Below are 111,451 nucleotides of genomic sequence, written 5' to 3'. Positions count from 1 at the left end.
TCGCTCGCTCAAGCCAGAAGATTGCTGACGGCTGGTCCGCACAATCCTTGGAACTTCGAGGGCACGGACCCGTTTTTGCTCCATACCGACGGGAAGGAGCAAATCATGACAAACCAGGACCCCGACATTCGTGAGACCCACGATCTTATCGCCAGCGACATGGTCGTCGGCACCAACGTCTATGACATCCAAGGAAATCACATCGGGCAGGTCGAAAGGCTGATCCTCGAGAAGAGGGGCGGCAGGGTATCCTATGCCGTTCTCAGCTTTGGTGGTTTTCTTGGAATTGGCGACGACTACTATCCGCTGCCGTGGCAGAAGCTCGACTATGACGAGAGCCTTGCAGGCTTCCGCATTGACATCACGAAGGAGCAAGTTGAAGGCGCTCCGCGCTATGCTCGCGACCAGGATTTCGACTGGAATGCCGAGAGTGGCCGCCGCGTTTACGACTACTACGGCGTCCGACCGTATTGGGTGTAGCGAAGCCTCTATTGCGCGTTCGTGCCGGCAAGGCGAGTTGGACCGACGGGCCCTTCGCAGAGACCAACCCTTCGCAGAGACCAAGGAGCATCTGGGTGGCTTCCTGCTCATCGAGCGAAGAACCTTGCGGAGGCGACGGAGATCGCGGAGCGGGACTCGGATGGGGGCGATCGAGGTGCGCGAGACCGCCGGTTTTTTAGCTTCGAAATGCCCCGGCTACTTCCAGCAGCCGCAAACGTCCGCTTCCGTGACGCCAATAGGCGGCCGGAATGGCCGATTCGGGTCATGCGCGCTGCTTGGGCCCGAATGTCCGGTTTCTGAAAGTAAAATCGGTCCCGGAAGGTCCGGTCAGGGTCAGGTTTTACCGTTCGAGCTGGCCACCGGAATGGGCAACTAGCGCCAGAAACGGTTCTATAGGCTGGTCAAACTCAAGGTCGTGTTCGACCATTTCCGGACCTTCATGTACCATGTGCGGAGGGCCGGCAATTAGGTCGAAGCAGCATACCGCTCAGGCTTGGATGCCGTGACGACGAGAACGGGCATATCGAGCGCTACAGCGCCGCCCGCCCGTTGCCCTCATGCAATTTATGTGAACGGAACGTCGCCACAGGCATTCACCGGGGCGGTTGCGTGCTGAACGCGAAGAACCTGCGCGCCGGCGATGCCGCTGTGCCGTGCCAATCGGCAGCGTTGCCCATTCCAAGATTGCGGGTCCCTGATATATTACTCTGACCATCTGGTTCGAAGGATCCGTTTTGCGCATATGCAGCCGGCAACTCGAGCGAGAGCGTAAGCAAGCCTTCCTTCCCGCCGACGCGCCGAACCTCGGAGGTGTTATGCTAGTAATGGTTTTCGGCCTCGTGATCTTCTTCGGAATCCATTCTGTTCGGATCGCCGCCGGCAGCTTTTCGTGATGAGCAAATCGCCACAAACGAGCGGCGCTGGAAGGGACTTTATTCGCTCGTATCGATCATCGGCTTCGTGCTGATCGTCTGGGGCTGGAGTCTTTATCGGCCCAATGCGCCTGAGATCTACGAGCCGCCCTCTTGGGGCCGCGATGTCGCGTCGGTGTTGGTGCTCGCCGCATTCGTCTTTCTAGCAGCCGCTTACTTGCCCACGGGTTCAATCAAGCATCGGCTGAAGCACCCGATGCTGGTGGGCATCATCCTTTGGGCCATCGGCCACCTCCTGGCCAATGGCGACCTTGCCTCGCTCCTAGTCTTCGGAGCGTTTCTGGTTTACGCGATTGTCGATCTCATTGCTGTCATTCCACGCGGCGATCCGGCACCCGCGGTCGTGCGACCGCGTAGCGACCTGATTGCTGTGGGCATCGGCTTGGTGGCTTTCGCATTGTTCGGGCTCTGGCTGCACGGCTGGCTGTTCGGAGTCTCGCCCTTCGCTTGAACGTCCGCAGCGACGGCGCGCCTTCGAGGATGTCCTGGCGAATCCCACCAGTTGCCGCGGATCGAGCGCCTCGCAGACGCCACAGTGCACCAATGCTTGGCATAAGGTCGGCACATCAGAATTTTGATCCATAGACGGCTCCAGCCGGCAACGTTGCAGTAATTCGGCTCGGATCGCGCCTTGCTATGGCCAGTGGACGCGACCCTTGTTTGGAGAATCCTGATAAAGCGCCACAGGCTTTGGCGTTGTTCCCGCGCCTCGCGCCGTAGGCTGGCCCGTCATGCAGGAAGCAAGCCCACCTGCACCGGCAATCGCCGCGCCGGTCATCGACACCTTCAGAAATTTCCGGCGAGACAGCGTTTGGCTTGGCGCACCGTGTGCCGACCCGCCGTTTGCCTCACCACGATCGTCTTTCATGATCTTTCCTCCCTTAGCAACCCAAAGAAGCGCCGGTGCCGTCAAGTGCCGGGTCAGATCGATTTGAGGTACTCGATCAGATCACGCTTTTCCGGATCGGTCAGATCAAGGCCCAGATGGCCGTCATAGTGTTCGACAACATCGTTGAGCGTGGCGAACCGGCCGTCGTGGTAAAATCCGCCCTTGTGGATCTTTTCCACGTCCCACAAGGCCCGCAAGGACGCCGTCCTGTAGCGCTCGTCCGGAGATCGCATCGCCTGGAAATCGTCGATACCGATCTCATCGGCGGTATGCAGGTTCCAGCCGGGTTCGGTGAAGAGCGGCGGGACGTGGCAAGTGCCGCATTTGGCCTTGTCGTTGAAGAGAGCCTCTCCCTTCTCCGCGGCGGCGCTGTTGAAGGCGCCCTCCGGCGGTTTCGGGGTTGGCAGCGAGAGCTGATAGAAGTGAAGCGCCGGCAGCTTGGCGGTGATCCGGTCTTCCTTGTCCTGCTTGTGGCCCTGCTTCGTTCGTGCTGCGACCGGATACTTCTCGGCGTCATCAAGGCGTGGATCGTAAAACACACCCTTGCCGTGCATCTCGAGATTGCCGACATAAGCGTTCCAGTAGCTAACCGTGCCCCAAGCTCCGGTCCAGGTGTGGTTGTTTACACCGGCCAATCCGAACGCCGCCGGATTGAGCGTGGCGGCCGTCTTGCCGTCCGGCCGGAATGCTTTGCCGTCGAGGTTCAGTTCGGCATCGAACTTCCCGGGACCCCACGCCTCAACCGCCTTCTTCACCTCCGCTTCGGATATCTGCAGCATCTCGGTGAACGCCGTGAGATCAGGTGCGAGGGCAACGATCGCCCCTATGTTGAGGTCGCGGTTGGGCCAGCCATCGAGCCTGTGCCCGATGCCAGGGGCGTAGGTATCGTCGACCGTCGAATGGCACACGGCGCACTGGATGCCGACCGAGGTCAGCGTCTTTCCATCCTCGGCAAAAAAGCCGGTCACACCGACAACGGCGTTGGCCCTGAGTAGGACGAGCGTGCTGGCCGGGTCCGCGAGATCGACCTCGCCTTTGTTGAGCGCCTCGGCCACGTCCTTGGGAATGGCATTCACATCGACCTTGAGCCCGAGTTCGAGGGCTTTCTGCGGGCTCAGGCCGGGCCCTGTGCCGCCCAGCTTCTCGCCGGCAATCGCTTCATGCAGCTTAAGCTTGCCGCCCCAAAAATCCTCGCTGCCGAACGTGTCGAAGCGGAATGTCTCGCGGCCTTCTTCCAGATATCGCTTGGCCTGCTCGGCGGCCGCGTCGTCAAAATCCTTCCCGCTTATCGGTCCTTTCGCGCTCATTTGAGCGACGGCGGGGATCAGCGTTGATGATAGGAAAACAGCGAAAAATACACCGTGGAGACGCTTTTGCATGTCACGTTCCTCCCGAAGAAGATTGCCACTCGGCGGACATCTCGGGTTCGCGGGTTCTGGTTCCGCGAAACGGAATGCAGCCGAACGATAATAAACGCTGCACGGGACCAAAAAATTCCGTCACCCCGCCGCCTCGTGAGCGATGCCGACAACATGGTCGGGGACTATCGGGCCGCCTATCTGCCCGTGCGCGAAATCGATGAAGAGAGCGAAACCGACGGGAGCGCGTAGGGCTTCAGTCTACCGCCCTCGCGTAATTAGCGGGTTCGCCAAGCTCGATATTATTCACCGCGGCGAACCCCATCCGCCCGGCCGGCGCCAATACAGGCTATCTATCCCAACTCCCCTAAGCGGCGCCGGCCTTCCCCTTGGTGTTGCCCAATCAGCAATCGTCGGTGGTTTTCTTCATTTGGCCGGGGGCGGCGGTCTTGGCGTCCGTGTCCTGCTGACCAGGGGCGGCCTCCTGCGCGCTGCCGGTCTGCTGGCCAGGTGCGCAATCCTTGGCCGGGTTCGTGCCGCTGGTGGTGGTTGTGTCAGTTCCCTGATCAGTGCTGGGCGTGGTCGTTGTCGTTGTCGTAGAAGTTCCGCCCGAAGTTCCGCTCGTCGTCTGGGCAAAGGAAAGCCCGGCGGAAAGCGCCAACGCGGCGGAGGCCAAAAGGATTCGTTTCATATTCTTTCTCCTGTCTTAAGCGCACGAACGCGCTCACAAACCAACCTGCGGACAAAAGGAATGTTCCAGTGATGGTGCTCACCCTCGAAATCTTTCCCTGTGCCAAACGATCTTGCCGTCGACCTTAATCGGCTTGTGGATCATCAATCGCTTGGGAAGGTACTTGGGATGCACTTCGAGCAGGGTAATCGTGATCTGCGGCTTGCAACGAAAAGCATCGGGAGGCAGTAGCATGAACCGCGAACCGCAGCAGCTTGAGGTTATCGTAGAGTCCCGAAACCTCGGCAGCGCCGCGGTCAACGATCCGTTAATATCGGAACTAATCCCAATGAAGCGAGCCGACGGCTTCCAGACAGCTGCTTGGCGGTGAGCTAGTGATGACTGTGGGTCTCCCGATCGAGGGCGCGACGGGCTTCGGCCAAATTCTCGATCAGAACTTCTAGCAGGGTTTCGCTTTCCGGGAGGATATGTCCGCACCGGCGCTCATGCTCTACAGCTCTGTCTTGGAATGACACCGCCCTCTCATAGTGAGTGACGAGGTTGGAATAGAGCTGGTGCATCGTGCTTCTCCCTGGTCAGGCGAAAGCACGTTGCTCGCTCTCAAGCGCTCAATTGCCGGAAGGTTTGGGCGACCGGGAGACCTTACTCTCCCTAAGGGCAAAGCGCCACCGTAAGCCCGCGGTGCCGCGAGGTGCCAACCGCCGGTTGCTAGACGCGACGCAGCCGGGGCGCGTAGGATTTCCGCGCACTGGGCACACCACCCCCGCCCACCCCTCGTGCCTGGTGAACGACTAGGACTCTCGCCCGCCGTGCCGAATGGTGCGGCGGGCTTTTTTGTTCTCTTAAAGGAACACGATCTCGCTACAGCGGTTCGGTGGGGCAACGCTGCACCGCGTCAGATCGGTGCCAACAATCAGGGAAAGGCAAACCTTCGCCCATAAAACACGACAGACAGGAGCGCACGTCAGACGCTGCTCGGGCGTTGATAGAGGTTGAGCGCCTGGCACGAGATGCAAAGACGGCTCGGCTGCGGGAGCAACGACTAAAGGCCGAAACCACACTTCCTGCTGAATCGGCAGCGAAACCGAAGAGGAACCGAAAGGACAAGAAGGCCTAGCTGCACCCCGCGGATTTCCTTATGGAACGCAACCTTGGGCCCGCGGGTTAGATATCCGCAGCATTGCTACGAGACCAATGCTGCGATCGGGGGTCCTCCGATCGGCCCGCGTCCTCTCCCTCAGGACGCGGGCTTTCTTGGCGGAACTCCGGGCGCGGGTGCGCGTTTCGCCGGCATGAAGCAACTTCTCAGCGAAATGGCCGCTTTGGCAGATCCAGCTTTTGGGTGGCGTTGGCGGTTGTTCTGATTCCCTACGCCATCGGCGTCGCACTGCTTGTCTGGGTGGCTGGTTGAGGGTTGGTTGTGTTGTTCCTTCCCGGCGCCGTTGGACCGGCTCTTGGTCAAATTTTACATTAGAAACTTGGAACATAAGTGAGGCAGAGAACATTGTTGGCGCCATGGACAAGAACGATGGCGACAATCTTCCTGAGGGGTTTCGGGGCAACCTGCCCGAGGATCCAGTGATCCTAGCCGATATCAAGAAAAGAATTTCAAGAGAGATCGACGGTAAAATTGGGCCGGACGGTTTGGCGGTCACGGAGGCCGGGCGGGATCGCAATCTGGTTGAGGAATGGGAAGAAAGCTGACGCCGCCCTCGACAGCCAACCGTCCGTGGTTCCGTTTTTCCTGGTTCTGTATGTGCTCTCAATGTTGGGCTTGGTAGGGTACGCCATCGCTCGTTGGTACTTTCTATGGCGTGCTTGAGTTTCCTTCTCTCATTTAACTCACAGGCGGCAGCGCCCTGGGGGAGCTGATTTCCTTCACGGTCAACCTCGCCATGGAACAAGCCACGCTGCCTCACGGTGGCGGGCTACCTACCTTGCAGGTCGCTAGTCAGAACTCTAACGCGGCCCATCTCGTCCAACTGCCCTGCATCGTATTTTTTAGATGCCATTTCACGGACGGCATCCAAGCCGAAGTCTTCGATCGCTTCGGTCGATGTCACGACGAGGACACGCTCTGTTCCATCAAAGGCTTCAAGCAACAACTCGAACCGCTCAGTGATTCCCTCTTCGCCAGTAAAAACCAGACCCATATGCCCTCTCCCTGACCAAATAGGAGGGTCTACTGTTCTACCGGAAGCGGCTGGTGCTCCGGCTCGGCATGATGAAGCACCTGGCCAAGATCGCGCTTGTCGAAGTCCTGTCCACAAACGGGGCAATGCTCGAAATGCTCCGCCTCGGGCTTGATTGGCTGGTCGTGGTCCTTGCCTCGATATCCTGTGCCTTCGTTGTTGGTCCGATATCTCATTTCCGCTCCCGCAATACCCTCGCGGCTTCTATCAGGGCTTCACGATCGTTGCCGTTGGCTTCGATGAGTTCGCGGACCTGCTCGATCGTCACGTCATTCTCGCGAGCGAAATATTCCAATTCGTAATCTTCGTCGGCGGACACGCGATTGCGGTCCCGAAAGTCTCGCTTGCTCTTGTCGTCGGCCATGTCGTTCTCCTGATGAGCTTCGGATCGGTGGCAACGCCGGATATGGGATTTTGTTGCTGCGGCCCTGCGGAATCACGTTCCGTTCACTCTGGCTAATGCAATCCTGCCACCTAGAATTGAATCGGTGCGCAAAATTGTAAGTACCGGCGTCGGCCGGCTTGAGTTCATTCCGCCGATGATGCCTACCTTGGTCGCCAAGCCGCCCCAGGGCGATGACTGGATGCATGAAGCCAAATTCGACGGCTACCGCTCGCAGATCATCATCGGCGCCGGCGGTGCGCGGATTTTCACCCGCCGCGGACTCGACTGGACCTCCAAATACCGCGATCTAGCTGCGGCGGCCCGAACGCTGGACTTCGAGAGTGCCATCATCGACGGCGAAGTCGTCGTCTTGAATGAGGCTGGCCTTTCGGATTTTGCCGCGCTGCGCAAAGCAGTCACCAGACGCCAGCATGACCTCTATTTCGTCGCCTTCGATCTCCTGCACCTAAATGGCCAGGATCTGCGCGACATGCCGCTGGAGGACCGGCGGGAAATCCTGGCCGGCCTCATAGGGTCCCACAGTCGCATCCAGTTCAGTGAGACAATGCCAGGCGAGGCTAATGCGATCTATCATCTGATCGACGCGGCCGGCCTGGAAGGGATGGTGTCGAGACAGCAAATATCGCAGCGGCCCGACCACCAATTGGCTGAAAACCAAGTCGTTCACCGAAAGCGAGTTCGAGCTCCTTGGCGTCGAACGCGAGCGGGGTAAGCCGCCGTTTGCTCTGATGGCCGAGCCGGGCACCCGCAAATATGTCGGCAGTGCGTTCGTGAGCGTCAACCGCGAGATGCGGGAGCGGCTTTGGAAACGCGTCCAGGAGCATGCCGGGTCACCGCCCAAGGACATGCCAAAGCGGCCGGCAACGCAGTGGGTCAAGCCGGGGATCAAAGCCCGCGTGAAGCATCTGAGAGGCGAGGAGGATCTACGGCACGCCTCGCTGCAGGATTTTTGGGACGAAAGCTAGCGGTTGAAAGCCGTCGGGCGAGCTTGCCGGCGCTAACCTGAGGATTATATTCCTCCCGTTGCGGCGAGCCCTTCAACGGAGAATCGCCATGCCTCAAAAGACCCTCGCCGACACTCTGGCCGCCCGCGAAAGCATCTATGTCAATTGCGGACACCCGATGTGCTGCAGATCAACGAAGCTCGACATCCAGGCGCTGATTGACAGGCTCGGCCGTGACCACGGCTCGATGCATGACGACCTGGTCGGGCTCTTGTCTGCTCAAATTGCAAGGTTGCCGGCCGTGACCGACGGCAGGTGTTTTTCACATGCATTCCGGACTACGAACGCCAGCAGCGGGCACGCAATCGCGATTGGAAGCCAACTTTCGAACGAAGGGGCTGAGGGTGGCCGGCACCTTAGTCAAGTGATGGCTAATATAATGGACCGCTTCATCCAATCGATGGACGAAGCCCATCAAGGGCCGGTGCTATTTTGATGCATGTCGCGAGCTTACTTATCCCCGAGCCACCTTGCTTTCGCTATCCTCGCGATCAGCGTCAGCTATGCCGAAGCCGCGGACCGTAAGGTCGAAACCGCGACGCTCGATACGTACGCCAATTCGAAGAATCTGCCGGTTTGCACCGCGTCAAGCTCACTCTTCGACGTCCTCGGTGATAAGTGTTTTCTCGTCAAAGGTTCGATGATCTACGGCGACATCGCCGAACTATCCCAGATAGTCACTTTTAGTCGGTAGCCGGCGAAGGTCATGGTTATGCTGCCAGATGGTCCGCGGCACGCCGTCAGTGCGCACGGGGCGGGCAGTTTGCTCCAGTGTCCGGAATTCCGATTTGGAGGCCGCCATTGCACAGCTGCCCTGCGACATGCGAGTTTGTCAACCAAATGGCTCATCATGGAGTCTCGTCATGTCCATTCGCCGGATTGCGTTGACCTCGGCAGCGGTCACGCTTGCCTTCACAATCCTCGCCCAGGCCAGGCCGGACACCCGCGCCATGACCTGCCAACAGACGCAGGCGCTAATCCAGAGCCAAGGCTCGGCGGTGCTGACCACCGGCCCGAACACCTATGCCCTCTACGTCCGCCGGTACAGCAATGCGTGCGACTGGTCGTTAATCCCAGCGGTAGGGTTTGTGCCGACGCGCGATGGCCAGTGCTTGGTTCATCGATGCGCAGAGCCGCTCTACACTCCTCCCGGCTGACGGTGACGACCATAGCTATTCTGCCGCGCTCTTCGGTAGGAAGCGTAGGAAGCCTTGCCTATGCGAGGTCTGACCTGCACGATTTAGGTGACTTAGTGATTTAGGCGACTCGGGGGAACGTGGGTGGCTAAGATTTGGATGGTGATATTTCTATGCCCATCGGCGGATGCCAATCCGACGGCAAGTCCAAAACAGTGGCGTGGCTACAGCAGCAGGGCATGGACGAAGGCTCCGCTACATTACTCGCGAGTAACAAGCCGGCGCTTCGCCAATACCTCATGAATAGATCAATGGCTCCTCAGGACGACGCCTATTGCCGATCGCTTGGCGCGCGAGTCGGAACGGATGCCTATGTGCAATGTCGCACGAGCATATCCGCCAATCGGCCGGTAAACGAGCCGCCGCCGCGTCCCAAGCCGGTCACGTGCACGTCGAATGTAGTGCTAGGTGCGGTAAGAACTACATGCCTGTGAGTCCGCGCTTCGATGGAGAGCAGTTGAATGTCCCGACACTACCTTTTTCCCAATGAAGGGGAGCCTCTGCGCATGTCGCTCCGGCTAGTCGAAGGCCTAATATTCGGCAAGGATACTCTGCCCCAATATGCCGGCACCAGGCAGCGGGTTCTATCTGCAACTTTAGAATTCGACGAGGCTAAAAAGCCAACACGCATTCTGAGAACCGAACCTTCAGTTTGGGTGTTCGACCAAGATGGTGGCATCCGGCAAGGCTTGCATGAAGCGTTAGCTCTCACGATGGATATCTTACCAACTCCCGCGCGGGACGGTACGGTTGTTGAACTGCGGCCCCGCACAAAAAAGCAGAAATTGGAGAAAGAGTTTCGCTGGGAGCCGGGCAAGGCTGAGATCGATCGCGTAATTTCCGACATCTGGCCGAAAGGCAAGGCGGATCGACTGAAAGCCGCAGAGGGTGTCGCGAAACGAAAGCCACCTCTGACCTACGATGCGAGCCGAGCATTAGATGAAGCCTCGGAGGGATTCTGGAAGATCGAACACGCCATAGAGCGCCTGAAGGAACCGAGCTTAAAAGGATTTGCGTTCGGGGCCAGGCAACGCTCGGAAGCGAATCCCGAGGAGGGATCCCTATTCCGCGCCATCGCAGAAATGGCCGAACGCCGCTTGGAAATCCTGCGGCGCCGACGTGTCGGAAAGGGCGCCTGGTACGCCTTGGTGGACGTGACCAGATGGGATGATGGCGTCGGCACAAGCATCTCCAATCATCATGAGCGGTGCGAAGGAAAGGCTGCTGCTATAGCTGCTGCGCGACGACTTCTGGCTGCGCACGCGGATAAATTCGCGGAAGACATCACGGTCGAAGCGGAGGTGCTGACCGATTTGGAGTGGCAAGATCGGCGCCGTGATTTCGACCTCGATTAGGGGGTGACACCAAGCTTTTTTAGCCGCGCCCCCGTCCCGTCTCCATTTGTAATCTCGACGTGCTTCGCGGCAAAGGCCGCGACCATTTTAGCTTTCGAATCCTCTCTCACCGTCTCACCCTTCTCGAATAGGTGAACGGTCGAGAACGCGATTCCTGCGTGTTCTGCCAGATCGCGAACTGACCACTTCAGGATTCCGCGTGCCGCCCGGCATGCTTCCGGCGTTAGCTGTGCCATTCCAAATTCTCACTACAATCGTATTGACTTCGCAGTCGGTCCTTTCTAAATACACATGTAGTGAGTTTTGCGCAAGGGATAGGCGCCATGTTCAACCGCTCGGAAATTCTGAAAGCAGCCTGGGCGAAGTGGAATGCCCACTTTGCGGCCCGTCCGCATCTGGCGCGCAAGCTCAACCGGGCCGACTTCGGTTTCTATCTCGCGGCAGCTTGGCGGGAGGCGAAGGCGGCGCAGATGACCGCGCCAGAGCGCCGCGCTGATCGTATTGCGGTTGAGATTGACCGCCTCAAGTATCAGTCGTTCCACGTCAACATTGAACCCCGCCGCCGTCAACTCGAAACGGAACTAGCAGCCCTCGCCGGATAGCCCGGCACAATGTTCAACATAGGGAGAATGACAATGCCGAACACCAATGTTCGGGCAGCCGCCGAAGGTTTGCCCGCGATCAATCGCCGCCGCATGCTACTCGGGCTCGCGGCTGCTTCAACCGCTGCCGCCGCCATCACTGCGGCGTCGGCCGCTGGCTGCGCATCTGTCGAAAACCCGGAACTGGTCCGACTCGGCAATCGACTGCCGGAAGCCGCGGCCGAATATCGCGCGGCGCTCGAAGAAATCGAATGGATCGCCGCGGAATGGAAACACCGCTGGCCGGTTGCCCCCGACGAAATCACGTTAGCTCGTGGGAGCTATACGGACGCGGAGCGCGACATCGTGGGACGGCTTCTGAAGCGTCCGGGGGAAGAGCAAGCCCGCTGTGTCCGCGATGTCGAAAACCTCACGGCCATACTGGGTTGGGACCGCCCGCTGCGAAAGAACGCGAGTGAGGGTATGCGAGCCAGGCGGGCGGACTGGCTCGTTCGCCGCAAGCACGAACTGAAACTCGGCAAGGCGTATCACGCCGAAACCGCCCGCCTCCGAAAGGCTTCCGGGATTGAACTGGCGAAGGCGAGGGCGGCGGCTGCGAAGAAGTCACTTTCAGATCTGGTGACCGCTATCATGGAGCAGCCGGGAACGACCATGGAGGGGATGCTGATCAAGGCGCAGGCGGTCGCCACCTTCAACAAGGCGATTGCGCGCAAATATCCCTTCGAAGCCGAACTTTGGGCAGCGCAGCTGGCGGCGTCGGTTCTCCAGTTGGCTTCCGCAGGGGACGCATCAGCATGAGCGCCGGCGTCAAGACAAAGGCGCTGGCTGCATTCGTGCAGCAGTGCCTTGATCCGCTGCCCGATGCCGTCCTCATCGACACGCACCACAATCAGCTCATGCGTCAGGCGCGCCGCCTACCTTGGCGCAAGGCTGATGCTGTCACCAGCCTGGCAAGAGCGGAAACGGCTTACTGGCAAGAGAAAAGCATTCACGCGATGTACGTCCTAGAGGACGAGGATCGATCTAGCGCCTATTCTGACAAACGGATGATCAGCGTCGACAGGAGCCGGCAGGCTGTGGCCGATCAAATCCGAGTTCCAGCGCCCGATCTCCTGGCTGTCCAATGGAAACGAGAAGCCGCAAAGGACCGATACCTGCCGATCAGTGCGGATGAAGTCGCCAAGCTCATCGCGGCGGACGAGGCGTTTCTTGCAGCGCATCCGATTACGAAGCAACCCCGTAGAAAACGCCGGTTGGGCGACCATCACTGAACCCCGGCAAAAACTGCCTAAGCCCGCCGCTGCCTCACGGTGGCGGGCTTTTCATTTAGCGGGATAGCGGCCAAATCTTAGGCCTTTTGAACCTTTTGAGTGTTTCCCGTAGGGCCGTTGCAAAAATTCGCCACCTGCACCGCTATCAGAACGGCCCGTTGCTATAGCGTGGTAATCGCGGCCATTACCCCCTATTCGGGATGTAATCTCGCGCATGCTCCCGAGCGGGAGTTAGTTCAAAAAGCTTTATAAGAGCCAATGGCTTAGGCCAATTTAGTTAACAGGTTTCCGGTTAATAGGTCGCTTGGCCGCAGCGCATCGAGGACCACTTCGTAGACACTCCCTGTCTTCCTCGATCTCGACTTCGCCGATACCTACAGCTGCTTACTGCCGGTCCGGGCGATAGACGAGGAAAGCGAAACGGACGGCAGCGCGTAGACTGGGACGCGACCTCTATGCAGAAGACCCGCCGCTACATTTGCGAAGCGACGGGCCTCCGCCCCATTCCCCCATACCTGACCAGGCAACTGCCGTGCCAGACTTATTGACCCATCGCGGGACACCTTATGGCTTCTGCGCAGGCCTGGATGTTGCAACAAGGATATGCCAGTCGGACCAGGCTCGGCTGTGGGAATTCCCACACCGGGGAAAACATTGGAAAAATCCGCTCCCAGTTTTGCTTTCCATGGGCAACCCATCACTCCCGTTTCCCTGCCGTGCACGCCGCAGCCTGAATTTCATTCGAGCAGTCGGCCAGACTTTGCCTCGCCCCAAATGTCGAAGCTGGCCAGCGTCGTCTGACCGCCTCATGGAAACTGTCAGGGTGTCTAAAATAGATGGTGAGTAGGTGGCTGCTGGACAGAAATCCGCAGTCGCGAGCCGCCCCGCAAGGTCTGGTCGACCAGGGGCTCGCTGTCCGTCGCTTTGGCCAAGGTTTTGGTGATGTCACATCGCGCGCGAAAGGATCTGGACTTTCCGCAAGTCTGCCCGAAAGTCAGGGCCTGGAGCAACAATATTATTTCGGGGCTGAAAATGCGTCTGGGGGTGCCCCTGCGGTGCCCCGGATGATCTTCGCGGATGCGGGCAAAACCGGCCATCAACTAAGCAATTGATTTTGCGAAGAGAAAACTGGTGCCGCTTAGGTGACTCGAACACCTGACCCCATCATTACGAATGATGTGCTCTACCAACTGAGCTAAAGCGGCCCGGGAAGCCAAGGCCTCCAAGATGCGCTGGGTGATAGACGCAACCCGCCACAAATTCAAGATGGGACTTGGCAATTCGTGTCGGCTCATCCCGGGCCTATAAGCGACCGCCGCACCGGTTGACCATGCGGTTGCGCGAAGCCTCAACGCCAGGTTGTGCGACGTCGCGTTGGCGCTGCATCGGGAAACCGGCGAAAAATGTTGATTCCTTTACCGAAAACCGCCGAAATCGGCTTTGGATGCATCGCCAAGGCAGAATGCGGCCGCTGGCCCGTTGATTGATCGGTCGCCTGCGGCTAACGATCATGACAACATGACCGTACGTGCAGAGGGGTCCCCGTTGGACGCGATCGAAAAAGCGATCCGGAATGCCTTCGAGAAAGGCAATGCCGAAGACCGCGCGTTTCGCGAGCGGGTCTACCGATCGGCCTTCGCCGCGCTTGATCGCGCCCTGCAGGCCAACCCGAACGTGACGGTGGAAGTCGCCATCAAGCGCCGCAAGGCGGTGCAGGCCAAGATAACCGAAATCGAATCCGAATTCCTGCCGGCGGTTCCCGCTGTCGGCCGGCCGACCGATGACGACGCTGCAGCACCGGCTGTGGAGCAGCCGCCTGGCAGCGAAGCCGATGCCGATGCCGAACCCCAGGCCGATGCCGAACCGGATGCCGGCGCCGACGCTGAACCGGCGCCGCCGCCTGAGGTCATTGTTGACGGTCCGGCGGAGTCTCCTGCATCGGTCGCGCCTCTTGCTTCCGACGCCCCCCCAGCTTCCTATGCGCCGCGCTCGCGCGTCTTGCCGGTCGTTCCCGACATCATGCCCGAAGCGGCTTTTCCCGATGCGCCGGAGGTCGACTTGTCGTCCCCCCAATCGGCCGGGGACGGCGACGCAGAGGTGATGCCCGACCGCGACGACAGGCGGGTGAAAGGTCCCCGCCTGCCTCTCACCGCGATCTTCCTCGGCGTGACGCTGCTTGCAGCCGCTGGCATCGGCCTCTATTTCGCTGCCCAGACCGGCGTCTTCAAGTCGGCGGCCGAACTCGACACCGCCCCGCCGCAAACGCCACCGACGGTGGAAGACGATGATTTCACGCCGCCAGGCGACACGGCCCCGCCGCTGAACGCCGGCGAGGCGGATGAGGCGCGCGACTGGATCAATGTGTTTTCACCGAGCGACCCGACGCTTGTCAGCGCGCCTTCGGATGCCAAGGCCGAAGCCATGCAGGACGACAGCGGTTCCTTCCTGCGCATCCGGTCGGGCGCCTCCGGTTCGGCGATCAGCTTCGACGTCGAGCAAGGCGTCTTGGACAAACTCGCCGGCAAGCACGCCACGTTCGACATCATCGCCCGCTCCGAGGAGGGCCAGGAGACGCAGATCTCCGTCGACTGCAATTTCGGCGAACTCGGCGACTGCGGCCGCAAGCGCTACGCGGTCGGCCACGAGCGCAACGAATACCTCTTCGATGTGCGGTTTCCCGACAAGCGTCCGGGCGCTGCCGGCACCATCGCCATCAATTCCGACTTCGACAAGCAGGGCAAGTCGGTCGACATCTACGAGATCCGCGTCGCGATTGTTCCTTGAGCCTCAACGCATCGGCCCGAAAATCGGAATCGATTTTCGGAAAGCACGATGCGTAGATTATAACTGTTAGATCGTACTTTGTGCGTCCAATTGGACGCACGTCGCTCTAACTATCGAGCAGCGCCTGCAGCGTCTCGATGCGGTCGGCTTCGGCCGCCGGCTTGTCCCAGCGCAGCCGTGAAATGCGCGGAAAGCGCATGGCGACACCGGATTTGTGCCGTGTCGAGCGGTTAAGCCCTTCGAACGCCACCTCCAGCACCAGGCCTTGTCTGCGGTCGGCCCGCACCGAGCGGACCGGGCCGAAGCGCTCGATCGTGTTGTCGCGGACATATTTGTCGATCTGCCTCAGTTCCTCGTCGGTGAAACCGAAATAGGCTTTCCCCACCGGCACCAGTTCCTCCGATCCTTCCGGGCCGGACCACACGCCAAACGTGTAGTCGGAATAGAAACTCGAACGCTTGCCGTGGCCGCGCTGGGCATACATCAGCACGGCGTCGATTGTGTGCGGATCGCGCTTCCATTTGAACCATGGGCCTTTCGGCCGGCCGGTGAGATAGGGCGAATCCCAGCGCTTCAGCATCACGCCTTCGATGACCGGATGCAGCGGCTTGCGGCGCAATTCCTCCAGCGCCTGCCAGTCGGTGAATTCGACAAGCGGCGAAAGATCGAAGCGGCTCGGATCGAGCGTCTGCACGAAGCCTTCGAGGCGGCCGCGCCGCTCGCGGAAAGGGTGCGTGCGCAAGTCCTCGTCGCCGATCTGAAGCACGTCGTAGCAGCGCATGAAGGCCGGGTATTGCTGCTGGATCTTCGGTGTCACGCTCTTGCGGTTCAGCCGCTGCTGCAGGTCCGAGAACGTGCCGGTCGCCTGCCGGGGATCGCCGACCAGAAGCTCGCCGTCGAGGGTGGCGGAGAAATCCATCGCCTCTGCGAGGTCAGGAAAAGCCCGGGAGACATCGTCGCCGGTGCGCGAGTAGAGCCGGCGAACACCGCCTTCCGATACCGCCTGGACGCGGATGCCGTCCCATTTCCACTCGGCGGCATAGTCGGCCGGATCGAGCTTTTCGAGGTCGCCGTCACCGATCGGGTTGGACAGCATCACCGGCCGGAACAGCGCCAGCGCTGTCTTTTTGGGTTTTTCTGCCTTGCCCTCCAGCCAGGCGAACAGCTCGGCATAGGGCGGTATCAGCCCATGCCAGAGTTCTTCAATCTCAGCGATGTCGACCTTGCCGAGATCGGCCAGCGCCTGCTTGGCCAATCGCGCCGAAACGCCGATGCGCAGGCCGCCGGTGACCAGCTTGATGACGGCGAAGCGCGCCGAGATGCTGGCGCTGTCGAGCAGCCGGGCCAGCACCTTCGGCCCGTCGGAACGGCTCGCCGCCTGCAATTTCGCGACGACCTCGGCGAGCGTCGGCTCATGGTTGGCGATATCCGCCGGTGATTGCGGCCAGACCAGCGACACGGTCTCCGCCAGGTCGCCGACATAGTCGTAGGAATAGCCGAACAGCACCGGGTCCATGCGCTGCATGACCAGCGCGCGCAGCATCGCCGGCTTGACCGCCGCGATGGTCAGGTCGCCGGTGATGGCAGCCAGCGCCAGGCCGCGATCCGGATCCTCGACGCTGCGGAAATAATCGCTCAGCAGCGTCAGCTTGCCGTTGCGCGACGGCGTCAGCACGAGGCGGTCGAGGAGTTCGGCGAAGCGGTTCATGATGCGGGCCGCGCCAATGGGCCAGCCTTGCGTTCTGTCGCGCCGCCGTGAAGCGCTACATCGGCCGTGACCACCATCAATCGCCCTCATCCTCATAGCCGACGAGATGCAGCGGCCTGGAAGCGATGCCTTCGAGTTCGCACCAGCGCACCAGGGCCTCCTCGCGGCCATGCGTCACCCAGATTTCCTCCGCGCCGGTTTCCCTTATCGTGGCGGTCAGTTCGTCCCAGTCGGCATGGTCGGAAATGATCAGCGGCAGCTCGACGCCGCCCTGCTTGGCGCGCTGGCGGATGCGCATCCAGCCGGAGGCAAAGCACGAGATCGGATCGGGAAAGCGCCGCGCCCAGCGGTCGGCGAACGCCGATGGCGGGCCGACGACGATGGCGCCGGTGAAATCCTCCTTGCCACTGCTTTCGACGGTCGCCGGCTCCAGCGCCCCGAGCTCGATGCCCTGGCTCTGATAGTAGTCGCTGAGCTTGGCCAGCGCGCCGTGGATATAGATCGGCCTGTCGTAGCCGGCGTCGCGCAGCAAGCGCATGACGCGCTGCGCCTTGCCGAGCGCATAGGCGCCGACCAGATGCGCGCGTTCGGGAAACTGCGCCGTCGATTTCAGCAGGCGGGCGATCTCTTCGGTATCGGGCGGATGACGGAACACCGGCAGGCCGAAAGTCGCCTCGGTGATGAACACGTCGCACTTGACCGGTTCGAACGGCTCGCAAGTCGCGTCCCTCTGGCGCTTGTAGTCGCCCGAAGCGACGATGCATGAGCGCTGATGCACGACCTCGATCTGCGCCGAGCCCAGCACATGGCCGGCCGGATGGAAGGTTACGGTGACGCCGTTCAGCGCAATCGCCTCGCCAAGTGCTGCCGCTTGCGTCGTCCCGGCAAAACCCTCGCCGTAGCGCAGCCGCATGATGTCCAGCGTCTGTTGTGTAGCCAGCACCGAGCGGTGGCCGGAACGGGCATGGTCGGAATGGCCGTGTGTGATCAGCGCCCGGCTGACCGGCCGCACCGGATCGATGAAGAAATCGCCGGGCGGGCAATAAAGGCCCTCGGACCGAGGGTGAAGCAGGTCGCTGGCGCGCATGGCTCCAAGATAGTTGCTAATTCCGGCGCGGGAAGCCTGTTGCAAGTGACTGCTGACTCGGCATACAGGCAACTGCCGGCGGGATCTCCATCACGAAATCGCATTAGGCCTTGTCCGGCGACCCTTTTCGTTCACCTGCGCCACACGTGGCGGCGGCTGCGAAAAAGTCCGATTCGCGTGCCCGAATGGGCAGGACACTGACACGGAGGACGTTGCATGCGGAACTTGGTGGTCTTGGCATCTTGCCTGGCAATAGCCGGTTGCGTCGGCACCTCGATTGCCGAGCGACAGGACGCGAATGTCCAGTCCTCTCTGCAATATGACAGCGTGCCTTGCGATCAATTGCTGGCGCAACGAAACCGGCTGGCGCAGCAATACCGCCTTCCACTGGATGCCAAGCCGTCCTTCTCCGATCCCGGGGTGGGCCTCGGCCCGTTCACGCCGGACGCCCGTTCCAAGGCCCAGCGCGACGTCGAACAGGCAATCGGCCGGATCGACGCCATGAACCGGTCGATCGCCCGCCGCGAATGTGGCAAGCCAGGTTAATAGCCCGCGTTGCGATCGACGACGTTCTCGAGCTTCTCGCCGCGCTCGAAGGCGGCCATCTGGCGCAGCATGATCGGCACCAGATGCACGGGATCGGAGGTCGCCGCCGCATGCGGCGTCACGAAGACCTTTGGGTGGCTCCATAGCCGGCTGGTCTTCGGCAGCGGCTCGACCTCGAACACGTCGAGGCTTGCTTCCTTGAGTGTGCCGTCCTCCAGCGCACGCAGAATGTCGGCGTCCTTCTGCAACTTGCCGCGCCCGGCATTGATCAGCACCGAGCCGCCTAGGCCGTTGCGTTTCCTCAACTCCTTCAGCACGCCATAGTTGATGATGCCATGCGTCTGCGCAGTGAGCGGCAAAAGCACCACCAGAATGTCGGTGGCGTTGAGGAAGGGGATCAATCCGGCCTCACCCGCATAGGTTGCAACGCCGTCCATCGGCCGCTCGCTGCGCGACCAGCCATTGACCGCAAAGCCGAGCGACAAAAGCACCGACGCTGCCGCGCGGCCAAGCGTGCCGAGCCCCATGATGCCGACGGAGATGTCGCCGGCCGGCCGCTGCGGCGGCTCGTGCCAGATCTTCTTTTGCTGCTGCGACCGGTAGAGCATGCCCTGGCGATGGTGATCGAGCACCCGCCAGACGACATATTCAGTCATGTAGTGGGTCAAATTGTCGGCCACGACCTTGACGATCGGCACGTCGGGCAAGGTGGGATCGGCGAAGATGTGGTCGACGCCGGCGCCGATCGAAAAGACAACGCGCAGATTGGGCAGCGACGACAGAAGGTTCGGCCGCTGCTTCCAAACCACCGCATAGGTGATTGAAGGATCGCTGGCGCCTTCCGGCTCGAGCGCCACCTCGCGTTCGGTCGATAAGAGTTCGCGCCAACGGCCTGGATGGATACCGGCGAGGGCAAGCAGGACGCGGCCTTTTTCCATGGCGGGTTCGTTTTCCTTTATGCGGGTACAGGCTACTCGCTGACGATGCCGACCGGCGCCGTTTCGATCCTGAATGCGGCCGAGATCAGCGCCTTGGTATAGTCGGTCTGCGGCCGTTCGAAAATCTGTTCGGACGGGCCGGCTTCGACGATCCTGCCATTGCGCATGACGATGACGTCGTTGGCAAGCGCACGGATGACCTTCAGATCGTGGCTGATGAACAGATAGGCGAGGTCGTGCTTCGCCTGCAGGCTGCGCAGGAGGTCGACCACCTGCGCCTGGACGCTCATGTCGAGCGCCGAGGTCGGCTCGTCCAGCATGACGAAGCGCGGGTTGAGCACCATGGCGCGGGCGATGGCGATACGCTGGCGTTGGCCGCCGGAAAACTCGTGCGGGTAGCGATTGCGCGTGGCGGGATCGAGGCCGACTTCCCCGAGCACATCGACAATGCGCTTGTCGCGCTCATCGGGCGACAGTTTTGGCTCGTGGATCTTCAGCCCTTCCTCGATGATCTCGGAGACCGACATGCGCGGGCTCAACGACCCGAACGGATCCTGGAAGACGATCTGCAGTTCGCGCCGCAGCGGCCGCATGGCGTTGAATGACAGCTCGTTGATGTCGCGCCCGTTGAACTGGATGGTCCCGGTCGACGAGATCATCCTGGCCAGCGCCAGGCCGAGCGTCGTCTTGCCCGAGCCGGATTCGCCGACGACGCCGAGCGTCTGGCCGGCGCGCACAGTGACGTCGATGCCGTCGACCGCCTTCACATTGTCGACGGTGCGCCGGAAAAAGCCTTTCTTGATCGGAAACCAGACTTTTATGTCCTGGCCGGTCATCACTGGCCTGGCGGCCGCGTTGGCGGCGGGCGGCTTGCCCTTCGGTTCGGCGGCAAGCAGATGCCGCGTATAGCTGTGCTGCGGCTTGGCGAAGATTTCCTTCGTCGGCCCGGTCTCGACGATCTTGCCCTTGGTCATCACGCAGACCCGGTCGGCGATCTTTCTGACGATGCCGAGATCGTGGGTGATGAACAGCATCGACATGCCTTTGCGGCTCTTCAACTCCGCCAGCAGTTCGAGGATCTGCGCCTGCACGGTGACGTCGAGCGCTGTCGTCGGCTCGTCGGCGATCAGCAGTTCCGGCTCGTTGGCCAGCGCCATGGCGATCATGACGCGCTGGCGCTGGCCGCCGGAAAGCTGGTGCGGATAAGCGTCGAGCCGCTTCTCCGGCTCGCGGATGCCGACCTCGTTGAGCAACTCCAGGGTGCGCGCCTTGGCTTGGCGGTCACCCAGGCCCTGGTGCAGCGTCAGCACCTCGACGATCTGCTGCTCGATCGTGTGCAGCGGGTTGAGCGAGGTCATCGGCTCCTGAAAGATCATGGTGATCTTGTTGCCGCGCACGCGGCGCAATGCCTTCTCGTCGGCAGCGAGCAGATCGGCGCCCTGGAACAGGATCTTTCCCGACGGATGGCTGGCGGCCGGATAGGGCAGCAGCTTCAGCACCGACAGCGCCGAGACCGACTTGCCGGAGCCGGATTCACCGACCAGCGCCACCGTCTCGCCCTTGGCGATGTCGAAGGAGATGTGGTCGACGGCCATCGACTGGCGGCCTTCCTGCGCGAAGGCGACACTGAGGTCGCGCACCGAAAGGAGAGGGGCTTCGCTCATCTGAACGTCTTGCGCGGATCGAAGGCGTCGCGGGTCGCTTCGCCGACGAAGACCAGCAGCGACAGCATCAGCGAGATGACGACGAAGCCGGAAATGCCCAGCCATGGCGCGTTGAGGTTGCGCTGCGCCTGCTTGAGGAGCTCGCCCAGCGAGGCCGAGCCGGGCGGCAGGCCGAAGCCAAGGTAGTCGAGCGAGGTCAGCGTCGAGATCGAGCCGCTGAGCAGGAAGGGCAGGAAGGTCAGCGTCGCCACCATGGCGTTGGGCAACAGATGCCGGAACATGATAGTACCGTTGGGTACGCCCAGCGCGCGAGCGGCGTTGACATATTCGAAGTTGCGGGCGCGCAGGAACTCGGCCCGCACCACGCCGACCAGCGCCACCCAGGAGAACAGCAGCATCAGCCCGAGCAGGATGAAGAAGCCGGGCGGCAGGATGGCGGCGACGATGAGGAGCAGATAAAGCACCGGGATCGCCGACCAGATTTCTATGAAGCGCTGGAACAGAAGGTCGGTCCAGCCGCCGAAATAACCCTGCAATGCGCCGGCCGTCACGCCGATCACCGCCGAGCCGGCGGTGAGGATAAGGCCGAACAGCACCGAGACCCTGAATCCGTAGATGACGCGCGCCAGCACGTCGCGCGCCTGGTCGTCGGTGCCCAGCCAGTTCCAGTTGCCGACGACGCAATTGGGGTCGGCGGCGCCTTGCGGATACTGATTGCAACGTGTCTTGGTGTCATATAGCCAAGACGGCTTGGTTGGTGCGGCCTCGGGAATGGCGTTGTTGACGGTCCGGTAGGAGTAGCGGACGGGTGGCCAGATCATCCAGCCATGGGCATTGATCTCGTCCTGGATGACCGGGTCGCGGTAGTCGGTGACCGCATAAAAGCCGCCGAACTTCTCCTCGGGATAAGCGACCACGACCGGAAACAGGATTTCGCCCTTGTAGGAGACGAGGACCGGCTTGTCGTTGGCGATCCATTCGGAAAACAGCGACAGCACGAAAAGCACGAGGAATATCCACAACGACCAGTAGCCGCGCCGGTTGGCCTTGAAATTCTGCAGCCGCCGCTGGTTGAGCGGCGACAGCCAGGGCCGTGCGATCCGCTCCGGCGCCGTTTCGGCTGCGGCCCCGGCCATCAGACGTCCCTCCGCTCGAAGTCGATGCGCGGGTCGACCCAGGTATAGATCAGGTCGGACAGCAGCCCGACGATCAGGCCAAGCAGCGAGAAGATGTAGAGATTGGCGAACACCACCGGATAGTCGCGCTCGACCACCGACCTGAAACCGAGCAGGCCGAGGCCATCGAGCGAAAAGATGTTCTCGATCAGCAGCGAGCCGGTGAAGAAGGCCGAGATGAACGCGCCGGGAAAGCCGGCGACGACGATCAGCATGGCGTTGCGGAAGACGTGGCCGTAGAGAACCTTCCGTTCCGACAGGCCCTTGGCGCGCGCGGTCACCACATACTGCTTGCGGATTTCCTCGAGGAACGAATTCTTGGTCAGCAGCGTCGTGGTGGCGAAGGCCGACAGCACCAGCGCCGTCAGCGGCAAGGTCATGTGCCAGAGATAGTCGACGATCTTCGCCGGCCAGGACAGCTGGTCCCAATTGTCGGAGGTGATGCCGCGCAGCGGAAACCAGTCGTAGAACGATCCACCGGCAAACAGCACCATCAGCAGGATGCCGAACAGGAAGCCCGGGATGGCGTAGCCGACAATGACGACGCCGCTGGTCCATACGTCGAATGCCGAGCCATCCTTGACTGCCTTGCGGATGCCGAGCGGGATCGAGATCAGGTATGACAGCAGCGTGATCCACAGCCCGATCGAGATCGACACCGGCATCTTCTCCAGGATCAGATCGATCACCGAGATGTCGCGGAAATAGCTGTCGCCGAAATCGAACCGGATGTAGTTCCACAGCATCATGCCGAAGCGCTCGAGCGGTGGCTTGTCGAAGCCGAACTGCTTTTCCAGCTTGGCGATGAACTCGGGGTCGAGCCCTTGCGCGCCGCGATATCTCGAACCGGCTTCGCCAGCCACGTCGAAATTGCTGCCGCCGGCGTCACCACCGCCGCCACCAAGGCGATCGCTGCCGCCCTGGTTGGTCAGCCGGGCGATGACCTGCTCCACCGGCCCGCCCGGCGCGAACTGGATGACGGCGAACGACACCGCCATGATGCCGAACAGGGTCGGGATCATCAGCAGGATGCGGCGCAGGATATAGGCGCCCATCAGTTTTTACCCTCCCCCTTGTGGGGAGGGTCGATCCGCGAAGCGGAGCGGGGTGGGGGTGCTTTCAAGTCAATGCATGCGCCGGCACCCCCACCCCCGTTCGCCATCCGCGCAGTGCGCGGACTGCTCACCGACCCTCCCCACAAGGGGGAGGGTGAAGTGCTGCGCAACATCTCACCCTTTGCCAATCTTTGCCGCCTTGTCCTTGTCGAACCACCACAGCGCCTCGACCGGAAAGCCGAAATCGGGCTTCTGCTCGGGGAAGCCGAACATGTCCCAATAGGCGACTCGGTGATTCGCGAGATAATATGTTGGAATCCAGTCTAGCCGCGCGCGCAAGACCCGATCGAGCGCTTTCAGCGCCGTGATCAGTTCGAGCCGGCTCTGCGCCTTGCCGGCTGCCTCGATCAGTGCATCGATGGCCTTGCTTTCCGTGCCGGGATAATTTCGCATCCCCGGCGTTTTCGCCATCCGCGAATCGTAGAGTATCTCCAGGCCGTCGGCAGTCGGCGTCGCCCCGATCGACCAGGCGAGCAGGGTGAAATCGAAATCGAAATTGCTCTGCCGCTGTTCATATTGCGTCGAATCGACCTGCCGGATTGAAGCGTCGATGCCGATCGTTTTCATGTTCTCCGCCCACGGCGACAAAAGCCGAACGATGCCGTCGTCCTCGGCCAGCATTTCCACCCGCAGTCGCTCGCCCTGTTCATTGACGACGAAATTGCCCGCCCGCTTCCAGCCGGCTTCGGCAAGCAGTCTCGAAGCCGCGCGCAGCAGCTTGCGGTCGTGGCCTGAACCGTCGGAGACAGGCTGCATCACCGCTTCGCCGAAAGTTTCCGGCGGCAACTCGGCTCGAAACAGCTCAAGCAGGGCCAATTCCTCGGGCGAGGGCAGGCCCTCGGCCTTGTAATCTGACCGCTCGAAATTCGATTGCGAGCGCTCGTAGGCGCCGTAAAACAGAACCCGCTTGGTCCATTCGAAATCGAAGCAATTGGCGATCGCGCGTCTGACGCGCACATCGCGGAATTGCGCACGACGCTGGTTCAGCGCGACAGCCTGCATGGATGGCGTTTTCTCGCCGGGAAATTCGCGTTTGACGACCCGGCCGTCCTTCAGTGCCGGAAAGTCGTAACCAGTCGCCCATACCCGCGAGGTAAATTCCTCGCGAAAATGCGTGTCCCCCTTCTTCAGGGCTTCAAACGCTGCCTGGCGATTGATGTAAAAATCGATACGGATGCGGTCGAAATTATAGACGCCGCGGTTCACGGCCAGATCCCTGCCCCAATAGTCGGCGACGCGCTCATATTCGACGGTCTGTCCGGCCGCCACGCGCCCTATTTTGTAAGGTCCGGAGCCGAGCGGCGGTGTCATCGTCGAGGCATCGAAATCACTGACCGTATAAAAGGCTTTGGACACGATCGGCATGGCGACGATCGCAAGGATATTCTGCGCCGACTGCTTCCCGTTGAAGGTAAGATTGACGGTAACCGGATCGACGGCGGCCGCGTCCGTCATATTTCGCAACGCCTGGGAAAGGTTCGGATGCCCCTTGGCCTTGTAAAGCTTCAATGCGAAGGCGACGTCCTCCGCGGTCATTGGCGAGCCGTCGTGGAAGCGTGCTTGCTGTCGCAGGCTGAAGCGGAAGCCATTGCGGTCCGGCGACAAGGTAACCGACTCGGCAAGCCGGCCATAGACCGCATCCGGCTCATCGAGTGCGCTAGCCATCAGCGAATCGAAACAGAGTTCGGTGCGCGGCGGCGATTCCCCTCTCAACACCAGCGAATTCAGCGTGTTGAACGTCAAGAAGCTCTGATTGAAGGTGGAGTTCGGCGGTGCGAAATTCATCTGGCCGCCCTTGGGCGCGTCCGGATTGACATAGTCGAAATGGGTGAAACCTGGGGAATATTTGAGGTCGCCGAAGGCCGACAGACCATGCAGCTTGACCCCCGTCGGGATGGCGGCGAAGGCCCGGCCGGGCAGCAGCGCCGCCGCCGCCGCAGCAGTGCCCAGGGCCAGAAAGTCGCGGCGGGCCAGCGAGACGCGGCGGGGGAGCGCCGCCATCAATTGCCACTCTTGTATTTTGCCGCCAGCGCCTTTTCCTTGTCCGCATCGGTCCACCAGGAATTCTGGTCGACGCCGCTATAGGTCGGTTGCTTTTCCGGGATGCCGAACTTGTTCCAGTAGGCCATCCAGACCACCGACCGATGGTGTTGCGGCACGACATAGTAATTCCACAGCAGCACCCGGTCGAGCGCATGGGTGGCAGCAACCAGATCGTCACGGTCGGTCGCAAAGATGACGCGGTCGACCAGCGCATCGACGACCGGATTCTTGATGCCGGCGTAGTTGCGCGATCCAGGCGTGTCTGCGGACTTGGAACTCCAGAAGTCACGCTGCTCGTTGCCAGGCGAATCCGACTGCCCCAACTGCGATATGGTGACGTCGAAATCGAAATTGTTGAGGCGGTTGATGTATTGGGTCTGGTCGATCAGCCGCAGCGTGGCGTCGACGCCAATCTTGCGCAGATTGGCGATATAGGGACTGGAAAGGACCTGGTCGGTATCGTTCCAGCCGAGGATTTCGAACTTGAACGGCTCGCCTGTCTTGGCATTGACCATCTTGCCGCCCTTGATCACCCAGCCCGCCTTGGCGAAGAGATCGACCGCAGTCTTGAGATACTTGCGTTCCGCCTGCGGCGAATCGTAGACCGGCAGCTTGAATTCCTGGGTGAAGACTTCGGGCGGCAGCTTGTCGCGATATGGCTCAAGGATTTCCAGCTCCTTGCCTTGTGGCAGGCCGCTCGATGCCAGTTCGGTGCCTTGGAAGTAACTGCTGGTACGGGTGTTGGAACCGAAGAACAAGGTACGATTCATGGCCTCGAAGTCGAGCGGGTAAGTCAGCGCGGCGCGCACCAGACGATCCCCAAACAGCGGACGCCTCGTGTTGAGCATGAAGGCCTGCATCGGTTCGGGTGAGGCGGTCTTGAATTCCTGCTTGATAACGTCGCCGGCCTGGACCGCCGGGAAATTATAGGCGGTGTTCCAGCGCCTCGAACTGTTTTCTGGCCTGATGTCATGCAGTCCGCCCTTGGTGAAGGCTTGCCAGGCGGCATTGTCGTCGAGAAAGTAGCTGAAACGCTGCCTGTCGAAATTCTCGCGGCCGATCTTCACCGGCAGTTTGGCAGCCCAGTAGTCCGGAACCCTCTGCCAGATGATTTCAGACCCCGGCTTGAAGCTGGCGATCTTGTAGGCGGCCGAGCCGAGCGGCGGCTCCTGCGTCGGCCTGGTGACGTCGCGTTTCTTGCCGGTGGCGTCGGTACCTTCCCACCAATGCTTCGGCAGCACGACGAGATCGCCGAGAATCTTGGGCAACTCCCGGTTGCCCTTCTGGTCGAAATGGAATTCTACCTCGCGGTCGGAAACCGCGACCGCATCGGTGACATTCTCGAAATAGCGGCTGTACATCGGGCTGTTGGCCTTCAGCACCTGAAACGACCAGATTACATCGTCGGTGGTGATCGGCTTGCCGTCATGCCACTTGGCCCGCGGGTCGAGGCGGTATGTTGCCGACGAATAGTCGTCCGGATGTTTGTAGGCGTCGGCGATCAGCGGATGGCTGACGCTGCCTTCGTCGGTTGCCTGCTCCATCAGCGTGTCGTAGAGCAATCCGCCGCCGAACGGGGCGAATCCAGCCGCGGCGGATCCCTGGACGATATAGGGATTGAAGCTGTCGAACGTGCCAAGCACCACCGAATTCAGCGAGCCGCCCTTCGGCGCGTTCGGATTGACGTAATCATAGTGCTGGAAGTTGTCGCCATATTTGGAGTCGCCGATCAGCGACGAGGTGGTGCGCCATTCGTCCGCCAAGGCTGCCTGCGGGCCGCCGGCGAAAGCCGCCACAACCAGCATCGATCTGAGAAACGTTCGGCCAACCGTCATGCCTTCTCCTCTGTGCGATAGCTGCTAGCGGACAATCTAGTTCATTTGACGCTCATGAAAACCGCGACAGGCAGGCTTTGTCGCCGCACATGCCCTTTTCCAATTGAAAAAGCCGGGCTGAACCCGGCTTTTCTAAGAGTTTGTCCATGAAAATTGCGTTATTGCGCTGGAGCCGGTGCGGGAGCAGCAGGGGCCGGAGCTGGTGCGGCCGGTTCCGCACCCTCGGCCGGCTTGGCCGGTGCTTCACCCTCTGCCGGCTTGGCCGGCGCCGCGCCTTCGGCGGGCGCGGCTGCATTCTCGGCCGAAGCGCCGGGTGTCGGCAGCGGCTTCGGATTGTCCGACAGCGTGCGCAGATAGGCGATGACGTTGGCGCGGTCCTCGTCCTTCGGCAGGCCGGCGAAGCCCATCGCCGTGCCCTTCACCAGCTTCTTCGGCGAAAGCAGAAAGTTGTTGAGGTGGTCGTACGTCCATTTTTCCGCGCCGCCCTTGGAAAACTCTTTCATGCCGGCCGAATAGGCAAAGCCCGCATGCTCGGCGATGGGACGGTCGACGATATCCCAGAGATCAGGGCCGACCTTGTTCGGTCCGCCTTTTTCGCCGGTGTGGCAGGCCTGGCACTTCTTGAACACGGACGCACCCGCCTCGACATTGGCGTTGGCCAGGAGGTCGGCGATCGGCTTGGCTTCGGCGGGGGCTGCCGGGCCGCCCTCGGCAGGCTCCTCGGTCGCCTCGATGGCGTAGCCGGGTTTTTCCGGTGCTGGGGAGGCGAACAGCGCGTCGGATATGATGCCGACCGAGAAGACGACGAACACGGTTCCGAGCAGGCCGCCGATCAGCTTGTTGATTTCGAAAGAGTCCATACGCCCCAGGCTCCCTTTTCCGGCGGACCGATCCGTCCACTCCGTCCGTCGGTAATCGTGAACCACCCCGCGAGGCGGTCAAATCGGGCGGAAACTAGGTCTTTTGCTCTGGCGTTGCAACACCTATAAGGGCGCTTCCAGTGAGACCTTTTGCCACTTTTCCCTTCCTCTTTTTCGGATGCTTCATCACCCGATGTCCACGCTCATCCTCATCCCGGCCCGCATGGCCTCGACGCGCCTGCCGGGCAAGCCGCTGGCCGACATCGCCGGCGTTCCGATGATCGTCCATGTCGCCCGCCGCGCCGCGGAGGCCGGGCTCGGTCGGGTGGTGGTCGCCACCGATACCCAGAGCGTGGCGGAGGCGGTGCGCACGCACGGTTTCGAGGCGGTGATGACGCGCGTCGGCCACGAATCGGGCTCCGACCGCATCTTCGAAGCGCTGGCCACGCTGGATTCCGGGCGCAAGGTCGAAACCATCGTCAATGTGCAGGGCGACCTGCCGACCATCGATCCCGACATCATCAAGGCCGCGCTGAGGCCTTTCGAGGATGCGACGGTCGACATCGCCACGCTTGGCATCGAGATCGTCCGCGACGAGGAGAAGACCAATCCGAATGTCGTCAAGATCGTCGGCTCGCCGCAGTCGGAGACACGGCTGCGGGCGCTCTATTTCACACGCGCCACCGCACCTTGGGGCGAGGGGCCGCTCTATCATCACATCGGCCTCTATGCCTATCGCCGCTCAGCGCTCGAGCGCTTCGTCGCGCTGCAGCCGTCGCCGCTGGAACGGCGCGAGAAGCTCGAGCAGTTGCGGGCGCTGGAGGCCGGCATGCGCATCGATGTCGAGATCGTAAAGTCGGCGCCGTTCGGCGTCGACACGCCGGACGATCTCGAACGCGCCAGAACCGTCCTTTCAACCTGAGACATCTGGACACCTGAGACATTTGGCATGCCTGAAAAAACCAACAGAATAGCCTTCCAGGGCGAGCCGGGCGCCAATTCCGACACCGCCTGCCGCAACATGTTCCCTGATATGGAGCCGTTGCCGTGTCCGACCTTCGAGGATGCTTTCAACGCGGTCGAGACCGGCAAAGCCGACCTCGCCATGATCCCGATCGAGAACACGATTGCCGGGCGCGTCGCCGACATCCATCATCTCCTGCCGGAATCGAAGCTGCACATCGTCGGCGAATATTTCCTGCCGATCCATTTCCAGCTGATGGTTCTGCCGGGCGTCAGGCGCGACCAGATCAAGACCGTGCACAGCCACATCCATGCGCTCGGCCAGTGCCGCAAATATATCCGTAAGAACGGCTGGAAGCCGGTGGTCGCCGGCGACACGGCGGGCGCCGCCAAGCTGGTCGCAGAGCTGAAGGACCGCACCATGGCGGCGCTGGCGCCGGCTCTGGCCTCGACGCTCTATGGGCTCGACATCATCGAGCAGAATGTCGAGGACACCGACAGCAACGTCACCCGCTTCGTCGTGCTGACCAGGAACAGGCAGTGGGCAGAACGTCCCTCGGCCGAGGCCAGGATGATGACGACGTTCATCTTCCGCGTCCGCAACGTGCCGGCCGCGCTCTACAAGGCGATGGGCGGCTTTGCCACCAACGGCATCAACATGACCAAGCTGGAGAGCTACCAGCTCGGCGCGTTCACCGCGACCCTGTTCTATGCCGACATCGAGGGCCATCCCGACGATCCGCTGGTAAAACTCGCGCTCGACGAGTTGGCCTTCTTCTCGCGCGAAATGCGGATTCTGGGCGTCTACCCGGCCAGCCAGTCGCGCGAGCAGTGGAAGGTGGCGGATTAGCGCAGCGCCTTGCCAAGGTGACCGGCTCCGGGCGACATTGCTGCGATGTGGCTCCTGAAACTGACGCTCGCAGTCGCTGGATTGTATGCGGTGGTTGTTGCGGTCGTGTATGTGTTCCAGTCCTGGCTGATCTTTCCGGCCGGCCTTGCGGCTTTCGGACCCGATCTGCCGGCCGGGGCACGCCATGTCGAACTGGCGACTGAGGATGGCGAGCGCGTCGTTCTGGTCCGCCTGCCGGCAACGCAGGCGCCGGCCGAGCCACGGCCGCTGCTGCTGGGGTTCGCTGGCAACGCCTGGAACGCCGACGCACTTGCCCTGATGCTGCACCAGCTATTTCCCGAACATGAGGTCGCTGCGCTGCACTACCGCGGCTATGCGCCGAGCAGCGGAAGCCCGTCGGCCGCGGCCCTGCTCGATGACGCCCGACGCGCCCATGACCAGCTGGCCAGCGATGCCAAAGCCGGCATCGTCGCCATCGGCCTTAGCATCGGCGCTGCGGTTGCGGCCGATCTGGCGACGGCCCGGCCCCTGCGCGGCATCGTCATGGTGACCCCATTCGATTCGCTCAGAGAACTCGCCGCTCACCACTATCCCTGGCTGCCGGTTCGCCTCTTGCTGCGGCACCGCATGGAGGCAGCGGAATCTCTGCGCGACCTCGATGTGCCCACGGCCGTCATCACCGCCGAGAACGACACCATCGTACCTGCGGCGCGTTCGGCGCCCCTGCGCGAGGCTGCCCGCGACCTGCGCAGCCACATCGCCATAGCGGCTGGCCACAACGACCTCTATGACCATCCCGACTTCGCCGGAGCGCTACGTGCCTCCGTCGCGGCGGTCATGAGCGATTGAAAAACAATTCGCAGATGTCGGAATTCCGGCGCGACATTCGTCCTTTGCTTGCCGCAATCGACGAAGGGGAACGACGAGATGAAGGCCTGCCAATGAGCCCCACCATCACCGCCTTTGAACGGTCGCCCGATCGCGGCAGGGGACTGGCGCGCGACATGCGCGTTCGCTGGGCGCTTGAAGAAGTCGGCCTGCCCTACAAGGTTCGTCTTGTTTCGTTCAAAGCGATGAAGGAACCCGCGCATCTCGCGCTTCACCCTTTCGGGCAGATTCCGACCTATGAGGAAGGCGATCTTGCGCTGTTCGAGTCGGGGGCGATCGTGTTCCATATCGCCGAGCGCCATGCGGGCCTGTTGCCAGACGATGCGAATGCCCGGGCGCGCGCAATCTCATGGATGTTTGCCGCGTTAAACACCGTGGAGCCGCCGATCCTTGAACGCCAAATCGCCGTGCTCCTGGAGCGCGACGAGACCTGGCACGAACAGCGCCTGCCTATGGTCGAGGATCGCATCCGTGACCGGCTGGGCGAGCTTTCCGGTCGCCTTGGCGATACCGACTGGCTCGATGGCGCGTTCAGCGCCGGGGACCTGATGATGGTGCACGTGCTACTAAGGTTGAGCGTCTCGGGTATACTCGACGAATATCCGAACCTCTCCGCCTATGTCGCCCGCGGCGAAGCCCGGCCCGCCTACAAGCGTGCTTTCGCCGCTCAACTGGCGATTTTCACAGGCAAGTCACCAACCTAGCTCAGCGGCGCGTAGTCGATCTCCAAAAACGCCGCGACTTCCGGGATCCAGCGGTCGCGGACGAAGGCGACGTGGTAGGGATGGTCGTTGTAGCCGGAATAGGCAGCCTGGTCGGCGAACTCCATCGAGAAGCCGAAACGATAATCGTTCTTCGGGCTGACCTGCCGCAGCTGCTCGAATTTCTCGACGCCCGGTATCGCGGCCAGTATTTTGGCGTCTGCCAGAAATTTTGCCTCCTCGGCCGAGTTCTCCTTGTGCTTCAGCCTGAACACCACTGTATGACGGATCATTTTTGCTTCCCCTGCAGGCTATGCGCTGTCGGCCCAGGCGCGGATGAGGTTGTAGGCGATCGCCCCCTTCGGCGGCGTGACCAGGCCGCCCGGATGCTCGCGGGCCAGCATCGACAGCACCTCGTCGCGAAAGAACCAGCGGCAGTCTTCCAGCTCGTTGAGGTCGGCCTGGATGTCGTCGTTGAGCGGCTCGCCGAAGCAGCCGATCATCAGCGAATAGGGAAACGGCCAGGGCTGGCTGGCGTGGTAGACGACGCGGCCAAGCCGGATACCGGCTTCCTCCAGCGTTTCGCGGCGCACCGCCGCCTCGATCGTCTCGCCAGGTTCGATGAAGCCGGCAAGCGCCGAATACATGCCGGGCGCGAAATGCCGGCCGCGGCCGAGCAGGCATTTTTCACGCGTCGCCGTCAGCATGATCGCCACCGGGTCGGTTCGCGGAAAATGCTCAGTGGCGCAGGCCGGGCAAAGCCGCTTGTAGCCGCCGGCCCGCATCGCGGCTTCAGCGCCGCATTTGCTGCAGAAGCGGTGGCTGGCATGCCAGGCGAGCAGCGCTGCTCCTTGCGCCATCGCGCCGGCCGCCGCCTCGTCGATCAGCCCCTGCATGTAGACCGAGCGATAGTCGATGGCCTTGATGGTATCGGGCAGCTGTTCGGGGTCGATGCCGGCCGGTACGGCGAGCACCGGGCCGCTGTCCGAAAAACCGAGCAGGACGCCACGGTCGAGCGACGCCTCGAGCGGCTGGCTTTCCTCGGCGCCGAACCAGGGGTCGAAGCCGCCACCGCTGAGCTTCAGATAGAGCCGCCCGGCATGCATCAGCAAAAGCCTGGCTGAGGGATCGGCGAGCGCCTTTTCGACGGAATCGTCGGCGCGGTTTTCCGATTGCCGGTCGATCCTATTGCCGGCGAAGCCGACGAACTGGCTCGGCTCGCGCAAGGGCGCGTCAAACAGGCGGAAGCTCATCGGAGACTCAAGGTTCAGGGTGGACACGGGACAGGCTTATAGCGCCGCCTTTATCTTCTGCGCAAACCGGCGCAGGTCCGTGCGCTCGTAGGGCTCGCGCATACCGTGCCCCCACACCGGGCCCGGCCAGCCGGGATCGCCTTCCGAGCGCGCGACGACATGGACATGCAACTGCCGCACGATGTTGCCAAGTGCGCCGCTGTTTATCTTGGTGCAGCCGGTCACGCTTTTCAGCGCCTGTGCCACCATGTTGGTCTCGAAGGTCAGCATCGCCTGGTCGAGCGGCGTCAAATCATGGATTTCCTCCGCGCCCGGCCGCTGCGGCACCAGAAGCAGCCACGGCCAGCGGCGGTCGTTCATCACCCGCAACTCGCACAGGCCGAGCCACATCAACTGCTCGCTGTCGGCCTCCAGACGAGCATCCAGCGTGAATCCGGCCTCGAGGCCCGGCGACATCGGCGTTTCCTTCACTTTTGTCGTATTTTTTTACTTCATGGACGCTAGAGCGGCTGCCGTTAGCCCGCAAGAGGGCGGCAAGCGAATCAAGGCCTATCGTGGCGATGATGGTCCGGCGAAGAACTCAGGGTATGGCCTGCCAAGACCTTGGGCTGGAATGAAGCCACCATCTCGCGCCCCCTCTGATCTGCCGGCCATGTCTTTCGCTCATCTGTTCTTGCTTTGTGCCGGCCGCTATGTCAGTAGTTTCAACATGGTGCTTAATCGCGCCAGCGATCCGCCTCCGAGGCGGTTTTTTATTTTCTGGTTTCGCCGCCCGTCACTGCGCTCTTGCATTTCATTGCCGGATTGCCGATATGAAAGCGGGAGGTTGGTGGTGGACGGTCCACTCGCCAACCGGGTCAGGTCCGGAAGGAAGCAGCCCTAACGAGCCCGGAACGGGTCATTGTTCCAGCCTCCCACCTCTTCGCCTTTCTCCCGCGACATTGACGGCGCCAAGCCCTGCGGGCGAAACTATGCGCAGGAATCGGCCGCCTTAAGCCGCGGCCCTTGGAGCTTTACGGGCGAATGAGCGAAGCCGGAAATTCGGGAACGGAAAAGGCCGCCGCCTATCGCGTTCTGGCGCGCAAATACCGTCCTGCCAATTTCTCAGAACTGATCGGCCAGGAGCCGATGGTCCGCACCCTCACCAACGCTTTCGCCACCGGCCGCATCGCCCAGGCCTGGATGCTGACCGGCGTGCGCGGTGTCGGCAAGACGACGACGGCGCGCATACTGGCGCGGGCCCTGAACTACAAAACATCGACCGTCGACCAGCCTTCGGTCTATCTTGCCGTGCTGGGCGAGCATTGCCAGGCGATCATGGAAGGTCGCCATGTCGACGTCATCGAGATGGACGCCGCCTCGCACACCGGCATCGACGATATCAGGGACATCATCGAGCGCGTGCGCTACGCGCCGGTGTCGGCGCGCTACAAGGTCTACATCATCGATGAAGTGCACATGCTCTCGACGCAGGCCTTCAACGGCCTTTTGAAGACGCTGGAAGAGCCGCCGCCGCACGTCAAATTCATCTTCGCCACCACCGAAATCAGAAAAGTTCCGATTACCGTTCTGTCGCGCTGCCAGCGCTTCGATCTCAGGCGTATCGATGCCGGCACGTTGGTCGCGCACCTCTCCTCGATCGCCGCAAAAGAAGGCATCGCGGTCGATGACGACGCACTGGCGATGATCGCCCGCGCGGCCGAGGGCTCGGCGCGCGATTCGCTGTCCATTCTCGACCAGGCGATCGCCCATGGCAGCGGCGCAGTCAGCGCCGAAGCGGTGCGCGCCATGCTCGGGCTGGCCGACCGCGCCCGCATCGTCGACCTGTTCGAACATGTGATGAAGGGCGATGTGGCGGCCGCACTGGCCGAATTCCGCAACCAGTACGACACCGGCGCCGATCCGGCCGCTGTGCTGACCGACCTGGCCGAGTTCAACCATCTCGTCACCCGGCTGCGCTTCGTGCCGACAGCCCTCGATGACGCCTCGCTGTCGGAAGACGAGCGCCGGCGCGGCGCCGATTTCGCCAAGGCGCTGTCGGTCAGGGTGCTGTCGCGAACCTGGCAGATGCTGTTGAAAGGCATTCCCGAGGTGCAGTCCTCCAACCGGCCGGTCAGCGCCGCCGAAATGGTGCTGATCCGGCTGGCGCATGCCGCCGACCTGCCGACACTGGACGAGGCGCTGAAATCGCTGGAGGGCGCAGCGCCGGTGCCGAATGGCGCGCCACGCTCGAATGGTGCGCCCGCAAGCTCTGGCCCAGCAAATCCCGGTAATGGTGGCGCCAGCGCCGTGGCGCAGGCGCGGATGCCGACGGCCAATGGCGGCGCCCAGACGATGCGGCTGGTCGAACCCGAGCCGATGCCTGCGCCTTTCGTTCCGGCGCCGGAGCCGGTTGCCGATGCGCCGCCAGTGCCGGTTAAATCGCTGGCCGACATCGTCGCCCTTGCCGACGCCCAGCGCGACATCGCTTTCAAGGTGCTGGTCAAGCGCTGCGTGCGCCTGGTGCGCATCGAGCCGGGCCGCATCGACGTCAGCCTGACCGATGACGCGCCGAAGATGCTGCTCAACGATCTGACCGCCAAATTGCGCGCCTGGACCGGACGCAGCTGGCTGGTGTCGCTGTCAAAGGAAGCGGGCGGCCAAACGCTGGCCGAGATGGAATCGACCAAGCGCGAAAACGCCCTCCTCGATGCCAAGAGCGACCCGACCGTCGCCGCCATCCTGGCGCGTTTTCCCGGCGCCAAGATCATCGACGTGCGCATTCCCGACGCACCGGAAGCCGATGCGGTGGAGGCCGAGGTTCCGATCGAGCCGGCCACCGACGAAGACGAAACCTAAGCATGATCCCGAAAATTCGGAGAAGATCATGCTTAAACTAGAAACAGATCAATCGTAGAGGACAACGCGATGAAAGATCTTCTCGGCCTGATGGGCAAGGCGAAAGAAATGCAGGCCAAGTTCCAGGCCATGCAGGACGAGATCGCCACGTTGGAAGCCACCGGACAGGCCGGCGGCGGCCTGGTCAGCGTGACGCTGACCGGCAAATTCGAGATGAAGTCCCTGAAAATCGACCCGTCGCTGTTCAAGGAGGACGAGGTCGAGATTCTGGAGGATCTGCTTCTCGCCGCCCACAATGACGCCAGGGCCAAGGTCGAGCAGATGATGCAGGAAAAGACCCAGGCATTGACCGCCGGGCTGCCGATACCGCCGGGAATGAAGCTGCCGTTCTAAGAGGCTGCTTGGAAACTCTACTCCGGCGGCCATCTGATGGCGGTTTCTGCACTTACCTACAGCGCCGCGCGTCCTTTGGACGCGCAAAGGACGCTGTGGTCATGGCCGTTACTGTGGCCGAAGAGCGCAGCGATCGACGCCCACCCGCCGGCCAGCTGTGTCCATTCGGCAACTCCGCTCACTTAATAACGCTTTAGCCATCTTTTTGCCCGAAAGTGTCTCATTCTTGCCGCAACCAGAGGCGGGCTGGCGACAGAATGAGGGGATATCTTTGATCGTGACCCGATGGAAGACGCCGTTGCTGCTCGGCGTCATCACCTCTCCGCTGTTTTTGGCCGCCTGCAGTCAGACCACGCACGGTCTGTCCGTGGCCAGCCTGACCGATACCGTCAGGTCCCGGCCCTACAACACAGCGAAGGACAAGGAGTGCCTCCAGCGCGCGATGTTCTTCGAATCCAACCGGTCGAGCCGCGACGGCATGATTGCCGTCGGCACGGTGGTGATGAACCGGCTGCGCTCCGGCAAGCACGGCAACACCATCTGCCAGGTGGTCGGCGAGCGTGGCCAGTTCGCGCCGGGCGTGATGACACGGCCGATGAATTCGAAGGCGATGCCCGATGTCGAGGAAGCCGCCGAGGCGGTGCTCAGGGGCGAGCGCAAGGCCAAGCTGAAGAACTCGATGTTCTTTCACACCGCCGGCCTGCGTTTCCCCTACAAGAACATGCACTACACCATGATCGCCGGCGGCAACGCCTTCTACGAAAAGCGCGGCCGGAACTGGAAACCGTTGCCGGACGAGCCCACGGTCGCGGTGGCGCAGGCGACGCCGCGGCGGTCGCGCGCCGCACCGGTGACGCTCATGGCCTCTGCGGCGCGGGCCGCCAAGGCGGCGTCCAGCAAGGTGACCTATGTGACGGCGGTCGCATCGCAACCGGCAAAGGCTACTCCAGAGAAGGCAACGCCGGAGAAGGTGACCTTTGTGGCGATGCAGGAGCCGGACGCCGCCCGTTTCGGCAGCACCGCCGGTGCGCAAGCGGTCACGTCATTCCCGGCGGAGCCGGCCGAGCCGACGATGTCGTTTGAATCGACGCCCGAGAATACCGATGCCATCGGTGCGATGATCGCCGGCCAGGGCAGGCCGCTGGAAACCTACTGAGGCGATCGATAGTCGACGTCGGCGCCGCCCCTCATCTGCCTGCCGGCATCTTCTCCCCGGATAGTGACGGGGAGAAGGGAGCTGGCCGCAATCTTGGCACCCTTCCTGCAACGCCGGAAATTGGCGAAATCATTTGAGATGGCGTCTTTCTCCCCGTCACTATACGGGGAGAAATGCCCGGCAGGGCAATGAGAGGCAGCGCAAACCTGAGCGATTGTTCGCAGCAGCCGCGCCGCAGGACAGTTCCAAAACCCATTGAAAAATCCTAAACCGATGCGATGTCGAAGCGAATCGCCGGTCCCGAGATCGAACGCCTGATCCAGCTTCTGGCCAAGGTGCCGGGGCTTGGGCCGCGTTCGGCCAGGCGGGCAGCGCTTCACCTCATCAAGAAGAAGGAGCAGTTGCTGTCGCCGCTCGCCGCCGCCATGAGCGAGGCGGTCGACAAGGTGCGCATCTGCTCGACCTGCGGCAATGTCGATACGTCCGACCCCTGCATGATCTGCACCGATCCGCGCCGCGACGCCGGCACGCTCATCGTCGTCGAGGACGTGGCCGACCTGTGGGCGCTGGAGCGGGCGGCTGCCATGAATGTCCGCTATCACGTGCTCGGCGGCTCGCTGTCGCCGCTCGACGGCATCGGCCCCGAGCAGCTCAACATCCGCTCGCTGGTCGACCGCGTCGCCGGCGGCGAGGTCAAGGAGGTGATCCTTGCCGTCAACGCCACCGTCGAGGGCCAGACCACCGCGCATTACCTCACCGATCAATTGTCCGGCTTCGATATCAAGGTGACGCGGCTGGCGCATGGCGTCCCGGTCGGCGGCGAACTCGACTATCTCGACGAAGGCACGCTGGCCGCCGCGCTGCGCTCGCGGACGGCGTTTTGAGGAAGGGGGGCCTATTGAGATGATTCCATTCCGGCGCGCCCCCCTCTGTCCTGCCGGACATCTCCCCCACGAGGGGGGAGATTGGCTGTCGCGCCTGTTTTCGCCAGTCTTCAATGTTGCAAGATTGGCGACAAAATCAAAGCTGCGAATCTCCCCCCAAGTGGGGGGGATGTCCGGCAGGACAGAGGGGGGCGCGACAGAACGCGGACTTTGCAGATTGGCTGCTTTTTTTCTCGCCGCACTGACTGCATTCCTCCTCGCCACCCCCGCCTCCGCCACAAGACTCGACACCCAGTTCCGTGCCTGGCTCGACAACGACCTCTGGCCCGAGGCCAACGCCAAAGGCATCTCCAGAAAAACCTTCGACGCCGCCTTCGACGGCGTCAAACCGAACCTCAAACTGCCCGACCTGGTGATCCCGGGAAAAAAGGCGACGACGCCGCAAAAGCAGCATCAGGCGGAGTTCGGTTCGCCCGGCGCCTATTTCGCGGAAAAGACGGTTCGTGCCGTCACCGCTGGTGGGCGCACGCGCAAGGCGGCCAATGCCAGGACCATTGCCGCCATAGAGAAGCGCTACGGCGTGCCGGGCGAGGTGCTGCTGGCGATCTGGGGTCGCGAGAGCGGTTTTGGCGCGGCGAAGATGCCCTACGACGCGTTCGAAGTGCTGGGCACCAAAGCGTTCATGGCGACCAGGAAGGATTTTTTCCGCACCGAGCTTGTGGCGGCGCTTGGGATCGTCGAGCGCGGGCTGGCCACGGTCGGTGCGATGAAATCGTCATGGGCCGGCGCACTCGGCCAGCCGCAGTTCATGCCGAGTTCGTTCCTCAAACATGCCGTCGACTTCGATGGCGACGGTCGGGTCGACATTTGGAACTCGGTGCCGGACACGCTGGCCTCGATCGCCAACTACCTCGTCCATTATGGCTGGGTGAAGGGCCGCGGCTGGGGTTTTGAGGTGACGGTGCCGGAAGCGGTCTCCTGTTCGCTCGAAGGCCCGGACCAGGGCAAGAGGATTTCCGAGTGGGCTGATCTGGGCATCAAGCGCATCGCGGCAAGACCGTTCCCGGCGCGCGAATTGAAGGCCGAAGGCTTTCTTCTGATGCCGGCCGGGCGCAGCGGTCCAGCCTTCATCGTCACGCCCAATTTCTACGTGCTGAAGCAATACAACACCAGCGATCTCTACGCCCTGTTCATCGGCCACGGCGCTGACCGCATCGCCAATGGCGACAGCAATTTTTCGGGGCGCTGGGGTGCGGTCGGCGGGCTCCACAGAACCGACATCGCCACCTTGCAGCGGGCGCTGGAGGCCGAGGGCTACGACGTCGGCAGCGCCGACGGCCTGCCCGGTTTCAAGACGCGCCGGTCGATCGGCAAATGGCAGGCCAGGAACGGTCGCGCCGCCACCTGTTTTCCCGACGCCGACCTGGTCACCGCGTTGAAATAGGGCGACTGCGGGTGTCGCTTCCGGCGGCGGCGTCTGGCTGATCCTGGCCCAACAAACAGCTTTGCAAATGCTCGTTGCCGCGCCTGAAACCGCCGGATATGGTGAGGCGGAACTGGATAAAAATCACCAGGACGACCGGTTCAGGGTCACCGTTCGATTAGAGCGCCGCGCGTCCGTTGGACGCGCAAAGGACGCTCTAAGACTTTGAACTACACATCGTGCTGTCCGAAAATCGATTCCGATTTTCGGGCCGATGTGTCAAGTGAATGCCAAACCCTGAGCCGGGAACTCAGGTCAACAAAAACAGGGAACAGTTAAAAATGATGATGGAAAAGTTTGCCCTACGCTCCCGCTTCCTGCTCGCCGGCGCAGCCATGTCCGCGCTGCTTCTGGCCGGTGCGCCTGCCCTTGCTGTCACGCCGGCCGACACGCTGGTCGAGGGTTTCGCCATCGACGACATCATCTCGATGGATCCGGGCGAGGCGTTCGAGCTGTCGACCGCCGAGGTCACCGGCAACACCTACGACCTGCTTGTCCGCCTCGACTTGAGCGACACCTCCAAGGTCAAGGGCGATCTCGCCGAAAGCTGGACTGTCTCCGACGACGGATTGACCTACACTTTCAAGCTCAAGCCCGGCCTGAAATTTGCCTCGGGCAATCCGATCACTGCGGCTGATGTCGCCTATTCGTTCGAGCGCGCCATCAAGCTCGACAAGAGCCCGGCCTTCATCATCGGCCAGTTCGGCATCAATGGCGACAACGTCACCGAGAAGGCCAAGGCCGTCGATGACACGACGTTCCAGTTCACGGTCGATAAGGCCTATGCGCCGAGCTTCGTCCTGAACTGCCTGTCGGCAACGGTCGCGTCGGTCGTCGACGCCAAGCTGGTCAAGGAACATGCTGCCGCGGTGACGCCCAGCGCCGACTACAAATACGACAACGACTTCGGCAACGCCTGGCTGAAGACCGGCTATGCCGGCTCCGGCGCCTTCAAGCTGCGCGAATGGCGGGCCAACGAGGTCGTCGTCATGGAGCGCAATGACAATTACCACGGCGAAAAGGCCAAGCTCGCCCGCGTCATCTATCGCAACATGAAGGAAAGCTCGGGCCAGCGCCTGGCGCTGGAGGCCGGCGACATCGACGTTGCCCGCAATCTCGAGCCGAACGACCTCGACGCCATCGCCAAGAACGCCGATCTCACCACCACCAGCGCGCCGAAGGGCACGGTCTTCTACATCAGCCTCAATCAGAAGAACCCGAACCTCGCCAAGCCGGAGGTTCGCCAGGCCTTCAAATATCTCGTCGACTATGATGCCTTGAGCTCGACCATCCTCAAGGGCATCGGCGAGATCCACCAGACCTTCCTGCCAAAAGGCGTGCTTGGCGAGCTGGACGAAAATCCGTTCAAATTCGACCTCGCCAAGGCCAAGGAACTGCTCGCCAAGTCCGGCATGGCCGACGGCTTCAGCGTCACCATGGACGTACGCAACACCCAGCCGGTGACCGGCATGGCGGAATCGTTCCAGCAGACGCTCGGCCAGGCCGGCGTCAAGCTGGAGATCATTCCCGGCGACGGCAAGCAGACGCTGACCAAATACCGCGCCCGCAATCACGACATCTATATCGGCCAGTGGGGCCAGGATTATTTCGATCCGAACTCCAACGCCCAGACCTTCGCCAGCAACCCCGACAATTCGGATGAAGGCAAGACCAAGACCTTGGCCTGGCGCAACGCATGGGATATTCCGGACTTGACCAAGCAGACCGAAGCGGCCCTGCTCGAGAAGGATCCGGCCAAACGCGCCGCAATGTATCAGGATCTGCAGAGGAAGATTCTCGAAACCAGCCCTTTCATCATCGTTCACCAGCAGCTGGAAGTGGCCGGCCTGCGCAAGAACCTCAAGGGTTTTGCGCTCGGCCCGAGCTTCGACACCAATTTCGTCAGCCAGATCACCAAGGAATGATGCCGGCGGACGCGCCGCATGAGTACTGTTGAAAGCGAAGCGACCGCAGGGCGCGGCAGCGCCCGCGCTGTCGCTGTCGCCTCGTCGATCGCCCGTTTCCTGGTCATCGCGATAACCACCTATCTCGGTCTTCTCGCGGTGACCTTCTTCATCGGCCGGGTCATCCCGATCGACCCGGTGCTGGCGGTGCTCGGCGACCGGGCGCCGGCCAATGTCGTCGAGCGCACCCGCCGCGAGATGGGGCTCGACCTGCCCCTGATCGAGCAGTTCTACATCTATGTGAAGAATGCCCTGAACGGCAATTTCGGCACCTCGGTGCTGACCACCAATCCTGTCATGACCGACATCCGCCGCGCCTTTCCGGCGACGATCGAGCTGGCGACGCTGGGAACGCTGATCGGTGCTTTGCTTGGTGTGCCGCTCGGCGTGCTGGCCGCGGTCCGGCGCGGCAACATCATCGACCAGATCGTGCGGATCATCGGCTTGGTCGGCTACTCCGTGCCGATCTTCTGGCTGGGACTGCTGGCGCTCGTGCTGTTCTACGCCAGGCTGCAATGGGTGGCTTTTCCCGGCCGCCTCGATATCGTCTACGAATACACCTTCACCCCGATCACCGGCTTTTATCTCCTGGATGCGCTGTGGCAGCGACAGTGGGATGTGTTTCGCGATGCCTTCCGCCACATCATCCTGCCGGCCTCGCTGCTTGGCTATTTCTCGCTCGCCTATATCAGCCGGATGACGCGATCGTTCATGCTGAACGAGCTTGCCCAGGAATATATCGTCGCGGCGCGCGCCAAGGGCCTGTCGGAAACACGCATCATCTGGGGCCACGCGCTGCGCAACGCCGCCGTGCCGATGGTCACCGTGATCGCGCTCTCCTATGCCGGTCTGCTCGAAGGCTCGGTGCTCACCGAGACCGTGTTTTCCTGGCCGGGTATCGGCCTCTACATCACCAATTCCCTGCAGAACGCCGACATGAACGCCGTGCTCGGCGGCACCATCATCATCGGCTCGGTGTTCATCGGCATCAATCTCCTGTCCGACCTGCTCTACCGGGTGCTCGACCCAAGGACCAAGGTACGATGAGCGCTGAAGCAATCCAGAGCCGCCGCGACTGGCTGCTCAGCGAGCGGCCGGCGTCGCGCATGCAGGCCAGGCTCGGCCGCGCCTATGTCGCGTGGCGGCGCTTTTCAGCCAACCGGCTGGCGTTTCTCGGCCTGCTCATCATCATCGCTTTGCTGGTGGTCGCCGCCTTTGCCAATGTGCTGGCGCCCTATTCGCCGACATTCGGCGACCTCAAGGGCTCGCGGCTGCTGGCGCCAAGTGCCGAGCACTGGTTTGGCACTGACGACCTTGGCCGCGACATCCTTTCGCGCGTCATCTTCGGCTCGCGATGGACGCTTTACGTCGTCATTCTCGTCGCAGTCATCGCCGCTCCTATCGGCCTGCTGGTCGGCACCGTCGCCGGTTATGCCGGCGGCTGGATCGATGCGATCCTGATGCGTATCACCGACATCTTTCTCGCCTTTCCGAAGCTGATCCTGGCGCTGGCCTTCGTCGCCGCACTCGGCCCCGGCATCGAGAATGCGGTGCTCGCTATCGCCGTCACCTCATGGCCGCCCTACGCCCGTATCGCGCGTGCCGAAACGCTCACCGTGCGCAATTCGGATTACATCAAGGCGGTGCAATTGATGGGCGCCTCGCCGTTCCGCATCGTGCTGCGCCACATCATGCCGCTCTGCATCTCCTCGCTGATCGTCAGGGTGACGCTCGACATGGCCGGCATCATCCTGACCGCCGCCGGTCTCGGCTTCCTCGGCCTCGGCGCGCAACCGCCGCTGCCGGAATGGGGCGCGATGATCGCGTCGGGCCGCCGCTTCGTGCTCGACCAATGGTGGGTGGCCGGTGCACCGGGCTTTGCCATCCTCTTCGTCAGCCTCGGCTTCAACCTGCTCGGCGACGGCCTGCGCGACGCGCTCGACCCCCGCAGTGGTGACCAATGAGCACGCTTCTCGAGGTCGACGATCTGCGCGTCACCTTCCCGACGCGCACCGGCCGGATCGAGGCGGTGCGCGGCGTCTCCTTCTCGCTCGGCCGCGAACGGCTCGGCATCGTCGGCGAGAGCGGTTCCGGCAAGTCGCAGACCGGCCGCGCCATCATGGGCCTGACCCCGCCGCAAGCCGAGGTCACGGCCAGGAAACTTGCCTTCGACGGCACCGACCTGCTCGCGGCCTCGCCCCGCGACCGCCGGGCGCTGCGCGGCAAGCGCATCGCCATGATCCTCCAGGATCCAAAATACTCGCTCGACCCGGTGATGAGCATCGGCCGCCAGATTGTCGAGACGCTGCGCACGCATGAGAAGGTCGGCAAGGCGGAGGCCCGCGACCGGGCGCTCGCCATGCTGGAGGCGGTGCAGATCCGCGATCCCGCCCGTGTCTTCGACCTGCATCCGCACGAGGTGTCGGGCGGCATGGGCCAGCGCGCCATGATCGCCATGATGCTGATTGCCGGGCCGGAGATGATGATCGCCGACGAGCCGACCTCGGCGCTCGACGTCACCGTTCAGCTCGACGTGCTCGGCATCCTCGACAGGCTGGTCAGCGAGCGCGGCATGGGCCTGATCTTCATCTCGCACGATCTGCGCCTGGTCTCGTCGTTCTGCGATCGGGTGATCGTCATGTATGCCGGCAAGGTGGTCGAGCAGCTCAAGGCGTCGGAGCTCGGCCGCGCCCAGCATCCCTATACGCGCGGCCTGCTCAACTGCATGCCCAAGATCGGCGCCGACCGCCACCCGCTGCCGGTGCTCGACCGCAAGCCGGAGTGGGCGGCATGACGGCAGCACTTTCTGTCGACAGGCTGGAGGTGGTCTTCGACCGCTTTCGCGCGCTGAAGGGTATCAGCCTCGAGGTGCAATCCGGCGAATCCTTCGGCCTGGTCGGCGAATCCGGCTCCGGCAAATCGACGCTGCTTCGGGCGATCGCCGGCCTCGCGCCGGCCGCTTCGGGCAGCATCACCGTCAACGGAAAAAAACTCGGCAAGCGCCGCGACAAGGCCTTCTATCGCGAGGTGCAGATGGTCTTCCAGGACCCCTACGGCTCGCTGCATCCGCGCCAAACCGTCGACCGACTGCTGCAGGAGCCGCTCGCCATCCACGGCTTTGCCGATGGCGAGAAACGCATCCAGCGGGCGCTCGACGAGGTCGGGCTCGGCACCGGCTTCCGCTTCCGCTATTCGCATCAATTGTCGGGTGGCCAGCGCCAGCGGGTGGCGATTGCGCGGGCGCTGATCCTCGAACCGGCGATCCTGCTGCTCGACGAGCCGACCTCGGCGCTCGACGCTTCCGTGCAGGCGGAGGTGCTCAACCTGTTGGAAGACATCCGGCGGCGGCGCAAGCTGACCTTCCTGATGGTCAGCCACGACCTCGCCATCATCACCCATATGTGCGAGCGGCTGATGGTGATGCAGAACGGCGAGGCCATCGAGCATCTCACCGCTGATGACCTCGTCGAGCGCCGCGTCAGCAAAGATTATACGCGCAATTTGCTCAGGGCGAGCGACGGGTTTGTGCGGACTGCGTGAGTCAAATCAGCTGTCCGCGTCGCGAAGGAATGCGACCTTAGCGGCGGCAGGCCCAATCGCCTGGCGGCGGTGCCAACTTGAGGAAAACGTGAAATAAGGTCAGAACAGGTCTTAGCATATACCAACCGAGAACGGGCGCCGGCCCGGTGAGGGAACAGCATGAAGAACTCAGCCATCTCCGAACGCAAGAACCAGTCGATCTCGCGCGGCGTCGGCATGACCACGCAGATTTATGCCGACCGCGCCGAGAACTCGGAAATCTGGGATGTCGAGGGCCGTCGCTACATCGATTTCTCGTCCGGCATCGCCGTCGTCAACACCGGCCACCGCCATCCCAAGGTGATCGAGGCGGTCAAGGCGCAGCTCGACCGCTTCACCCATACCTGCCACCAGGTGGTGCCCTATGAGAGCTATGTTAGGCTGGCCGAACGGCTGAACGGCTTGCTGCCGGGCAAATTCGACAAGAAGACCATTTTCGTCACCACCGGTGCCGAAGCGGTGGAGAACGCCATCAAGATCGCCCGCAACGCAACCGGCCGTCCGGCGGTCATTGCCTTTGCCGGCGGCTTCCATGGCCGCACCTTCATGGGCATGGCGCTGACCGGCAAGGTTGTGCCCTACAAGGTCGGCTTCGGCGCCATGCCGGCCGATGTTTTCCACGCGCCGTTCCCGGTGGCGCTGCATGGGATCACGGTCGCCGATTCGCTGGCCGCGCTCGACCGGCTGTTCAAGGCCGATGTCGATCCGGCCCGCGTCGCCGCCATCATCGTCGAGCCGGTGCAGGGCGAGGGCGGATTTTACGAGGCGCCGCGCGACTTCATGACGGCGCTGCGCAAGATCTGCGACCAGCACGGCATGCTGTTGATTGCCGACGAGGTGCAGACCGGTTTTGCCCGCACCGGAAAGATGTTCGCCATGGATCATCACGAGGTGGCGCCCGACATCACCACCATGGCCAAGAGCCTTGCCGGCGGCTTCCCGCTGTCGGCAGTCACCGGCCGCGCCGAGATTATGGATGCGCCCAGCCCCGGCGGGCTCGGCGGCACCTATGGCGGCAGCCCGATCGGCGTTGCCGCGGCGCATGCCGTGCTCGACGTGATCGAAGAGGAAAAGCTCTGCGACCGCGCCAACACGCTGGGCAACCGGCTGAAGCAGCGGCTGCAATCGATCCGCGACGACACGCCGGAGGCCGTCGATATCAGAGGCCCGGGCTTCATGAACGCTGTCGAGTTCAACGATGTGAAGAAGGGCCTGCCGTCGGCCGAGCTCGCCAATGCGGTCCGGCTGAAGGCGCTCGACAAGGGCCTGATCCTGCTCACCTGCGGCGTCTACGGCAACGTCATCCGCTTCCTCGCGCCAATCACCATCCAGGACGGCGTCATGAACGAAGCGCTCGACATCCTGGAAAGCTCGATCCGCGAGGTCCGCGCCGCCTGAGCGGATCTTTCTTCCCTTGTTGTAGGAGAAGGGAAGGATCAGCGCAGAAAACCGCCGTTCGCCGGCATCAACACATCCTTATTCGGCGGCGCGGACGGGCTCTACCTGCTGGAAAGCGGCGAGCGCCGCCTTCAATCCGTCCGGTCCCGTCGCAACCGTCTGCGGCGTCGGCGAAAAGCCGGCGCCGAGCATCTTGCGGCCAAGCATGTGGTCGCCAGGCCGGTTGACCGATTCGATGCCGAGCAGACGATTCCCAGCATAGTGGTAGATGGAGAACCGGTTCTCGTTGACGTCGCCCAGCACGACATGGCTGTCGCCGCCCGAAATCAGGCCGACCATCTGCAGCTTGATGTCACCGATATCGGACCAGAACCACGGCACCGCCGCAAAGGCGTCCGCATGGCCGACAACGGTGCGTGCTGCAAGACGCGCCTGGTCGGTCGCATTCTGCACCGATTCCAGCCGCACATCGCCGCCGGTGAGCCAGTGCCGGTAGGAAGCGGCATCGCCGATGGCGAGGATTTCGGGCACCGACGTGCGCATCTGCTGGTCGACGCGGATGCCGTTGGCGATAGTGATGCCGGCGGCTTGCGCCAGTTCGACATTCGGCACGACGCCGATGCCGATGATGACCATCTGCGCCGGCAGCCGCTCGCCGGATGCGGTGATTGCCGCCGAGACATGGCCGTTCTCGGCTTCGAGCCGTGCAATCGTGGTGCCGCTGAGAATGCGCACGCCGGTCGCTTCCAGCCGCTGCCGCACATGGCGCGCGATGATCGGCGCCACCGCCCGGCCGAGCAGCCGGTCGACCGCCTCGACCACGATGACCTTGCGGCCGGCCGCTGTGAGCGTCGCGGCGATCTCCAGCCCGATGAAGCCGCCGCCGAGGATGACGACATCCTCGCTCTGCGCGCTCAATTCGCGGATCAGGCGCGCGTCGGCGAGTGAGCGCAGCGACACCACGCCCGAAAAATCCGAACCCGGCAGCGACAGCATGCGCGGCCGCGAACCGGTCGCCAGGATCAGCCGGTCGAACGGCAGTGTGCCGCCATCCGATAGCTCCAGCCTGCGGCCGCCGGCATCGATGCGATCGATGCGGACGCCCGGCCGGTAGTCGATCGCGCTGCCGGTATAAAAAGCCTCGCCGCGCAGCGGCTGCGGTCTGGCCTCCTGATCCTTGATGAAGGTCTTCGACAGCGGCGGCTTGTGGTAGGGCAGTTCGTCCTCATCGCTGATGAGGATCACGGGTTCGTCGTAGCCGTCCTCGCGCAGGCTGGCGGCCGCTTGCACGCCCGCATGACCCGCACCGACAATGACCACACCGTTTTTCATCGCAGCCGCAATTCCTCATCTCTCCTAGGCGTTATCCAAGTCTAGGACGTCTCGCCAAGTGGCGATTGTCTGACGCCGCCGCAAGACCACCCTTGCGGGTCGCACCCGGAATGGCGGTCTGTCAATCGTTCGTTCGACGGCGGCGCGGCAAATACGGCTAAAGTTGATACTTGCAGTTTAGAATAATTCTAAACTGTTGTTTCAATTGGCTTTTCTCTCTGAAATTGGTTGACTTCCGGCACCTTCATCGCTTTATGGAAGCGTGCGCGTCAAGCGCATCCCTTTGATGTCTGGGCCTTGAACCCTTTCGATTGGAGGCATTTCGATGTCTTTCTTCCGCAAACCGCGCTATGCCGCGGCCTGTATCTCGCTCAATGGCATGGACCTGCCTTGGCGCCGATTGCCTGCCGACGCGCCTTTGGCGCCGGCATTTTCACTGAATTCCCGAGGGAGATGACAATCATGAGAGCGATGATCACGGCGCGATATGGCAGCAGGCTTGCAGCGATCGGCGCCACGGTGGCCTTGACGGCGGCGATATTCGTGCTGCCGGCCAAGGCGGAAACCGATGCCAAGGCGGTCATCAAGACCTATTCCGATATTGCGCTCGCCAAATATGAGGATTCGCTGACCGCGGCGCAGGCGCTCGGCAAGGCCGTGGACGCGCTGCTCGCCAAGCCTTCGGTGGAAACGCTCACCGCCGCCCGCTAGGCCTGGAAAGCGTCGCGCGTTCCCTATCAGCAGACCGAAGTCTATCGCTTCGGCAACGCCAGCGTCGACGACTGGGAAGGCAAGGTGAACGCCTGGCCGCTGGACGAAGGCCTGATCGATTATGTCGCCGAGAACTACGGCACCGAGTCGGACGCGAATGCGCTCTACACCGCCAATGTGATCGCCAACAAGTCGATCGAGATCGACGGCAAGAAGATCGACGCCACCAATCTTACTCCCGAGTTCCTCTCCGGCACGCTGCAGGAAGCCGGCGGCATCGAGGCCAATGTGGCGACCGGTTATCACGCCATCGAATTCTTGCTGTGGGGCCAGGACCTGCACGGCACCGGCCCGGGCGCCGGCGAACGGCCCTATACCGACTACGACCTCGCCAACTGCACCGGCGGCAATTGCGATCGTCGCGCGCAGTACCTGAAGTCGGCGAGCGAGCTTCTGGTTTCCGACCTGCAGGACATGGTCAACGACTGGAAGGAAAGCGGCGCCGCGCGCAAGAACCTTGTCGATGGCGAGCCGAAGGCCGGCATCTCGGCCATCCTCACCGGCATGGGCTCGCTGTCCTACGGCGAACTCGCCGGCGAGCGCATGAAGCTCGGCCTGCTGCTGCACGACCCGGAAGAGGAGCATGACTGCTTCTCCGACAACACCTACGATTCCCATCTCTACGATGCCGTCGGCATTCGCGCCGCCTATAAGGGCAACTACACCCGCCTCGACGGCACCGTCGTCGAAGGACCGTCGGTATCCGACATGGTCAAGGAGGCCGATCCGGCGGTCGACAAGGAACTGTCGGACAAGCTTGATGTCACCGTCGCCAAGATGGAAGCGATCAAGGCGCGAGCGCTTGGCGGCGAGGCCTATGACCAGCAGATCGGCGAAGGCAATACGCAAGGCAACGCCACTGTGCAGGCGGCGATCGACGCGCTGGTCGACCAGACCAAGTCGATCGAACGCGCCGTCGGCACCCTGAAACTCAATGCCATAGCCTTCGAGGGCTCGGACAGCCTCGATGCGCCGGACAAGGTGTTTCAGTAAGGCGTCGATGCCCGGAGCCCGAACCGAAGGTCCAGGCTCTACTAAGAAAATAAGCCACATGGCGCCGAGCACGCGCCGTCAGCCACACAGAGCAAATAATGCTGATCTGCCATTGCAACATCATCACCGAGAAGGAGATTGAGCAGACGATCGTCGGGCTGCTGGATCAGGATCCCTGGCAGCTTATCGTACCGGCGAAGATCTATCATGCCATGCAGAAGCGTGGTCGCTGTTGCGGCTGCTTCCCAAATGTGGTCGAAACGATCATTCGGGTAACCGAAAATTACCACGCCCGCTCGGAGGCGAGCGGCGTGGACGTCGTTTCACACCTGGATCGCGTCAGAGGCCTGCGCGTCCAATACGGGAGCAGAACCCATGAAAGGCGAACAACAGATCATAGAGCGGCTTAACGAAGCTCTGTTTCTGGAACTTGGAGCAGTCAATCAGTACTGGGTGCATTTCCGGCTGCTGGAGGACTGGGGATACGCCAAGCTGGCAAAGAAGGAACGCGCGGAATCGATCGAGGAGATGCACCATGCCGACCGGCTCGTGGCCCGCATCATCTTCCTTGAAGGCCATCCGAACCTGCAGTCGGTAGCGCCGCTGCGCATCGGCCAGAATGTCAAGGAAGTGCTCGAATCGGATCTTGCCGGCGAGTATGACGCGCGCACTGCCTACAAACGGTCGCGCGAGATTTGTGACGAAGCAGGTGACTATGTGACGATGAAGCTGTTCGAGGATTTGTTGTCCGACGAGGAAGGTCACATCGACTTCCTCGAGACGCAACTCGACCTGCTCGCCTCGATCGGCGAGGAAAAATACGGCCAGCTCAACGCCGCATCGGCCGACGAGGCGGATTAGGACATGCGGGAATGCGGCGCCGCTTAGACTACTTGCGCCGCTTGCGGCGGGCCGAGGATTGCGGCCTGCCGTCCCAGCACAACCCGCGATACGGCTGGCTTCGCCGGCTTTCGCCTGCCGTAGTGGTCGCGCTGACCGCCTCGGCGCTGGCCGGTGCGCCCGAACCGGCGGGTCTGGCCACCAGCCGTGCCGATCTGACGCCGAAGGATCTGGCGCGCGTCATTGCCATCGCCAGGCCGACCAGGGATTTCTCCAAGCCCGAGCAGTTCGAGCCGATGCAGGGCGGCGCCGGCACGTCGCGGAAAGGCGCCAACAAGGACGCTTTCTCGCAATCTTCCGCCAATATCACTTTCGAGGAACAAGGCACCTTCAAGCTCGGCAATGCTCTTTTCCGCAAGAACTGGGTGTCGTCGCCCTCGTCGACGCAGGCATCGGACGGGCTTGGTCCGCTGTTCAACGAGCGGGCGTGCCAGAATTGCCATCTGAAGGACGGTCGCGGTCATCCGCCGCAAGCCGACAGCGGCACCACCTCGATGTTCCTGCGGCTGGCGCGGCAGGCGAGCACCGAGGAGGAGAAAGCAGCGCTGGCCGCCGGCAAGGTGCTCAACTTCCCTGATCCGGTCTACGGCTCGCAATTGCAGGAACTGGCCGTTCCGGGCCTTCGCGGCGAAGGCAGGATGCGTGTCGTCTATCAAGAGCAAAAAGTCACCCTGCCGGACGGCACCGTGGTTTGGCTGCGCAAGCCGAGCTATTCGGTCGATGATCTTGTCAACGGGCCGCTCGATCCGCACACCACGCTTTCGCCGCGCTTGACGCCGCCGATGATCGGCCTCGGGCTGGTCGAGCAAATCGCGCCGGCCGACATTCTCGCCAGTGCCGATCCGGACGATCGCAACAGTGACGGCATCTCCGGCAAGCCCAACATCGTGCGCGACGGCCACAGCGGCGAGCCGACGCTCGGCCGCTTTGGCTGGAAGGCGCAGACCCCTTCGATCCGCCAGCAAGCGGCGGACGCATTTGCCGGCGACATCGGCATTTCGACGCCGGAAGTGCCGAACCACTGGGGCGATTGCACCGCGGCCGAAAAGAACTGCCTTGCCATGGCCAACGGCGTCCAGAAGCGCCTCGGCCCGGTCGAGGCGCCGCCGCCGGTCATGGACCTGGTCACCTTCTATTCGCAAAACCTCGCCGTGCCGGCGCGGCGCGATCTCGACAAGCCCGATGTGCTGGCCGGCAAGAAGCTGTTCTACGACATGGGCTGCATTTCCTGCCATACGCCGAAATTCGTCACCCGCCGCGGCACGCCCAACAAGGCACAGGCCTTCCAGCTGATCTGGCCCTATTCCGATTTTCTGCTGCACGACTTGGGGCCGGGCCTCGCCGACGGGCAAGCGGTGGGCGATGCCAGCGGGAGCGAATGGCGCACGCCGCCGCTGTGGGGCATCGGTCTTACCCAGACCATCAACGGCAACAACTTCTTCCTGCACGACGGGCGGGCGCGCACGCTGACCGAGGCGATCCTGTGGCATGGCGGCGAGGGGCAGAAGGCGCGCGACCGCTTTGCCGCCGCCGCCGCGCCCGATCGCGCCGCATTGGTCAAATTCCTGGAGTCGTTTTGATGTCGAAGCGTCTGGCGTTTGTCCTGGTTCTCCCGCTGGTCCTCGCCGGCGCATTGCCGGCGTCCGCAGCGGTGAAGGCTTCCGACGTGATCCAGCGAGCAATCGACGGCTTTGTCCGCCCGGCCTATGCACGCCTGCAAGACCATGCCGACAGCCTGAGCAAGGCAGTGCGCACGCTGTGCGACGCGCCTTCGCAGGACCATCTCGATGCGGCGCGCGCCGAATTCTCCGGCACCGTGGATGCCTGGTCGGTCGTCGAGATCATCCGCATCGGACCGATCACGCAGAACAACCGGCTGGAACGCATGCTGTTTTGGCCGGACCGCAAGAGCATCGGCCTGAGGCAGGTGCAGGCGGCGTTGGCCAGTAAAGACCGGGCCGCCGCCGATCCGGCCCATCTGGCGACAAAGAGCGTCGCCATGCAAGGGCTCGGCGCGCTGGAATTCGTGCTTTACGGCGATGGCGCCGAGCGGCTCGCCGGCAAGGACGATCCCTATCGCTGCGCTTACGGCGCGGCCGTCGCCAGCAACATCGAAACGATTGTCGCCGAGGTCAGCGACGCCTGGAACAAGCCCGACGGCTTTGCAGCACTTTGGGCCAATCCGGGGCCGCAAAACGCACTCTACCGCGACGGCACGGAAGCGGTGACCGAATTGGTCGGCGTCTTCATCAACGAACTTGAGATGGTCCGTGACGTGCGCCTGAAAGGTTTTCTGGGCAGTAGCCCGCAGGCCGACAAGCCGAAACAGGCGATCTACTGGCGTTCACAAAACACCGCGCGTTCGCTGACCGGAAATCTTTCGGGCATGGACGCTCTGTTCCAGGCTTCGCAGCTTGGCGACGCGCTGTCGCCCGATGCGCGCTGGATGGCGGAATCGATCCACATCCAGCTCGTCAACGGCGCCGCCGACGCCACCGCCATCAGAGGCCCGATCGACAAGGCGCTTGCCGATCCGGCGCTGCGCCAGAAGCTCGACCACTTCTCGCTTGTGACATCCAGCCTGTCGACCCTCATCGGCACCAGGCTAACCGCCGAATTCGGCCTGACCGCCGGGTTCTCGTCGCTCGACGGAGACTGATTCTGAAAACGTCGCTGATCGACCGCCGCGACTTCCTGAGGGCTGCCGGGGCAGGCTTTGTTGCCGCGATGTCGCCGTCGGCATGGGCGAAGACGCTTGCCGCCGACGCCGTCTTCGCCACCGCTTTCGTCAAGCGCGACGGCAGCTATGGCGCGGCGATCCTGTCCGAGGCCGGCAAGGTGCTGCATGCCATCGACCTGCCCGCCCGCGGTCACGACGTCACCTTCGATCCGCTGTCGAAACGCTCGGTGGTCTTTGCCAGGCAGCCCGGCACTTTCGCGGTTGTGTTCGACCATACCGGCCGCGACGAGCCGCTGACCATTGCCAGCATCAGTGGCCGGCATTTCTTCGGCCACGGCGTGTTTTCGACCGACGGTGCGCTGCTCTACGCCACCGAGAACGATTTCGACAATGCCGCCGGCGTGGTCGGCGTCTATGACACGCGTGCGAAATTCAAGCGCGTTGGCGAGTTCCCGACCTATGGCATGGGTCCGCACGAGCTGCTGCTGCTCGGCGATGGCAGGACGATTGCCGTCGCCAATGGCGGCATCGAGACGCATCCCGATTATGGCCGCGCCGAGCTCAACATCGCGACGATGAAGCCATCTTATGTGCTGGTCGACCGCCTTACCGGCGACCTTGTCGAAAAGCACGAATTGCCGCCGGCGCTGCACCAGCTTTCGATCCGGCATATGGATACCGACAAATCCGGCGCGGTCTGGTTCGGCTGCCAGTACAGGGGGCCGGGCGGCGATCGTCCGTTGCTGGTCGGCCGCGCCGCGCGCGGCAAGGCTCTGCAACTGCTCGACATGCCGCAGGACGTGCTGTCCGGCTTCAGGAATTACATCGGCTCGGTCGCCGCCAACCCTGCTGCCGGTACCGTCGCGGTGTCCTCGCCGGAAGGCAACTCGCTTGCCATCATCGATGCGGCCAGCGGCCGGATCGTCGCCACCAGCGCACTGGCCGAGGTCTGCGGCGTGGCGCCTGACGGGGCGAGCTTCATGGCGACGACCGGCACGGGGCAGATAGCCCAAGCCGGCGGCGCGACACGGTCCGAGCCGGACTATGTCTGGGACAATCACATGCTGCGCATCGACCAGGCCGCATAGTGCGGCACTGGTTAATTGACGGTTGTGGTCGCCGAGAGTTACCTCTTTTTGGGCGAGGTCGAAGCGAAGCCGCCAAACGATTTATGCATTATCCCCTTGCAGGGACGAGCCATGGCAGGCACAGGGAAATTGTCTTTCGAACCCCCTGTGCCCCAAGCGGGCGCTGCCAACCGGCCGTCTCATGAAGTTGCTTGCCATCGATTGTGCCGCCAATCTGTGCGCCGCCTGTGTCTACGACGCGGCGGCCGGGAAGGAACTCGGCCGCTCGGTGCTCGATCTCGGCAAGGGCCATGCCGAACATCTGATGGCTGTGATCGAAGAGGCGTTGACGACCGGCGGCACCGACTATGCCGGTCTTGGCGCCATCGCTGTCTCCACCGGCCCGGGCTCCTTCACCGGCCTGCGCGTCGGCGTCTCGGCGGCGCGGGGCCTGGCGCTGGCGCTGAAAATCCCGGCAATCGGGGTGACGACGCTGGAAGCGCTGGCGGCGCAGGCGAAAGAGACATTTCCCGGCCGCGCCGTGCTGGCCGCGCTCGACGCCGGCCGCGAGGAGATCCATGCAGCGCTTTACGACGAAGCATCCGTTTTGATTTATGGTCCCGCGGTGGCCACGCTTTCGCAAGCCGCCGCCATGGCGGTTGACGGGTTTCCGGTTCTGGCCGGCACCGCGGCCACGCAAATTGCTGCATCGGCCGGGCGCGCCTTCGACGTCGGCCCGACAAGCGCCACTACGGATATCGCAATCTATGCCCGGCTGGCCGCTACCAAGAGTGAAGGCGAAAAGCCGAAACCGCTTTATCTGCGCGGAGCTGACGCCAAGCCGCAGGCCGGGTTTATCCTGTCCAGGAAGAAAGCCGGGAAGAAAAACTGATGCGCATTCCTTTCCTCCAGCCGCGCCGCAGGGACTTTGCGCTCGAGCCGCTGACGGTCGCCGACAGTGCGGCCCTGTCGGTGCTGCATCGCGAGGATTTCGTCCGGCCGTGGAGTGATGACGAATTCGCCGCGCTGATCGAGCAGGACACGGTGTTCGGCTATGCCGCGCGCGAGACCGGCCAGGGTGCCAAGCCGCCGGTCGGTTTCGTGCTGGCGCGCCTGGCGGCCGGCGAAGGCGAGGTCCTGACTGTCGCGGTGGCGCGCTCCCATCGCCGCCAGGGCCTTGGCTGGCAACTGATGGATGCGGTGCTGCGCGAACTGCATGCGCAACGCGCCGAGGCGCTTTTCCTCGAGGTCGACGAGACCAACGTCGCCGCGATCGCGCTCTATCGGCGGCTGGGATTCCGCGAGGTCGGCAAACGTGCCAACTACTACAGATCGCCCGAGCACGGCCCGACCGGAGCGCTTGTCATGCGCCGCGATCTTCGCTAGCGCATCGGCCCCCAAATCGGAACCGATTCTCGGAAAGCACGATGCGCAGGTTGAGATGCGCAGATTAAAAAGCGCTAGAGCGTGCTTGGACGTCCAGTTGGACGCGTCGCTCTAGCCAGAACTCGGGACAGGGCCAAGAGCGAATGATCGGAAAAATCAGGATTTTCCTGGCGCTGGGCCTCGTTGTCGCAGGCTCGTTGATCCTCGTGCCGTTGCAGATCCTGTCGATGAAGACCGGCCTGTGGCGCGAGACGTTCATCCTGAAGATCTGGCACCGGCTCATCATCCGGGCGCTCGGCATGCGCATCCACGTCAAGGGGACCTTGTCCAATCAGCGCCCGTTACTGGTTGCGTCGAACCACGTTTCATGGACCGACATCATGGTGCTGGGGTCGATGGCCGACGTGACGTTCATCGCCAGGGCCGACATGGCCGGCTGGCCGTTGATCGGCATGTTGTCGAAGCTGCAGCGCACCGTTTTCATCGAGCGCGAGCGCAAACGTTCGTCGGGCGACCAGGCGAGCGAGATCGCCAGCCGCATGGCCAAGGGCGACGCCATGGTGCTGTTTGCCGAAGGTTCGACCAGCGACGGCAACATGATCTTGCCGTTCAAGAGCACGCTGTTCGGCGCCGCCTCGATGGCGATTTCGGAAGGGGCGGCCGAAACGGTCTTCATCCAGCCGGTGGCGATCGTCTATACGCGCCTGCACGGCGTGCCGCTCGGCCGCAGGCACCGGCCGATTGCCGCCTGGATCGGCGACGAGGATTTGATGCCGCATCTCAAGGTGCTGATGGCGGAGGGCGGGCTCGATGTCGAAGTGCATTTCGGCGAGCCGGTCGCCTTCTCCAAGGGCTCCAGGCGCAAGGAAACGGCCAGGCTGATGGAAAGTCAGGTGCGTGATATGGTGCAGGCGGCGCTCGCCGATCCGCGCCCGAGCCGGTAAGCCGGAAAAGCTCCAGCGCTTTGCGCGTCCAAAGGAGGCGCGGCGCTGTAAGGCAGAATCGTCTGTTTTTTGTCGGGGAAAGGCGTTAGAAGCCGCCAGATGGAATTGAACACGATCGAACGGGACGACATCGATACTGCGACCGAAACTGCGGTCGCGCCGCCTGCCGCGAGCCGGAAGGTCTTCGTCAAGACCTATGGCTGCCAGATGAACGTCTACGATTCGCAGCGCATGACCGACGCGCTGGCCGCCGACGGCTATACTGCGACGGATGCGATCGGCGAGGCCGATCTGGTGCTGCTCAACACCTGCCATATCCGCGAGAAAGCCGCCGAAAAGGTCTATTCCGAACTCGGCCGCATTCGTGAGATGAAGGCCGAACGGGCTCGGGCCGGCCGCGAGATGCTGGTCGGCGTCGCCGGCTGCGTGGCGCAGGCCGAGGGCTCCGAGATCATCCGCCGCTCGCCTTCTGTCGATCTGGTCATCGGCCCGCAGACCTATCATCGGCTGCCCGACGTGCTGGCACGGGTGCGCGGCGGCGAAAAGATCGTCGAGACGGACTACGCCATCGAAGACAAGTTCGAGCATCTGCCGCAGCCGAAGCGCGCCGAGATCATCAGGCGCGGCGTCACCGCGTTCCTGACGGTGCAGGAAGGCTGCGACAAGTTCTGCACCTTCTGCGTGGTGCCCTATACCAGAGGCTCGGAAGTGTCGCGGCCGGTGGCGCAGATCGTCGCCGAGGCCGAGCGACTGGCGCAAGCCGGCGTGCGCGAGGTGACGCTGCTTGGACAGAACGTCAATGCCTGGCACGGCGAAGGCGAAGCCAAAGGGGGCAAGACCGTGGAATGGGGTCTTGGCCGCCTGCTGTTCCGGCTGGCCGAGATTCCCGGGCTGGCGCGGTTGCGCTACACCACCAGCCACCCGCGCGACATGGACGACGAATTGATCGCCGCTCACCGTGACTTGCCGGCGCTGATGCCCTATCTGCATTTGCCTGTGCAATCCGGCTCCGACCGCATCCTCAAGGCGATGAACCGCAGGCATACGGCAAAAGATTACTTGACGCTGCTCGACCGGATCCGCGCCGCACGGAGCGATATCGCGCTTTCGGGCGACTTCATTGTCGGCTTTCCCGGCGAGACGGATGCGGATTTCGAGGCGACGATGGACCTTGTCCACCAGGTGAACTATGCCTCGGCCTTCTCGTTCAAATATTCGCCGCGCCCCGGCACGCCGGGCGCGGAAATGGCCGATCATGTGCCGGAAGCGGTCAAGGACGAGCGCCTGCAGCGACTGCAGGCGCTGTTGCTGACCCAGCAGCAGGAGTTCGGCGCCAGCCTGGTCGGCAGCACCATCGACACGCTGATCGAGAAGCCGGGCCGCCAGGCTGGCCAGAAGGTCGGCCGCTCACCGTGGCTGCAGCCGGTTATTGTTGATGAAAAGTCCGGCGAAATCGGTGAGATTATCCAGGTACGAATCACGAAGACGGGTTACAACAGCCTGTTCGCCGAATTGGCCTGAAGGTCTCGGCAGATGAGGAGAGACGGTTGAGCGCTGCGGAAGTGAAGAACCTGCCCCAGAACCTACCATCGGGGGCTTCGGATATGGCGCACATCGTTCTGACTTTCGACAACAACAAGCTTGCCAGCGCCCTTTATGGCCAGTTCGACGAGAATCTGGCCAGGCTCGAGCAGAAGCTTGGCGTCGATATCCGCTCGCGCGGCAACCAGTTGACCATCAAGGGCTCCGCCTCGGCCGCCGAGCAGGCGCGCCGCGCCCTGGATAATCTCTACGGCATTCTCCAGAAAGGCGCTGACATCGGCCAGTCGGACGTCGACGGCGCCGTGCGCATGGCGATCGCCGCCGACGACCAGCTGACGCTGCCGACGCTGGAGCGCAAGGGCAAGGTGTCAGCCGCCCAGATATCGACGCGCAAGAAGACGATCTATGCCCGCTCGCTCAACCAGGACGCCTATATGCGCGCGCTGGAGCGGTCCGAGCTCGTCTTCGGCATCGGCCCGGCTGGCACTGGAAAAACCTTCCTGGCGGTGGCGCATGCGGCGATGCTGCTCGAACGTGGCATGGTCGAGCGCATCGTGCTGTCGCGGCCTGCCGTCGAGGCCGGCGAGCGGCTCGGCTTCCTGCCCGGCGACATGAAGGAGAAGGTCGATCCCTATCTGCGGCCGCTCTATGACGCGCTTTACGAGATGATGCCGGCCGACAAGGTCGAGCGGGCGATTGCCGCCGAGGTGATCGAGATCGCGCCGCTGGCCTTCATGCGCGGCCGCACGCTGGCGCACTCCGCCGTCATCCTCGACGAGGCGCAGAACACCACGCCGATGCAGATGAAGATGTTCCTGACCCGTCTCGGCGAGAATTCGCGCATGATCGTCACCGGCGATCCGACCCAGATCGACCTGCCGCAAAACACCAAATCCGGTCTGGTCGAGGCGCTCAGGATCCTCGACGGCGTCACCGGCATGGTGACGGTGCGCTTCAACGAAGGCGACGTCGTCAGGCATCCGCTGGTCGCCGAGATCGTCAAGGCCTACGACCGCGACGGCAAGCTGGCCCGGGGCCTGGGCGCCGAAGGCTGAAGATGCAGCCTTATGGCTGAGGACAAAAAATCTGTAGGCGGGGATCTTCCGGTCCCCGTCGACATCGATATAGCAGTCGAAGCGGGCGACTGGCCCGATGAGGCCGCGCTGACGCGGCTGGTCGATCGCGCCGTTGCCGCCGCGTTTGCCGAAACCGGCGCGGCCGGCCGTTCCGAGCTCAGCATCGTTTTTTCTGACGATGCCCACATCCGCAGTCTCAATGCGGGATGGCGCGGCAAGGACAAACCGACCAACGTCCTGTCTTTCCCGGCTTTTCCGCTCGCCAAGGGCCGTCCGCTGCCGCCCATGCTCGGCGACATTGTGCTGGCCGCCGAGACGGTCGCGCGGGAAGCCGCACTGGAAGACAAGCCTGTCGACAACCATATCACCCATCTCGTCATCCATGGCCTGCTGCATTTGCTGGGCTACGATCACGAGACCGACGCCGAGGCCGAAGAAATGGAAGCCGTCGAACGCGCAGCACTTGCAAGGCTTGCCATTCCCGATCCCTACGCGTAACTAAAAAGATCAAATGACCGGACGACGATGAACGACAAACCAGAGACTGCCGCCCACCCAGACGCCGGCAGTGCGACCAAGCCATCCGAACAGACGGAAGAGGACTCTAGTCCGAGTACCACGACCGGCAGCTTCGCCAGCGAGCCATCGCCTGCCGGTCCTTCCCTGTTCGATCGCGTGCTCGGCCTGTTCAGGCAGCGCAACGGCACCAGCCTGCGCGAGGAGATCGCCGACGCGCTTGCCGAAACGGCGAGCGATGCCGGCGCCTTTTCGCCCGGCGAACGGGCCATGCTCAACAACATTCTGCGCCTGCGCGAGGTTCGCGTCGAGGATGTCATGGTGCCGCGCGCCGACATCGAGGCCGTCGAGATCACGACGAACCTGGGCGATCTTCTGGGACTGTTCGAGCAGTCCGGCCATTCCCGCATGCCGGTCTATTCGGAGACGCTCGACGACCCGCGTGGCATGGTCCACATCCGCGACGTGCTCGCTCACATCACCAAGCTGGCCCGCGTCAGAAAGAGCAGGACGACCAGGAAAGCCGCCCCTGCCACGCTTCTCGATCTCGCCAAGGTCGATCTCACGCGCACCATCGGCGACCTGACCCTGATCCGCCCGGTGCTTTTCGTGCCGCCGTCGATGCTCGCCTCCGACCTGATGGGGCGCATGCAGGCGATGCGCACCCAGATGGCGCTGGTCATCGACGAATATGGCGGCACCGATGGTCTGGTCTCGCTCGAGGATATCGTCGAGATGGTGGTCGGCGACATCGAGGACGAGCACGACGAGGACGAGCCGATGATCACCCAGACCGGCGAGGGCGTGTTCGTCGTCGACGGCAAGGCCGAGATCGACGATGTCGCCAAGATGATCGGCGAGGATTTTGCCGCCGGCGAGCATGGCGAATATGTCGACACGATCGGCGGCATGATCTTCAACACGCTTGGCCGGGTCCCTGCACGCGGCGAAGTGGTGCAGGCCATCCCCGGCTTCGAATTCCATGTGCTCGACGCCGATCCACGCCGCGTCAAGCGTGTGCGCATCGTGGAGACCCAGAAAAGCGAGCGCCGGCGGCGCGCCGTCCGCGCCGAGCAGGCTTGAAAGACGCCGCTCGCCCGATGATGGTCGACGATCCGTTCAAGCGCTCAACCTTGGGCTCCGGCATATTCTACAGGAATCCGCGCGCCGCCTTGATCTGGCTTGAAAAGGCTTTCGGCTTCGAGCCGAGCATGGTGGTCAGCGACGCTGATGACAGGCTCGTCCATTCCGAGATGCGGTTCGGTGACGGCTATATGATCGTCGATTCCGAATGGGCCGACCATTTAGCCAGTCCCGCGTCGGTCGCCGGCAAGAACACGCAGTCGGTTTATGTGCGCCTCAAGGACGGCCTACGGCGGGAGCCGAGATCGTCCAGGAGCCGGCTGACCAGTTTTACGGTGAACGGCAGTACAGGGCGTGCGATCCTGAAGGTCACGTCTGGACATTTTCCCAGACCGTACGCGTTGTTCCATGCGAGGAGGCTGAACGGCTGGGCGATCTGCAGATTGAAGGCTGGCACCGACTAGAATCCTCGGGCTGAATTTCAGCAATGGGTGGGAAGCGGTCTCGAACTACATGGTTTGCGAACCAATTCGGACGCTGTCCTGAGTACTAGGAGAATGTCTGATGTCGTGGAAACTCGATGAGACCGTGGAAACATCCGCGGGCGCTGTGGCAGCGGGTCAATTTGGTAGTGGACCCGCGCTTGTGCTGGCTCACGGCTGGCCGTGGTCTTCGTTCTCATGGCATCGGATTATTCCAGATCTTGCAAGGCGGTATCGTGTCCACTGGTACGATATGCCCGGATACGGGCGATCCGACAAAGGCGCGGAGCAGCGCACCTCACTCGATGTGCAAGGAGAAGTATTCGCCGAGATGCTCGCGCATTGGGACCTTGAGCAGCCCACCGTTGTTGCCCATGATTTCGGCGGAGCGACGACGCTACGGGCGCATTTGCTGCATGGCTGCGACTTCGAGCGGTAAGTCCTGATGAATGTCGTCGCCATGCGCCCTTGGGGATCGGAGTTCTTCGATCATGTCGGTCGCCATGTGGATGCCTTTCTGGGCCTGCCGCCGCATATCCACAGAGCGCTCGTGGAAGCATATATCAAGGGGGCGATCGTAAATGACATCGCGCCCGGAGATTTCGAGAAACTTGTCGAGCCGTGGCTTGCCGAGGAGGGACGAGGAAGCTTCTATCGGCAATTCGCGCAAGCCGACGAAAAATATACCGCCGAAGTCGAGCCGGCGTTCGGTGATATCAGGTGTCCGGTAAAGATAATTTGGGGCAAGGACGATCCATGGATCCCGCTGGAGCGAGGCAAAGCGCTTCATACGCTGATCCCGCAGGCATCGTTCGAAACATTACCTGGCGTCGGTCACTTGCCTCAGCTCGAAGCCCCGGATCTCGTGCTGGAGCGGCTGAACGCATTTCTATCACGCGCATTATAGTGATACACCGGCACGTGCGGTCTGCGCGACAATTCACATGCGACACTTATCTTGCCGGCGTCAGTCGCCCCACCTATCCAGCAGACCTAATCCGGCAGTCTGGCTGAAGCATGGCCGTTTGGAGCGTGGACTGCGGCCTGATAAATCTTCTGCCGTGATTCGCACGACTCGGAAGCATCGATGAAGCGCCTGGCCGGCCGGATAATTCTGCTGTGGGGCTGGCGCCGCGCGCTTGTGGCGTTTCTTGCCGGTGCGCTGGCGGTTCTTGCCCAGGCGCCTTATGATTTCTTCGCCGTCTGTTTCGTTTCGTTTCCGCTGCTGGTCTGGCTCCTCGACGGCGCAACCGGCGAAGCCTCCGATGGCTGGTTCCGGCATTTGCGGCCGGCCTTCGCCGTCGGCTGGTGGTTCGGCTTCGGCTATTTTCTCGCCGGATTGTGGTGGATCGGCTCAGCACTCCTAGTCGAGGCCGACAGTTTCGCATGGGCGCTTCCCTTCGCAGTGGTCGGAATTCCGCTGGCGCTCGCCTTTTTCTATGGCTTCGCGACAGCGGTTGCCCGGCTGCTGTGGAGCAACGACATCGGCCGCATCGCCGCCCTTGCCTTCGGCTTCGGCTTGGCGGAATGGCTGCGCGACTTTCTGTTCACCGGCTTTCCCTGGAATGCCGTCGGCTACGCGGCGATGCCGGTGCCCTTGCTTATGCAGAGCGTGTCGGTGACCGGCATGGTCGGCATCAACGCGCTGGCGGTCTTCGTCTTTGCCTTGCCGGCCCTGCTTGCGGCGCGCCGGCATATCCGCCTTGGGGGTGCACTGGCTGCCGTTCTCGTCGCGGCCCATGTCGGCTTCGGCTATGTCAGGCTTGCTGCCAAGGTCGAACCCGCAACCCGCGCAATCGACGTCCGCATCGTGCAGCCGGCCGTCGACCTCAGCGAAAAGTGGGACCCTTCAGTGCCCGACCGGATTTTCGCTACACTGATGGGGCTTTCGGCCAAGGCGCCAGAGACTGGTCATGCCAAGCCGCAATTGATCCTGTGGCCGGAAACCTCCGTGCCGTTTTTTTTCGCCGAACGTCCCGATGCGCTGACCGCGCTGGGAGAGATGCTTGGCGACGGCCAGACGCTGATCGCCGGCGTCGTCCGGGAGGAAGGCGGGTCGGCGGATGATGCCGACAGGCGGTACTACAATTCGGTGGTGGCGATCGACGACAAGGGTCAATTCGCCGATGCAGTCGACAAGGTTCATCTGGTGCCCTTTGGCGAATATCTGCCTTTTGCCGACCTGCTTGGCCGCTTGGGACTCAAACAACTAGTCGCCGGGCCGACAACCTACGCGGCGGGCAATGAGCGGCACCCGATCGCGTTGCCCGGCGGCATCCGCGTGCTTCCGTTCATTTGCTACGAAGTCATCTTTCCCGATCTGGTGGCGGTTGACGCAACGTCAGCTGAGCTTATTGTGAATGTCACGAACGACGCGTGGTTCGGTGACACGCCGGGTCCGTACCAGCATTTCAGGCAGGCGCAGATTCGTGCGGTGGAGAACGGGGTGCCATTGTTGCGTGCAGCCAATAACGGCATTTCCGCTGTCGTCGATCCGCGCGGACACATCCTCGACGCGCTGGCGATCGACGCCCGCGGAGCCATCGATGTCCACGTGCCGATTTCCAATCGAGCCATCGTTTCTTCCAGCCAAAGACGCATTAATGGACTGATGATCATGTTGCTGTTCGCGCTCGCCGCTTTCACAATGAATGTAAGGCAACGGCTACGGGCGAATTGACAGTCGACACATTAGAAACTCATACTGTAACCGCCTGAAATTTCTCGAAGTCAGCACGTCGGTTCTGTTGGGGCACTGGCCGCCGGCTTCGTTTTGGGCAGAAAAAACACAAAAAGCCGGAAAAATTCGGCGAGGAAAAAATGGCAGAAGAAAACAAGAAGAAGCCGAATCCTATCGACATCCATGTCGGAAGTCGCATCAGGCTTCGCCGCAATATGTTGGGAATGAGCCAGGAAAAGCTGGGCGAGAACCTCGGTATAACGTTTCAGCAGATACAGAAATACGAAAAGGGTACCAATCGCGTTGGCGCCAGCCGTTTGCAGGCAATCGCCTCGATACTGGGTGTGCCCGTCGCTTTCTTTTTCGAGGACGCGCCGGGCCAGGAGGCCGTGGGCAACCGCGGATTTGCCGAAGATGCATCAATGGCTTCTGCCGTCGAATTCTGCGGCAGTCCTGAAGGTCTTCAACTCAACCGGGCCTTCGTCAAGATCACCGACGTGAAGATACGCCGCAAGGTTATCGAGCTTGTAAAGGCCCTTTCCTCCGACGCAGTCGATTGATTACGCAGATTGGTCTGGGTCGATTGATTGGGTAGCCGTTGAAAAGTCGAAGATAGCGAAGCCGTCATTGCGGGGCAGGCAATTTCTTGCGATCTCGCGCATCGTGGAATTTACATCCCGCAGGCATGCAGGAGGGCGGATCGATTTTGCTCGACAGCCATGCTCAAAGTCTTTCTCATCAACGTGTTGAAGCTAAAGCACGTGCTGGAGCCAAGCAGGCTGGCGGCATCCTGCCGGCGGTCAAAGTGGTACAAGATAATGGTGCCCACCGCTTGACGAGCGCTGCCCGGCACAGCTAACACGTGGCGCGCCAATCGGCAGCGTGCCGATGATTTTTCAAGAGGGGACACCCGTGACGCGGCAAAACTATCTATTCACCTCGGAATCCGTTGCCGAGGGTCATCCCGACAAGGTCTGCGACCGTATCTCCGACGAGATCGTCGATCTGGTCTATCGCGAGGCCAGAAAGACCGGCATGGACCCCTGGAAGGTCCGCGTCGCCTGCGAAACGCTGGCGACCACGAATCGCGTCGTCATCGCCGGCGAGGTGCGCGTCCCCGAGACCCTGCTCAAGAAGGACAAGGCCGGCAACATCCTGATGGATGCCGCCGGTCATCCGCTCGTCAATCCGGCCAAGTTCAAGTCGGCCGCCCGCAAGGCGATCCGCGAAATCGGCTATGAACAGGCCGGTTTCCACTGGAAGACGGCAAAGATCGAGGTTCTGCTGCATGGCCAGTCGCCGGATATCGGCCAGGGCGTCGACAATGCCTCCGACCGGCAAGGCGAGGAAGGGGCCGGCGACCAGGGCATCATGTTCGGCTATGCCTGCCGCGAGACCCCGGATCTGATGCCGGCGCCGATCTACTACAGCCACAAGATCCTCGAACTGCTGGCCGCCGCGCGCCATGAAGGCAACGGCGATGCCGGCCGGCTCGGGCCGGACGCCAAGAGCCAGGTCACCGTCCGCTATATCGACGGCAAGGCGGCGGAAGTGACGCAAATCGTGTTGTCCACCCAGCACCTCGACGCCAGCTGGGATTCGAAGAAGGTCCGCAACGTCGTCGAACCCTATATTCGCGAGGCGCTGGGCGACCTGAAGATCGCCGACAGCTGCAACTGGTACATCAACCCGACAGGCAAGTTCGTCATCGGCGGGCCCGACGGCGACGCCGGCCTGACCGGGCGCAAGATCATCGTCGACACTTACGGCGGTGCTGCGCCTCATGGCGGCGGGGCTTTTTCCGGCAAGGACACCACCAAGGTCGATCGTTCCGCGGCCTATGCGGCCCGCTACCTCGCCAAGAACGTGGTGGCGGCGAAGCTCGCCGATCGCTGCACCATCCAGCTTTCCTACGCCATAGGCGTGGCCCAGCCGCTGTCGGTCTATGTCGACCTGCACGGCACCGGCAGGGTCGATGAGGCAAAGCTCGAGCAGGCGCTGCGCACCGTGATGGATCTGTCGCCGTCCGGCATCCGCCGCCATCTCGATCTCAACAAGCCGATTTATGCCAAGACGTCGTCTTATGGTCATTTCGGCCGCAAGGCGGGCCGCGACGGGTCCTTCTCCTGGGAAAAGACCGACCTCGCCAAGGCTCTCAAGGACGCACTCGCCGAAGCGCCTGCCGAAGCAGTCGCGGCCTAGCCGCGGCGTCCATAGATCCGGAAGACATGGATCCGAAAGACCGGCCAAGCCGTGCGACCGAAGCATTTTTCGGTCGCCGGCGCGGCAAGGCCATCCGTCCGCAGCAGGCAGCGGCACTGGAAAGCGGTTTCAGCACCTACCGGCTTGATCTGACGGCCGGACCGCCGGCCGACTTGCACAGCCTGTTCGAAGCCGATGTCCGCGCCATTCATCTCGAAATTGGTTTTGGTGGCGGCGAGCACCTGCTGCATCGGGCGACGGCGGCTCCTGAGACCGGTTTTGTCGGCGTCGAGCCTTTCGTCAACGGCATGGCCAAGATGATGATGGCGGTCAGGGAACGGCCGCTTGCCAATCTTCGGGTCTATGACGACGACGCCACGCGCCTGCTCGACTGGCTCCCGCAAGCCTCGCTCGGCGGCATCGACCTTCTCTATCCCGATCCCTGGCCGAAGAAGAAACACTGGAAGCGCCGCTTCGTCAGTCCGGTCAATCTCGACCGTTTCGCGCGCGTGCTGAAGTCAGGCGGAACATTCCGCTTTGCGTCCGATATCGATAGCTATGTGAACTGGACGCTGCTGCACTGCCGGGCACATGAAGCGTTTGCGTGGCAGGCTGAAGAGGCAGCCGACTGGCAGCGGCCTTATAAGGGTTGGCCGGGTACACGCTACGAGGCGAAGGCCGTTCGCGAAGGCCGGCGGCCAGCCTACCTCACCTTCGTCCGAAGATAGTCCTATTCAAAGCGCGCCTAGGCGCGCTTTGACGTCGATGAGGACCAGAGATGTCCTCGTCCATGCGTCGCCGGACTTAGACTTAGAAGCGGCCGATCTTGTTGAAGGCGGCCGGATCCATGCCGAGATTGCGCAGATCGCGTGCGCGCGGCTTGCGGCCGGCTTCGACGGCGTGCGAAGCGGCGACGGCGCTGCCGAAGACGGTGAAGAAATCGCCGATGGCCGAGAAAACCTTGCGGTTGGTCATGATTATGCCCTTTCGCCTGCTGCAATGCGTGATTGATTTTGTGCAACGCAGCATAGATAGGCGCGTACTGCCTGATATCACAGGGACGTTGGCGCATGGCCGCCATGCGCCCTGTGCAACGCTGCCGCCCCCAACAGTTTCGCCCACCCTGCATGCGGACAATTCATCTGCTTACCGACACGGACTGCATGCGGACTTGAAACGACGGCTGCGATCGTCTATATCAGGCTCAAATTCTTGGTCGGTATGGCGAAGAGTGGGTCCACCCGGTCCCGCTCTTTTTTGTTACCTTCCGGCCGCCGACGAAGCGACAGGAATAGAATGACGGCAACGGTACCCGACAGCGACGACCGCATCATCCGCGAAAGCGGCATCGATGCGCGCATCGCGCTGATCGTGCAGCCGGTTCTGCGTGCCATTGGCTTCCGCCTTGTCAGGGTGCATCTGACGGGCCAGAACGGGCTGACGCTGCAGATCATGGCCGAACGCGAGGACGGCACCATGACCGTCGAGGATTGCGAAGAGGTCAGCCGGGCGGTGTCGCCGGCGCTCGATGTCGATGATCCGATCGAAAAGGCGTATCATCTCGAAGTGTCGTCGCCGGGGATCGACCGGCCGCTGGTCCGAAAGTCGGATTTCGCGACCTGGACGGGTCATCTGGTGAAGATGGAAACCTCGGTCCTCGTCGCCGACCGCAAGCGCTTCAAGGGCAAGATCGCCGAGAGCGACGCGGACGGCGTGCTGATCGAGCGCGACAAGGCGGCCTATGGCGAACAGCCGACGGTGCGTGTGCCCTACGATTCGATTGCCGAAGCACGGCTGATCCTGACCGACGACCTTATCCGCGACGCACTGTCGAAGGACAACAGGGCGCGCAAGGAAGCCAAGAAGCGCCGCGGCGAGCCCGAAGACGCGCCAGAGAGCGTAGAAGCGGGCGTAGAAGATGAAACCGAACAGGAAATGTGATTGGGCTGCCGGGCGCAAAGGCTCGGCAACAAGCTCGGGAGAAAAAAGATGGTTGTAAGCGCAAACAGGCTCGAACTGCTGCAGATCGCCGATGCGGTCGCGCGTGAGAAGTCGATCGACAAGTCGATCGTCATCGCCGCCATGGCCGATGCGATCCAGAAGGCGGCGCGCTCGCGCTATGGCCAGGAAACCAACATCCGTGCCGACATCAATCCGAATACCGGCGAGATGAAGCTGCAGCGGCTGATGGAAGTGGTGGAGAAGGTCGACGACTATGCGACGCAGATCGCCATATCCTCGGCGCGTGAGCGCAATCCCGACGCCCAGCTCGGCGACTTCATTGCCGAACAGCTGCCGCCGATGGATTTCGGCCGCATCGCCGCCCAGTCGGCCAAGCAGGTCATCGTGCAGAAGGTGCGCGAGGCCGAGCGTGACCGCCAGTACGACGAGTACAAGGACCGTATCGGCGAGATCGTCAACGGTACTGTCAAACGCGTCGAATACGGCAACGTCATCGTCGATCTCGGCCGCGGTGAGGCGATAATCCGTCGCGACGAGCTGATCCCGCGCGAAAATTACAAATATGGCGATCGCGTCCGCGCCTATGTCTATGACGTGCGCCGCGAGCAGCGCGGTCCGCAGATATTCCTGTCGCGCACCCATCCGCAGTTCATGGCGAAGCTGTTCACCATGGAAGTGCCGGAAATCTACGACGGCATTATCGAGATCAAGTCGGTCGCCCGCGATCCGGGTTCGCGCGCCAAGATCGCCGTCATCTCGCGTGACAGTTCCATCGATCCGGTCGGCGCCTGTGTCGGCATGCGCGGCAGCCGCGTTCAGGCGGTGGTCGGCGAATTGCAGGGCGAAAAGATCGACATCATTCCGTGGTCGCCTTCGGCCGCTTCCTTCATCGTCAACGCGCTGCAGCCGGCGGAAGTCGCCAAGGTCGTGCTCGACGAGGATGCCGAACGCATCGAGGTCGTGGTGCCGGACGACCAGCTGTCGCTGGCCATCGGCCGCCGCGGCCAGAACGTCCGGCTCGCCTCGCAGCTCACCGGCTGGGATATTGACATCCTGACCGAGCAGGAAGAGAGCGAGCGACGCCAGAAGGAGTTCGTCGAACGCTCGGCTCTGTTCATGGATGCGCTCAACGTCGACGAGATGGTCGGCCAGGTGCTCGCCTCCGAAGGCTTCACCAGCGTCGAGGAAGTCGCCTATGTCGATGCCGACGAGATCGCGTCGATCGATGGCTTCGACGAGGACACCGCCTCGGAAATCCAGGCTCGCGCCCGCGAATATCTGGAGAAGATCGAAGCCGAGCATGACGAGAAGCGTAAGGCGCTCGGCGTCAAGGACGAGTTGCGTGAGATTCCAGGCGTGACCACCGCCATGATGGTGACGCTCGGCGAGGATGGCGTGAAGACGATCGAGGATTTCGCCGGCTATGCAGCCGATGATCTGACCGGCTGGAAGGAACGCAAGGACGGCGAGACGAAGGTATTCCCGGGCGTGCTCGCCAATCACGGCGTGTCGCGGGCCGATGCTGAACAGATGGTTCTGGCTGCTCGCCTCAAGGCCGGCTGGATCACCGAAGACGAGCTTGCAGCCGAAGACGTGCCGGCTGACGACGCCGTTGGTGCGTGAGGTGAAACCGCATCGCACACAAGCCGCCCTTGGACGAGATGAACGATCGCACTTGCATCGTCACGCGCAGACAGGCCGAACCGGATGAACTGATCCGTTTCGTCGTCGGCCCGGATTCGGCCGTCGTTCCGGATATCAAGAAAAACCTGCCCGGACGCGGTTGCTGGGTGACTGCCGACCGCCTACATATCGATAAGGCGGCAGCGAAAAACCTGTTCGCTCGCGCCTTCAAGGCGCAGGTGACCGTGCCGACCGATCTCGGCGGCATGGTCGACGGGCTGCTTTCCAGATACGCTCTGGGCATGCTCGGTCTTGCCCGCAAAGCAGGCGCGATCGCGCTCGGCGCCACCAAGGTCGAGAGCGCGGTGCGTGGCGGGCTGGCGCTTTTCGTGTTGCATGCGACCGAGGCGTCAGATGACGGCGTCCGCAAGATCAGCCAGGCGCGACGGGCAACCGTCCACCTCGGTGGCCCCGCCATCGTTGCCTACAAACTTTTCTCCGAGGCCGAGTTGAGCTTGGCATTGGGGGGTACAAATGTGATACATGCTGCCGTTCTCGCGGGAGACGCGGGCAGGGCGGTCCAGAAGCGCATGGTTGCGCTCGACCGGTATCGGGGCGGTTCCCCGGACGATCTGGCAATGCTTGCGGCCGTTGCTGACGAAGATGATGCCGCAGAGGATATGGAATGAGCGATACGAAATCGGGCGACGACAAGACGTTGAGTGTTACGCCGAAGAAGACTTTGACGCTGAAGCGCCCCGGTACGGAACAGGGCACCGTGCGCCAGAGCTTCTCGCATGGCCGTACCAAGGCGGTCGTGGTCGAGACCAAGAAGCGCAAGTTCTCGCTGCCCGGTGACAAGCCGGAGCCGGCTGCTGCCCCTGTGTCCGTCTTCACCCCGAAGCCACCGGTCGCGGCAGCGCCGGTTGTGCAGGAAGCGCCCAAGGCGCCGCCGCCTCCGCCGCCGGTCGAACGCGGCGGCATGGTGCTGAACCAATTGTCGCGCGATGAAATGGAGGCGCGCCGCCGGGCCCTTGAGGGTTCGAAGGTGCGCGACGTCGAGGATCGCCAGCGCGCCATCGACGAGGCCAAGCGCCGCGCCGAGGATGAAGAGCGCCGCCGTCGCGAACGCGAGGAATCCGCGCGCCGCCAGGCCGAGGAAGAAGCCCGGCTGCAGGCCGAGGCCGAGTCCCGCCGGCGTGCCGAGGAAGAGGCGCGCCGCCGCGCGCCGCTGACCGCCGAACTGGCGACAGTCGACGACGAGGACATCAAGCCGAAGCGGACCGGCGCCGGCGCCCCGGTGCGCCGTCCGGTCACGCCGGAAGTGGCGCGTCCGGCCAAGCCGACCAAGGGCGAGGAAGATCGCCGCCGCGGCAAGCTGACGCTGAATGCCGCACTTTCCGATGAGGATGCGCGTGCGCGTTCGCTGTCGTCGATGCGTCGGCGCCAGGAGAAATTCAAGCGCGCGCTGCATAACGAACCGCGCGAGAAAGTCATGCGCGAAGTGATACTTCCCGAAACCATCACCATCCAGGAACTGGCGCAGCGCATGTCCGAGCGCGCCGTCGATGTGGTCAAGTTCTTCATGAAACAGGGCCAGATCCTGAAGCCGGGCGACGTCATCGACGCCGACACGGCCGAACTGGTCGCTACCGAATTCGGCCACACGGTTCGCCGCGTCGCCGAGTCCGACATCGAGGAAGGCCTCTTCAACATCGCCGATCGTCCCGAGGATCTCGAGCCGCGTCCGCCGGTGGTGACCATCATGGGCCATGTCGATCACGGCAAGACGTCGCTGCTCGATGCCATCCGCAATGCCAATGTTGTGTCCGGCGAGGCCGGCGGCATCACCCAGCATATCGGCGCCTATCAGGTCGAGAAGAACGGTAACAAGATCACCTTCATCGATACGCCCGGCCACGCCGCCTTCACGGCAATGCGCGCCCGTGGCGCTCAGGCGACCGACATTGCCATCCTGGTAGTGGCGGCCGACGACAGCGTGATGCCGCAGACGATCGAATCGATCAGCCATGCCAAGGCGGCCGGCGTTCCGATCATTGTGGCGATCAACAAGATCGACAAGCATGACGCCGACCCGCAGAAGGTGCGCTCGGAACTACTGCGCCACGAAGTCTTCGTCGAATCGATGGGCGGCGAGGTGCTGGACGTCGAAGTGTCGGCGACCAAGGGCACCAATCTCGACAAGCTGCTCGAAGCGATCCTGCTGCAGGCCGAAATCCTCGACCTGAAGGCCAATCCGGACCGCACCGCCGAGGGCGTCGTCATCGAAGCTCAGCTCGACAAGGGCCGCGGCCCCGTCGCCACGGTGCTGGTCCAGACCGGCACGCTGATGCCTGGCGACATCCTCGTTGCCGGTAACGAATGGGGCCGGGTGCGCGCACTGGTCAACGACCGTGGCGGGCAGATCAAGGAAGCGCCGCCGGCGATGCCGGTGGAAGTGCTCGGTCTGCAGGGAACCCCGCAGGCCGGCGACCGCTTCGCCGTCGTCAACAACGAGGCCCGCGCCCGCGAGATCACCGAATATCGCCAGCGTCTGGCGCGTGAGAAGGCGGTGGCCAAGCATGCCGGCCAGCGTGGTTCGCTCGAACAGATGATGTCGCAACTGCAGACGAGCGGGCTGAAGGAATTCCCGCTGGTCATCAAGGGCGACGTGCAGGGCTCGATCGAGGCGATCAACGCAGCGCTGGACAAGCTCGGCACCGACGAGGTGCGTGCGCGCATCGTTCATGCGGGCGCCGGCGGCATCACCGAAAGCGATGTCTCGCTGGCGGAAACCTCTGGCGCCGCAATCATCGGCTTCAACGTTCGCGCCAATGTGCAGGCGCGTGCGGCGGCTGCGGCCGCAGGCATCGAGATCCGCTATTACTCGATCATCTACAACCTCGTGGATGACGTGAAGGCGGCGCTGTCCGGCCTGCTGTCGCCGGAGCGTCGCGAGACCTTCATCGGCAATGCCGAGATCCTTGAGATCTTCGACATCACCAAGGTCGGCAAGATCGCCGGCTGCCGTGTCACCGAAGGCAAGGTCGAGCGCGGTGCGGGCGTTCGCCTGATCCGCGACAACGTCGTCATCCACGAAGGCACGCTGAAGACGCTGAAGCGCTTCAAGGACGAAGTTGCGGAGGTTCCGGGTGGCCAGGAATGCGGCATGGCCTTCCAGAACTACGAAGACATGCGCGTCGGCGACGTCATCGAGTGCTTCCGCGTCGAGATGGTGACCAGGACGCTCTGAGTTCGAGCAACTTGAGTTCGAGCATTTACAGACCGGGCGGTGGTCGAAAGGCTGCCGCCTAAACCATGATCCCGAAAAGTGGTATCCGGGTTCGGAGAGGATCATGGTCAACAAAAAATAGAGCCTGATCCATTCCGATTTCTATCGGGATGGATCAGGCTTTAAAGCATATGAGACATGCGGCGCGGTCCCATCCCGTGCCTCACGATTTCAGGATAGAGAAAAATGCCCCGTTCAACCACGTCAGGTCCATCCCAGCGCATGCTTCGCGTCGGCGAGCAGGTGCGGCATGCGCTGTCGGAAACCTTGCAACGTGGCGAGATCCTCGATCCGCTGATCGAGAATTCGGTGGTTTCGGTCTCGGAGGTGCGCATGTCGCCCGATCTGAAGATCGCCACCGCTTTCGTCTCGCCGCTTGGCGCCAGTGATGCCGATGCGGTGGTCGAGGCGCTCAACAAGCATGCGAAATTCGTGCGCGGCCGCGTTTCCGGCGCGCTCCGGCAGATGAAGTACATGCCGGAATTCCGCTTCCGGCTCGACACCAGCTACGACAATTTCCAGAAGATCAACGAATTGTTGCACTCGCCCGAAGTGGCGCGCGATCTCGGCCCAGACGCCCAGATCGGCGACCAGAACAAAGACAACGACAAGGACGAAAAATAGTGGCGCGTCGCGGCAAGAAGAAGGGTCGGCCGATCTCCGGCTGGCTGGTGCTGGACAAACCCGTCGGCATGGGTTCGACCGAAGCCGTCTCCAAGATCAAATGGCTGTTCCAGGCGGAAAAGGCCGGCCATGCCGGCACGCTCGACCCGCTCGCTTCCGGCATGCTGCCGATCGCGCTCGGCGAAGCGACCAAGACCGTCCCCTATGTCCAGGATGGCGCCAAGGTCTACCGCTTCACGGTTGCCTGGGGTGAGGAGCGTTCGACCGATGACCTCGAAGGGCCGGTGACGAAAAGCTCCGACCAGCGTCCGGCTGAAGCCGATGTGCTTTTGCTGATGCCGAAATACACCGGCGTCATCATGCAGACACCGCCGCAATTTTCGGCCATCAAGATCGCAGGCGAGCGCGCCTATGATCTTGCCCGCGACGGCGCGACGGTCGACATTCCGGCGCGGGAAGTCGAGATCGGCCGCCTCGACCTGATCGAGCACAGTGCTGACAGCACCATTTTCGAGGTCGAATGCGGCAAGGGCACCTATGTCCGCTCGCTGGCCCGCGACATGGGCCGCGATCTCGGCTGTTTCGGTCACATCGCCGAACTGCGCCGGATCGAGGTCGAGCCGTTCACGCAGGAAGACTTCGTCACCATCGCCGAGCTGGAAGCCGCCCGCTTCGGCGAACAGCCCGATGAGGGTTCGGATTCAGCGGACACGGTGCCGGTCGACTTCGACGCCATCGACGCGTTTCTGGTCGACACGTCAGCCGCGCTCGACTGCCTGCCGCAGATCGCGATCAGCGACGACGCGGCAACAAAAATCCGCCTCGGCAACCCGGTCATCATCCGTGGCCGCGACGCGCCGGTGGAAGCCGAGGAAGCCTGCGCCACGGCGCGCGGCAAGCTGGTCGCCATCGGCGCCATCGAGCAAGGCATGTTCAAGCCGAAGCGGGTCTTTGCCGGCTGAGCCCCCTCGTCTAATCTCGATCAGAGGTACATTCGAGGGGCACATGGCAAAGGCCGAGACGATCAGGAAGCGGGCGCCGGTGACAGCACGGCGGCCGCCGATCGGCGCATCACCAGGCACACTGATCGCCGACCCTGCGGCGCGGCGCAGCGAACTGCGACTGACACTGATGTCGCCCGACAAATTCGAGACAATCGAAGATGCCAGCATCAACGACCTGAATGCTCATTGCAACGCATGGCCGGTCATCTGGCTCGATTGCACCGGTCTCGCCAACATCCCGCTGATCGAGGAGATCGGCCGGACTTTCAGCCTGCATCCGCTGGCGCTGGAAGACGTCGTCAACACCGGCCAGCGGCCGAAGGTGGACTTCTTCGAGGACCATGCCTTCGTCGTCGTCAGGATGATCGACGACGTCACCGCGCATCGCTACGAGCAGATCGCGGTCTTCTTCGGCAGGAACTTCGTCGTCACCTTCCAGGAGCGCGAAGGCGATCCGTTCGATCCCGTGCGCAAGCGCATCGAAAGCTCGATGCCCAACCGGCTGCGCTCACGCGGCGCCGACTATCTCGCCTATGCGCTGATCGACGCTATCGTCGACAGTTATTTCCCGCCGATCGAGACCGCCGGCGACTTGGTCGACAGCATCGAGGACCAGATGCTGCGCGCGGCGGACAAGCACCAGATGCGGCGGCTTCACGAGTTGCGGCGCGACGCCAATGTGCTGAAGGGGGTGCTTTGGCCGATGCGCGACGCGCTGGCGACGCTGATCCGCAACGACGTGCCCTACGTCAAGCCCGAGACCAAGATCTTCCTGAACGACACGCTCGATCACTCGCTTCGGCTCATCGAACTGGTCGAAACCCAGCGCGACATGCTGACCGGTCTGATCGAGATGCATCTGTCGCTGAGTCAGGCACGCACCAGCGACGTCATCAGCTATCTGACGATCGTCTCGGTGATCTTCATCCCGCTCACCTTTCTCGCTGGCGTGTGGGGCATGAACTTCGACCCCGAAGCCTCGCCATGGAACATGCCGGAGCTGAGGGCCCAATACGGCTATCCGGCAGCGCTGGTGTTCATGGCCGTTGTCGCGCTCGGGCTTGTCGCCTTCTTCAGATGGAAGAAGTGGCTTTAGCCGAGGCGAAATCTTCGTTTGTGCAGCAAAAAGCCGGCTTGTGAATTGGGCTGGTGTTTTTGCCTGAATTGCCCTATATGCGCCGCAGCATCGTGCAATGCCACGTTGCTTGTACCGGCCCCTGCTGGACGACATCCCGGCCGAGGGCGTCCCGTTTCCTCAAACAGATAAGGAAAAAACACGATGTCGATTACTGCCGAGCGCAAGAAGGAATTGATGGGTGAATTCGCAACCGCTAAGGGCGATACCGGGTCTCCGGAAGTCCAGGTGGCCATCCTTTCCGAGCGCATCAAGAACCTGACCGACCATTTCAAGGACCACAAGAAGGATAACCATTCCCGCCGTGGTCTGCTCGCTCTCGTCTCCCAGCGCCGCAGCCTGCTTGATTATCTCAAGCGCAAGGACGACGCGCGCTATCAGACGCTGATCGAGAAGCTTGGTCTGCGCCGTTGACGAATTGACCGGCGGGTTCTTTCGAGAGCCCGCCGGTCGCGCATTGGAGCAGTCCATTGCTTCAATGAAGGAAGTAGAGCGCCGCGCTTCGATTTGGACGCGCACATGGGACGCTCTGAAACTTTGAATTTGCGCAAGGCATTTCCGAGAGCCGCGGTTTTCGGGTCATGCGCAAGGCCAGTCGGATCGATTGGCCAGACCCGGTTTCGATATAGCACAGGGCCATTCGAAACCGCCCATGGACGGTCATGGGGCAGGATTGCAGGACGCTCGCGCGGCACCCGCGCCGGATTTACCCGAGCTTCCCGTTGTCTTGCCCGTGGCTGCCCGAGAAACGAAGCCAAGGGAAAGGGGCACTCGCGCACGGTGAAATGGCGCGGCCCTTTCCGCATATGAAGGACAAGACATGTTCAATCACCACAAAGTGGAAATCGAATGGGGCGGCCGTCCGCTCATCCTCGAAACCGGCAAGATTGCGCGCCAGGCTGACGGCGCGGTGCTCGCCACCTACGGCGAAACCAAGGTTCTCGCCACCGTCGTTTCGATGAAGGAACCAAAACCGGGCCTCGATTTCTTCCCGCTGACCGTCAACTACCAGGAAAAGACCTATGCCGCCGGCAAGATCCCGGGCGGCTATTTCAAGCGCGAAGGCCGTCCGAGCGAAAAGGAAACGCTGGTTTCCCGTCTCATCGACCGTCCGATCCGCCCACTCTTCGCTGACGGTTACAAGAACGACACGCAGATCGTTGTCACCGTCGTCCAGCATGATCTCGAAAACGACCCGGACATCCTGTCGATCGTCGCCACCTCGGCGGCTTTGACGCTGTCCGGCGTCCCTTTCATGGGTCCGATCGGCGGCGCCCGCGTCGGCTACATCAACGGCGAATATGTGCTCAATCCGCATGTCGACGAGATGCAGGAATCCAAGCTTGACCTGATCGTCGCCGGCACCTCCGACGCCGTGCTGATGGTCGAGTCCGAAGCCAAGGAACTCGGCGAGGATCTGATGCTCGGCGCCGTCATGTTCGGCCATCGCGGCTTCCAGCCGGTGATCGACGCCATCATCAAGCTGGCAGAAGTCGCCGCCAAGGATCCGCGTGACTTCACCGCGCCGGATTATTCGGCGCTTGAAGCCGAGATGCTGAAGATCGTCGAAGGCGAGCTTCGCGATGCCTACAAGATCACCGACAAGCAGAAGCGCTATGCCGCCGTCGACGCCGTCAAGGCGAAGGTCAAGGCTGCGTTCGCACCCGCCGAAGGCGAAGAAGCCAAGTATACGTCCGAGCAGATCGGCACCGTGTTCAAGGAGCTCCAGGCCAAGGTCGTGCGCTGGAACATCCTCGACACCGGTTCGCGCATCGACGGCCGCGATCTGAAGACGGTTCGCAAGATCGTCTCCGAAGTCGGCGTCCTGCCGCGCACCCACGGCTCGGCGCTGTTCACCCGCGGCGAGACCCAGGCGCTGGTCGTCGCCACGCTCGGCACCGGCGAGGACGAGCAGTATGTCGATTCGCTGACCGGCATGTACAAGGAGAAGTTCCTCCTTCACTACAACTTCCCTCCCTATTCGGTCGGTGAAACCGGTCGCATGGGTTCGCCCGGCCGCCGCGAAATCGGCCACGGCAAGCTCGCCTGGCGCGCGATCCGCCCGATGCTGCCGACATCGGACCAGTTCCCCTACACGCTGCGCGTCGTCTCGGAGATCACCGAGTCCAACGGCTCGTCGTCGATGGCTACCGTCTGCGGCACCTCGCTGGCGCTGATGGATGCCGGTGTGCCGCTGGCCAAGCCGGTCGCCGGCATCGCCATGGGTCTGATCAAGGAAGGCGAGCGCTTCGCGGTGCTCTCCGACATCCTCGGCGACGAGGACCATCTCGGCGACATGGACTTCAAGGTTGCCGGCACCGCCAACGGCATCACCTCGCTGCAGATGGACATCAAGATCGAGGGCATCACCGAGGAGATCATGAAGATCGCACTGGATCAGGCCAAGGACGGCCGCCAGCATATCCTCGGCGAAATGGGCCATGCGCTGTCCGGCGCGCGCTCCGAACTCGGCGAATTCGCGCCGCGCATCGAGGTCATGCACATCCCGACCGACAAGATCCGCGACGTGATCGGCTCGGGCGGCAAGGTCATCCGCGAGATCGTCGAAAAGACCGGCGCCAAGATCAACATCGAGGACGACGGCACGGTCAAGATCGCTTCGTCCAACGCCAAGGAGATCGAGGCGGCGAAGAAGTGGATCCACACCATCGTCGCCGAGCCGGAAGTCGGCGAAATCTACGAGGGCACGGTCGTCAAGACAGCCGACTTCGGCGCTTTCGTCAACTTCTTCGGTCCGCGTGACGGCCTCGTCCACATCTCGCAGCTCGCCAATGATCGCGTCGCCAAGACCTCCGACGTCGTCAAGGAAGGCGACAAGGTCTGGGTCAAGCTGATGGGCTTCGACGAACGCGGCAAGGTCCGCCTGTCGATGAAGGTCGTCGACCAGGCCACCGGCAAGGAAATCGCCCGCGACAAGAAGGCCGACGGCGAAGAAGACGCTGCCTGAGCGATCTGACCGAACAATCGAAACGGGCGCGCCGACAGGTCGCGCCCGCTTTCATTTTCTGGTCAAGCCAGCTGCACTTCGAGATCGAAAAATGTCCGCTGAACCGCTGAAGACACTGTTCCATCCGTTCGAGGCGGAGGCTGTTTCCTTGCCGCGTAAGGGCGAGCGTGTCCTCTTTCTGGGCGCTGAGCCGGGCTTCCGCCTGCCCGAAGGTTTTGATGCAGCACTGCATCTGGTGCGAGGCTTCCGGCCGCACTTTCGCGCGCTGCAGGCGGCCGGTTTCACCGTCACGCCGCGCCTGCAGGGCGAAGGTTTCGATGCGGCACTGGTGCTTGCCGGCCGTCATCGCGGGCAAAACGAATTGCGCATTGCCGAGGCGATCGAGTGTGTGAGGCCGGGCGGATCGATTGTCGTTGCCGGCGCCAAGGACGATGGCATTGCCAGCCTGCGCAAGCGCATCGACGAGCTTGTGCCGCTCGATGGCCATTTGCCGAAACATCACGGCATCGCCTTCTGGTTCCATCGACCGGCCGATGCTGCGGTCGCGGCAGCGCTTCGCGCCGCCAATCCAGCCCTTCTGCTCGAGGCCCGGTTCCGCACCGCGCCAGGCATGTTCTCTTTCGACAAGATCGATGCAGGTTCGAGATTGCTGGTCGAAAATCTGCCCGGCGATCTGCGTGGCAGCGTTGCCGATTTCTGCGCCGGCTGGGGCTATGTGGCGGCCGAAATCGCCGCCCGCTCACCTGGCATATCGGCGCTCGATCTCTACGAGGCCGAGTTCGATGCGCTGGAGACGGCGAAAGGCAATATCGGCAACACAGCGGCGGAACCCAATTTCTTCTGGATCGATCTTTTGAGCGAGCCGGTCGAGCGGCGCTATGACGCCATCGCCATGAACCCGCCCTTCCATCGCAGCCGGGCGGCCGAGCCCGAGATCGGCGCCGGCATGATCCGCGCCGCGGCAAAGGCGCTGAAGCCGGGCGGGCGGCTGTTCATGGTGGCGAACCGCCAGCTTCCCTACGAGCCGGTGCTGGCGGCCGCCTTCTCCAGCCATGCCGAGATCGCCCGCGACGGCATGTTCAAGGTTTTCGCGGCGCGCCGCTGAAGGCTGGTTCACGCGGACAACGGCATCTTCTGCGGCCGAAATTACTCTCGTCCGCTGTCGGTCCGCTTCAGCTCGTCGAGCGTCGGCATCGACACGATGTGGTAGCCGGAATCGACATAGTGGATTTCGCCGGTGACGCCCGACGACAGGTCGGACAGCAGATAGAGCGCGGAACCACCGACTTCGTCGATGGTCACTGTGCGGCGCAGCGGCGAGTTGCGCTGCTGGTAGGAAAACATGTGGCGTGCGTCGGAAATCCCGGCGCCGGCCAGTGTCCGCACCGGTCCGGCGGATATGCCGTTCACCCTGATGCCGCGCGGGCCGTAGTCGTTGGCGAGATAGCGGACGCTGGCTTCAAGCCCGGCCTTGGCGACGCCCATGACGTTGTAGTTCGGCATGACGCGGACCGAACCGGCATAGGTCAGCGTGATCATCGAGCCGCCGTCCCTCATCAGCGCGGCCGCATGACGGGCGACCTCGGTGAAGGAATAGCAGGAGATGACCATGGTGCGGACGAAATTGTCGCGGCTGGTGTCGGCGTAAAGGCCTTTCAGCTCGTTCTTGTCGGAAAAGCCGATGGCGTGGACGACGAAGTCCAGCCCGCCCCAGGCCTCGCCCAAGGTCTCGAAGGTAGCGGCAACCGATGCGCTGTCCTCGACGTCGCAAGGCACGACCAGCGAGGAGCCGAGTTTGTCGGCGAGCGGCTTGACCCGGCGCCCGAAGGCTTCGCCCTGATAGGTGAAGGCGAGTTCCGCCCCATGTTCGGACAGTTTCCGGGCGATGCCCCAGGCGATCGAATGGTCGTTGGCGACACCCATGACAAGCCCGCGCTTGCCCTTCATCAATCCGTCCATGGTTGGCAGTCCTTATGCGGAATAGCGCTGGAAAATCAGCGTTGCGTTGGTGCCGCCGAAACCGAACGAGTTGGACAGGACGGTGTCGATCCTGGCATCGTCGATGCGCTCTCGCACGATCGGCATACCCTCGAATTCCGGATCGAGCTGCTCGATATGGGCGCTCTCGCCGATGAATCCGCCTTGCATCATCAGGATCGAGTAGATCGATTCCTGCACGCCGGCCGCACCCAGCGAGTGGCCGGTCAGCGATTTCGTCGAGGTGATGAACGGCATGTTTTCGCCGAACACCTCGCGGATCGCGCCCATCTCCCTGGAGTCGCCGACCGGCGTCGAGGTGCCGTGCGTGTTGATGTAGTCGACCGGCGAAGAGACGGTCGCCAACGCCTGCCGCATGCAGCGCACCGCGCCTTCGCCCGAGGGCGCCACCATGTCGAAGCCGTCCGAGGTCGCGCCATAGCCCACGACCTCGGCGTAGATCTTGGCGCCGCGCGCCTTAGCGTGCTCGAGTTCTTCCAGCACCAGCACGCCGGCGCCGCCGGCAATGACGAAGCCGTCGCGATCGACGTCATAGGCGCGCGAGGCAGCCGATGCCCGGTCGTTGAACTTGGAGGACATGGCGCCCATCGCGTCGAACAGGTCCGACATCGTCCAGTCGAGATCCTCATGGCCGCCGGCGAAGACCATGTCCTGCTTGCCCCACTGGATCAGTTCGTAGCCATTGCCGATGCAATGCGCCGAGGTCGAGCAGGCCGAAGAGATCGAATAATTGACGCCGTGGATCTTGAACCAGGTGGCGAGCGTCGCCGAAGCGGTCGACGACATCGCCTTCGGCACCGCGAACGGGCCGATGCGCTTGGGGCTGCCGTTCTTGAGCGTGGTTTCAGCGGCCTCGACGATGGTTCTGGTCGATGGTCCGCCCGATCCCATGACGATGCCGGTGCGCTCATTGGTGATGTCGTTCTCGCCAAGTCCAGCGTCCACGATCGCCTGGTCCATGGCGACATGGTTCCAGGCCGCACCTTGGGACAGGAAGCGCATGGCGCGGCGATCGATCAGCGCGGCGGGGTCGAGCGTCGGCGCTCCCCAGACCTGGCAGCGGAAGCCGTGTTCGGCGAAGGAATCCGAGAAGCTGATGCCGGATCTGGCATCATGCAGCGAGGCCTGCACCTCGTTGGCATTGTTGCCGATCGACGACACGATGCCGAGGCCCGAAACTACGACCCGTCTCATTCGCAACTCCTTCCAGCGCGTGAACCCGAAACCTGCCGGACCGAAACCTGCCGGACAAGGATGCGCAAATTAAGTTCTACAGCTTCCTTTTGCGCCTCCCGCGGACTCGCCGCGCTGCGCAGGCGCCGGTCAGGCGGCAGCCGATTGCTTGGACAGACCCACCTTGAGATCCGTTGCTGCGTATATGGGTTCGCCATCCGCCTTCAGCCAGCCATCGGCGATACCCAGCACCAGCCGGCCGCGCATCACGCGCTTGAAATCCACGCCATATTCTACCTTCTTGACCGACGGCGTCACCATGCCTTTGAATTTCACTTCGCCGGTCGACAGCGCCATGCCCTTGCCCGGCTCGCCGAGCCAGCCAAGGTAGAATCCCGTCAATTGCCACATGGCGTCGAGGCCCAGGCACCCCGGCATGATCGGGTTGCCGATGAAGTGGCAGGCGAAAAACCACAGGTCCGGCTTGATGTCGAATTCGGCGCGGATGAAGCCCTTGTCGAAGGCGCCGCCGGTCTCGCTGATTTCGGTGATGCGGTCGAACATCAGCATCGGCGGATAGGGGAGCTGGGCGTTTCCAGGTCCGAACAGCTCGCCGCGGGCGCAGGCAAGCAGTTCCTCGTAATCGTAGCTGGATTTCGAAACCGCCATCAGTCTCCGTCCCCAATAATCGTCCGGGCGGTAGCGCGCCCTTGTCGTTGGTTTCCTAACACAATCTATTTCAGGGCGGAAACCGGCGTTTGCGCTTAACCCGCCCGCCTGCCGGGGTCAATGCGCGCTATTGATCGTATTCGGCCGACAGAATATATGTCGGGGGATGTCCAGGTTCGGTCAATGTTGGTTTTTTGCCGTTCTGGACAGGTTTTGAGGCGAAACTTGAGCTTGGATGGATAGATGGATCTGGGCTGCCGGAAGGAAAATGTCGCTGTGGACAAGCGGGTTCGCGAAGCTGGCCTGAGGCCGACGCGTCAGCGCATTGCGCTGGCCGATCTGCTTTTTGCCAAAGGCGACCGCCATCTGTCGGCCGAGGAACTGCACGAGGAGGCAATCGCCGCCGGCGTGCCGGTATCGCTCGCCACCGTCTACAACGCCCTTCATCAATTCACCCAGGCGGGCCTTCTGCGCATCCTGGCCGTCGAGGGGTCGAAGACCTACTTCGACACCAACACCTCCGATCACCATCATTTCTACATTGAGGGCGAAAACAGGATTTTTGACATCGCCAGCGGTCCTGTCACGGTTTCCAACCTGCCGGAGCCGCCGGAGGGCATGGAGATCGCCAATGTCGATATCGTGGTGAGGCTGCGCCCCAAACGCTCCGATTGATCCGCTCTTTATAAGGCGGCGAGATACCGTTTCGCCTGTATCGGCCTCTAAAGCGCGTCGCGTTTGGCCGGCCTCATGCGACGCGCTTCAGGTTGATGTTTTTACGCATGTCGTTATCGCAAAACCGCTGCGCACTTTTGCGCGACATGCGTTGGACCATCATCCCGAACCGGCAAGAAGAGGTCAGTCCTTGACCCGTTCGCCCGGATAGGCGCCCCAGACCAGCGACTGGGCGAGCCAGCCGGTGTGGCCACTGAAGGTCATTTCGCACCACTGGCCGTCACAGGACTTGATCGTGCCCATGGCGCCAGGCTCGACGATTGCGACGATGCCGGCATCCTTTTGCGGGTCGTCGAGTAGGTTGATTCGGGCATCTTTGCCGCGCTGCCAGGGTGCTACGATCGCCGTGCGGCGACCTGAAAGCAGCGACTGGTTGATCCAGCCTTCCGAGCCGTCGGCATCGCGCACCCGACGCCAGGTGTCGAATTCCTGGATGATCTCCATCGGCAGGCCGGGCTTCATATACATCCAGTCGACGGAATAGTTAACGCCTGGTCCGACGCGGGAGTTGACGCGGCCGGCCTTCAGGCTGACGAAGCGCGGCAGCGGCAGGCCGCTCGGCCCGAGCGTGACGCTCTGGGTCGGTGCTGCCGCATTCTGTGCCGCCACATCCGGGGAATAAAGCAGAGCGCCGACAAATGCTGCGCTGAGGGCCAGGCGGAGCGACGCGAAACCAGACACTTTCGTTCCCTTTCGGCGCCGGCTCATCGGCCCTGGCGCCCCTTTTTCTTTGTCTTCGGCGGAACCTCTTGTTACATGGAGAACTGGCACCGCGACCGGCCTGCAGTTTCGCCTGTCTTGGTTAAAGAGGTCTCAACGAGGTCGGGTTCGAGGAAACAATGGTAGGCAGAAAAAGGCCCCTCGTCGTCATCACGCGCAAGCTGCCCGACCCGGTCGAGACCCGCATGCGTGAGCTGTTCGACGCCCGGCTGAATGTCGAAGACCGGCCGATGACGCAGCCGGAACTGGTCGCGGCGGTCAAGGAAGCCGACGTGCTGGTGCCGACCATAACCGATCAAATCGACGCGGCGCTGATCGCTCAGGCCGGCGACAACCTCAAGCTGATCGCAAATTTCGGCAACGGCGTCGACAAGATCGACGTGTCAGCAGCAGCGAAGAAGGGCATTACCGTCACCAACACGCCGAACGTGCTGACCGAAGATACCGCCGACATGACCATGGCGCTGATGCTGGCGGTGCCGCGGCGGCTGGCGGAAGGCGCCAATGTGCTGACCGGCGACAAGAAATGGGCCGGCTGGTCGCCGACCTGGATGCTGGGCCGGCGTATCTGGGGCAAACGCCTCGGCATTGTCGGCATGGGCCGCATCGGCACCGCCGTCGCCCGGCGGGCCAAGGCGTTTGGCCTGTCGATCCACTATCACAACCGCCATCGTGTGCTTGCCGCGGTCGAGGATGAGCTGGAGGCGACCTATTGGGAAAGCCTCGACCAGATGCTTGCCCGCATGGACATCATTTCGGTCAATTGTCCGTCGACGCCGGCGACCTTCCATCTGCTTTCGGCGCGGCGGCTGGCGCTTCTGCAACCGTCCGCTTACATCGTCAACACGGCGCGCGGCGACATCATCGACGAGGACTCTCTGGTCAAGCTGATCCAGGACGGCAAGATTGCCGGCGCCGGGCTCGACGTCTACGAGCATGAGCCGGCGCTGAACAGCAAATTGCTGAAGCTCGCCGCCAAGGGCAAGGTCGTGCTGTTGCCGCATATGGGGTCGGCGACGCTCGAAGGCCGGATCGACATGGGCGAGAAGGTGATCATCAACATCCGCGCCTTCTTCGATGGCCATCGGCCGCCGGATCGCGTACTGCCGCTGCGGACGTGACCGGCTGCCATCTTAAATTAGCGTATACTTACAAAAGCACCTTGCGCATGGTGATCGAGGTCGGTCGGTCATAGCCACTGTGCGCCGTCCGTTTCGTTTCGCGAAAGCCAAGGCGGGCAAAGGCCGCGTGATTCCCGGTCAATTCGATCCGCGTCTGAAGCTCGATCGCAGGCTTGCCGCGGTCGCGGGCAAGGTCCTCGACAGCTTGCATCAGCCGCCTGGCAATGCCTTGTCCCTGAAAGTCCGGTTCGACCGCGAGCTTTCCGATATAGAAATCGTTGGCCCGCTCGAGGACAAAAACGCAGCCGACAATCCTGCCGTCGTTCAGCGCCGCAAAGCCCGTCTCCTGCCGGGCCTTGTCGCGGAGATTCTCGACCGTGAGCCGATGCGCCGACGATGGCGGATCGATGACGCCGCCCATGGCAGCGAAGGCGCGCATGATCAGCGCCAGCACCTCGTCCCAACGCTCGAAATCGGCCGGAAGCTGCGCGACGGAAACCAGGCTGCCCAAAATCTAGCTGCTCTTGTAGCGGATCGTGTCGAAGCGCGCGGCCAACGCATCGTAAAGCAGCAGCCGGCCGACCAGCGGCTCGCCGATGCCGGCGATCAGCTTGATCGCCTCCATGGCCTGCAGCGTGCCGACGACGCCGGTCAGCACGCCGAGCACGCCGGCCACGGCGCAGGATGGCACCAAGCCGGCCGGCGGTGGTTCCGGGAAAAGATCGCGATAACTCGGATTCGGCCTGCCGTCGGTGCCGGTCTCGAACGGTTTCAGCACGGTCACCGAGCCGTCGAAGCGGCCGACGGCGGCATGGACCAGCGGCCGCTTTTCCGCGGCGCAGGCGTCGGCCACCGCATAACGGGTTTCGAAATTGTCGGAGCCGTCGACGACGATGTCATATCGGGCGACTAGGGCAGGGGCGTTGTCCGCCGTCAGCCTGAGATTGTGTAGTTCCACGGCGACGTTGGGGTTGATGCGGGCGATCGCCGCCTTGGCACTGTCGGTCTTCGCCATGCCGACAGCGCCGGTGCCGTGGATCACCTGCCTTTGCAGGTTCGACAGCGAGACGCTGTCGTCGTCGACGATGCCGAGCGTGCCGACGCCGGCTGCGGCAAGATATTCAAGCACCGGCGCTCCCAGCCCGCCGGCGCCGACGACCAGGACCCGAGCCCGCTTCAGTCGCTGCTGGCCGGCGCCACCGATCTCGGGCAGCACGATGTGGCGGGCGTAGCGTTCGAGTTCTTCGTCGGTGAGCGCGGTGGTGATCATCGCCGGACCATATAGCGGGAGAAAAACCTTGTCAGGCAGTAATGCACGTTGCCAAAGCCTGCCATCGGCTTGCCCATCGGGGTGCGCAGCGGTTGAATGGTGAATAGTGAATAGTGAATAGTGAATAGTGAATAGTGAATAGTGAATAGTGAATAGCGACCACTCAGTAGTGATTAGTGATTAGTGATTAGTGAAATAATGGCGCTCTCACCACCCTTCACCCTTCACCATTCACCGAACCGTGCCATGATCGACGGTCAAAAACTGCGCGCGTCCGTCGAGACTGGAAAACAGCGCCGCATCGGTCCCGGTCATGAAAGCCTGGCAATTCAGCTCTTCGAGGATCGAGAACAGCGCGGCGCGTCGGCCCGCGTCGAGATGGGCGGCGATTTCGTCGAGCAGCAGGATCGGCGTCATGCCAGACATCTCGCCGGTCAGCCGGGCGTGCGACAGGACCATGCCGACCAGCAGCGCCTTCTGCTCGCCCGTCGAACAGAGTTCGGCCGGCATCGCCTTGGGCCGGTGCCGCACCACGAGGTCCGACCGGTGCGGGCCGTCGAGCGTGCGCCCGGCGGCGCGGTCGCGATCGCGAGCTTCGGCAAGCGCGCGGCGGAACCGCTCCTCGACATCGACAGCCGCGCTGGTTGTGACCTCGCTTTCCAGCGCGCCGGACAGGCCGATGTCGGCTTGCGGAAATGGACCGGAGCTTGGCAGCCTGTCGACCATGGCGGTGAGCAGGCGTACCAGTTCGGCACGCGCCGCGGCAATCGCCACACCGGTTTCGGCCATTTGCGTCTCGATCGCATCGAACCAGGCGCCATCGCGCGAGCCTTCGGCGAGCAGTCGATTGCGGCCGCGCATCGCTTTTTCGTAGTCGAGCGCGCGCTGGCCGTGGCCCGGATCGATCGCCAGCACCTGCCGGTCGAGAAAGCGCCGCCGATCTGCGGCCGGCCCGGTGAACAATGCATCCATCGCCGGTGTCAGCCAGACGACGCGCAACCATTCCAGCATGTCCTCCGCCGAGCGCGCCGCCGCGCCGTTGATCCGCACCCGCCGGCCGCCTTCGGCGGCGTCGCCGCCCGCGATGCCGGTGCCGATCTCGACCGGGCCGACCGGCCCATCGAGCCGGGCATGAATGGCAAAGCCGCCGTCGCCGCCTTCGCGCGCCACGTCGGCATAAGGCGCACGGCGCAGGCCGCGCCCCGGCGTCAACAGGGAAATCGCCTCCAGCAGATTGGTTTTGCCGGCACCATTGTCACCGGAAAAAACCACCGGGCCGGGATCGAGATCGATCGAAAGTGTTGTGTAATTGCGGAAATTGGTAAGCGAAAGCTTACTTATATGAGTCTGCTGATCGCGCTCAGGCTGCTTCGCAACTCCGGTCATGACAGCAAGATGGCCTCGTTCGGGCCTAAAGCGCGCCGCGTTTGACCGGCCTCATGGGACGCGCTTTAGGTTTGTTGTTTTATGCATGTCGTTATCGCAAAACCGCTGTACACTTTTGCGCGACATGCATCAGACCCGCATCGGCATCAGCACGTAGAGGGTGGTTTCGTCGGCCATGTCGTGGATCAGCGTTGGCGAGCCGGCATCCGCCAGCATGAATTTTGCCTCGGTGCCGGTCAACTGGGCGGCGACGTCGAGCAGATATTTGGCGTTGAAGCCGATTTCGATCGCGTCGGACGAATAATCCGCGGCCAGTTCTTCGGTGGCGCTGCCCGAATCCGGATTGTTGACTGCAAGCGTGACCTGGCCTTCTCCAATCGAAAGCTTCACCGCCCGGCCGCGTTCGGACGAAATGGTCGAGACGCGGTCGACGGCGGCGGCGAAACTCTGGCGGTCGATGATCAACTTCTTGTCGTTGCCGGTCGGGATCACCCGCTGATAGTCCGGGAAGGTGCCGTCGATCAGCTTCGAGGTCAAAACGACGCTGCCGATGGTGAAACGGATCTTGGTGTCGGACAATTCGGTGGTCACCGCGATATCAGGGTCGTCGACGAGCTTTTGCAATTCGCTCACCGTCTTGCGCGGAATGATGATGCCCGGCATACCTTCCGATCCTGCCGGCGCGTCGATCTCGGCGCGCGCCAGCCGATGGCCGTCGGTCGCTACCGAGCGCAGCTTCAGCTTGCCGTCGGCGTCATGCGTGTGCAGGTAGATGCCGTTCAGGTAGTAGCGCGTCTCTTCGGTGGAGATGGCGAATTGGGTCTTCTCGATCAGGCCCTTGAGCGCGACCGAATCGAGCCGGAAGACATGCGAGAACGATCCGGCCGAAAGCTCCGGGAAATCGGATTGCGGCAGGCACTGCAGGCGGAAGCTCGAGCGGCCCGAGGTCACCGTCATGGCGTTGCCGTCCTCGTCGGTCTTCAGCATGACCTCCGCGCCGTCGGCGAGCTTGCGCACGATGTCGTAGAGCAGGTGCGCCGGGACCGTCGTCGCGCCGCCGCGCTCGACCTTGGCGGGCGTGGCTTCGGTCACCTCCAGGTCGAGGTCGGTCGCCTTCATTTCAAGGGTGGCGCCTTCGGCGCTCAGCAGCACGTTCGACAGGATCGGTATGGTGTTGCGCCGTTCGACCACGCGATGAACGTGGTTGAGCGACTTCAGGAGATTTGACCGTTCCAGGATAACACGCATGACGAAACAGGCTCGCTTGAATGAATGAGCGGGTCTCCGGCAAGCGGCAACCCGCGAAAGGTCTGAACAGGCTCAGAATCTGCACAAACTGACAGGAAAAAACCCGTGAACGCAAGCCCGTGCTGACGGTTCGGGCCGGTTACGCGGGCTTTCTTGGGATAAAACCGGCGAAGCCCGCAAGCCATGCCTGTCGCCCAAAAAGCATGCCCTCGGATCAGGCCCGAGAGTGTGCATGGGCTTTGCGGCAACGCGTGCCTAAAGACAGAGATTTCAAGCGCGTTGCAGCCATCCAGACGCGACACGCTTTTGTTTTTTCGGGCCGGTCAGGCCTGGTCGTTGATCAGTCTTCTCAGCAATTCGAGCTCCTGCGCCAGCGTGTTGTCGACGCCTGAAAGATCCTCGATCTTGCGCACGGCGTGCAGCACCGTCGTGTGGTCGCGGCCACCGAAACGCCGCCCGATCTCCGGCAAGGAGCGCGGTGTCATCACCTTCGACAGGTACATCGCGACCTGCCGCGGCTTGACGATGGTGCGGGTGCGCCGGTTGGACAGAAGTTCCGTCTTCGACACATTGTAGTGGCGCGCGACGATGCGCTGGATGTCCTCGATGCGCACCCGCTTCGGCTCGCCCGAACGATAGATGTGGCCGAGGATCTCATCGATGCGGTCGATGGTGATCTGCGGTTCGAACGACTGGCGGAACAGAAGCTGGTTGAACGCACCTTCGAGTTCACGCCCGCTGCCGGTCACCGTGCGGGCGACATGGTTGAGGATCTCCTCCGAGATGTCGAGCGATTGATCGTCGGCCTTGGCGGTGGCAAGGCGCAGCTTGAGCATGCCGATCCGCATGGCGAAATCCGGCGCCGACATTTCGAGCGCGACGCCGCCGTTGAGGCGCGAGCGGACGCGGGGCTCCAGTGATTCCAGTTCCGACGGCGGCCGGTCGGCGGCGACCACCACCTGCTTGGCGCTGTCGAGCAGCATGTTGATCAGATGGCAGAATTCATGCTGGATCGACTTGCCCTGCAGGAACTGCATGTCGTCGATGATGAGGAGGTCGATGTCGCGCAACTGTTCTTTCAGCGTCAGCGCGTTGTTGTCGCGGATCGCGGTGGCAAACCGCCACATGAAATATTCGGCCGTGAGATAGACGACGCGCGACTTCGGATTCTGCTTCAGCGATTCCGCCGCGATCGCCTGCAGCAGGTGCGTCTTGCCCAGCCCCACCGTCGCGTGCAGAAACAGCGGATTGAAGCGCACCGCGCTCGACTGCGATTCCGCCACCGCCTTGGCGGCGGCGAAGGCCACCCGGTTCGACGGTCCTTCGATGAAGGAGCCGAACGTGTAGCGCGGGTCAAGCGGCGAACCGAGCACATTGTGCCGGAACTCGGTCTCGGCAGGCATTCCCGGGCGAGGTGCCGGTACCCGCTCCACCCTGCCGGGGGCCGCTGTTCCCGCGGCCAGCGCCGTTTGCGCTTGCCTGGTCATCTTGCGCGCCGGGGCCACTTCGGGCTCGACGCCGTTGCGCCCCGGGCGGGTAGCGGTGCGCACCACGATCTCGATCTTGAGGATTTCAGGATCCTCGTGTTTCCACAGCTCGGCGATGAGGTCGAGGTAGTGGCCGTTGATCCACGAGCGCAGGAAGGCGGTGGGCACCGAGATGCGGACAATGCCCCGGGACGCCTCGGCGACCTTCATGCGCCCGAACCAGCTCGAATAGACTTCGGTTCCCAGACGCGCCTTCAAATGGGCCTTGACCCGGTCGAACTTTTGTTCCGCGTCGATGGAAGCCGACATGGCGTCCCCTCCGGTTAAGGTCCCAGGGAATGGGAGGTCGCCCGTAAGCTCCCTTTCGATGCCGCTCTGCATGATCGAGTTCCTTGTCCTTTTGTACCTTTTTCCACCGGGAATGCGCCTCCTGCATCCATGTTTCCGGCGACCGTGTCCTCGCAGCGACACCACCGCCGCCGCCGGCAGCTGATGTCGCCTCATTGTCAGGGAACCGGCGCCGGCTCCTCGGAGCCAGCCCGCTTTGGTCATGTCAGGGCAATACAATTCCGCCCGGCGAAACGCCGGCGCGTCATTGATCTGCCATGTACAATTACGCCATTCCCCTACCGTATCGAAAAGGCAAACCAAACCCGTACGCGGAGATGATCCGCGTCATGAATTCTGCCACTTTTTTGCTGGCCGATTCAGGCTGGGTTAAGGGCCAACGGCCCGTCCCTCTCGATAGACAGACCTTAGCGAAATCGCTGTGGATAGGGCAAGGCCACGACTAACGGATTTTTAAGGAATGTGGTTAGCGCAAACGGGTTCGGAGCCTGCGTTGCACTGGCTTATTTTGACAAACCCATTGTGATTCAAACCCTTTTCCGGCGAATGTGAAAAAGGCCGCGTCGCGCGAAATTTTATCAAATAATTTTCTTGACAGGCAATTGTCCCCCATCCCTCGCACCCGATGTGAACAAGCTGTGGATGACCGTCCGCAACCGTTTGAAAAATAAAGGTGATTTTCGACAGTTGATATTTTCGCCGTGAACGCTTTCAGCGCCTGCGCCTGTCAGCCGTCATGTATATGCCGGCAAAGCAATTCGAACTTCGAAATCGTGCGGGGTGTTGCTTGCGGGCTTTCTTTTTAAGTACTTGCCGGCAAACGAAAAAACCCGGCACGAGCGGCCGGGTCTGAAAAGGACAAGTTTAGTAAAGGTATATCAGCCGGGATATCCGGGTTAGGCCGACAACACCTTGAGGCGCTGGGCCAGGCGCGACACCTTGCGGGATGCCGTATTCTTGTGCACCACGCCCTTGCTCGCGGCGCGCATCAATTCCGGCTCAGCCACCTTGAAAGCAGCCTGCGCGGCCGCCTTGTCGCCCGAGGCGAGCGCCTCTTCGACCTGGCGGATGTAGGTCCGCACGCGCGAGCGGCGGTTCTTGTTGATCGCCGTGCGGCGGGCGATCTTGCGCGTTGCCTTTTTGGCCGAGGAGGTATTGGCCATGATGCCTCTCTTCTGATCTGGTGGGCGCATGCGGGATGCCGCAAGGCGCAAAAAACAAACGGGCAGCCACAGGGCCGCCTCGGTTGGTGCGGCTTATAGTTCAGCTTTTCCGGCGCGTCAACGCTGCTTCGCCTTCTTTTTGGGCCGCTGCTGTCGCTCGCTCCCGGCTGATGTCGTCGCCATCTACCAGTTCGAGAAATTTGGCTACCGGTTCGAGAAATTTGGCTTCCGCTTCTCGACAAAGGCCGCCATGCCTTCCTTCTGGTCATCGAGCGCAAACAGTGAGTGAAACAGCCGGCGCTCGAACCGCAGCCCCTCGGCCAGTGTCGTTTCATAGGCGCGGTTGACGGCCTCTTTCGCCATCATCACCGACGGCAGCGAAAAATCGGCTATCTTGGCCGCCGCGTTCAACGCCTCCTCGAGCAGCTCGCCGGCGGGCACGACACGCGACACCAGGCCGCAACGCTCGGCTTCCGCCGCATCCATCATCCGTCCGGTCAGGCACATGTCCATCGCCTTCGACTTGCCGACGAAACGGGTCAGGCGCTGCGATCCGCCCATGCCCGGCATGACGCCGAGCGTGATCTCGGGCTGGCCGAACCTGGCGTTGTCAGCGGCGATGATGAAATCGCACATCATCGCCAGTTCGCAGCCGCCGCCGAGCGCATAGCCGGCCACCGCCGCGATGACAGGCTTGCGCACCCGGGTGAGCTCTTCCCAGCCGATAAAGAAATCCTGCACATAGGCGTCGACAAAGGAGATCGCCCGCATTTCCTTGATGTCGGCACCTGCCGCGAAGGCTTTTTCGGAGCCGGTGATGACCATCGCGCCGATGTCGGCATTCGCGCAGAAGCCGTTCACGGCCGCGACCACGTCCGCCAGGACCTGCGAGTTCAGCGCATTGAGCGCCTTCGGCCGGTTCAGCGTGATCAGCCCAACCTTGCCGCGGGTTTCGACGATAATCGTTTCATAGGCCATGACTGTATCTCCTCACTCGGTCATCTCCCTGCATCAGGCGTCCAACTCACACCCGGCACCTGGCTTACACCCCCACCTAAGTCACAACTGACAGCTCCGGCAATAGAAGGTGGAACGCCCGCTTTGCACGATGCGCTCTATATGGCCGCCGCAGCCGTGCTTGGGGCAGGCCTCGCCCTCGCGATCATAGACGGCGAACGAATGCTGGAAATAGCCCAGAGATCCGTCGGTCTGCACATAGTCGCGCAGCGACGATCCGCCGGCGGCGATCGCATCGGCGATCACCGCGCGGATTGCTTCGGCCAGGGCGTCGCGCTGCTGTTTGGCCTTCTTTCCAGGCTTTGCGATGGTGCCTGCCTCGCGCAACGGCGACAGGCCGGCGCGCCACAGCGCCTCCGACACATAGATATTGCCGAGCCCAGCGATCAGCCGCTGATCGAGAAGTGCTGCCTTTAGCGGCGACTTCCGGCCTTTCAGCCGCGAGGCGAGCAGTTCGCCGTCCAACGCATTGCCTGTCGGCTCGACGCCAAGCCCCGCCAGCATCGGATGCGTGTCAGGCGCTCCTTCGGAAAACAGCATGAAGCCGAAACGGCGCGGATCGTTGAAGGTCACCCGGGACCGGGCGCCTCGGGGGGAGACGATATGGAAGACGACATGGTCGTGCACTGCTCTCTTCGGGCGCTCATGATAAAACGCGCCCAGCATGTCGCTGCTGTCGGGTAGTTCGCTGCCATCGGAGGTCTCGATGCGGAACGAGCCCGACATGCCGAGATGGCAGATCAGCACCGGACCGCCTTCCAGGTGCATCGTCAGGTATTTGGCCCGGCGGCCGAGCGCCGTAATCGTCTTGCCGGTCAGCCTCTCCAAAAAATTCTCGGGAAATGGAAAGCGCAGGTCGGGCCGGCGCGCCTCGACGCGGGCGATGCGGGCGCCTTCCAGAACCGGCTGCAGGCCCCGCCGCACCGTTTCGACCTCAGGCAACTCAGGCATGGCCGCCTATCGCTGCATAGAAGGAGGTGCCGTGACGGCCGCGTGCCAATCCAAGATGCTCGGCGACGGTTTCACCGATGTCGGCGAATGTCGTTCTCATTCCGATGTCGCCGCCAAACCCTGGTCCGATGCCGATCACCGGAATGCGTTCGCGCGTATGATCGGTGCCGTGCCAGGTCGGGTCGTTGCCATGGTCGGCCGTGAGGATGAGAAGGTCGCCTGCCCTCAGCCGTGCAAGCGCCTCCGGCAGCCGCCGGTCGAAGGCCTCGAGCGCGGCGGCATAGCCGGCAACGTCGCGCCGATGGCCGAACTCGGTGTCGAAATCGACGAAATTGGCGAAGACGAGATCGCCGTCGCCCGCGTCGTCCATCGCGCTAAGCGCCTTGTCGAACATCGCCATGTTGCCGGCGGCCTTGCGCACTTCCGAAATGCCGCGATGGGCGAAGATGTCGCCGATCTTGCCGACCGCGATGACCCGGCTGCCGCGCGCCGTCAGCCGGTCGAGCAGGGTCGGTTCGGGCGGCGGCACCGAATAGTCCCGGCGGTTGTGCGTCCGTTCGAAGCTGGCGGCGGTTTCGCCAATGAATGGCCGCGCGATCACCCGTCCGATGTTCAGCGGATCGACCAGCCTGCGCACCACCTTGCAGAATTCGTAGAGCCGCTCCAGGCCGAAGTGAACCTCATGCGCGGCGATCTGCAGGACGGAGTCGACCGAAGTGTAGCAGATCGGCTTGCCGGTGCGGACATGCTCCTCGCCATACCGCTCGATGATCTCGGTGCCCGGAGCATGGCAATTGCCGAGAATGCCCGGCACCTCTCCTTCGCGAATGATCGCTTCGGTCAGCTCGGCTGGAAAGGCGGGAACCGTGTCCGGGAAATAGCCCCAGTCGAAGCGGACCGGCAAGGCGGCGATTTCCCAATGGCCTGACGGCGTGTCCTTGCCGCTGGAAATCTCCTGCGCCGCGCCGTGGAAGGCGGATGCAAGCAGGGCCTTGCCGCCGCTGTCGAAGCAGAATCCTGTCGCGGTTTTCGCCGCGCGCCCCAGACCGAGCGAGAGCATGTTGGGCACGAAAAGCGGGCCCTTGCGCAGCCCCTCGCGATCCGCCCGGCCTTCCGCGCAGACTCCAGCGATGTGTCCGAACGTGTTGGAACCGGTGTCGCCATAGCGCTCGGCGTCGGCCGCGCCACCGATGCCGAAGGAATCGAGAACAAAAAGGAAGGCGCGCGCCATTGCAGGGGTTCATTACTATCGTTGTCTGTCCGCCCAGACATAGGCGGCCGCGCCGCCATTGGCAATTCGGAACCAGACGGCTGTGTGCACGTCCGGGCGCGATGGTTTAGATGTGGCCAGCATCGGCGTGGATCGACGAAAAGCGAGTGGGAGCTCCACATCAGGCATGCAAGGCATCCGCGGCCATCGTGCGCACGGTGTCAGGCCGATAGCAATGGCGATCGGGCGCCGTCGTTTCAGCAGGCCTCGCAGGTAATCGTCGGGCTTCTGCGAGGCCTGAGATAATAGGTTTCGCCCATCGATATCGAGTTGAAAGCCGAACTGAAGCCAAGCCGCTTTTCACTGTCCGCCGACCAGGTGATGATCGGCTGGTATGCGAGATTGCTTTCGACGCGAACGAGAAACGTGCCCTTGACCTTGAGCTGCGGTGCAACCGTGGTGACGGATTTCTTGGCGGCGCCGGTGCTGAAGGCGCCGCCGACCATCTTGCGTGACCAAACAACCAGCACCTCCGGCGTCGGCTCATTCGTCACCTCGATGGCGGTGATGATGATTTCCGGGGTTGATCGGTTGTACGGCTGAAGGGTGGAGTTGCCGATCTGCATGATCGCATCGAGTTCGGCTGGCGTGATGGTCTGGTTCTGGGTGACGAGATCCGCCACCATGCTGCCGATGCGACTGACCTTCTTGCTGGTCTCGATGGTTTGCGAAGCTTCCATGGTCAAGAAGTACATGGCCAGCAGGACGGGCACGATGAAGGCAAACTCAACGGCCGCGACACCGCGGCGATCACGGCAGAACCGGATGGCTTTCGCGCAGATCCCAGCGGTCGTCATATGTGCCCCGCACGCCCCATGCTATCGTCCTTTTCCCACGCAGCGGATTGCGTTTTCAGTCGTCGAACGGCTCGTTCTTCCAGGTCATCGATGCGAAATGCAGCGTGTTGCCGTCTTTCAGATTGGCCATCGACTTGGCCAGGAAATCGGTCATGACGGGCCATTTGTAGAAAACCCGCAGCATGTTTATCGATTCAGCCTGGCCTGGGGATACCGTAAAAGTCGCGGGGTCCGTGCCGGTCAGCTCGATTTCGAGCTCCTGATTTATCATGAAGCCCGCCTGGGCTGCGGCGGCGAAGCTCGGATACGCGCGCAGATCCACCTCCAATCCGGGGCAGTCCTTGGCGACCATGATCTCCAGCCGGCTGCAGATCATGGTCTTCAGCGTCGCCTCGGTCACGTTGGCCTTTCTTATCTGCCCCGTCCGCAGTTGGCGCGCGACGTCGTCGGTGATATTGGCCATCACCTCTTGCCCGGCAAATGAAATGCAGCTCTCCAGTATGGCAAAGACGAGGAGCGCAAAGGGCACCGCAAGCATCGCGAACTCCAGAGCGGTGCTGCCGCGCCGGTCGCCAACGAAGCGCGCCGAAAAGCCTGATCGTCCTGCTTTGCTCATGTCCCGTGCCTGCCGATCCCTTAGGGGTGTCGGAGCAACATTAGCGCAAACCCATTGAAGTGCGGTTTGGATGATCGTTAAACTCGGCTGCAGGGTTTTAACAGGCCGATAACCGAAGCGGCTTTTTCAGCGAGACGAAACGGTCGGGTCGCTTACTGGCCGGCGCTCATCTCGGCTTCTGAGGCCTTTTCCGCCTCGCTTTTATACGAGCTTTCGCAATACGGCGTGCACGACATGGTCTGTATTTCGGCACGTCGATAGATGCGCACCGACGACGCGTCCTGTCGCACGACGGTGATCTGCTCGTCGACGATCAGACGGCCCTCCTGATCGAGGACGACGAGATTGGTGACGCCGAAGCCCTTGCCCGTCAGCACGATCGTCGAAGCATCCTGCACCGAGGCGTCGGCGATCGCCGGATTGCCGACGACGATCGTATCGGCGGCGCGCGACAATTTGACGATCTTCGCCTGGTTCATCGTGACTTCGATGCCGGCGCCAGCCTCGGCCGTCATGACGAAGGCGGTGGCGGCAAGAAGCGCGGCAATCGAAAAGGACGATCTCGGCCCGGTCATTGAAGCGCTCCACGGCGGCAATTTGCTCAACGGAACATGAACGAGATTGGTGAAGCAAGGGTTAAGCGGAGGGGAGCCGTGATGATGTCGGGGTCGGCACTTTGATCGCCTTGAGCTGGCAGCGCCAGCAGCGTGCCGCCCCTTCCCAGTTCGCTAAATTGCGCCTTTCGCAGCCTGCCTTGCCTGTCGGGTCCATAGGCGTCACTTAGTCTACGGTTAACCACGCAATGTCATCGAAGCCGGAAAGGAATCGGTAAGGCTGTTTATTAAGCCGATCGAAAGAGCTTCTCGATAGATTGTCAGCATCCGATCAACCGCCAAGAGAAGTTGACGGAATTGCTGTAACACCTGGAGTAGGAGCTCTCGAATGTCTAATCTCATTGCACGTTTTGTGAAGGACGAATCCGGCGCGACCGCCATCGAATACGGTCTGATCGCCGCTCTCATCGCGCTCGCCATCATGGTCGGCGCCGGCCAGCTCGGCACCGCGCTGGACGAGAAATTCAGCGATATTGCCGATACGCTCGAAGGCGCCGGTGGCGCTGCCCCGGCCCCTGCCCCGGCTCCGGCCCCATAATAACTACGCTCAGTTGTTCCCAGATAGGGGCCGCCGCACTGGCGGCCCCTATCTATTCATATCGCACGATTTGAATTTTCGGCCTCATCAATCGTTAATCGAACGTGCCTAGGCTGAGACCAGCACAGTTCGACCACAGGCGCCGCGCTCATGCTTGAAGCCCTGATCTTCGTCGTCTTCCCGTTCTGCATGCTTTTTGCCGCGATCTCCGACATGCTGTCGATGACGATCGCCAATCGCGTGCCGGTGCTGCTTGTCGCCGTTTTCGCCCTGGTCGCGCCGCTGACCGGCATGGACTGGGCAAGCTATGGCTGGCATTTTGCCGCCGGCGGCCTGGTCCTCGCCGTGACCTTCGGGCTGTTCGCGCTCGGCGGCATGGGCGGCGGCGACGCCAAACTGCTGGCCGCTAGCGCCGTCTGGATGGGGCTGAACATCCACCTCGTCGAATACCTCCTGGTCTCGACCGTCATCGGCGGCCTGCTGACGCTCGCCATCCTCCTCTTTCGGAAATCGCCGCTTGCTGCCGTCACAAGCCACAATCCGTTTTTACGCCATTTCGCCGACGAGACATCAGGCGTTCCCTATGGCATTGCGCTCGGCATAGGCGGCCTGCTCACCTTTCCGGCCTCGCCGTTGATGGCGTGGGCGCTCGCAAGCCTGGCCGCCTGATTCTTCTTGTCGTCAGGCCAGCCTTCCACATTCGATTTGGCGTTGGAGCAGGGCGTTCGGCCGCCTTTTCTGTTGGCGGGACCAGATGCTTCAAATTTATGTAAACCTTAAATTAAGCACGATCGTAAGTATTAAATTAACCTTGTTTTGACGATTGCCGCTGCAAGGTCCGGCTTGGCTAGGTTGTTAGCCAAGGCGAGGTTCGGACAGATGCCAGCATCCCGACTGATCATTCTAGGCGTGGCGGTCGCCGCGGCGGGTGGCGCAGGATATGTCGCAAAAAACATGGTTGCGGCGCCGCCGCCTCAAATCGTCGATTCCGGCCCCGAGGCGCCGGCAATCGCGCTTCAGGACGTGCTTGTCCTGTCCGGCGACGTTCCGATGGGCGGTCCGCTCGCGAACAACATCACCTGGCAGTCCTGGCCGGCCAACGGCATCAACGCGAATTTCATCACCCGCGCCGCCGAACCCGATGCGCTGGAGAAGCTGAAAGGCGGCGTCGCCCGCGTGGCGATGTATGCCGGTGAGCCGCTGCGGCGCTCCAAGCTGATTGGCGAGGGACAGAGCTTCATGTCGTCGATCCTGCCCTCGGGCATGCGGGCGGTCGCCACAGCCGTATCGGCCGATACGTCGGCCGGCGGCTTCATTCTTCCCAACGATTTCGTCGACGTCATTATGACCCGCAGAGCCGATCCGGCAGGCGGCGGCAGCGGCTTTACCACCGAGACCATCCTCAAGAACATTCGCGTCCTGGCAATCGACCAGACCATCCAGGAGGACGAGGAAGGCAAGCGGACCAGGGTCGGCCAGACTGCCACCCTGGAACTGACACCGCAGCAGGCGGAAATCATCACCGTCGCCCAGCAGATGGCGGATCGCCTGACATTGGCGCTGCGGTCGATCACCGACACCCAGGAGAAGAATCTGGGCGAGGCCGACTATCTCGTTTCTGGCAATGGGCGGCGCGGAACGGTGCGCCTGATCAAGTCGGGCGAAGTTTCCGAAGTGGGAGCAAGGCAATGAGGTTAAACGCTCCGGTCACACTGGCTGCGGCAATCGGCCTGTTCCTGCTTGCATCGAATGCGCATGGCCCCCTCCAGGCGAATGCGGCAGGCGCCGAGGTGTCGGCTTCGACCGCCACCCAGCGCGTCAAGCTCGGTCTCAACAAGTCGGTGGTCATCGACCTGCCGAGCGATGCCTATGATATTCTCGTCGCCAACCCGGCGGTCGCCGATGCGGTGACCCGCACCGCGAGGCGCATCTATCTCTTCGGAAAGGCGGTCGGCGACACCAACATCTTCGTCTTCGGCCCTAATGGCGAACAGATCGTCAGCCTGGATCTGGCGGTCGAACGCGACGTCGCCGGACTGGAAGACTATATCAGGCGCTTCATACCGTCTTCGAGCATCACGGTCGAATTGCTGAACGACAACGTCGTCCTGACCGGAACCGTGGACACTCCGCTGGATGCCAAGCGCGCGGTCGATCTGGCCACCATCTTCGTGTCCGGCGGTGAAGCGACCACGGGGCAGTATTCGCAGACCGCCTCCGGCGGCTCGGCCGAAGCCGGTGTCGACATCGACAATCCGGATTCCGAGCGTCGCGTCAGCCAGATCGTCAACCTGCTGCAGATCATCGGCGACGACCAGGTGACGCTGAAGGTGACGGTGGCCGAAGTCAGCCGATCGGTGATGAAGCAGCTCGGCGTCAACCTGATCGGCAGCGGCAGCAGCAATGGCATCAGTTGGAGCGCGATAAGCGACAACTTCACCGGCCTGGGCAAGTCGCTGTCGAACTCTGGCCTCGCCATCGGCACCTCGACGCTGGACGCCTACATCAATGCCATGGAACAGCAGGGCGTCATGAAGACCCTGGCCGAGCCGACGTTGACGGCTGTATCCGGCGAGAAGGCGACCTTCAAAGTCGGTGGCGAGTACAATATGGTGACCGGCGTTTCCCAAGCCGTGTCCGACGATAACCAGACCGGTGTGAAGACGTATGAAGTCGAGAAGCTCGAATACGGCATTGGCCTGGAATTCCAGCCGGTGGTGCTGTCTCCCGGCCGCATCAGCCTGAAGGTCAGGACGTCGGTTTCCGAGCCGACGACGGAGGGATCGGTATCCTTGTCCGAGGGTGTAACCAGCCCCGGCACGAACGTCCTGTCGCTCCGCAAACGCTTGGCCGACACGACGGTGGAGTTGCCTTCCGGCGGCTCGATGATGATCGCCGGCCTGGTACGGGATGACATCAGGCAAGCCGTCAACGGCCTGCCTGGGCTGACCAAGATTCCGGTGCTCGGCACGCTGTTCCGCAGCCGGGACTTCGTCCGCAACGAGACCGAGCTCGTCATCATCATCACGCCCTATCTGGTGAAACCGGTGACGCGCAACGCCCTTGCCAAGCCGGACGACAATTTCAACGCTGCCAGCGATGGCGCCGGCATGTTCCTTGGCCGTGTCAATCGCGTCTACGGCACCATGCAGACCGACAAGCCCAACGGCCGTTATCACGGCGTTGTCGGCTTCATCTACAAGTAAGCGGGGAAGCGGACATGTCTCAGTCAGCGTTGAAGCCAAGGACGATCACCGCAGCGATGCGGTCCGGCCGTTCGCGGATCTGCCTGCCGGTCCTGGCGGTTGCGGTCGCCGCATTGCTGGCGGGCTGCGCCAACCGGGACAGCATCACAGTCGGCGCTGTTCCGGACGACTATCGCACCAACCATCCGATCGTCATTGCGGAGAAAAACCAGAAGATCGACCTTCCGGTCGGCGCCGGCGATCGCGGCATGACCGGGTCGCAGCGCGACACGCTTCTCGGCTTCCTGGATGGCTATGACAAGAGCGCCGCTCCGACCCTGACGATCTCGATCCCGAGCGGTTCGGCCAACGAGATCGCCGCGACCGCGGCCGGTCGCGATTTCGCCAGGCTTGCGATTGCCAGCGGCATCAGCCGCAACCGGATCGTCATCACCACCTACCAGTCGGTTTCGGCCGAAGCGTCCGCCCCGATCCGCGTCGCCTATGTCTCGGTGAAGGCACAGACCGACAGGTGCGGACGCTGGCCCGAAGACCTGATGCAGACCTCGGAAAACAAGCACTATGCCGATTTCGGCTGCTCGTATCAGAACAATCTTGCCGCCCAGATCGCAAATCCGACCGATCTGCTCGGGCCGCGCAAGCAATCCGATATCGACGCGGAAAATCGCGGCGCGGTAGTCGACGTCTACCGCCAGAGAGGCATTTCGGACGAATTCCTCGGCAATTCGGAAGTCGAGTATTGAGCTCGAGCCGCCCAAGTCACGGGAAGACAAGTCACGGAAAGAAATGACAATGAGCAATCTTGCCTACGACACGGCGATAGATGGCGGCGATACCTCTCAGCAGGATGCCGCCGCCATGCAGGCGTTGCGGCCGATCCCGCGCATCTCGATCCAGGCATTTTGCGAGACCGAGGGCGTTGCCAATCCGGTCGAGCGCGCCGGCGAGGATCGCCGCATGGCGAAGGCCCATCTGAAGGTCCATATGGGTGGTGTCGCCACCGCCATCGAATTCTACCAGTCGGCGCCGACACCGAACCTGATCCTGCTGGAATCGCGCAGCGAGCCGAAGCAATTGCTCGAGCAGCTCACGCAGCTCTCCGAATATTGCGATCCGACCTCGAAGGTCGTGGTCATCGGCCACTACAACGATGTCGGGCTCTATCGCGAGCTCATCCGCTCCGGCATTTCCGAATATGTCATCGCGCCGGTATCGATGGCCGATATCGTCAGCGTGATATCGACGATCTTCGTTGATCCGGAAGCCGAGCCGATCGGCCGCTCGATCGCCTTCATTGGCGCCAAGGGTGGCGTCGGCTCCTCGACCATTGCCCATAATGTGGCTTGGGCGATGTCGTCGCTGTTCAAGTCCGAAGTGGTTGTCGCCGATCTCGACCTGGCTTTCGGAACGGCCAACATCAATTTCGATCAGGATCCGGCGCAAGGCATTGCCGAAGCCGTTTTCTCACCGGAGCGCCTCGACGAGGTCTATCTCGATCGGCTGCTTGCCCAGTGCGCCGAGCATCTGTCGCTGCTTGCAGCGCCTTCAACGCTCGAGCGGGTCTACGATTTCGATCCAGACGCTTTCACGCAGCTTATCGACACGGCGCAGCGCAGCGTGCCGCTTCTGGTGCTCGATGTTCCGCACATCTGGACAGGCTGGACCAAGAACATATTGGTCAAGGCCGACGAGATCGTGATCACGGCGACGCCGGAGCTGGCCAATCTGCGCAACACCAAGAACCTGGCCGACATGTTCAAACGGCTTCGCCCGAACGATCCGCCGCCGAAGCTGATCATCAATCAGGCCGGCGTGCCGAAGCGCCCGGAGATTTCGTCGTCCGACTTCGCCGACTCGCTCGGCCTGTCGCCGATGTCGGTCATTGCTTTCGAGCCGCTGCTGTTCGGAAACGCCGCCAACAACGGGCGCATGCTCGGCGAAATGGATGCCAAAAACCCGGTTGTCGGCACGATCAACGAGATTGCGCATGTGCTGACCGGGCGCAGCGAAATCAAGGCAAGAAAGAAAGCGGGCCTCGGCAATCTCCTTGGCAAGCTCTCGCGCGGCAAGAAGTGATGCTTCCGGAGCGGAATTGGTAATCGATCATGTTTGGTAAAAGAGGCAGCGACGACGGCAGCCGGTTCACTCCGGAATTCCGTCAGCCGGCACCTGCGCCTGCCGCGCCGGCGGCAAAACCTGCGGAAACGGCGGTTCTTGCCAAGCCCGCACCGCCGCCATCTGGCACACCTGGCGCGTCTGCTGCGCCGCCGCCCGTGCGCCGTGCGGTCGAGGCGCCGCCATTAGCCCCGGAGCCGAAAAAGCTCCAGCGCCAAAAGAGCGAAACCTATTACGATACCAAGAGCCAGGTCTTTGCCGCGCTCATCGACACCATCGATCTGTCGCAACTCGCCAAGCTCGATCCCGAAAGCGCACGCGAGGAAATCCGCGACATCGTCAACGACATCATCGCGATCAAGAATTTCGCGATGTCGATCGCCGAGCAGGAAGAACTGCTTGAGGATATCTGCAATGACGTGCTCGGTTACGGGCCGCTGGAGCCGTTGCTCGCCCGCGACGACATCGCCGACATCATGGTCAACGGCTCCAAGGACGTCTATATCGAGGTCAACGGCAAGGTCGAGCAGACCGGCATCCGTTTTCGCGATAACCAGCAGCTCCTCAACATCTGTCAGCGCATCGTCAGCCAGGTTGGCCGCCGCGTCGATGAATCGAGCCCGATCTGCGACGCGCGCCTTCCCGACGGCTCCCGCGTCAACGTCATCGCGCCGCCGCTCGCCATCGACGGCGCGGCTCTCACCATCCGCAAGTTCAAGAAGGACAAGCTGACACTCGACCAGCTGGTCAAGTTCGGCGCCATTTCGCCGCCCGGCGCCGAGATTCTCAAGATCATTGGCCGCGTCCGCTGCAACATCGTCATTTCAGGCGGTACCGGTTCGGGCAAGACGACGCTGCTCAATTGCCTGACCAACTATATCGACCGCGATGAGCGCGTCATCACCTGCGAGGACTCGGCCGAGCTGCAACTGCAGCAGCCGCATGTCGTGCGTCTGGAAACCCGCCCGCCCAACCTCGAGGGCGAGGGCGAGGTGACCATGCGCGATCTGGTCAAGAACTGCCTTCGCATGCGGCCCGAGCGCATCATCGTCGGCGAAGTGCGCGGACCTGAAGTGTTCGATCTTCTGCAGGCGATGAACACCGGCCACGACGGCTCGATGGGCACGATCCACTCGAACAGCCCGCGCGAATGCCTGAACCGTATTGAATCGATGATCGCGATGGGCGGTTACACGCTGCCGCAGAAAACCGTGCGTGAAATCGTGGTCGGTTCCGTCGACGTGATCATCCAGGCCGCACGCCTGCGCGACGGATCGCGGCGCATCACCCACATTACCGAGGTGATCGGAATGGAGGGCGACGTCATCATCACGCAGGACATCGTCCTCTACAACATCAAAGGCGAGGACGCGAACGGCAGGCTGCTGGGCGAGCACGTTTCGACAGGCATCGGTCGTCCGCATTTCTGGGAGCGCGCCCGCTATTATGGCGAGGAACAGCGCCTCGCCAATGCGCTCGAGGCGATGGAGAAACGCGCTGACTGATTCATTTGGAGGCGTAGGGGCCAGGGCCGATGTTTGGAATTGATGGCACCGTGTTGGCATTCATCGTGCTCGCCGGCCTCAGCGCCGGCGCGGTCGCCTATGCTTTTCTGTTCAACCGGATCAGCACCGAAAAGCAGGTCGGCAGGCGGCTTGAAACGATCAAGACCGCCGAGACGGATGGTGCCGTCGTCAAGGCTTCGCGCGATCGCGTGGCGGAAGCGGCCAAGCGGCGCAAATCGGTTCAGGATTCACTGAAGGACCTCGAACAGAAGCACAAAACCAGCCAGAGCCTCGCCAAAAAGCCGCCCCTGAAGGCCCAGATCCGTCAGGCGGGCATGAAGGTCTCGCTCGAGCGCTTCTACCTCTACTCGGCGGTTTGCGGCGTCGTCCTGACGTTTCTTGCCTATTTCGCCGGTGCGCCTTTGTATGTCTTGCCGGGTGCGCTCCTGGTCGGTGGCCTCGGCCTGCCACGCTGGTTCGTTTCGTTTAGCCGCGCCCGCCGGGTCAAGGCGTTCCTCAACGAATTTCCGAACGCGCTCGACATCATCGTGCGTGCGGTCAAATCCGGCCTGCCGCTGAACGACGCCGTCCGCCTGATCGCCAATGAATCGCCCGAACCGGTCAAGACCGAGTTCCGCCGCATCATCGATTCGCAGCAGATGGGCCTGTCGATCCCCGACGCCAGCATGCGCATGGCCGAGACGATGCCGTGCACCGAGGCGAGCTTCTTTGGCATCGTCATCCAGATCCAGTCCCAGGCCGGCGGCAATCTGTCCGAGGCTCTGGGCAATCTTTCGCGCGTGCTTCGCGACCGCAAGAAGATGAAGGCAAAGGTCCAGGCGCTGTCGATGGAAGCGAAGGCGTCAGCGGTGATCATCGGCGCCTTGCCCTTCGTCGTCGCCTTTCTCGTCTACCTGACAAGCCCGAACTACATCATGCCTTTGTTCACCACCAGCGTCGGCAATCTGATCCTCGGCTGCTCCGCGGTCTGGATGTCGATCGGCATCCTGGTGATGCGCAAGATGATGAACTTCGAGGTTTAGGATTTCGAGCGCATGACCGAGAACGTCGTCAAAACCCTTACCGATCCGGCATTTCTGATTGCCCTGCTGGTCGGCATTGCGGTGTTTGCCACCGTGTTCACGCTGCTGCCCGCCTTTGGCGGAAACCAGCTCAAGGCGCGCATGAAATCGGTGGCGCTGGAGCGCGACGAACTGCGCGCCAAGCAGCGTGCGCGGCTTGCCCTCGATGTCGATCGCCGCCGCAAGGGCCTGCGCGAGCAACAGTCGATCGGCATGCGCAATATTGTCGACCGGCTGGACCTCAGGCGCGCCCTGGCCGATGAAGGCACCTTGCAGAAACTCAAGGTGGCTGGCTTCCGCGGGCAGAATCCGTTGACGCGTTTCCTTTTCTTCCGTCTGATCCTGCCCTTTGTCGGCTTTGCCCTGGCTGCGATCTATCTGTTCGTGCTCGGCGGGTTGCCGGAGCAGCCGCCTCTCATCAAGTTGTTCGTCTGTATCGTCGTCGCCTATGCCGGTTTTTACGCGCCGGTGCTCTATGTCAACAACCGCGCCACCAAGCGCAAGCAGTCGATCCAGATGGCGTGGCCGGACGCGCTCGATCTGATGCTTATCTGCGTCGAATCCGGTATGTCGGTGGAGGCGGCGTTTCGTAAGGTCGCCGACGAGATCGGCGCGCAGTCGGTGGCGCTTGCCGAAGAGTTCATCCTGACCAATGCCGAGCTTTCCTACTTGCAGGAACGCAAGCAGGCTTACGAGAACCTTGCAAGCCGCACCGGCCTGGAATCGGTCAAGTCGGTGTCGCAGGCGCTGGTCCAGGCCGAGCGCTACGGCACGCCGGTGGCGCACGCGCTGCGCGTGCTTGCCGGCGAAAGCCGCGACATGCGCATGAACGCCGCCGAGAAGAAGGCCGCGGCCTTGCCGCCGAAGCTCACCGTGCCGATGATCCTGTTCTTCCTGCCGGTGCTGTTCGCCATCATTCTGGGTCCCGCCGGCATCCAGGTCAGCGAGCGCGGCATTTTCGGCGACCAGCCGTCATCGAGCAGCCAGTAATGCATTCTTGACAGGTCCGCGCTGCCCCTCATTGCCCTGCCGGGCATTTCTCCCCGTAAACGGGGAGAAAGTAGCTGGATGCCCCTCGGCGTCCTTCCTGCAATGCTTGTCGTTGGCGAAACCGTCGACGACGGGGCTTTCTCCCCGTCACTATACGGGGAGAAATGCCCGGCAGGGCAATGAGGGGCAGCGCCGACATTGATATGTATGGCAGGCGCGGTCAGTTGGTGGCGGGCTTTGTCTTGTCCTGGTCCTTGAGCTGGCTCCAGGCGTTCTGCTGGGCGAGCATCTGGCGAAGGTAAGTCACGTTCGCCTGCGCCTGTTCGGGCGACAGCTCCTGCGAGGCGATCTTCTCGGCCTCGTCGAAGCGGCCCTGCAGGCCGACGACCAGCGCCAGGTTCTGGCGGACGCGGCTGTCGGCATTCGGCTGCTGGGCGGCCGAGCGCATATAGGTTTCGGCCGTGCGCAGATCACCTTCCAGCACATAGGACATGCCGAGATTGGAAAGGATCGAAGGTTCGTTCGGCTTGAGGTCAAGCGCCTTGCGGTAATTCTGGCGCGCCCCGTCTCTCTGGCCAAGCTGGTCGAGAATAGCGGCTTCCGCCGACACCAGCTTCCAGTCGGGATATTCCGGTGTCTGCGCGCGGCGCACCGCATCGAGCGCCGGCTCGAACTGCCCGTTGGCGGCAAGCGCCTTGCCATAGGCGGCGAGCACGTCTCGGTCTTTCGGCAGCACGATCGCCAGTTTGCGCATCACGGCGAGCGACTGGTCGGCGTCGCCATCCATTTGCAGTGCCGCGGCATAATTCGTCGCGATCCGCTTGTCGTTGGGGTTCTTGGCGTAGGACTGGCCCAGCGCGATCGTCGCCTTGTGCAACTCGCCGGCCGACATGGTTTCCAAGGGTTTGCCGCTGGGGCGTCCGATCGAGCCGGTCGTCAACTTGCTGGTTCCGCAGCCTGCAACGCTGGCCGCGAGCGCTATTATGAAGGCCGTGGTGATCAGCCGCTTCCCCGTGGCGTTCGTCATGCGGTTGGTCGGCATCTGCACCAGGGCCTCCATTCGTCAAATTGGCTTTTACGTGGCCATCTTCCCTCCCGCAGAAATATTCTGTTAACCCTAACGGATCGTTAAACGCGCCGACTCGGAAGCCGGAGACCGTCGAATGCCAGTCGAACTCATCGAGAGAGAACTGAAGACCACGCTGCCGGTTCATCTGGTGGCGAAGGATAGACTGGATGCGGCAGGGCTTGCCTCCTCCTCGCTCGCCTGGGCCAGGGCCAACGGCTTTTCCGGTCAGGCCGGGAGGACGCTGATCCTGCCCGGCGAAAACGGCGGGCTTGCCGGCGCCCTGTTCGGCACGGGCGACGGCGAAGGCGCGCTTGCCATTGGCGCGCTGGCGAGAGCCTTGCCCGCAGGCGACTGGCATTTCGCCTCCACGCTGGCCGAGCCGGAAATCGCGGCCATCGCGTTGGCGCTCGGCGGCTATGTCTTCACCCGCTACGGCAAAAAGCCTGGCAGGACGCTGCGTTTTTCGCTGCCGCCCGGCGCTGAAGCGGCTTATGTTCGCCGCATCGCCGATGGCGTTTTCCTGACGCGCGATCTGGTCAACACGCCGACCAGCGACATGGGACCGGACGAGCTGGAGAAGGCCGTTCGGACGCTGGCCGGGACGTACAAGGCCGAAGTGTCGGTGACCAGGGGCGACGACCTGCTCAAGAACAATTTCCCGATGATCCATGCGGTCGGCCGCGCTTCGGTCGGCGCACCGCGGCTGATCGACCTGATCTGGGGACCGGAGAACGCCCCGAAGGTGACGCTGGTCGGCAAGGGCGTCTGCTTCGACACCGGTGGTCTCGACATCAAGCCGTCCTCGGGCATGCTTTTGATGAAGAAGGACATGGGTGGCGCTGCCAACGTGTTGGGCCTCGCCTCGATGATCATGGCCGCCGGGCTGAAGGTCCGGCTGCGTGTGCTGATCCCGGCGGTCGAAAATTCGATTGCCGGCAACGCCTTCCGGCCCGGCGACGTGCTGGTGAGCCGCAAGGGCATCACCGTCGAGATCGGCAACACCGACGCCGAAGGACGGCTGGTGCTGGCGGACGCCCTGGCACTGGCAGACGACGACGAGCCGCAACTGCTGATCGACATGGCGACCTTGACCGGGGCAGCCCGCGTCGCGCTCGGTCCCGATCTGCCACCGTTCTACACCGGCGACGAAGCGCTGGCCTCCGACCTGGCTGCGGCCTCCGTCGCAGTCGAGGATCCACTGTGGCGCATGCCGCTGTGGAAACCCTATGCCGCAAAGCTGTCGTCGAAGATCGCCGACATCAACAATGTCACGTCAGACAGTTTCGCCGGCTCGATCACCGCGGCGCTTTTCCTCAAACGCTTCGTCGAGAAGACCGCCGCCTGGGCGCATTTCGACATCTTCGCCTGGAACCCCTCCGATCGTCCGCACGGTCTCGCCGGCGGCGAGGCGCAAGGCATCCGCGCGCTGGAAAGGTTCATCTCAAAACGCTACGCCTGACGCTGCGGTGCAGGACATTCTCGTGACTGAAACGGAACCGAAACAATTTGCCGTCATTCTGGCCGGATGTCGATTTCGATGCGCCCGAGCCAGGCCTTGCGACTGTGGCAGCAGGTGATGCTGTACCAGGTGCGCGACGATGCGCCGGACCTCACCATGCGCCAGACGGCGATCCTGTTCACGATCTATCTCGATCCACCGCCGCATACGGTGCGCGGCCTCGCCGCCCGGCTCAATGTCACCAAGCCGGTGATCACCCGGGCGCTCGACACGATGGGCGCAATGAAGCTGGTTTCGCGCCATCGCGATGAGCTCGACAAGCGCAACGTGCTGGTCAAGCGAACCGTACAAGGTGCTCTCTTTGTCGAGCGCTTCGGCGATGTTATCATTGCCAGAGCCCAGGAATTGCCGATCTAAAGCAGGATTCCGAACCGCAGGTCAGCGAAGCAAAGCAGCACCGTTTCGGAAGGGATCATGCTCCAACACCAAGCCAGAGCCGAGTTGCCGATTTGACCGCCAGGGATGCCCGCCTTCACGCCTTCCGTTCCGATCTCGCCGATATCAGGCTGAAAGGCGAGGTCGCCGCCGATCGCTTCGTCGCCGGGCGGCCAGCGCGGATCTCAGCCACAGTGGCCGATCTCCGCAAGGCGCCGCGGCCGGATGCCGGCGTCAACACGCAAGCCCTGTTCGGTGACGACGTCCTCGTCTTCGAAGATGCCGAGGGCTGGGCCTGGATCCAGTCGGAGCGCGACGGCTATGTCGGCTATGTCGCCGACACCGTGCTGGGCGGACGGGACCACGCGCCCACCCATGTCGTCACGGTGCCGCGCACCTTCCTCTATCCGGGACCGGATTTGCGGCTTCCGCTGAGCGGGCAACTGTCGATGGGATCGGCGGTGACGGTAACCGGCGCAGCCGAAACGCGCGGCACGCATTATGCGCTGCTGCCGTCCGGCGAGGCTGTCATATCAGGCCATCTCAGGCCTCTGGGAGAGCCGGCTGCCGACTATGTCGCGGTCGCGGAGGCTTTTCTCGGCACGCCCTATCTGTGGGGCGGCGCCTCCGGCTTCGGCATCGATTGCTCCGGCCTCGTGCAACTGGCGATGCACATGGCCGGCAGGCAAGTGCTGCGCGATTCCGACATGCAGGCGGCGACCATCGGCGAGCCGGTCGACCCGGGTCCGGATCTTGCCGGGTTGCGGCGCGGCGACCTGGTGTTCTGGAAAGGCCATGTCGCTGTCATGACCGACCCGGAAACGATGATCCACGCCAACGGCCACACCATGCTGGTCTCGCGTGAAGGGTTAAGGCAAGCCCTCGCCCGCATCGGCTATCTCTATGGCGGTCCGACAGGGTTTAGGCGGCCGTAGCGCAAGCGCTTTTCCTTCTCCCCTTGTTGTGACCTTGTTGTGGGGGGAGATCAGCAGTTCCGCCGATAGCGCCTCTTTTTCGGGGTTGGCGATTGGCGAAATCAAAGATGACGGCCGATCTCCCCCCAAGTGGGGGAGATGTCCGGCAGGACAGAGGGGGGCGCCGTAGAGCGCCAACCTCAATACGGACCGAGCACTGACCAAATGCCTCACACGCCACTGCCTCCGCGAAATCGCGCAAATGCCAAATCGATGCGCAAAGCCATGACCGACGCCGAACTGAAGCTTTGGAACGAGCTTCGCGCGCATCGGCTGATGGGGCTTGGCTTCCGCCGACAATTTCCGATCGCTGGTTACATCGTCGACTTCGCTTGCCCGGACAAGAAGCTCGTCGTCGAAGTCGATGGTTCGCAGCATGCCGAAGCCAATACAGGCGACGAGGCGAGGACAAAGCGTCTGGAACGGGATGGCTGGACCATCCTGCGCTTCTGGAACGACGACGTCATTCGTGACATCGACAATGTCTGCCAGCATATTGTCATCGAGGCGGGGCTCGCCGGTGCGACTTGATACGCCGGCGCGAGGCGCCCCCCTCTGTCCTGCCGGACATCTCCCCCACAAGGGGGGAGATTGGCTGTCTTGTCTGCTTCCGCTAATCACCAACGTTGCAGGATTGGCGGCCAGAGCGAAACTGCCAATCTCCCCCCTTGTGGGGGAGATGGCCGGCAGGCCAGAGGGGGGCGCAGTAGAGCGCCCACCTCACTTGCGAC

107 protein-coding genes, 1 tRNA gene, 1 other RNA gene and 3 pseudogenes are annotated in these 111,451 nt (G+C 62.5%); 73 read left to right on the top strand and 39 right to left on the bottom strand.

Annotated features, from left to right (window positions below; translation table 11 throughout):
* The first annotated feature begins 105 nt into the window (after positions 1–105).
* Together AC0L15_RS13295 and AC0L15_RS13290 are read left to right on the top strand one after the other, a co-directional pair.
* The gene (locus AC0L15_RS13295; protein WP_023799003.1) at positions 106–480 is read left to right on the top strand and encodes a PRC-barrel domain-containing protein; all 375 of its coding nucleotides are present in this window, start codon (positions 106–108) and stop codon (positions 478–480) included.
* Between the two features lie 879 nt (positions 481–1,359).
* Complete coding sequence (locus AC0L15_RS13290; RefSeq protein ID WP_473496469.1) at positions 1,360–1,884, top strand: NnrU family protein; 525 nt, start codon at positions 1,360–1,362, stop codon at positions 1,882–1,884.
* 183 nt (positions 1,885–2,067) lie between these two features.
* Here the strand turns inward: AC0L15_RS13290 and AC0L15_RS13285 are convergent, their stop codons facing one another.
* From AC0L15_RS13285 to AC0L15_RS13275, 3 genes are all read right to left on the bottom strand, one after another.
* Entirely contained in the window at positions 2,068–2,301 is a 234-nt protein-coding gene (locus AC0L15_RS13285; protein WP_353685274.1) for a twin-arginine translocation signal domain-containing protein, read from the bottom strand.
* Positions 2,302–2,354: 53 nt separating this feature from the next.
* Complete coding sequence (locus tag AC0L15_RS13280; protein WP_473496465.1) at positions 2,355–3,701, bottom strand: hypothetical protein; 1,347 nt, start codon at positions 3,699–3,701, stop codon at positions 2,355–2,357.
* A gap of 382 nt (positions 3,702–4,083) precedes the next feature.
* Positions 4,084–4,371 carry a hypothetical protein gene (locus AC0L15_RS13275; RefSeq protein ID WP_287250656.1) on the bottom strand — a complete coding sequence of 96 codons (288 nt, stop codon included), beginning with the start codon at positions 4,369–4,371 and terminating at the stop codon, positions 4,084–4,086.
* Between the two features lie 1,515 nt (positions 4,372–5,886).
* On the opposite strand from AC0L15_RS13275, the gene AC0L15_RS13270 reads away from it, so the two are divergent.
* Positions 5,887–6,075, top strand: a complete 189-nt coding sequence (locus AC0L15_RS13270; RefSeq protein WP_473496464.1) for a hypothetical protein — start codon at positions 5,887–5,889, stop codon at positions 6,073–6,075.
* A 224-nt stretch (positions 6,076–6,299) separates the two neighbouring features.
* Here AC0L15_RS13270 and AC0L15_RS13265 read toward each other — a convergent pair whose 3' ends face one another.
* From AC0L15_RS13265 to AC0L15_RS13255, 3 genes are read right to left on the bottom strand one after another with little or no spacing between them, the layout of a single operon-like run.
* Positions 6,300–6,524, bottom strand: coding sequence for a hypothetical protein (locus tag AC0L15_RS13265; RefSeq protein WP_128188045.1), 225 nt, complete (start codon positions 6,522–6,524; stop codon positions 6,300–6,302).
* A 29-nt stretch (positions 6,525–6,553) separates the two neighbouring features.
* A complete protein-coding gene (locus tag AC0L15_RS13260; protein WP_128244403.1) occupies positions 6,554–6,739 on the bottom strand; it encodes a hypothetical protein in 186 nt (61 codons plus the stop codon).
* Positions 6,736–6,927, bottom strand: a complete 192-nt coding sequence (locus AC0L15_RS13255) for a DUF3606 domain-containing protein (RefSeq protein WP_128244402.1) — start codon at positions 6,925–6,927, stop codon at positions 6,736–6,738. The genes AC0L15_RS13260 and AC0L15_RS13255 overlap by 4 nt, the downstream gene beginning before the upstream one ends.
* Before the next feature lie 187 nt (positions 6,928–7,114).
* On the opposite strand from AC0L15_RS13255, the gene AC0L15_RS13250 reads away from it, so the two are divergent.
* From AC0L15_RS13250 to AC0L15_RS13230, 5 genes are all read left to right on the top strand, one after another.
* Entirely contained in the window at positions 7,115–7,681 is a 567-nt protein-coding gene (locus AC0L15_RS13250; protein WP_473496463.1) for an ATP-dependent DNA ligase, read from the top strand.
* A 16-nt stretch (positions 7,682–7,697) separates the two neighbouring features.
* Positions 7,698–7,934 carry a hypothetical protein gene (locus tag AC0L15_RS13245; protein ID WP_287308371.1) on the top strand — a complete coding sequence of 79 codons (237 nt, stop codon included), beginning with the start codon at positions 7,698–7,700 and terminating at the stop codon, positions 7,932–7,934.
* Positions 7,935–8,022: 88 nt separating this feature from the next.
* The gene (locus AC0L15_RS13240; RefSeq protein WP_473496462.1) at positions 8,023–8,409 is read left to right on the top strand and encodes a hypothetical protein; all 387 of its coding nucleotides are present in this window, start codon (positions 8,023–8,025) and stop codon (positions 8,407–8,409) included.
* Between the two features lie 427 nt (positions 8,410–8,836).
* The gene (locus AC0L15_RS13235) at positions 8,837–9,130 is read left to right on the top strand and encodes a hypothetical protein (protein ID WP_128244400.1); all 294 of its coding nucleotides are present in this window, start codon (positions 8,837–8,839) and stop codon (positions 9,128–9,130) included.
* A gap of 500 nt (positions 9,131–9,630) precedes the next feature.
* Entirely contained in the window at positions 9,631–10,524 is an 894-nt protein-coding gene (locus AC0L15_RS13230; protein WP_473496461.1) for a hypothetical protein, read from the top strand.
* Here the strand turns inward: AC0L15_RS13230 and AC0L15_RS13225 are convergent.
* Entirely contained in the window at positions 10,521–10,760 is a 240-nt protein-coding gene (locus AC0L15_RS13225; protein ID WP_287068219.1) for a helix-turn-helix domain-containing protein, read from the bottom strand. The two genes, AC0L15_RS13230 and AC0L15_RS13225, sit on opposite strands and share 4 nt — an antisense overlap.
* Before the next feature lie 87 nt (positions 10,761–10,847).
* Between AC0L15_RS13225 and AC0L15_RS13220 the strand changes: the two genes are divergently transcribed.
* From AC0L15_RS13220 to AC0L15_RS13210, 3 genes are read left to right on the top strand one after another with little or no spacing between them, the layout of a single operon-like run.
* Positions 10,848–11,126 (top strand): hypothetical protein, encoded by a 279-nt coding sequence (locus AC0L15_RS13220; RefSeq protein ID WP_287068217.1) that lies wholly within the window; start codon positions 10,848–10,850, stop codon positions 11,124–11,126.
* Between the two features lie 33 nt (positions 11,127–11,159).
* Positions 11,160–11,924, top strand: coding sequence for a hypothetical protein (locus AC0L15_RS13215; RefSeq protein ID WP_473496460.1), 765 nt, complete (start codon positions 11,160–11,162; stop codon positions 11,922–11,924).
* Positions 11,921–12,397: a hypothetical protein gene (locus tag AC0L15_RS13210; RefSeq protein WP_287068213.1), complete on the top strand. Its 477-nt coding sequence runs from the start codon at positions 11,921–11,923 to the stop codon at positions 12,395–12,397. The genes AC0L15_RS13215 and AC0L15_RS13210 overlap by 4 nt, the downstream gene beginning before the upstream one ends.
* Before the next feature lie 1,129 nt (positions 12,398–13,526).
* On the opposite strand, the gene AC0L15_RS13205 is transcribed toward AC0L15_RS13210, so the two are convergent.
* Positions 13,527–13,602, bottom strand: a tRNA-Thr gene (locus AC0L15_RS13205).
* 340 nt (positions 13,603–13,942) lie between these two features.
* Between AC0L15_RS13205 and AC0L15_RS13200 the strand changes: the two genes are divergently transcribed.
* Positions 13,943–15,181 (top strand): hypothetical protein, encoded by a 1,239-nt coding sequence (locus tag AC0L15_RS13200; protein WP_287248427.1) that lies wholly within the window; start codon positions 13,943–13,945, stop codon positions 15,179–15,181.
* Positions 15,182–15,287: 106 nt separating this feature from the next.
* On the opposite strand, the gene AC0L15_RS13195 is transcribed toward AC0L15_RS13200, so the two are convergent.
* Positions 15,288–16,889 (bottom strand): cisplatin damage response ATP-dependent DNA ligase, encoded by a 1,602-nt coding sequence (locus AC0L15_RS13195; protein ID WP_287248429.1) that lies wholly within the window; start codon positions 16,887–16,889, stop codon positions 15,288–15,290.
* Positions 16,890–16,965: 76 nt separating this feature from the next.
* Positions 16,966–17,976 carry a ligase-associated DNA damage response exonuclease gene (locus tag AC0L15_RS13190; RefSeq protein ID WP_287248432.1) on the bottom strand — a complete coding sequence of 337 codons (1,011 nt, stop codon included), beginning with the start codon at positions 17,974–17,976 and terminating at the stop codon, positions 16,966–16,968.
* A gap of 216 nt (positions 17,977–18,192) precedes the next feature.
* Between AC0L15_RS13190 and AC0L15_RS13185 the strand changes: the two genes are divergently transcribed.
* On the top strand, positions 18,193–18,522 hold the full coding sequence (locus AC0L15_RS13185) for a hypothetical protein (protein ID WP_128183205.1): 330 nt from the start codon (positions 18,193–18,195) through the stop codon (positions 18,520–18,522).
* On the opposite strand, the gene AC0L15_RS13180 is transcribed toward AC0L15_RS13185, so the two are convergent.
* From AC0L15_RS13180 to AC0L15_RS13150, 7 genes are all read right to left on the bottom strand, one after another.
* Entirely contained in the window at positions 18,519–19,460 is a 942-nt protein-coding gene (locus AC0L15_RS13180) for a 2-hydroxyacid dehydrogenase (RefSeq protein ID WP_287248435.1), read from the bottom strand. The two genes, AC0L15_RS13185 and AC0L15_RS13180, sit on opposite strands and share 4 nt — an antisense overlap.
* A gap of 32 nt (positions 19,461–19,492) precedes the next feature.
* Complete coding sequence (locus AC0L15_RS13175; RefSeq protein WP_287248438.1) at positions 19,493–21,124, bottom strand: ABC transporter ATP-binding protein; 1,632 nt, start codon at positions 21,122–21,124, stop codon at positions 19,493–19,495.
* Complete coding sequence (locus AC0L15_RS13170; protein ID WP_287248441.1) at positions 21,121–22,260, bottom strand: ABC transporter permease; 1,140 nt, start codon at positions 22,258–22,260, stop codon at positions 21,121–21,123. The genes AC0L15_RS13175 and AC0L15_RS13170 overlap by 4 nt, the downstream gene beginning before the upstream one ends.
* Entirely contained in the window at positions 22,260–23,354 is a 1,095-nt protein-coding gene (locus AC0L15_RS13165; RefSeq protein ID WP_287248443.1) for a microcin C ABC transporter permease YejB, read from the bottom strand. The genes AC0L15_RS13170 and AC0L15_RS13165 overlap by 1 nt, the downstream gene beginning before the upstream one ends.
* Positions 23,355–23,528: 174 nt before the next feature.
* Positions 23,529–25,415 carry an extracellular solute-binding protein gene (locus AC0L15_RS13160; protein WP_473496459.1) on the bottom strand — a complete coding sequence of 629 codons (1,887 nt, stop codon included), beginning with the start codon at positions 25,413–25,415 and terminating at the stop codon, positions 23,529–23,531.
* Entirely contained in the window at positions 25,415–27,292 is a 1,878-nt protein-coding gene (locus tag AC0L15_RS13155) for an extracellular solute-binding protein (protein WP_473496458.1), read from the bottom strand. The genes AC0L15_RS13160 and AC0L15_RS13155 overlap by 1 nt, the downstream gene beginning before the upstream one ends.
* A 158-nt stretch (positions 27,293–27,450) precedes the next feature.
* The gene (locus AC0L15_RS13150) at positions 27,451–28,152 is read right to left on the bottom strand and encodes a c-type cytochrome (RefSeq protein WP_287248450.1); all 702 of its coding nucleotides are present in this window, start codon (positions 28,150–28,152) and stop codon (positions 27,451–27,453) included.
* Positions 28,153–28,345: 193 nt separating this feature from the next.
* On the opposite strand from AC0L15_RS13150, the gene AC0L15_RS13145 reads away from it, so the two are divergent.
* The 4 genes from AC0L15_RS13145 (at position 28,346) to AC0L15_RS13130 (ending at position 31,557) form a co-directional block, all read left to right on the top strand.
* On the top strand, positions 28,346–29,074 hold the full coding sequence (locus tag AC0L15_RS13145) for a 3-deoxy-manno-octulosonate cytidylyltransferase (RefSeq protein WP_287248451.1): 729 nt from the start codon (positions 28,346–28,348) through the stop codon (positions 29,072–29,074).
* A 27-nt stretch (positions 29,075–29,101) separates the two neighbouring features.
* Positions 29,102–29,965 carry a prephenate dehydratase gene (locus AC0L15_RS13140; protein WP_287070563.1) on the top strand — a complete coding sequence of 288 codons (864 nt, stop codon included), beginning with the start codon at positions 29,102–29,104 and terminating at the stop codon, positions 29,963–29,965.
* A gap of 45 nt (positions 29,966–30,010) precedes the next feature.
* Positions 30,011–30,814: an alpha/beta hydrolase gene (locus tag AC0L15_RS13135; protein ID WP_287248454.1), complete on the top strand. Its 804-nt coding sequence runs from the start codon at positions 30,011–30,013 to the stop codon at positions 30,812–30,814.
* 92 nt (positions 30,815–30,906) lie between these two features.
* Positions 30,907–31,557 (top strand): glutathione S-transferase family protein, encoded by a 651-nt coding sequence (locus tag AC0L15_RS13130; protein ID WP_287248586.1) that lies wholly within the window; start codon positions 30,907–30,909, stop codon positions 31,555–31,557.
* On the opposite strand, the gene AC0L15_RS13125 is transcribed toward AC0L15_RS13130, so the two are convergent.
* Genes AC0L15_RS13125 through AC0L15_RS13115 form a run of 3 tightly spaced genes read right to left on the bottom strand, consistent with a single transcriptional unit; the run spans position 31,554 to position 33,263 of the window.
* On the bottom strand, positions 31,554–31,847 hold the full coding sequence (locus tag AC0L15_RS13125; RefSeq protein ID WP_287248456.1) for a Dabb family protein: 294 nt from the start codon (positions 31,845–31,847) through the stop codon (positions 31,554–31,556). The genes AC0L15_RS13130 and AC0L15_RS13125 overlap by 4 nt on opposite strands.
* A gap of 18 nt (positions 31,848–31,865) precedes the next feature.
* A complete protein-coding gene (gene nudC / locus AC0L15_RS13120) occupies positions 31,866–32,807 on the bottom strand; it encodes an NAD(+) diphosphatase (RefSeq protein ID WP_287248459.1) in 942 nt (313 codons plus the stop codon).
* Positions 32,808–32,843: 36 nt separating this feature from the next.
* Positions 32,844–33,263, bottom strand: coding sequence for an HIT domain-containing protein (locus tag AC0L15_RS13115; RefSeq protein ID WP_287248461.1), 420 nt, complete (start codon positions 33,261–33,263; stop codon positions 32,844–32,846).
* A gap of 365 nt (positions 33,264–33,628) precedes the next feature.
* Between AC0L15_RS13115 and ffs the strand changes: the two genes are divergently transcribed.
* From ffs to AC0L15_RS13055, 12 genes are all read left to right on the top strand, one after another.
* Positions 33,629–33,725: signal recognition particle sRNA small type (gene ffs / locus AC0L15_RS13110), an RNA gene on the top strand.
* Positions 33,726–33,830: 105 nt separating this feature from the next.
* Positions 33,831–35,645, top strand: a complete 1,815-nt coding sequence (locus tag AC0L15_RS13105) for a DNA polymerase III subunit gamma/tau (protein WP_287248465.1) — start codon at positions 33,831–33,833, stop codon at positions 35,643–35,645.
* Positions 35,646–35,714: 69 nt separating this feature from the next.
* On the top strand, positions 35,715–36,038 hold the full coding sequence (locus AC0L15_RS13100; protein ID WP_023802083.1) for a YbaB/EbfC family nucleoid-associated protein: 324 nt from the start codon (positions 35,715–35,717) through the stop codon (positions 36,036–36,038).
* Between the two features lie 271 nt (positions 36,039–36,309).
* On the top strand, positions 36,310–37,194 hold the full coding sequence (locus AC0L15_RS13095) for a cell wall hydrolase (RefSeq protein ID WP_473496457.1): 885 nt from the start codon (positions 36,310–36,312) through the stop codon (positions 37,192–37,194).
* Positions 37,195–37,472: 278 nt separating this feature from the next.
* A complete protein-coding gene (gene recR / locus AC0L15_RS13090; RefSeq protein WP_023802085.1) occupies positions 37,473–38,078 on the top strand; it encodes a recombination mediator RecR in 606 nt (201 codons plus the stop codon).
* Between the two features lie 169 nt (positions 38,079–38,247).
* Positions 38,248–39,522 carry a lytic murein transglycosylase gene (locus AC0L15_RS13085; protein WP_287248469.1) on the top strand — a complete coding sequence of 425 codons (1,275 nt, stop codon included), beginning with the start codon at positions 38,248–38,250 and terminating at the stop codon, positions 39,520–39,522.
* 320 nt (positions 39,523–39,842) lie between these two features.
* Positions 39,843–41,486 carry an ABC transporter substrate-binding protein gene (locus tag AC0L15_RS13080; RefSeq protein WP_287248472.1) on the top strand — a complete coding sequence of 548 codons (1,644 nt, stop codon included), beginning with the start codon at positions 39,843–39,845 and terminating at the stop codon, positions 41,484–41,486.
* A gap of 18 nt (positions 41,487–41,504) precedes the next feature.
* Positions 41,505–42,572 carry an ABC transporter permease gene (locus tag AC0L15_RS13075; RefSeq protein ID WP_287241222.1) on the top strand — a complete coding sequence of 356 codons (1,068 nt, stop codon included), beginning with the start codon at positions 41,505–41,507 and terminating at the stop codon, positions 42,570–42,572.
* Positions 42,569–43,489, top strand: coding sequence for a nickel transporter permease (gene nikC, locus AC0L15_RS13070; RefSeq protein WP_023802090.1), 921 nt, complete (start codon positions 42,569–42,571; stop codon positions 43,487–43,489). The genes AC0L15_RS13075 and nikC overlap by 4 nt, the downstream gene beginning before the upstream one ends.
* Complete coding sequence (locus AC0L15_RS13065) at positions 43,486–44,319, top strand: ABC transporter ATP-binding protein (protein ID WP_287226871.1); 834 nt, start codon at positions 43,486–43,488, stop codon at positions 44,317–44,319. Before nikC ends, AC0L15_RS13065 begins: the two co-directional genes overlap by 4 nt.
* A complete protein-coding gene (locus AC0L15_RS13060) occupies positions 44,316–45,065 on the top strand; it encodes an ABC transporter ATP-binding protein (RefSeq protein ID WP_128247976.1) in 750 nt (249 codons plus the stop codon). The genes AC0L15_RS13065 and AC0L15_RS13060 overlap by 4 nt, the downstream gene beginning before the upstream one ends.
* Before the next feature lie 159 nt (positions 45,066–45,224).
* A complete protein-coding gene (locus tag AC0L15_RS13055; protein WP_287248474.1) occupies positions 45,225–46,502 on the top strand; it encodes a 4-aminobutyrate--2-oxoglutarate transaminase in 1,278 nt (425 codons plus the stop codon).
* Positions 46,503–46,580: 78 nt separating this feature from the next.
* On the opposite strand, the gene AC0L15_RS13050 is transcribed toward AC0L15_RS13055, so the two are convergent.
* Positions 46,581–47,834: an NAD(P)/FAD-dependent oxidoreductase gene (locus tag AC0L15_RS13050; protein ID WP_287248476.1), complete on the bottom strand. Its 1,254-nt coding sequence runs from the start codon at positions 47,832–47,834 to the stop codon at positions 46,581–46,583.
* A 471-nt stretch (positions 47,835–48,305) separates the two neighbouring features.
* On the opposite strand from AC0L15_RS13050, the pseudogene AC0L15_RS13045 reads away from it, so the two are divergent.
* From AC0L15_RS13045 to trmB, 19 genes and pseudogenes are all read left to right on the top strand, one after another.
* Positions 48,306–49,598: pseudogene (locus AC0L15_RS13045) on the top strand (imelysin family protein).
* A gap of 98 nt (positions 49,599–49,696) precedes the next feature.
* A complete protein-coding gene (locus AC0L15_RS13040) occupies positions 49,697–50,008 on the top strand; it encodes a (2Fe-2S)-binding protein (protein ID WP_023802096.1) in 312 nt (103 codons plus the stop codon).
* Positions 49,974–50,459 carry a bacterioferritin gene (gene bfr, locus AC0L15_RS13035; protein WP_023802097.1) on the top strand — a complete coding sequence of 162 codons (486 nt, stop codon included), beginning with the start codon at positions 49,974–49,976 and terminating at the stop codon, positions 50,457–50,459. Before AC0L15_RS13040 ends, bfr begins: the two co-directional genes overlap by 35 nt.
* Positions 50,460–50,470: 11 nt before the next feature.
* The gene (locus AC0L15_RS13030; protein WP_287248477.1) at positions 50,471–52,078 is read left to right on the top strand and encodes a di-heme oxidoreductase family protein; all 1,608 of its coding nucleotides are present in this window, start codon (positions 50,471–50,473) and stop codon (positions 52,076–52,078) included.
* Positions 52,078–53,157 carry an imelysin family protein gene (locus tag AC0L15_RS13025; protein WP_287248479.1) on the top strand — a complete coding sequence of 360 codons (1,080 nt, stop codon included), beginning with the start codon at positions 52,078–52,080 and terminating at the stop codon, positions 53,155–53,157. The genes AC0L15_RS13030 and AC0L15_RS13025 overlap by 1 nt, the downstream gene beginning before the upstream one ends.
* A 2-nt stretch (positions 53,158–53,159) precedes the next feature.
* Complete coding sequence (locus AC0L15_RS13020) at positions 53,160–54,266, top strand: DUF1513 domain-containing protein (RefSeq protein WP_287248588.1); 1,107 nt, start codon at positions 53,160–53,162, stop codon at positions 54,264–54,266.
* A gap of 181 nt (positions 54,267–54,447) precedes the next feature.
* Complete coding sequence (tsaB, locus tag AC0L15_RS13015) at positions 54,448–55,137, top strand: tRNA (adenosine(37)-N6)-threonylcarbamoyltransferase complex dimerization subunit type 1 TsaB (protein WP_023802101.1); 690 nt, start codon at positions 54,448–54,450, stop codon at positions 55,135–55,137.
* Complete coding sequence (gene rimI / locus AC0L15_RS13010) at positions 55,137–55,631, top strand: ribosomal protein S18-alanine N-acetyltransferase (protein WP_023802102.1); 495 nt, start codon at positions 55,137–55,139, stop codon at positions 55,629–55,631. Before tsaB ends, rimI begins: the two co-directional genes overlap by 1 nt.
* Before the next feature lie 143 nt (positions 55,632–55,774).
* A complete protein-coding gene (olsA, locus tag AC0L15_RS13005; protein WP_023802103.1) occupies positions 55,775–56,575 on the top strand; it encodes a lyso-ornithine lipid O-acyltransferase in 801 nt (266 codons plus the stop codon).
* A gap of 99 nt (positions 56,576–56,674) precedes the next feature.
* Entirely contained in the window at positions 56,675–58,096 is a 1,422-nt protein-coding gene (miaB, locus tag AC0L15_RS13000) for a tRNA (N6-isopentenyl adenosine(37)-C2)-methylthiotransferase MiaB (protein WP_023802104.1), read from the top strand.
* Positions 58,097–58,179: 83 nt separating this feature from the next.
* Complete coding sequence (locus tag AC0L15_RS12995) at positions 58,180–59,172, top strand: PhoH family protein (protein WP_287305617.1); 993 nt, start codon at positions 58,180–58,182, stop codon at positions 59,170–59,172.
* Between the two features lie 12 nt (positions 59,173–59,184).
* Positions 59,185–59,691, top strand: coding sequence for an rRNA maturation RNase YbeY (gene ybeY, locus AC0L15_RS12990; protein ID WP_091600007.1), 507 nt, complete (start codon positions 59,185–59,187; stop codon positions 59,689–59,691).
* A gap of 27 nt (positions 59,692–59,718) precedes the next feature.
* Positions 59,719–60,792 (top strand): hemolysin family protein, encoded by a 1,074-nt coding sequence (locus AC0L15_RS12985; protein WP_023802107.1) that lies wholly within the window; start codon positions 59,719–59,721, stop codon positions 60,790–60,792.
* A 17-nt stretch (positions 60,793–60,809) separates the two neighbouring features.
* Positions 60,810–61,270: pseudogene (locus AC0L15_RS12980) on the top strand (VOC family protein).
* 86 nt (positions 61,271–61,356) lie between these two features.
* Positions 61,357–62,181 (top strand): annotated as a pseudogene (locus AC0L15_RS12975) (alpha/beta fold hydrolase).
* 180 nt (positions 62,182–62,361) lie between these two features.
* Positions 62,362–63,954 carry an apolipoprotein N-acyltransferase gene (lnt, locus tag AC0L15_RS12970; RefSeq protein WP_287248480.1) on the top strand — a complete coding sequence of 531 codons (1,593 nt, stop codon included), beginning with the start codon at positions 62,362–62,364 and terminating at the stop codon, positions 63,952–63,954.
* Between the two features lie 140 nt (positions 63,955–64,094).
* Positions 64,095–64,514, top strand: coding sequence for a helix-turn-helix domain-containing protein (locus AC0L15_RS12965; RefSeq protein WP_023802110.1), 420 nt, complete (start codon positions 64,095–64,097; stop codon positions 64,512–64,514).
* A gap of 328 nt (positions 64,515–64,842) precedes the next feature.
* On the top strand, positions 64,843–66,156 hold the full coding sequence (metK, locus tag AC0L15_RS12960) for a methionine adenosyltransferase (protein ID WP_210163894.1): 1,314 nt from the start codon (positions 64,843–64,845) through the stop codon (positions 66,154–66,156).
* 26 nt (positions 66,157–66,182) lie between these two features.
* Complete coding sequence (gene trmB / locus AC0L15_RS12955; protein ID WP_128185407.1) at positions 66,183–66,884, top strand: tRNA (guanosine(46)-N7)-methyltransferase TrmB; 702 nt, start codon at positions 66,183–66,185, stop codon at positions 66,882–66,884.
* An 82-nt stretch (positions 66,885–66,966) separates the two neighbouring features.
* On the opposite strand, the gene AC0L15_RS12950 is transcribed toward trmB, so the two are convergent.
* On the bottom strand, positions 66,967–67,131 hold the full coding sequence (locus tag AC0L15_RS12950) for a hypothetical protein (RefSeq protein WP_095517012.1): 165 nt from the start codon (positions 67,129–67,131) through the stop codon (positions 66,967–66,969).
* Positions 67,132–67,452: 321 nt separating this feature from the next.
* Here AC0L15_RS12950 and rimP point away from each other — a divergent pair, with 321 nt between their 5' ends.
* The 10 genes from rimP (at position 67,453) to AC0L15_RS12900 (ending at position 79,869) form a co-directional block, all read left to right on the top strand.
* Positions 67,453–68,097, top strand: coding sequence for a ribosome maturation factor RimP (gene rimP, locus AC0L15_RS12945; RefSeq protein ID WP_128174033.1), 645 nt, complete (start codon positions 67,453–67,455; stop codon positions 68,095–68,097).
* Between the two features lie 48 nt (positions 68,098–68,145).
* Positions 68,146–69,741, top strand: coding sequence for a transcription termination factor NusA (gene nusA / locus AC0L15_RS12940; protein ID WP_473496456.1), 1,596 nt, complete (start codon positions 68,146–68,148; stop codon positions 69,739–69,741).
* A 38-nt stretch (positions 69,742–69,779) separates the two neighbouring features.
* Entirely contained in the window at positions 69,780–70,430 is a 651-nt protein-coding gene (locus tag AC0L15_RS12935) for an RNA-binding protein (protein ID WP_287248482.1), read from the top strand.
* Positions 70,427–72,994 (top strand): translation initiation factor IF-2, encoded by a 2,568-nt coding sequence (gene infB / locus AC0L15_RS12930; protein WP_473496455.1) that lies wholly within the window; start codon positions 70,427–70,429, stop codon positions 72,992–72,994. Before AC0L15_RS12935 ends, infB begins: the two co-directional genes overlap by 4 nt.
* 225 nt (positions 72,995–73,219) lie before the next feature.
* Positions 73,220–73,657 carry a 30S ribosome-binding factor RbfA gene (rbfA, locus tag AC0L15_RS12925; protein WP_128169859.1) on the top strand — a complete coding sequence of 146 codons (438 nt, stop codon included), beginning with the start codon at positions 73,220–73,222 and terminating at the stop codon, positions 73,655–73,657.
* Entirely contained in the window at positions 73,657–74,619 is a 963-nt protein-coding gene (truB, locus tag AC0L15_RS12920) for a tRNA pseudouridine(55) synthase TruB (protein WP_287217761.1), read from the top strand. The genes rbfA and truB overlap by 1 nt, the downstream gene beginning before the upstream one ends.
* Positions 74,620–74,662: 43 nt before the next feature.
* Positions 74,663–75,757, top strand: coding sequence for a magnesium/cobalt transporter CorA (gene corA, locus AC0L15_RS12915; protein WP_287248484.1), 1,095 nt, complete (start codon positions 74,663–74,665; stop codon positions 75,755–75,757).
* Between the two features lie 183 nt (positions 75,758–75,940).
* Positions 75,941–76,210, top strand: a complete 270-nt coding sequence (gene rpsO / locus AC0L15_RS12910) for a 30S ribosomal protein S15 (protein WP_006337962.1) — start codon at positions 75,941–75,943, stop codon at positions 76,208–76,210.
* 406 nt (positions 76,211–76,616) lie between these two features.
* On the top strand, positions 76,617–78,764 hold the full coding sequence (gene pnp, locus AC0L15_RS12905) for a polyribonucleotide nucleotidyltransferase (RefSeq protein ID WP_023802123.1): 2,148 nt from the start codon (positions 76,617–76,619) through the stop codon (positions 78,762–78,764).
* A gap of 91 nt (positions 78,765–78,855) precedes the next feature.
* Complete coding sequence (locus AC0L15_RS12900) at positions 78,856–79,869, top strand: class I SAM-dependent methyltransferase (RefSeq protein WP_473496454.1); 1,014 nt, start codon at positions 78,856–78,858, stop codon at positions 79,867–79,869.
* Positions 79,870–79,910: 41 nt separating this feature from the next.
* Here AC0L15_RS12900 and fabI read toward each other — a convergent pair whose 3' ends face one another.
* The 3 genes from fabI to fabA form a co-directional block, all read right to left on the bottom strand.
* Entirely contained in the window at positions 79,911–80,723 is an 813-nt protein-coding gene (gene fabI, locus AC0L15_RS12895; RefSeq protein WP_287248489.1) for an enoyl-ACP reductase FabI, read from the bottom strand.
* A 12-nt stretch (positions 80,724–80,735) separates the two neighbouring features.
* Positions 80,736–81,956 carry a beta-ketoacyl-ACP synthase I gene (fabB, locus tag AC0L15_RS12890; RefSeq protein ID WP_128185389.1) on the bottom strand — a complete coding sequence of 407 codons (1,221 nt, stop codon included), beginning with the start codon at positions 81,954–81,956 and terminating at the stop codon, positions 80,736–80,738.
* 129 nt (positions 81,957–82,085) lie between these two features.
* A complete protein-coding gene (gene fabA, locus AC0L15_RS12885; RefSeq protein WP_023802127.1) occupies positions 82,086–82,604 on the bottom strand; it encodes a 3-hydroxyacyl-[acyl-carrier-protein] dehydratase FabA in 519 nt (172 codons plus the stop codon).
* Between the two features lie 243 nt (positions 82,605–82,847).
* On the opposite strand from fabA, the gene irrA reads away from it, so the two are divergent.
* The gene (gene irrA / locus AC0L15_RS12880) at positions 82,848–83,279 is read left to right on the top strand and encodes an iron response transcriptional regulator IrrA (RefSeq protein ID WP_027151698.1); all 432 of its coding nucleotides are present in this window, start codon (positions 82,848–82,850) and stop codon (positions 83,277–83,279) included.
* Between the two features lie 183 nt (positions 83,280–83,462).
* Here the strand turns inward: irrA and AC0L15_RS12875 are convergent, their stop codons facing one another.
* Positions 83,463–84,020: an SH3 domain-containing protein gene (locus tag AC0L15_RS12875; protein ID WP_473496453.1), complete on the bottom strand. Its 558-nt coding sequence runs from the start codon at positions 84,018–84,020 to the stop codon at positions 83,463–83,465.
* A gap of 158 nt (positions 84,021–84,178) precedes the next feature.
* Between AC0L15_RS12875 and AC0L15_RS12870 the strand changes: the two genes are divergently transcribed.
* A complete protein-coding gene (locus AC0L15_RS12870; RefSeq protein ID WP_023802130.1) occupies positions 84,179–85,180 on the top strand; it encodes a 2-hydroxyacid dehydrogenase in 1,002 nt (333 codons plus the stop codon).
* A 28-nt stretch (positions 85,181–85,208) separates the two neighbouring features.
* Here the strand turns inward: AC0L15_RS12870 and AC0L15_RS12865 are convergent, their stop codons facing one another.
* The 12 genes from AC0L15_RS12865 to AC0L15_RS12810 all read right to left on the bottom strand — a co-directional run bounded on the left by AC0L15_RS12865 (position 85,209) and on the right by AC0L15_RS12810 (position 97,308).
* Positions 85,209–85,691, bottom strand: a complete 483-nt coding sequence (locus tag AC0L15_RS12865; RefSeq protein ID WP_473496452.1) for a GNAT family N-acetyltransferase — start codon at positions 85,689–85,691, stop codon at positions 85,209–85,211.
* 3 nt (positions 85,692–85,694) lie between these two features.
* On the bottom strand, positions 85,695–86,450 hold the full coding sequence (locus AC0L15_RS12860; protein WP_128169863.1) for a molybdopterin-synthase adenylyltransferase MoeB: 756 nt from the start codon (positions 86,448–86,450) through the stop codon (positions 85,695–85,697).
* Positions 86,451–86,681: 231 nt separating this feature from the next.
* Positions 86,682–87,836, bottom strand: coding sequence for a DNA replication/repair protein RecF (recF, locus tag AC0L15_RS12855; RefSeq protein WP_287248493.1), 1,155 nt, complete (start codon positions 87,834–87,836; stop codon positions 86,682–86,684).
* 129 nt (positions 87,837–87,965) lie between these two features.
* Positions 87,966–89,084 carry a DNA polymerase III subunit beta gene (gene dnaN / locus AC0L15_RS12850; RefSeq protein WP_287248496.1) on the bottom strand — a complete coding sequence of 373 codons (1,119 nt, stop codon included), beginning with the start codon at positions 89,082–89,084 and terminating at the stop codon, positions 87,966–87,968.
* A 323-nt stretch (positions 89,085–89,407) separates the two neighbouring features.
* On the bottom strand, positions 89,408–90,880 hold the full coding sequence (dnaA, locus tag AC0L15_RS12845) for a chromosomal replication initiator protein DnaA (RefSeq protein ID WP_287067253.1): 1,473 nt from the start codon (positions 90,878–90,880) through the stop codon (positions 89,408–89,410).
* A 935-nt stretch (positions 90,881–91,815) separates the two neighbouring features.
* Positions 91,816–92,082 (bottom strand): 30S ribosomal protein S20, encoded by a 267-nt coding sequence (gene rpsT, locus AC0L15_RS12840; RefSeq protein WP_023802137.1) that lies wholly within the window; start codon positions 92,080–92,082, stop codon positions 91,816–91,818.
* Positions 92,083–92,286: 204 nt separating this feature from the next.
* On the bottom strand, positions 92,287–93,060 hold the full coding sequence (locus tag AC0L15_RS12835; protein ID WP_287067251.1) for an enoyl-CoA hydratase: 774 nt from the start codon (positions 93,058–93,060) through the stop codon (positions 92,287–92,289).
* A gap of 81 nt (positions 93,061–93,141) precedes the next feature.
* Positions 93,142–94,050, bottom strand: coding sequence for a bifunctional DNA-formamidopyrimidine glycosylase/DNA-(apurinic or apyrimidinic site) lyase (mutM, locus tag AC0L15_RS12830; protein ID WP_287248498.1), 909 nt, complete (start codon positions 94,048–94,050; stop codon positions 93,142–93,144).
* Positions 94,043–95,281 carry a phosphopentomutase gene (locus tag AC0L15_RS12825; RefSeq protein ID WP_287248500.1) on the bottom strand — a complete coding sequence of 413 codons (1,239 nt, stop codon included), beginning with the start codon at positions 95,279–95,281 and terminating at the stop codon, positions 94,043–94,045. Before AC0L15_RS12825 ends, mutM begins: the two co-directional genes overlap by 8 nt.
* 236 nt (positions 95,282–95,517) lie before the next feature.
* Positions 95,518–96,117 carry a TadE/TadG family type IV pilus assembly protein gene (locus AC0L15_RS12820; protein WP_473496451.1) on the bottom strand — a complete coding sequence of 200 codons (600 nt, stop codon included), beginning with the start codon at positions 96,115–96,117 and terminating at the stop codon, positions 95,518–95,520.
* Positions 96,118–96,172: 55 nt separating this feature from the next.
* A complete protein-coding gene (locus tag AC0L15_RS12815; protein ID WP_236391886.1) occupies positions 96,173–96,733 on the bottom strand; it encodes a TadE/TadG family type IV pilus assembly protein in 561 nt (186 codons plus the stop codon).
* 152 nt (positions 96,734–96,885) lie between these two features.
* On the bottom strand, positions 96,886–97,308 hold the full coding sequence (locus tag AC0L15_RS12810) for a pilus assembly protein N-terminal domain-containing protein (RefSeq protein WP_287248503.1): 423 nt from the start codon (positions 97,306–97,308) through the stop codon (positions 96,886–96,888).
* 367 nt (positions 97,309–97,675) lie between these two features.
* Between AC0L15_RS12810 and AC0L15_RS12805 the strand changes: the two genes are divergently transcribed.
* The 9 genes from AC0L15_RS12805 (at position 97,676) to AC0L15_RS12765 (ending at position 106,783) form a co-directional block, all read left to right on the top strand.
* The gene (locus AC0L15_RS12805; protein WP_128169870.1) at positions 97,676–97,885 is read left to right on the top strand and encodes a Flp family type IVb pilin; all 210 of its coding nucleotides are present in this window, start codon (positions 97,676–97,678) and stop codon (positions 97,883–97,885) included.
* A 150-nt stretch (positions 97,886–98,035) separates the two neighbouring features.
* Positions 98,036–98,554, top strand: a complete 519-nt coding sequence (locus AC0L15_RS12800; RefSeq protein WP_287248506.1) for an A24 family peptidase — start codon at positions 98,036–98,038, stop codon at positions 98,552–98,554.
* 210 nt (positions 98,555–98,764) lie between these two features.
* On the top strand, positions 98,765–99,577 hold the full coding sequence (cpaB, locus tag AC0L15_RS12795; RefSeq protein WP_287248509.1) for a Flp pilus assembly protein CpaB: 813 nt from the start codon (positions 98,765–98,767) through the stop codon (positions 99,575–99,577).
* The gene (locus AC0L15_RS12790; RefSeq protein WP_287248511.1) at positions 99,574–101,091 is read left to right on the top strand and encodes a type II and III secretion system protein family protein; all 1,518 of its coding nucleotides are present in this window, start codon (positions 99,574–99,576) and stop codon (positions 101,089–101,091) included. The genes cpaB and AC0L15_RS12790 overlap by 4 nt, the downstream gene beginning before the upstream one ends.
* A 14-nt stretch (positions 101,092–101,105) precedes the next feature.
* Positions 101,106–101,834 (top strand): CpaD family pilus assembly protein, encoded by a 729-nt coding sequence (locus AC0L15_RS12785; RefSeq protein WP_128169874.1) that lies wholly within the window; start codon positions 101,106–101,108, stop codon positions 101,832–101,834.
* Positions 101,835–101,883: 49 nt separating this feature from the next.
* Positions 101,884–103,167: a CpaE/TadZ family protein gene (locus AC0L15_RS12780; protein WP_287248513.1), complete on the top strand. Its 1,284-nt coding sequence runs from the start codon at positions 101,884–101,886 to the stop codon at positions 103,165–103,167.
* Positions 103,168–103,196: 29 nt separating this feature from the next.
* Entirely contained in the window at positions 103,197–104,711 is a 1,515-nt protein-coding gene (locus AC0L15_RS12775) for a CpaF family protein (protein ID WP_128169876.1), read from the top strand.
* A gap of 29 nt (positions 104,712–104,740) precedes the next feature.
* Positions 104,741–105,754 (top strand): type II secretion system F family protein, encoded by a 1,014-nt coding sequence (locus AC0L15_RS12770; RefSeq protein WP_287248515.1) that lies wholly within the window; start codon positions 104,741–104,743, stop codon positions 105,752–105,754.
* Positions 105,755–105,766: 12 nt separating this feature from the next.
* A complete protein-coding gene (locus AC0L15_RS12765; RefSeq protein WP_287248516.1) occupies positions 105,767–106,783 on the top strand; it encodes a type II secretion system F family protein in 1,017 nt (338 codons plus the stop codon).
* Positions 106,784–107,003: 220 nt separating this feature from the next.
* On the opposite strand, the gene AC0L15_RS12760 is transcribed toward AC0L15_RS12765, so the two are convergent.
* Positions 107,004–107,825 (bottom strand): tetratricopeptide repeat protein, encoded by an 822-nt coding sequence (locus AC0L15_RS12760; RefSeq protein WP_287248590.1) that lies wholly within the window; start codon positions 107,823–107,825, stop codon positions 107,004–107,006.
* Positions 107,826–107,946: 121 nt separating this feature from the next.
* Between AC0L15_RS12760 and AC0L15_RS12755 the strand changes: the two genes are divergently transcribed.
* From AC0L15_RS12755 to AC0L15_RS12740, 4 genes are all read left to right on the top strand, one after another.
* A complete protein-coding gene (locus AC0L15_RS12755; protein WP_473496450.1) occupies positions 107,947–109,311 on the top strand; it encodes a leucyl aminopeptidase family protein in 1,365 nt (454 codons plus the stop codon).
* A 66-nt stretch (positions 109,312–109,377) separates the two neighbouring features.
* Entirely contained in the window at positions 109,378–109,728 is a 351-nt protein-coding gene (locus AC0L15_RS12750; RefSeq protein ID WP_287064850.1) for a MarR family winged helix-turn-helix transcriptional regulator, read from the top strand.
* A 92-nt stretch (positions 109,729–109,820) separates the two neighbouring features.
* A complete protein-coding gene (locus tag AC0L15_RS12745; RefSeq protein ID WP_473496449.1) occupies positions 109,821–110,681 on the top strand; it encodes a C40 family peptidase in 861 nt (286 codons plus the stop codon).
* A gap of 204 nt (positions 110,682–110,885) precedes the next feature.
* Positions 110,886–111,251, top strand: a complete 366-nt coding sequence (locus AC0L15_RS12740) for an endonuclease domain-containing protein (RefSeq protein ID WP_091600317.1) — start codon at positions 110,886–110,888, stop codon at positions 111,249–111,251.
* The last annotated feature ends 200 nt before the right edge of the window (positions 111,252–111,451 follow it).

It is taken from the genome of Mesorhizobium sp. WSM4846, assembly GCF_055811415.1.
Note: the sequence above shows the minus strand (reverse complement) of the source record. Positions and strands in the feature narration are given on the sequence as shown.

What these genes read in the sequence shown, in the direction of transcription:
- AC0L15_RS13295 (WP_023799003.1), top strand. Translation starts at nt 106, where the DNA reads ATGACAAACCAGGACCCCGACATTCGTGAGACCCACGATCTTATCGCC.
- AC0L15_RS13285 (WP_353685274.1), bottom strand. Translation starts at nt 2,301, where the DNA reads ATGAAAGACGATCGTGGTGAGGCAAACGGCGGGTCGGCACACGGTGCG.
- AC0L15_RS13280 (WP_473496465.1), bottom strand. Translation starts at nt 3,701, where the DNA reads ATGCAAAAGCGTCTCCACGGTGTATTTTTCGCTGTTTTCCTATCATCA.
- AC0L15_RS13275 (WP_287250656.1), bottom strand. Translation starts at nt 4,371, where the DNA reads ATGAAACGAATCCTTTTGGCCTCCGCCGCGTTGGCGCTTTCCGCCGGG.
- AC0L15_RS13270 (WP_473496464.1), top strand. Translation starts at nt 5,887, where the DNA reads ATGGACAAGAACGATGGCGACAATCTTCCTGAGGGGTTTCGGGGCAAC.
- AC0L15_RS13265 (WP_128188045.1), bottom strand. Translation starts at nt 6,524, where the DNA reads ATGGGTCTGGTTTTTACTGGCGAAGAGGGAATCACTGAGCGGTTCGAG.
- AC0L15_RS13260 (WP_128244403.1), bottom strand. Translation starts at nt 6,739, where the DNA reads ATGAGATATCGGACCAACAACGAAGGCACAGGATATCGAGGCAAGGAC.
- AC0L15_RS13255 (WP_128244402.1), bottom strand. Translation starts at nt 6,927, where the DNA reads ATGGCCGACGACAAGAGCAAGCGAGACTTTCGGGACCGCAATCGCGTG.
- AC0L15_RS13245 (WP_287308371.1), top strand. Translation starts at nt 7,698, where the DNA reads ATGGCCGAGCCGGGCACCCGCAAATATGTCGGCAGTGCGTTCGTGAGC.
- AC0L15_RS13240 (WP_473496462.1), top strand. Translation starts at nt 8,023, where the DNA reads ATGCCTCAAAAGACCCTCGCCGACACTCTGGCCGCCCGCGAAAGCATC.
- AC0L15_RS13235 (WP_128244400.1), top strand. Translation starts at nt 8,837, where the DNA reads ATGTCCATTCGCCGGATTGCGTTGACCTCGGCAGCGGTCACGCTTGCC.
- AC0L15_RS13230 (WP_473496461.1), top strand. Translation starts at nt 9,631, where the DNA reads ATGTCCCGACACTACCTTTTTCCCAATGAAGGGGAGCCTCTGCGCATG.
- AC0L15_RS13225 (WP_287068219.1), bottom strand. Translation starts at nt 10,760, where the DNA reads ATGGCACAGCTAACGCCGGAAGCATGCCGGGCGGCACGCGGAATCCTG.
- AC0L15_RS13220 (WP_287068217.1), top strand. Translation starts at nt 10,848, where the DNA reads ATGTTCAACCGCTCGGAAATTCTGAAAGCAGCCTGGGCGAAGTGGAAT.
- AC0L15_RS13215 (WP_473496460.1), top strand. Translation starts at nt 11,160, where the DNA reads ATGCCGAACACCAATGTTCGGGCAGCCGCCGAAGGTTTGCCCGCGATC.
- AC0L15_RS13210 (WP_287068213.1), top strand. Translation starts at nt 11,921, where the DNA reads ATGAGCGCCGGCGTCAAGACAAAGGCGCTGGCTGCATTCGTGCAGCAG.
- AC0L15_RS13195 (WP_287248429.1), bottom strand. Translation starts at nt 16,889, where the DNA reads ATGAACCGCTTCGCCGAACTCCTCGACCGCCTCGTGCTGACGCCGTCG.
- AC0L15_RS13190 (WP_287248432.1), bottom strand. Translation starts at nt 17,976, where the DNA reads ATGCGCGCCAGCGACCTGCTTCACCCTCGGTCCGAGGGCCTTTATTGC.
- AC0L15_RS13185 (WP_128183205.1), top strand. Translation starts at nt 18,193, where the DNA reads ATGCGGAACTTGGTGGTCTTGGCATCTTGCCTGGCAATAGCCGGTTGC.
- AC0L15_RS13180 (WP_287248435.1), bottom strand. Translation starts at nt 19,460, where the DNA reads ATGGAAAAAGGCCGCGTCCTGCTTGCCCTCGCCGGTATCCATCCAGGC.
- AC0L15_RS13175 (WP_287248438.1), bottom strand. Translation starts at nt 21,124, where the DNA reads ATGAGCGAAGCCCCTCTCCTTTCGGTGCGCGACCTCAGTGTCGCCTTC.
- AC0L15_RS13170 (WP_287248441.1), bottom strand. Translation starts at nt 22,260, where the DNA reads ATGGCCGGGGCCGCAGCCGAAACGGCGCCGGAGCGGATCGCACGGCCC.
- AC0L15_RS13165 (WP_287248443.1), bottom strand. Translation starts at nt 23,354, where the DNA reads ATGGGCGCCTATATCCTGCGCCGCATCCTGCTGATGATCCCGACCCTG.
- AC0L15_RS13160 (WP_473496459.1), bottom strand. Translation starts at nt 25,415, where the DNA reads ATGGCGGCGCTCCCCCGCCGCGTCTCGCTGGCCCGCCGCGACTTTCTG.
- AC0L15_RS13155 (WP_473496458.1), bottom strand. Translation starts at nt 27,292, where the DNA reads ATGACGGTTGGCCGAACGTTTCTCAGATCGATGCTGGTTGTGGCGGCT.
- AC0L15_RS13150 (WP_287248450.1), bottom strand. Translation starts at nt 28,152, where the DNA reads ATGGACTCTTTCGAAATCAACAAGCTGATCGGCGGCCTGCTCGGAACC.
- AC0L15_RS13145 (WP_287248451.1), top strand. Translation starts at nt 28,346, where the DNA reads ATGTCCACGCTCATCCTCATCCCGGCCCGCATGGCCTCGACGCGCCTG.
- AC0L15_RS13140 (WP_287070563.1), top strand. Translation starts at nt 29,102, where the DNA reads ATGCCTGAAAAAACCAACAGAATAGCCTTCCAGGGCGAGCCGGGCGCC.
- AC0L15_RS13135 (WP_287248454.1), top strand. Translation starts at nt 30,011, where the DNA reads ATGTGGCTCCTGAAACTGACGCTCGCAGTCGCTGGATTGTATGCGGTG.
- AC0L15_RS13130 (WP_287248586.1), top strand. Translation starts at nt 30,907, where the DNA reads ATGAGCCCCACCATCACCGCCTTTGAACGGTCGCCCGATCGCGGCAGG.
- AC0L15_RS13125 (WP_287248456.1), bottom strand. Translation starts at nt 31,847, where the DNA reads ATGATCCGTCATACAGTGGTGTTCAGGCTGAAGCACAAGGAGAACTCG.
- nudC (WP_287248459.1), bottom strand. Translation starts at nt 32,807, where the DNA reads ATGAGCTTCCGCCTGTTTGACGCGCCCTTGCGCGAGCCGAGCCAGTTC.
- AC0L15_RS13115 (WP_287248461.1), bottom strand. Translation starts at nt 33,263, where the DNA reads ATGTCGCCGGGCCTCGAGGCCGGATTCACGCTGGATGCTCGTCTGGAG.
- AC0L15_RS13105 (WP_287248465.1), top strand. Translation starts at nt 33,831, where the DNA reads ATGAGCGAAGCCGGAAATTCGGGAACGGAAAAGGCCGCCGCCTATCGC.
- AC0L15_RS13100 (WP_023802083.1), top strand. Translation starts at nt 35,715, where the DNA reads ATGAAAGATCTTCTCGGCCTGATGGGCAAGGCGAAAGAAATGCAGGCC.
- recR (WP_023802085.1), top strand. Translation starts at nt 37,473, where the DNA reads ATGTCGAAGCGAATCGCCGGTCCCGAGATCGAACGCCTGATCCAGCTT.
- AC0L15_RS13085 (WP_287248469.1), top strand. Translation starts at nt 38,248, where the DNA reads ATGTCCGGCAGGACAGAGGGGGGCGCGACAGAACGCGGACTTTGCAGA.
- AC0L15_RS13080 (WP_287248472.1), top strand. Translation starts at nt 39,843, where the DNA reads ATGATGATGGAAAAGTTTGCCCTACGCTCCCGCTTCCTGCTCGCCGGC.
- AC0L15_RS13075 (WP_287241222.1), top strand. Translation starts at nt 41,505, where the DNA reads ATGAGTACTGTTGAAAGCGAAGCGACCGCAGGGCGCGGCAGCGCCCGC.
- nikC (WP_023802090.1), top strand. Translation starts at nt 42,569, where the DNA reads ATGAGCGCTGAAGCAATCCAGAGCCGCCGCGACTGGCTGCTCAGCGAG.
- AC0L15_RS13065 (WP_287226871.1), top strand. Translation starts at nt 43,486, where the DNA reads ATGAGCACGCTTCTCGAGGTCGACGATCTGCGCGTCACCTTCCCGACG.
- AC0L15_RS13060 (WP_128247976.1), top strand. Translation starts at nt 44,316, where the DNA reads ATGACGGCAGCACTTTCTGTCGACAGGCTGGAGGTGGTCTTCGACCGC.
- AC0L15_RS13055 (WP_287248474.1), top strand. Translation starts at nt 45,225, where the DNA reads ATGAAGAACTCAGCCATCTCCGAACGCAAGAACCAGTCGATCTCGCGC.
- AC0L15_RS13050 (WP_287248476.1), bottom strand. Translation starts at nt 47,834, where the DNA reads ATGAAAAACGGTGTGGTCATTGTCGGTGCGGGTCATGCGGGCGTGCAA.
- AC0L15_RS13040 (WP_023802096.1), top strand. Translation starts at nt 49,697, where the DNA reads ATGCTGATCTGCCATTGCAACATCATCACCGAGAAGGAGATTGAGCAG.
- bfr (WP_023802097.1), top strand. Translation starts at nt 49,974, where the DNA reads ATGAAAGGCGAACAACAGATCATAGAGCGGCTTAACGAAGCTCTGTTT.
- AC0L15_RS13030 (WP_287248477.1), top strand. Translation starts at nt 50,471, where the DNA reads ATGCGGCGCCGCTTAGACTACTTGCGCCGCTTGCGGCGGGCCGAGGAT.
- AC0L15_RS13025 (WP_287248479.1), top strand. Translation starts at nt 52,078, where the DNA reads ATGTCGAAGCGTCTGGCGTTTGTCCTGGTTCTCCCGCTGGTCCTCGCC.
- tsaB (WP_023802101.1), top strand. Translation starts at nt 54,448, where the DNA reads ATGAAGTTGCTTGCCATCGATTGTGCCGCCAATCTGTGCGCCGCCTGT.
- rimI (WP_023802102.1), top strand. Translation starts at nt 55,137, where the DNA reads ATGCGCATTCCTTTCCTCCAGCCGCGCCGCAGGGACTTTGCGCTCGAG.
- olsA (WP_023802103.1), top strand. Translation starts at nt 55,775, where the DNA reads ATGATCGGAAAAATCAGGATTTTCCTGGCGCTGGGCCTCGTTGTCGCA.
- miaB (WP_023802104.1), top strand. Translation starts at nt 56,675, where the DNA reads ATGGAATTGAACACGATCGAACGGGACGACATCGATACTGCGACCGAA.
- AC0L15_RS12995 (WP_287305617.1), top strand. Translation starts at nt 58,180, where the DNA reads ATGGCGCACATCGTTCTGACTTTCGACAACAACAAGCTTGCCAGCGCC.
- ybeY (WP_091600007.1), top strand. Translation starts at nt 59,185, where the DNA reads ATGGCTGAGGACAAAAAATCTGTAGGCGGGGATCTTCCGGTCCCCGTC.
- AC0L15_RS12985 (WP_023802107.1), top strand. Translation starts at nt 59,719, where the DNA reads ATGAACGACAAACCAGAGACTGCCGCCCACCCAGACGCCGGCAGTGCG.
- lnt (WP_287248480.1), top strand. Translation starts at nt 62,362, where the DNA reads ATGAAGCGCCTGGCCGGCCGGATAATTCTGCTGTGGGGCTGGCGCCGC.
- AC0L15_RS12965 (WP_023802110.1), top strand. Translation starts at nt 64,095, where the DNA reads ATGGCAGAAGAAAACAAGAAGAAGCCGAATCCTATCGACATCCATGTC.
- metK (WP_210163894.1), top strand. Translation starts at nt 64,843, where the DNA reads ATGATTTTTCAAGAGGGGACACCCGTGACGCGGCAAAACTATCTATTC.
- trmB (WP_128185407.1), top strand. Translation starts at nt 66,183, where the DNA reads ATGGATCCGAAAGACCGGCCAAGCCGTGCGACCGAAGCATTTTTCGGT.
- AC0L15_RS12950 (WP_095517012.1), bottom strand. Translation starts at nt 67,131, where the DNA reads ATGACCAACCGCAAGGTTTTCTCGGCCATCGGCGATTTCTTCACCGTC.
- rimP (WP_128174033.1), top strand. Translation starts at nt 67,453, where the DNA reads ATGACGGCAACGGTACCCGACAGCGACGACCGCATCATCCGCGAAAGC.
- nusA (WP_473496456.1), top strand. Translation starts at nt 68,146, where the DNA reads ATGGTTGTAAGCGCAAACAGGCTCGAACTGCTGCAGATCGCCGATGCG.
- AC0L15_RS12935 (WP_287248482.1), top strand. Translation starts at nt 69,780, where the DNA reads ATGAACGATCGCACTTGCATCGTCACGCGCAGACAGGCCGAACCGGAT.
- infB (WP_473496455.1), top strand. Translation starts at nt 70,427, where the DNA reads ATGAGCGATACGAAATCGGGCGACGACAAGACGTTGAGTGTTACGCCG.
- rbfA (WP_128169859.1), top strand. Translation starts at nt 73,220, where the DNA reads ATGCCCCGTTCAACCACGTCAGGTCCATCCCAGCGCATGCTTCGCGTC.
- corA (WP_287248484.1), top strand. Translation starts at nt 74,663, where the DNA reads ATGGCAAAGGCCGAGACGATCAGGAAGCGGGCGCCGGTGACAGCACGG.
- rpsO (WP_006337962.1), top strand. Translation starts at nt 75,941, where the DNA reads ATGTCGATTACTGCCGAGCGCAAGAAGGAATTGATGGGTGAATTCGCA.
- pnp (WP_023802123.1), top strand. Translation starts at nt 76,617, where the DNA reads ATGTTCAATCACCACAAAGTGGAAATCGAATGGGGCGGCCGTCCGCTC.
- AC0L15_RS12900 (WP_473496454.1), top strand. Translation starts at nt 78,856, where the DNA reads ATGTCCGCTGAACCGCTGAAGACACTGTTCCATCCGTTCGAGGCGGAG.
- fabI (WP_287248489.1), bottom strand. Translation starts at nt 80,723, where the DNA reads ATGGACGGATTGATGAAGGGCAAGCGCGGGCTTGTCATGGGTGTCGCC.
- fabB (WP_128185389.1), bottom strand. Translation starts at nt 81,956, where the DNA reads ATGAGACGGGTCGTAGTTTCGGGCCTCGGCATCGTGTCGTCGATCGGC.
- fabA (WP_023802127.1), bottom strand. Translation starts at nt 82,604, where the DNA reads ATGGCGGTTTCGAAATCCAGCTACGATTACGAGGAACTGCTTGCCTGC.
- irrA (WP_027151698.1), top strand. Translation starts at nt 82,848, where the DNA reads ATGGATCTGGGCTGCCGGAAGGAAAATGTCGCTGTGGACAAGCGGGTT.
- AC0L15_RS12870 (WP_023802130.1), top strand. Translation starts at nt 84,179, where the DNA reads ATGGTAGGCAGAAAAAGGCCCCTCGTCGTCATCACGCGCAAGCTGCCC.
- AC0L15_RS12860 (WP_128169863.1), bottom strand. Translation starts at nt 86,450, where the DNA reads ATGATCACCACCGCGCTCACCGACGAAGAACTCGAACGCTACGCCCGC.
- recF (WP_287248493.1), bottom strand. Translation starts at nt 87,836, where the DNA reads ATGACCGGAGTTGCGAAGCAGCCTGAGCGCGATCAGCAGACTCATATA.
- dnaN (WP_287248496.1), bottom strand. Translation starts at nt 89,084, where the DNA reads ATGCGTGTTATCCTGGAACGGTCAAATCTCCTGAAGTCGCTCAACCAC.
- dnaA (WP_287067253.1), bottom strand. Translation starts at nt 90,880, where the DNA reads ATGTCGGCTTCCATCGACGCGGAACAAAAGTTCGACCGGGTCAAGGCC.
- rpsT (WP_023802137.1), bottom strand. Translation starts at nt 92,082, where the DNA reads ATGGCCAATACCTCCTCGGCCAAAAAGGCAACGCGCAAGATCGCCCGC.
- AC0L15_RS12835 (WP_287067251.1), bottom strand. Translation starts at nt 93,060, where the DNA reads ATGGCCTATGAAACGATTATCGTCGAAACCCGCGGCAAGGTTGGGCTG.
- mutM (WP_287248498.1), bottom strand. Translation starts at nt 94,050, where the DNA reads ATGCCTGAGTTGCCTGAGGTCGAAACGGTGCGGCGGGGCCTGCAGCCG.
- AC0L15_RS12825 (WP_287248500.1), bottom strand. Translation starts at nt 95,281, where the DNA reads ATGGCGCGCGCCTTCCTTTTTGTTCTCGATTCCTTCGGCATCGGTGGC.
- AC0L15_RS12820 (WP_473496451.1), bottom strand. Translation starts at nt 96,117, where the DNA reads ATGACGACCGCTGGGATCTGCGCGAAAGCCATCCGGTTCTGCCGTGAT.
- AC0L15_RS12815 (WP_236391886.1), bottom strand. Translation starts at nt 96,733, where the DNA reads ATGAGCAAAGCAGGACGATCAGGCTTTTCGGCGCGCTTCGTTGGCGAC.
- AC0L15_RS12810 (WP_287248503.1), bottom strand. Translation starts at nt 97,308, where the DNA reads ATGACCGGGCCGAGATCGTCCTTTTCGATTGCCGCGCTTCTTGCCGCC.
- AC0L15_RS12805 (WP_128169870.1), top strand. Translation starts at nt 97,676, where the DNA reads ATGTCTAATCTCATTGCACGTTTTGTGAAGGACGAATCCGGCGCGACC.
- AC0L15_RS12800 (WP_287248506.1), top strand. Translation starts at nt 98,036, where the DNA reads ATGCTTGAAGCCCTGATCTTCGTCGTCTTCCCGTTCTGCATGCTTTTT.
- cpaB (WP_287248509.1), top strand. Translation starts at nt 98,765, where the DNA reads ATGCCAGCATCCCGACTGATCATTCTAGGCGTGGCGGTCGCCGCGGCG.
- AC0L15_RS12790 (WP_287248511.1), top strand. Translation starts at nt 99,574, where the DNA reads ATGAGGTTAAACGCTCCGGTCACACTGGCTGCGGCAATCGGCCTGTTC.
- AC0L15_RS12785 (WP_128169874.1), top strand. Translation starts at nt 101,106, where the DNA reads ATGTCTCAGTCAGCGTTGAAGCCAAGGACGATCACCGCAGCGATGCGG.
- AC0L15_RS12780 (WP_287248513.1), top strand. Translation starts at nt 101,884, where the DNA reads ATGAGCAATCTTGCCTACGACACGGCGATAGATGGCGGCGATACCTCT.
- AC0L15_RS12775 (WP_128169876.1), top strand. Translation starts at nt 103,197, where the DNA reads ATGTTTGGTAAAAGAGGCAGCGACGACGGCAGCCGGTTCACTCCGGAA.
- AC0L15_RS12770 (WP_287248515.1), top strand. Translation starts at nt 104,741, where the DNA reads ATGTTTGGAATTGATGGCACCGTGTTGGCATTCATCGTGCTCGCCGGC.
- AC0L15_RS12765 (WP_287248516.1), top strand. Translation starts at nt 105,767, where the DNA reads ATGACCGAGAACGTCGTCAAAACCCTTACCGATCCGGCATTTCTGATT.
- AC0L15_RS12760 (WP_287248590.1), bottom strand. Translation starts at nt 107,825, where the DNA reads ATGCCGACCAACCGCATGACGAACGCCACGGGGAAGCGGCTGATCACC.
- AC0L15_RS12755 (WP_473496450.1), top strand. Translation starts at nt 107,947, where the DNA reads ATGCCAGTCGAACTCATCGAGAGAGAACTGAAGACCACGCTGCCGGTT.
- AC0L15_RS12750 (WP_287064850.1), top strand. Translation starts at nt 109,378, where the DNA reads ATGTCGATTTCGATGCGCCCGAGCCAGGCCTTGCGACTGTGGCAGCAG.
- AC0L15_RS12740 (WP_091600317.1), top strand. Translation starts at nt 110,886, where the DNA reads ATGCCTCACACGCCACTGCCTCCGCGAAATCGCGCAAATGCCAAATCG.